Below are 114,284 nucleotides of genomic sequence, written 5' to 3'. Positions count from 1 at the left end.
GCCAGGATGGCGACGACCGCGCCGATCAGCGCGACGATGCCGAGCGCGGCGGCGGTCGTCCACGGCCGGACCAGGCTCGCCCCGACCGCGTGCAGGGCCACGACGCCGGCCACGGTGGCCCGGGCCAGCCCGGCCCGGGGATCGCTGGCGACGACCGAACTCACCCCGTAGACGGTGGCGACCGCCCCGCCGACCACGATCGGGGACCACCAGGGCAGCCCGAACGCCGCCGGGGTGCCGATGGTGGCGAGTCCGACACAGACGGCGGCGACGTCGTATGCCCACGGCCGGGGCAGGGCGATCGCGGCGGCGCCGGCCAGCAGGAGCAGCGCGACCGGGGCCTGCCAGCCGGTGCCGGTCTCGCTGACGTGCCACTGCGCGAGGTCGGCCGCCCAGAGCCGGCCCGGGGTGGCCAGCACCTGGAGGCCGCCGCTCAGCGCCGTCCAGCCGGCGAGCAGCGCCACGATGCCGCCGGTCAGCGCGATGCCGAGGACCGGTCCGCGCCGCCACTCGACCGGCATGGCCCGGATTCCGGCGGCCACCACCAGGATGAGGAAGGCGGCGGCGGCCAGCTCGGCGCCGTCGCCGAGGATGCCGGCGATCCGGGCGAGGGTGCCCACCAGGGCGGCGGTGACCGCCGCGGCGGCGATGTCCGAGCCGTCGAGCAGCCGGTCCGCCCGCCGGCCGGAGTCGATCGACGGCGCCAGCACCAGCAGTACCGCGCTGACCAGCAGCAGCCCGCCGACCAGGGTGTCCGGCAGGGTGGCGCCGGGTGCGCCGAAGGCCGCCGCGGTGACCGCGAGCGCGCCGAGGCCGGTACCGAGGGCCAGCGGCACGCTGATCTGCCGCTGGGCGACCTGGGTCACCGCCGCGTAGCAGAGCACCGCGCAGACGGCCAGGAAGCTGGCGGCGAGGACCGGTTCGGTGGCCTCCCGTACCGACAGCGCGGTCGGGGTGGGGTCGACGGGTACCGCCGAGGCGACGAAGGCCGCCACCGCACCGGGGAAGGCGAACGCCGCCCCGCCGGCCGCCCAGTCGCCGACCAGGCCGGACCACCGGCCCGCCGGGGTGGTACGGGCGAGCGGGGCGAGCGCCACCAGCGCACCGCCGACGGCGAGCGCGAAGAGTACGGCCGCGGTCAGGCCGGGCCGGGCCACCGAGGCGGCCGCCCCGGCGAGCCCCACCACGGCGGCGGCGACGGCGTGGGTCAGCGCGGCCCGCCGGGTCTCGGCGGTCAGCCCGACCACCCCGATGGCGACGGCGACCAGCACCGGTGGCCAGGGGGCGGCGACCCAGCCGAGCCCGAACGAGGCGGGCATGGCGAGTGCGGTCAGCGCCGCACCGACCACGGCGAACTCGCGGCGCACCTCCGGCGGCGAGGAGAGCACGGCGGCGATGGTGAGCAGCAGGGCGGTGACGGCGAGCTGCCAGGAGGTGTCGCCGACCCCGGCGGCGAGCTTTCCGGGGTATTCGGAGAGGTCGGCCTCCCAGACCGGGAGCGCGGCCCGGATCGGGGCCAGGGCGGCCCGCAGCGCCCCGCCGGCCACCACGATGCCGATGACGATCAGGGCGGCGGCGGAGGCGAGTTGCGGCCCGCGCCGGGCCGCCTCGGGGACCGCGCGTACGCCGAGCCCGGTCAGCGCGATGACGGCGGCGATCACCACCAGGGCCCGCCCCGGCAGGGCGACCGCGGCGACCCGGCCGGCGGCACCGATCACGGCCAGGGTCAGGATCCCGGCGCCGATGTCCGGCAGGGGCGGCCGGCGCAGCACCAGCGCACCGACCATGCCGACCCCGGCGGCGAGCAGCAGCGCCAGGCCGGCCCGGGACGCGCCCGGTACGGTGTCGGCGTTCACCAGCGCGATGACAGCGCAGACCACGGCGACGGCGAAGGCCAGCCCGTGCAGCGCCCAGGCCAGTTCCCGGACCCAGGGGGTGCGGGTCGTCGACCGGACGCCCGGGGTGCGGACCCGCTTCGTCGGCCCGCCCAGTGCCGGATCGGCCTGGACGACCGCGTCCGCCTCCTCGGGGAAGGTCTCCGGCCGATCCGGGCCGATCCCGTCCGGGGCGGTCGGGTCGCCGTCCACCCGTCCCGGCCGCTCGTCGGGGCGGACTCTCGGCGTGCCGGGCGGGGCGGTCACCGGCACCTCGGGGCCGAACCGGAACCGGGCCGGCCAGCCGGTCAGCCGCCCGTCGTCGCCGAAGAGCCGACCGAGGTAGAGGTTGCCGACCGCCACCGCCGCGAGTACCACGGCCCAGCCGGCCGGCCCGGTGACGAAGGAGTACGCCAGCAGCGGCAGGATCGGCTGCACGGCGAGTACGGCCGCGTAGCGGGGGGCGTTCAGCCCGGTCACCGAGGCGTACCCGGCGGCGACGGCGGCGGTGAGCAGGAAGGTCAGCCCGGCGAAGAGCGACCCGGGCAGTCCACTGTCGCCGAACCGGTCGACGGTCCAGAGCGAGTACCCGGTCAGCGGCACCAGCAGCAGCCCGACCGCCGCGATGGTCTCGGCGGTGGCGCTCAGCCCGCGCTGGGCCACCCGGGGCGGTACGGCCAGCATCAGCGCGGTGGCCAGCACCAGGATCGCGACCCGGCTGAAGTCGTCCAGCGAGCTGAGCGCGACCGCGACGAAGACCACCGCCGCGATGCCGAGCAGCAGCGCCCCGAGCCCGAGCAGGATGTTCTGCACCTCGCGGGTGGAGGCCTCGGGTCGGGCCTTCCCGCCGTCGTCCCAGCTCGGCTCGGCGCCGGCCGGTGGGGGTGGCGGCGGTGGGGGCGGTGTGGTGGGTGTGGTCCGGTCGGGGCCGCTTCTCGGCTGTCGGGGTACCCGGGGTGGCGGCCCGCCCGGGGCGGTCCCGGGCGCGGCGGTCGGTGGGCGCCGGTTGGCCTTGCGCCGGATCACCCGGCGCGGCTTGGTGTTCTGCTTGCGGCGCTGGTCCGCCGCGTGCGACAGGATGTCCCGCTGGAAGAGCGCCGCCTGCATCTGCGAGGCGATCGTCTTCTGCTCCCTGGCGAGCGCCGCCTCGCGGATCTTCATCTCGGCGATGGAGCGCTCGATCCGGGCGACGTCGTCGGCCCACCGGAGCTGCTCGGTCCCGCAGTGCGGGCAGTGTGGTGCCGGCTCGATCTCCCGGCCGCACGAGGAGCACTGGTACGTCGTACTCACGGCACCCCCTCCAGCCGGCGCGCAGGCCGCATCACGGGCTTACACCGAAGCATGCCCACGGGAGGCTGCCGTTGAACAGCCCCCGGTCGCGTGCGAAACCCGGCTGAGGAGATCCTAAAAGGCCGGCCGTGGACCTGGTCGGGTCCACGGCCGGCAAGTCGGCGTCGAATTCACGATTGTCGCCGTCCGGCCGCTGCGCTATCGGCGGCGCGGCGGTGGTTTCGGCGCTAGGGCCGGCCCATGCCCCGGTAGTCCCAGCCGGCCTGGGTCCACAGTCCAGAGTCGAGGCAGTTGCGGCCGTCCACGACCCGCCGTCCGGCGGCGAGTTCGCCGAGCGCCACCGGGTCGGCGTTGCGGAAGTCGGCCCACTCGGTGAGTACGCAGACCAGGTCGGCCCCGGTGACGGCGTCGTTCATGCTGGCCGTGTACGACAGCTCGGGCCGCTCGCGGCGGGCGTTCTCCATGCCCTGCGGGTCGTAGACCTGCACGTCGGCGCCGGCCTTGTGCAGCGCGGCGGCGACGGCGAGCGAGGGGGCGTCCCGGACGTCGTCGGAGTTCGGCTTGAAGGTGGCGCCGAGCACCGCGATCCGGGTCCCGGAGAGGTCCGGCCCGGCCGGCCCGTACCGGCGGCCGAGCAGTTCGGCGGCGAGCTGGAGCACCCGGCTGCGGCGGCGCAGGTTGATCAGGTCGACCTCGTGCAGGAAGCGCAGCGCCTCGCCGGCACCCAGTTCCTGGGCCCGGGCCTGGAACGCCCGGATGTCCTTGGGCAGGCAGCCGCCGCCGAAGCCGACGCCGGCCTGGAGGAACCGGTTGCCGATCCGGGGGTCGTAGCCGATCGCCCGGGCGAGCTGGGTGACGTCGCCGCCGGCCACCTCGCAGACCTCGGCCATCGCGTTGATGAACGAGATCTTGGTGGCCAGGAAGGCGTTCGCGGCCACCTTGACCAGTTCGGCGGTGGCGAAATCGGTCACCACCAGCGGAACCTCCCGGTCCTCGGTGGCGGCCAGGTCGTAGACGCCCTTGTGCGCGGCGTAGAGCATGCCGTTGGCCCACTCGCTCTTGACGCCGACCACGATCCGGTTGGGCCGGAGCACGTCCTCGACGGCGAAGCCCTCCTGGAGGAACTCGGGGCTCCAGGCGACCTCGACCCCGAGGCCGACGTCGGCGTGCTTGCCGACGAGCTGCTCGATCCACTCGGCGGTGCCGACCGGGACGGTGGACTTGCCGACGATCAGGGCCTTGCGGGTCAGGTGCTGGGAGAGCCCGGTGACGGCGGCCTCGACGTACGACAGGTCGGCGCCCATGCCGTCGGCCCGCTGCGGGGTGCCGACGCAGATGAAGTGCACGTCGCCGAAGGCGGCGGTCTCGGCGATGTCGGTCGAGAACCGGAGCCGACCGGCCGAGAGGTTGCGCTTGAGCAGCTCGTCGAGGCCGGGCTCGTGGAACGGCACCTCGCCGCCGGCCAGCTTGGCGATCTTCTCGGCGTCGACGTCGAAGCCGATCACCTCGTAGCCGAGTTCGGCGAAGCAGATGGCGTACGTCGCGCCCAGGTAGCCGGTGCCGAGGAAGGTCAGACGCGGGCGGGCGGCGCCGGACGGCGGAGTCACCGCCGGGATCGTCGGCATGGGCTGAGTGCTCGGGTACGGGATCGTCACGCCTGTGTTCTCCGCTCGCAGTGGCGGCGCTTCATTGCGTCGCGGTGGGAGGTCGGCGCCGGAGGAGAGCGCCGATGTCGGACATTGTGGGCCTTGTTCACCTGGTGTCGAGGGTGCGCGGTCGGCGAGTCGGCCGCCCGCACCGGGACGACAAGCGCTGAGCCTACGCGGATCGCGCTTCCCGGTGCATCTTCGGTCGGGCTTTTCACAGCGTGCCCGCCGGCCCGGGTGCACCGCCCCCTGGCCGTCCGGCTCGCCCCTTCTCGGCGCTATTCCCCTGATTTCTGCTGCTAGGCGTGTTTGGTAGGTGGTGGGCGAACGTCCTGCCTAGAAGATCTTGACCGTCGGAAATGGCTGCTCATAGGCTCCGAGCCACCTTCACGTCGATCTCCGCAGCCTCACCCCCACCCCCGAGAAGGGAATCCGAACGTCAGATGACGGTTCCGAAGTTCCCCCCGACGCCCGCTCCGAAGCCTCCCAGATCGATGTCCCGGCGCCTCGGCGGGGCAGCGGTCGCCCTGCTGCTCGCCCCGCTGCCGCTGCTGCCCGGCGCCCCGGCCGCCGCCCACCCGGGCAAGCCGCCGACCCCGGCCGGATGCAGCCAGGACCCGTCCGCCCGGCTCACCGGGGTACCGAGCCCGGAGCGGCACCTCGGCTTCCCGCTTGGCCTCGGCCAGCAGCGGGTGGTCACCGACGACGAGATCCGGTCCTACCTCGGTGCCGTCGACGCCGCCTCCGACCGGGTCGTCACCGGCAACGTCGGCAACAGCGTGCTCGGCCAGTCGATGCCGTACGCGATCGTCTCCGACCCCGGCCACCTGCGCCGGGGCGAGCTGGAGAAGATCGCCGAGAACATCCGCGACCTGCGTGACCCGCGCAGGCTGTCGGACCGGAAGGCGGCGGAGATCGCCGCGAAGGGCCCGGCGATCGTCTGGGTGACCGGCAACGTGCACGGCGGCGAGAAGTCCGGCGGCGACGCCGCGCTGAAGACCCTCTACGAGCTGGCCGCCGGCCTCTCCTGCGAGGTACGCGAGCGCAACCGGAACCTCGTCACGATCATCGTGCCGACGCAGAACCCGGACGGCCGGGACGCCAGCCGCCGGCAGAACGAGTACGGCTTCGACCTGAACCGGGACTGGTTCTCCCGTACCCAGCCGGAGACCGACGCCAAGCTGGAGATGCTGCGCCGCTATCCGCCGCAGGTCTACGTCGACGCGCACGAGATGGGCGGCGACGAGTACTTCTTCCCGCCGAACGCGGACCCGATCCACCACGAGATCTCCGACGAGGCGGTCGACTGGATCAACCGGATCGGCGCGGCCAACGCCGAGGGCTTCGGCTACAACGGCGCCTGCACCGAGACGGTCACCAGCGAGTGCTACTTCAACTACGACACCTACGACATGTTCTTCATGGGGTACGGCGACACGGTGCCGGCCACCGGCTTCGGCGCCGCCGGGATGACGTACGAGAAGGGCAGCTCCTCGGCGGTCCAGGACCGGGTGCAGCAGCAGTTCAACACCCAGTGGGCGACCGTCGGCTGGGCCTCGGAGAACCGGCGGGAGATCCTGTCGGACTACTTCCGGATCTGGAAGGACGCCCTGGCCGAGGGTCGGGCCGGCAAGCTCCAGCCGAACGAGGTCGTGCAGCCGACCAACGAGGTCCAGTTCCCGGTGCCGGACATCACCGTCCGGTCGTACTTCCTGCTGCCGAACCGGCAGCTCGGCGACGTACGGCAGCTCGTCGAGCGGCTGCGCCGGATGGACGTCGAGGTGTACCGGCTGACCAAGCCGGTGAAGGTGCCGAACGCGAAGATCTTCGGCGGCCGGTCGGCCCGGAACCACACCGTGCCGGCGGGCGCGTACTGGATCCCGATGGAGCAGCCGCAGAAGCACTGGATCCAGGCGATCCTGGGCGAGGACCCGTACGTCCCGTTCCCGTACTTCTACGACGTCTCGTCCTGGAGCAACCCGCTGCTGATGGGCGTGGAGACGATCTACACCGGTGACCGGCTCTCGCCGAGGGCGGAACGGGTCCGCGGCATCGACGGCGGGCGCGCCGGGTACGCGCCGAGGCACGGCTCGTACGCGTACCCGCTGGACTCGGCGGCGGCGGCCGAGCTGACCTTCAAGCTGCTCGGTGCGGGCGTCGAACTGCGCCGCGACCAGCGCAGCGGCGTCGTCACCCTGCCGGCGGCGGCCCTGACCGGCTCGCACGACCGGCTCGCCCGCTCCATCGGGGTGACCCTGACCGCGAGCTGGCGCGGCGTCACCGGCACCCGGCTGGCCCTGCCCGACGTCGGCCTCTACGCCGGCACCGGCATCTCCACCACCTCCGGCTCGCACGGCGAGGCCCGGTACGTCCTCGGCGACCAGTGGGGCCTCGACCTCAAGCCGGTGAGCACGGCGGACATCAACGACAACACCGCCGCCTTCACCGGCCGGACCGTCCTGCTGGTGCCGGACGGCAGCAACCCGACCGGCGGCCTCACCGCCGCCGGCCAGGCCAACCTGCGGGCCTGGGTGGCGGCCGGCGGCACCTACGTCGGGCTGCGCAACCAGGGCACCCGGATGGCCCGCTCCGCCGGGCTCACCTCGACGGTCGAGCTGCCGAAGCCGACCGACTACACCGTGATCGGCTCGCACCTGCGGGTCGACGTCGACCGGAGCAGCCCGGTCGGGCTGGGCCGGCCGGCCGAGGACTTCGAGTTCAACAACAACGACTCGATCCTGTCGCCGAGCACCACGGGTAGGAACGTGCTGACGTACCCGGCCGACGGGCGGTTCTGGCTCAACGGCTTCACCGAGCACGCGGACGCGCTCAAGGGCACGGTCGCGCTGGTCGACGAGCCGACCGGGGCCGGCCGGGCGGTGCTGTTCGCGTTCAACCCGCTGTTCCGGGCGTACAACGAGAGCGGGCTGCACCTGGTCGCCAACGCGCTGCTGGCACCGCGTACCGCCCCGGCGGTCCCGGCGTCCCCGGGTGCCCGGGCGGCGGCTCCGGCCGTACCCCCGGCGCGGGCCTCGGCCGCAGCGGCGCCGGCGGCGGAGAACCTGGGTGGTGAATGGCGGCCGATTTCCATCCGGGTCGCCGCGACCGACCTGGACCGGACCCGGGCGATCGTCGCCCGGCACACCGGCGACGCCCAGGTCGGCACGGCCGGCGGTACGGCGTACCTGACCATTCCCAACCCGGAGGGTCTGACGTCGGACGAGCACCCGTTCCTGCGTGAACTGGTACGCGAGATCCGCGCGGCGGGCATTCCGCTGCGTTCCGTCGTCGGCTAGCGCACAGCGGTACGAATGTGGAGGGTGGGAGACATCTCCCACCCTCCACTGACTGTCGAGCTGCCCCGTTTCTGCGCCCAGCTCGACAGCCTCCGCGCGTCGGCTCGGCTCGCGCCGCACTCCCGGTGGCGGGAGCGCCAACTCCAAGATTCTTGGAGATCTATGGCGCGTGGTGAACCACAAATCACCAAGAATCTTGATGTACGCCGCGCACGGCGACGCGGAGGTCGGCTACGGCGACGTCCCTTCCCGGCGGCGCTCCCCGGCCGGCGTCGGCCCGCCCTGGGGCAGCAGGTGGGGAGGGCTGTCGGGACTAGGTTACTGGCGGGTATGGTTCGGATATCCGGGGCGTGGGGCCGCCGGAGACGAGTGCCGGGGAGGGCCGCGGTGACCAGTGAGCCGTCGTTCGACGCATACCTGCTGCCTGAGGAGCACCAGGCGATCCGGGAGGCCGTCCGGGAGGTCTGCGACGCCAAGGTCGCGCCGAACGCGGCCGAGGCCGACGAGACCGGCGAGTTCCCGAAGGCGTCGTACGAGGCGCTGAGGGCCGCCGACTTCCACGCCCCGCACATCCCCGAGGAGTACGGCGGAGCGGGCGCCGACGCGCTCGCCACCGCGATCGTGATCGAGGAGGTGGCCCGGGCCTGCGCCTCCTCCTCGCTGATCCCGGCCGTGAACAAGCTCGGCACCATGCCGCTGCTGCTGTCCGGCTCCGCGGAGCTGAAGCGGCGCTACCTGCCGCCGGTGGCCCGGGGCGAGGCGATGTTCTCGTACTGCCTCTCCGAGCCGGAGGCGGGCAGCGACGCCGCGTCGATGCTCACCCGGGCGGTCCGGGACGGCGACCACTACGTGCTCAACGGCGTCAAGCGGTGGATCACCAACGCCGGGGTGTCGGAGTACTACACCGTCTTCGCGGCGACCGACCCGGCGGCCCGCTCGCGCGGCATCTCCGCCTTCGTCGTGGAGAAGTCGGACCCGGGGGTCAGCTTCGGGGCGCCGGAGAAGAAGCTCGGCATCAAGGGCTCGCCGACCCGCGAGGTCTACCTCGACAACGTGCGGATCCCGGCCGACCGCATGATCGGCGAACCGGGCAGCGGCTTCGGCACCGCCATGCAGACCCTGGACCACACCCGGGTCACCATCGCCGCCCAGGCCGTCGGGATCGCCCAGGGCGCGCTGGACTACGCCAAGGGGTACGTGCGGGAGCGGCGGCAGTTCGGCAGGGCGGTCGCCGAGTTCCAGGGCGTGCAGTTCATGCTCGCCGACATGGGGATGAAGCTGGAGGCGGCCCGGCAGTTGACGTACGCGGCGGCCGGTAGGTCGGAGCGCGGCGACGCCGACCTGACCTACTTCGGTGCCGCCGCGAAGTGCTTCGCCTCGGACGCCGCGATGGAGATCACCACCGACGCGGTGCAGTTGCTCGGCGGGTACGGCTACACCCGGGACTACCCGGTCGAGCGGATGATGCGGGACGCCAAGATCACCCAGATCTACGAGGGCACCAACCAGGTCCAGCGGATCGTGATGGCCCGCCAACTCCTCAGGGACTGACCTCGGGTGCCGGCGCGGGCCGCTGCCACGCCACCGCGAGTACGCGTCCGCCGGGATCCCCGGCTACTGGATGGTCGAGCGGGATGCGGCGCAGACGGTCACCCTGCACGTCCTCGGCCCCGATCGGGCGTACGAGGTGGCGGCGAAGATGCCGTTGGCCTGGCTGTTGCAGACCAACCCGGCCGACCACCGGATCGGCCACTGACCGGTCGCGAGCGGCCGGTGGGCGGTGTGGGGACCGTCAGCGCGGTCGTGGGGACCGTCAGCGGTCGTGGGGACGGTCAGCGGTCGCCGAGGCGCCGGGTCGCCCCGTCCATGCCGTCGTCGTCCGGGCCGCCGGTGAACTGGGTGGTCTCGTCCGAGCGCCCGAACTGGGTGGTCTCGTCGTCGCCCGGCTGGCCGGACCGGGGTGCCGGGGCCGGCGGCGTCAGCGGGCTGAAGGTGGGCGGCAGCGGCGGCACGCTCGGCACCGGCGGGCCGGAGATCGGTGAGCCCGGCGGGCGCCCCAGGTTGCCCGGCACGGCCGGCTGACCGTACTGCGGTGCGCCCGTCGGGGCGTTGTACGGCGGTGCCGAGGGCGTCTGGTGGTGCGGCCCGGCGGGACCGTAGTTCGGCGGTACGGCGGGGCCGAAGTTCGGCGGTGCGGACTGGGCGTAGCTCGGGGCGACCGAGGGGCCGTAGTTCGGCGGGTGCGACCCCGGCCCGCCGGGCGGGAACTGTCCGCCGGGCGGGAACTGTCCGCCGGGCGGGAACTGCCCGGGCGGGTACTGTCCGCCGGCTGGCGTGGGGGTGCCGGGCGGGTACTGTGCGCCGGGTGGCGGCTGCCCGTGGGGCGCGAAGCCGGGCTGGCCGGCGGCGCCGGGGAAGCCGGCCGCGGCGGGGCGGGGCGAGCGCCAGCGCTGCGGTACGAGCAGGGTCGCGCCGAGCAGCACGGCCAGCAGCGTGGCGAAGGCGCCGGACGGTGCGGTGAGGGCGAAGTCGACGCCGACGAAGGAGCGCGGCAGCAGGTCGATCATCGACCCGAAATCGATCATGGACCAGAGTGCCATGACCATGAAGAGCAGGCCGGCGACCGCCGTACCGACCGGGGACCACCGGGGCAGCAGCAGCGCGGCGAGCAGCCCGGCCACGACCACGATCGCGATGAACCCGACGATCATGTCCCCGGTCTGCTCCCGGGAGATCCCACCGTTGAACCTGACCAGTCCGATCCCGGACAACACCCAGATGATCGGCGCGCTGACCAGCCCGAATACCAGCGATCCAAGGTGTCGCACTGCAACCTCCCCAGCCGGGTGCCTCCCGGCACCGTACCCGGGCCGGGCAACGCCGGTCCTCGGCGTGTCGGTCCGGGGCGGGTCGACCCGACGACCCGCCCCGGCATGGTCAGCCGGTCGTGCTGTCGGCCGCGTCGTCGCGCTTCGTCGCGGTCCGGGGCGGCGCCGACCACGGCGAGCCGGCGTCGCGGCGCGGCAGCGGCGGCAGCGGTTGCGTGTCCGGCTCCGGGTAGCCCAGCGTCGGCGGCTTGATGTCGCGCTCCGGCGGGTTGTTCAGCAGGGACCAGTCGGTCGGGGTCGGCTCCTCCTCGTCGGCCGGGGTCGGTGCCGGGGCGGCGGCGACCGGGCCGGGCCAACGACGCCAGCGCTGGATGCTGAAGGTGGCCATCAGCAGCAGCAGGCCGACCAGGAACGTGGTGCCGTTGTCCAGCACCTGCACCAACGGCAGCGGGTCGCCGAACACCTTCCAGTTCGCCGGCACCGCGTCGCGCACGGTGAAGGGGTCGACGAACAGCCCGACGTACGGTGCCGCCAGCAGCAGGCCGGCGACGAGCGGACCCGCCGGGGAGAGTCGCAGGGTGCCGAGCAGGCCGAGCAGGATGCCCGCGACTCCGAGGTAGACGGCCCCCTGGATCAGGTTGGCCGTGTTGAAGGTACCGACTTCCTCCCAGCGGGTGACGGTGCGGGCGGACCCGTCCTGACCGAGCGCGATCAGGGCCCAGGTCAGTGGCGCCGCCACCACTCCGGCGAGGAAGCTCCAGAGATGTCGCATCCGCGCACCGTACCGTTTCGGAGGCCGCCCGGCAGCCTGCCCGGGCGCGTCTCGTATCGATCTTGCTGACTGTCACCGTGGGATGACCGGGTGACCCGGGTAACCGCCGTCACCGGTGAGGGCGGCGGCACGGCGGGTCGCCGTACCGTTGCGGGCATGACCGAGCAGCTCTCGTCGCCGGCCGGCAAGCCGACCTCGTACTCCCGGGTCACGCTGAGCCGGATCATGACGGCGGTCGACGTCAACCTCTACGGCACCGTGCACGGCGGCGTGCTGATGAAGTTCGTCGACGACGTGGCTGGAGCGTCGGCGGCCCGGCACTCCGGCGGTACGGCGGTGACCGCCGCGATCGACGAGATCGTCTTCGCCGAGCCGGTCCGGGTCGGTGACCTGGTGCACGCCCACGCCCAGGTCAACTGGACCGGGCAGACCTCGATGGAGGTCGGGGTCCGGGTGGTCGCCGAGCGCTGGGACAGCGCCGAGGACGCCCCGATCCTGGTCGCCACCGCCTATCTGGTCTTCGTCGGGGTGGACGTGGCCGGCAACCCGCGCCCGGTCCGCCCGGTGCTGCCGGAAACCCCCACCGACGAGCGCCGGTTCCGCGAGGCGGAGATCCGCCGGGAGCACCGGCTGGCCAGGCGCAGGGCGATCCAGGCACACCGGGGCGCCGGCGACTCCTCCGTCGCCGGCTGAGCCGCCCTGGCGCCGGCCACCCCGGGCCGGCCCACATGATCCGGGGGCCGGACATGTGCGCCGGGCACGCGTACCGGCGCCGCCTGCCGGGCGGAGAATTGCGGGTCGGGTACGGCAGTATGGCGACCGGGTCCGGCACACCGGCGTGTCGGCCGTAGGGAGGGGCAGGACCATGGTTGGCGAGGTGCTCTGGACGCCGCCACCGGCCGGCGACGACCGGTCCCGGATCGGCGACTACCTGCGCTGGCTGCGCCGGCACCGGGACCTCGACTTCGACGACTACGCCGCGCTGTGGCGCTGGTCGGTCACCGACCTCGACGGCTTCTGGCGCTCGATCTGGGACTACTTCGAGGTGCGAGCCCACACCGAACCGACCGCGACCCTGGTCGACACCTCCATGCCCGGCACCCGCTGGTTTCCCGGCGCCACCCTCAACTACGCCGAGCACGTGCTCCGGATGCCCGGGATGGCCGACGACGAGCCGGTGGTGATCGCGCAGAGCCAGACCCGCGCCCCGATCACCCTGACCGCCGCGCAGCTGCGCGAGCAGGTACGCCGGGTCCGGGCCGGACTGGTTCGCCTCGGGATCGGCCCCGGCGACCGGGTGGCGGCGTACGCCCCGAACATCCCCGAGACGTTCGTGCTGATGCTCGCCACCGCCAGCCTCGGCGCGGTCTTCTCCTCCTGCGCCCCCGAGTTCGGCACCCGCAGCGTGCTCGACCGCTGGCGGCAGATCGCCCCGACCGTGCTGGTGGCCGTCGACGGCTACCGGTACGGCGACAGGCCCGTCGACCGCCGCGCCGAGCTGGCGACGATCCGGGCCGAGCTGCCGTCGCTCGTACACACGGTGGTGCTGCCCTATCTGGAGCCGGACGCCGCGCCGCCGGAGGCCACCCTGAGCTGGGCGGAGCTGGCGGCCCCGACCGACGAGCCGCTGGCCTTCACGGCGGTCCCCTTCGACCATCCGCTCTACGTGCTCTATTCCTCCGGCACCACCGGGCTGCCGAAGCCGATCGTGCACGGGCACGGCGGCATCCTGCTCGAACACCTGAAGATGCTGGCGCTGCACCACGACCTCGGCCCGGGGGACCGGTTCTTCTGGTTCACCACCACCGGCTGGATGATGTGGAACTTCCTGGTCTCCGGCCCGGCGGTGGGGGCCGCGATCGTGCTCTTCGACGGCAACCCGGCGGTCCGGACCGAGCCGGGTGGGCCGGCCGAGCCCGACCTGGGCACGCTGTGGCGGCTCGCCGCCGAGACCGGCACGACCTATTTCGGCACCTCGGCGCCGTTCCTGCTGGCCTGCCGCAAGGCCGGGCTGCGCCCGGCGGAGTCGTTCGACCTCTCCGCCGTGCGCGGGGTCGGTTCGACCGGTGCGCCGCTGCCGGCCGAGGGCTTCCGCTGGGTGTACGACTCCGTCGGCGCCGACCTGCGGCTCGACTCGATCTCCGGTGGCACCGACGTCTGCACGGGTTTCGTCGGCGGCGTGCCGCTGCTGCCGGTCGTCGCCGGTGAGATCACCTGCCGCTGCCTGGGGGCCAGGGTGGAGGCGCGGTCGGCCGACGGCGACCCGGTGATCGACCAGCTCGGCGAGTTGGTGATCACAGCACCGATGCCGAGCATGCCGGTCGGGTTCTGGAACGACCCGGAGGGGCGCCGCTACCGGGAGGCGTACTTCGACGTCTATCCGGGGGTGTGGCGGCACGGGGACTGGATCACCGTCACCGAGCGGGGCAGTTGCGTGATCACCGGCCGCTCCGACGCCACCCTCAACCGGGGCGGGGTGCGGCTGGGCACCGCCGAGTTCTACTCGGTGGTCGAGGGGCTGCCCGAGGTGACCGACTCGCTGGTCGTACACCTGGAGGACGACGAGGGCGGGGCAGGGGAGCTGCTGCTCTTCGTCGTACTCGCGCCGGGGCTGGAGCTGGGTCCGGAGCTGACCGCGCGGATCAACCGGGAGCTGCGTACCGGGCTGTCGCCCCGGCACGTGCCGGACGAGATCCACCAGGTCGGGGCGGTACCGAGGACGCTCTCGGCGAAGAAGCTGGAGGTGCCGGTGAAGAAGATCCTCACCGGCGCGGCGGTGGACTCGGCCGCCGCCACCGGCGCGCTGGCGAACCCGGACTCGCTGCGCGCCTTCGAGCGGTTCGCCCGGCAGCGGACCGCCGACCGGCCCAGTGTGACCTCCGTTACGTCAACCGAACCGTGACCTTCTCCGCCGCCGCCCGGTCGGCCAGCCGGGCCGGGTCGAGACTGCCGCAGAGCACCGTGCTGGCCCCGGCGGCCAGCGGGGCGAGCAGCCAGTCCACCGGATCGGGGTAACGGGCGGCGTCGACCAGCACCCGGTCGCCGGCCCCGATGCCCAGCTCGGTGGCGCGCTGGACCGCCAGGTCGGCCAGTACCGGATCCTGCGGGCCGGCCGCCGGGTACGGCGTGAAGTGGTCGCCGTGCCCGCGTACCTCGACCACGTAGTCGGCCCAGCCGGACGGCAGTTCCCGTACCGGTGCGGCGAGCGGGGCGAGCGCGAGGGCGTACCGGTCACCGGCCGGCCAGGCCGTCGCCTCGCCGACCCGGTCGACCGAGGCGAAGAGCACGTCGACCGGCTGCGGGTCGTCCGACTCGCCGGGCCGGGCACCGGAGACGGCCGAACCGACCGACCAGCAGCCGAGCAGCACGGCGGCGGTCTGCCAGTGCGGCGGCAGCAGCACCCCGACGGGATCGGCCGGAGCCAGCCCGGCCGAGTCGACCAGCAGGTTGGCCGTCTTGGCCACCCAGTTGGCCAGGGTCGCCCCGGAAAGTTCGGTCCGGTCCCCGGTGGCGTCGTCGTACCAGGTCAGCAGAGGTCGGGTCGGGTCGGCGGCGATCGCGGCGGCGAAGAGCCCGGCAATGTTCTCGGTCATCGCCCGCGACGATACCGACCCGGCCGGCCGGTGACGGTGATCTCCGGGCCGGGTCGTGGTGTCCTCGGAACCGGAGCGGGAGCCGCGGATCACACCCGCTGTGACGGCCCCGTCGCGTACCCGTCGGAGTCACCGGAAAGACAGTTGCCCGACGGGTCGCAGTCGACGCGTCCGGGGCGGCGCGGCGTAGGCTTGGAGGAAGTGTTCCGCACATCACACCCAGCCGAGGAGTCGCCCAGTGACCGCCGGTCGCCCGCCCCGCGTGCTCATTGACGCCACCAGCGTCCCCGCTGACCGGGGCGGCGTTGGTAGATACGTCGACGGCCTGCTCGGCGCCCTGGGCAAGGTGATCGGGCCGGGTCTGGAGCTGGCCGTAGTCGGGCTGCGCACCGACGCCGAGCGCTACTCCCGGATGCTGCCGGCGGCCGAGGTGATCGCCGCACCGGCGGCGGTGGCGCACCGGCCGGCCCGGCTGGCCTGGGAGCAGACCGGGCTGCCGCTGCTGGCCCAGCAGGTCGGCGCGCACGTGCTGCACTCGCCGTTCTACACCTGTCCGCTTCGGGCCGGCTGTCCGGTCACGGTCACCGTGCACGACGCGACGTTCTTCACCGAGCCGGAGCACTACGACAAGTCACGCCGGACCTTCTTCCGCAGTGCGATCAAGACCTCGCTGCGCCGGGCCGACCGGGTGATCGTGCCGAGCAAGGCGACCCGGGACGAGCTGATCCGGCTGCTGGACGCCGACCCGACCCGGATCGACGTGGCCTACCACGGGGTCGACCAGGCGGCGTTCCACGCGCCGAGTGACGAGGAGAAGGCCCGGGTACGCGCCCGGCTCGGCCTGGGCGGGCACAGCTACGTGGCGTTCCTCGGCGCCAAGGAGCCGCGCAAGAACGTGCCTAACCTGATCCGGGGCTGGGTGCTGGCGGTCAAGGACCGGCCGGAGCCGCCCGCCCTGGTGATCGCCGGTGGCCAGGGGCACGACGACGACATCGACCGGGCCGTCGCCGACGTACCGGCACACCTGCGGCTGCTCCGTCCCGGCTACCTGCGCTACGCCGACCTGCCGGGCTTCCTCGGCGGTGCGCTGGTCGCCGCCTACCCGTCGTACGGCGAGGGCTTCGGGCTGCCGATCCTGGAGGCGATGGCCTGCGCCGCCCCGGTGCTCACCACGCCGCGACTGTCGCTGCCGGAGGTGGGCGGCGACGCGGTCGCCTACACCAGCGAGGATCCGCAGCAGATCGCGACCGACCTCGCCGCGCTGCTCGACGACGAGGCGCGGCGGCTCTCGCTGGCGAAGGCGGGCTTCGACCGGGCCAAGGAGTTCACCTGGGAGTCCAGTGCCGAGGTGCACCTGGCGGCCTGGGGCCGGGCCCGGGCGTGACGGGAGTTCGGGGCTGGAATCGGTGGTTATCAGACGGTGTGTGCGTCTGGCGCCTGACGTCTCGGGCATGATGTGGCGATGTTCTACGCCGTGATCCCGGCCGGCGGCAGTGGCACCCGTCTGTGGCCACTCTCGCGCGCCGGCCGCCCCAAATTCCTCCTCCCGCTGACCGGCTCGGACGAGTCGCTGCTCCAGGCGACCGTACGCCGGGTGCGCCCCCTCGCCGGCCCCGAGAGCACGTACGTGGTCACCGGTGCCGCGCACGCGGTCGCGGTGGCCCGGCAACTGCCCGACGTACCGGAGGAGAACGTCCTGGTCGAGCCCTCCCGCCGGGACTCCTGCGCGGCGATCGGGCTGGCGGCGGCGATCATCGCGCGCCGGGATCCGGACGCGGTGATGGGCGCCTTCTCCGCCGACCACGTGGTCGGCGACCAGACGCGCTTCCTGGAGGTGCTCGGCGCGGCGATCTCGACCGCGCAGGACGGGCTGATGGTCGCGGTCGGCATCACGCCGACGCACCCGGAGACCGGCTACGGCTATCTGGAGTCGGGCGAGCCGATCGGGGCCGGCCCGGCCCGGCAGGTCGTCCGGTTCAAGGAGAAGCCGGAGTACGACCTCGCGGTCAAGTACGTCGAGTCCGGCCGCTTCTACTGGAACGCCTCGATGTTCGTCTGGCGGGTCGACGTCTTCCTCGGCGAGCTGGCCCGGCAGCGGCCGGAGCTGCACGCCGGGCTGACCGAGATCGCCGCGGCCTGGGGCACCCCGGAGCAGGCGGCGGTGCTGGACCGGGTCTGGCCGGAGCTGACCAAGATCTCGGTGGACTTCGCGGTGATGGAGGGGGCGGCGGAGCGTGGCCTGGTCGCCACCGTGCCGGCCGACTTCCGCTGGAACGACGTCGGCGACTTCCACACCCTCGGCGAGGCGCTGACCGGCGACGACGCCAGCAACGTGGTGCTCCGGGAGGGACCCGACGGCACGCCCCCGGCCGGCCGGGTCGTGCTCCGGGACACCGCGCGGACGGTCGTGGTGACCCAGTCCGACCGGCTGGTGGTGACCCTCGGGGTCCAGGACACCGTGGTCGTCGACATGCCGGACGCGCTCTTCGTCTGTGACCGCTCCCGCGCCCAGGAGGTCAAGGAGATCGTCGCCGCGCTGGAGGCGGAGGAGGCGCACCCCTACCTGTAGGTGCGGGTGGCCTCAACGGCCGGGTCGGGTGCCGGGCGCGGGTGGTGCCGCGCGAAGACCGCGAGCGCCGGTGCCACCAGTTGGGCGGTGGCGCCGGCCAGCGGCTCGGGGAGCGCGTCCGGCGGAAACCAGCCGAGTTCCACCGACTCGGCGCTGACCCGTTCGACCGCGCCGGCCGGGGCGACCGCGGCGAAGCGTACGTCGTGGTGCAGCGAGCCGCCCTGGCAGGCGACCGGGTGGATGTCCAGGTCGATCGGGGTCGGGTCGAGCCACAGCCCGGCGATCCCGGACTCCTCGGTCGCCTCCCGCAGCGCCGCACCGGCCAGCGTCCGGTCGCCGGGCTCGCAGTGCCCGCCGAGCTGCACCCAGCGGCGGAACCGGCCGTGCAGGCAGAGCAGCACCCGGCTGCCGGTGGCGTCCAGCACCAGGGCGCTGGCGGTGACGTGGCCGGCCCGGTGTCCCCGGGTCAGCGCCGCCGGGCCGCCCTCGTCGAGCAGGCGCAGGGTCCGGGCCAGGGCGTCCGCCGCCTCGGCGGTGGGCGGCTGCCAGCCGGTGAGCAGGGCTGACGCGTCGGCGTAGAGGGCATCGGGCACAGCGCCACCCTAGTGCCGGGCTCGTAGCATGATCGGTATGACGTGCCCTCCGCGTACGGTCGAACTGGCGGTCGCCGGCAACGAGGCGAGCGACCTGCTGCCGGTACGCGCGCCCGAGGTGCTCGCCGCGTACGGCGCCCGGCGGGGGTTCTGGACCGTACTCGACGAGGGGCCGGTCGAGGCGTGCCTGGCCCTGCTGGTCGAGCGGTACGACGGTGGCTGGCTGACCGTGCACGTGCCGATGGACGCCGGTGCCGAGAACGGCCGGACCGAGGACGGGGAGGCGCTGGCCCGGTACGACGGCTGGGTCTACGTCTTCGGCTCGCACTTCGGCTCGAAGCGTGGGCCGTTGCGCCCCCGCCGCGCCTTCGTGGCCCGGTTCCGCGAGGTCGAGGCGGTCGCCCCGCTGCCCCGGCTGCACGTGGTACGCAACCAGTTCCGGCTGCACCGGGCGGTGAACGACGCCCTGCTGGCCGCCGGGATCGGCGTACTGCCGGCCGGCGAGCGGGTCCGGCACCTCTTCATCGCCGCGACCCGGGCCCGGGGCACCGCCCGGGCGAAGAGCTGGGTCGACCGGCTCACCGAGGACGACCTGCCGGTCAACGTGGAGGCGGCGGCCTTCACCCCGACCGGTACCGTCCTGCTCGGCCTGCGGTTTCCGGTGACCGGGCGGGGCGAGCCGGTCTTCGTGGAGCTGGCGGACGTGGCCGGGATGTTCGACCGGCGGAGCTGGCCCCGGGTCGTCGGCGCGTACGCGTTGACCGGGGTGACCCGGCCCGGCGAGCTGACCGGCTTCCGGGCGCTGTCCGCCCGGGACGACGGCGGGTACGACGCGGTGGTCGGCTCGATCGACGCGCTCGACAAGCGCTCGGTGCTGCTCGACGACCATCCGACCGGCGGCGACGTGACCAGCCGGCACGTGCGGTTCCGCTGGCCGGCCGAGCCGGCGGGGCCCACGGTGGCCGACGAGTCCAGGGTCGCCGGTGAGTTGGTCGCCGACCTCGCCCCGCTGCACAACGTCGAGGGGCTGGCCGAACTGGACGGTGCCCGCTATTACGTGACCGACGAGGACCACCGGGTCGCGCTGCTGATCGCACAGGGCCGGCAGGACTGAGCCCCGGCGGGCGGCGCGGGAGCGGCCTGGAAAGCGACAACCCGGACGATGTCCTCCGCGGACAGCCGTCCGCGAACCCTCGTGGCAACCGTCCGGGTGCCGCGTTCCTCCCCTGCCCCCGGCATGCCGCAGGGCCACCCGGCGTCCAGGACGCCAGTGACCCCGATATCGGCCTAGTGAGCATGCCCGTTGGCTCCGCCGGCCGTCGAGGTCTTTCAGTTCACGCTGAAAGACGCTGATAGATGGCACCCGGTAGAGTGCGAACTGGTTGCCGGGCAAACCCCATCCGGCGATTCGGGGAGTGCGTGCCATGCTGCGGATCTACTTCTCCAGCGAGGACATCGCCCGGACCCGGGTCGCCCCTGCCGCGGACCAGGTCTGGGAGCTGGTCCTCAGCCTGCACCTGTTGCAGGGGCGCAGCCGGGATCCGATGATGGCGGGCTGGCGGCGGGGCGTCTCCGGCGGGCTCCGCCGGGACACCGTGCCGGGCCAGTTGCGGCTGCTGCTCGCCCTCAACCCGCCGCGTGGCTACTTCCCCGACTTCCTCACCCCCTACCACAGCATGTACGGCCTGGCGGCGGGGCTGGACGCCGTACGCTCCACGCCGGTCAACGCGCTGGAGCGGGACCTGACCGTACTGGCCGGGGAGAGTCCGCTGCCGCTGCCCGGATCCGCCAGCGCGCTCGCCCGGGGCGACGTCGAGGTGCTGGAGCATCTGACCGACTCGATGCGGCTCTACCAGGCGACCGCGATCGAGCCGTACTGGGACCGGATCCAGGCGGCCGTGGAGGCGGACCGGGCGCGGCGGGCCCGGGCCCTGCTCGACGGCGGCACCGAGGGGCTGCTGGCCAGCCTCCGCCCGGCGATGCGCTGGAATTCCGGGGTACTGGAGGTGCCGGACTATCCCGCCGACCGGGAACTGCACCTCGACGGGCGCGGCCTGCTGCTGGTGCCGTCGTTCTTCTGCGCCCGCATCCCGGTGACCCTGCTCGACCCCGAGCTGCCGCCGGTACTGGTCTATCCGGTCGACCGGTTGGGCGGGCTGACGCCGGCACCGGGCGCCGGTGCCGGTCCGGTGCCGGCGACCGGCGGGGAGGAGAGCCGGGCGGCGCTGGCCGCGCTGATCGGGAAGACCCGGGCCCGGGTGCTGGAGGTGGTCGGCGACGGCTGCTCGACCGGCGAGGTGGCCCGCCGGCTGAACATCTCGGCGGCGGCCGCGAGCCAGCACACCAGCGTGCTGCGCAACGCCGGGCTGCTGGTCAGCCACCGCGACCGCAACACCGTGCTGCACAGCCTGACCCCGCTGGGCCGGGCCATCCTGACCGGCTGAGTGGTCCGGGCCGGCGCGGTCAGCGTCCGACGGCGGGGTCCGGCGCGGCGCCGACCAGCAGGGTCGCCCCGACCTGGCCGGCGGGGGCCGGCAGTACGGCGGAGCCGAGACCCTCGGCGGCCAGCGCGGCCCGCAACCGGTGCAGGTCGGCGCCGAACCGGATCAGCACACCCGGGTCGGTACCGGCCGGTCCGGGGGGCGCGCAGTCGAGCAGCGCGACGGTCCCGGGTACCCGGGGCGGAGCCGTCCCGCCGAGCCGGTCGCGTACCCGTCGCTCGTCGGTGACCAGCGTCCAGACCGTGCCGGGCGCCACCACCCCGGCCACCGTGCGCAGCGCCCGGTCCACCGCCGCGCGGTCCGGCCCGGCGTCGGTGCCGTCCAGCACCGTCGGCGGCACGGACGGAACCGGCCCGCCGGCCGTCGCCTCGGCCAGGGTGGCGGCGGCACGCAGCCCCTCGGCCCGCGCCTCGGCGGTGCCGAGGGCGAAGAGGTCGTGCTCGGCGTCCCGGACCAGCGCCGCCGCGCCGGGCCCGTCGTCCTGACCGGCGGCACCGAGATAGCCCCGGACCACCGCCACGGGCACCTGGTCACACTTCCCCTTGACCAGCTCGCCCGCGCCGGCCAACTCGTCGACCACGGCCATCTGGGTGATGTTGAGCTTGTTGCCGTACGGGTCGACCTCGCCCCGGTGGTCGCGGACCGCCGGCATCCCGGCGACCCCGAGCGCCACGTCGGTCAGGCCGTTGCGCCACGGCCGGCCCATGGTGTCCGAGATGATCACCGCCACGTCGGCGCCGTGCCGCTCGCGGATCGCGGCCCGCAGCGCCCGGGCGGAGGCGTCCGGATCCTTCGGCAGCAGGACCAGCCGGGACCGGTCCACGTTGGAGGCGTCGATCCCGGCCGAGGCCATCACGAAGCCGTGGTGGGTCTGCACGATCCGGGTCGAACCGCGCCGGGCCACCGGGCGGGCGGTCTCGCCGGCCAGCACCTCGGCCCGGGCCGCCTCCCGCTCCGGCCCGTCGACCGGTACGTCCACCAGCCGACCCTCCGCCTTGGAGACGATCTTGCTGGTCACCACCAGCACGTCGCCGTCGCGCAGCCAGGGGGCGGCGGTCGCGATCAGCGCCGACAGGTCGTCGCCCTCGGTGACGTCGCCGATGCCGAGCACCGGCAGCACCTCAAGTCTCATCCCAGCTCCACGACTTCCGCGACCTCCGCGACACCGCTCAGGCCAGTTCCAGGGCGGTCCGGACCATCGTCGCGGTCGCCGCCTCGTCGGTCATCCACAGCGGTGCCGCCCGCACGGTCACCCCCTCGACCTCGGTCCCGGCGTCGGTGCCGTCCACCAGCCAGGCGTCCAGGATGCCACCGGCCGACCGGGCACCGTAGAGGCCACCCACCCCGGCCGCCGTGCAGGGCACGCCGAGCACCGCCAGGCAGCGGTCCGCCATCCCGCGTACCGGGGCGCCGCCGATGATCGGTGACACCCCGATCACCGGCGCGGAGCCGGCGACCAGCGCGTCCCGCAGTTCGGGTACGGCGAGCACCGGCGCGATGCTCACCACCGGGTTGCTCGGGGCGAGCAGCACCACGTCGGCTCCGGCCAGCGCGTCGAGCACCCCGGCCGCCGGCTTGGCCGCCTCCGCGCCGACGAAGACGAAGCGGGAGGTGGGCAGTTCGCCCCGGTGGCGTACCCACCACTCCTGGAAGTGGATCGCCCGCTGGGCGCCCGGGGTCTCCCCGTCGGGGTCCTCCACCACGACGTGGGTCTCCAGGCGGTCGTCGGTGGCGGGCAGCAGGCGTACCCCGGGCCGCCAGCGGGCGCAGAGCGCCTCGGTGACCGCCGAGAGGGGGTAGCCGGCGTTCAGCATGGTGGTCCGGACCAGGTGGGTCGCCACGTCCCGGTCGCCGAGGCCGAACCAGGTCGGCTCCGCGCCGTAGGCGGCGAGTTCCTCCCTGACGGTCCAGGTCTCGCCGGCCCGGCCCCAGCCCCGTTCCCGGTCCGCCCCGCCGCCGAGGGTGTACATCACGCTGTCCAGGTCGGGGCAGATCCGCAGGCCGTGCAGGACGACGTCGTCGCCGACGTTGACCACGGCGGTCACCTCGGCGCCCACCTCACGGGCGTACGCGCGGACGCCGGTCAGGAAGCGGGCCCCGCCGATGCCGCCGGTCAACACCACGATGCGCATGCCTGCCATCCTCGCCCATCGGTTCGGGACAGGCGGCGGGCGGGCCGGCAGACTAGGCTCAGGCGACGCAGGAGTCCGTCACCGCCTTTCAGGGGGAGAGTTGACCAGCCAGCCCGGGCCCGCGCCGAGCGACGCGCCGCAGGCCAGTTCAGTGACCAAGCCGCTGCGCGAACTGATCGCGCTGGTGCTCCTCGGGGCGAACGCCTTCTTCCTGTTCAGTGGACTGATCGAGCTGTTCTTCGGCGGCTGGGAGAACTCCGACTTCGGTGACCGCTCGCTGAGCTCCTTCTACGCGTTCGTCGGCCTGGAGCAGGTCGCGCTGCCGGTGCTCGCGGTGCTGCTCGCCACCCACGTCCAGCCGGTGGTCGGGCAGGCCCGGGTGATCACCCTGGTGGCGCTCGTCGAGTACGCCGTCTCGGTGCTGTTCGGCGGGATCACCCTGCTCGCCGGGATCTTCGGCCTGCTGGCCGAGACACAGTTCCGGCAGGCTTTCACCCGGACGCTGGTCTTCGTCGGGGCGTACGTGATCCTGCTCGTGGTGGCCTTCCTGGTCTTCCGGGTGTGGCGGGCGCTCTTCCACGTGTCGAAGCCGAAGCCGCAGCCCGGCCTCTACGGCCAGCCCCAGCCGTACGGCCAGCCCGGCGGTTACGGCCAGCCGACCGGCTACGGGCAACCGACCGGCTACGGCCAGCCGACCGGGTACGGCCAGCCGGGGGTGCCGTACCAGGGCTACCCGCCGGCTGCCGGGCAGCCCGAGCCGCACGTCTACGGCCAGCCGACGGTCTACGGCCAGCCGACCGACTACGCCCCGCCCGCCGGCTACGGCCAGCCCGGGTACGCCCCGCCCTCCTCCGCCCCGCCCGCGCCGTCGTCCGCTCCGCCCGCGCCTTCGTCTGCCCCGCCGGCACCGGCCTCCGCTCCGCCGGCACCCGCCTCCGCGCCCCCGGCCTCGGCGCCCCCGGCGCAGCGCGCCGAGCCGTCCGCGCCGTCGGCCGCCCCGAGCCCGTCCGGCACGAGCCCGTCCGAGCCGGACGAGGAGGAGACCGGGCGGACCCAGGTGATCCCGCAGCGGCCGCCGGTCGCCGACCGTACCCAGCGGATCAACCCGGCCAGCCAGCAGCCGTCGGCCGGTGCCCAGCCACCGCCGTCGGATCGGGACGACGACCCGACGCAGCCCCGCTGAGGCCGACCGCGACGGCGATCCGGTGCCCGCGCGCACCGGGTCGCCCCGGGCTGTGACCGGACCCACGCCGGTTCCGCCGTCGGCTGTGGGGCCGGCGACCGCGGAGCCGCCGATGTTGCGCCTAGGCTGCACGAGTGGCTGATGGGACTGATCAACCGACCGTCGCGAGCCTGCGCCGGGCGCTGCGTCGGGCGGCCGACGGCCGGGCGCTGGACCCGGACGAGGCGACCGTGCTGCTCGCCGCGCGCGGCGAGTTCCTCGACGAACTGCTGGCGACCGCCGGTCGGATCCGGGACGCCGGACTGGTCGACGCCGGCCGGCCGGGCGTGGTCACCTTCTCCAAGAAGGTCTTCGTCCCGCTGACCCGGCTCTGCCAGGACCGCTGCCACTACTGCACCTTCGCGACCGTGCCGCACCGGCTGCCCGCCGCCTTCCTGGAGCGGGACGAGGTGCTGGCGATCGCGGCGGCCGGTGCCGCGCAGGGCTGCAAGGAGGCGCTCTTCACCCTCGGCGACCGGCCCGAGCAGCGCTGGCCGCAGGCCCGGCAGTGGCTGACCGAGCGGGGCTTCGACTCGACACTGGACTACCTCCGGGCCTGCGCCATCGCGGTACTGGAGGAGACCGGCCTGCTGCCGCACCTCAACCCGGGCGTGCTCTCCTGGGCCGAGCTGCAACGGCTCAAGCCGGTGGCGCCGAGCATGGGGATGATGCTGGAGACCACCGCCACCCGGCTCTGGTCCGAGCCGGGCGGACCGCACTACGGCTCGCCGGACAAGGAGCCGGCGGTCCGGCTGCGGGTGCTGGCCGACGCCGGGCGGGTCGCCGTGCCCTTCACCACCGGCATCCTGATCGGGATCGGCGAGACGCCCGCCGAGCGGGTCGACTCGATCTTCGCCATCCGGCGCAGTGCCCGGGAGTACGGGCACATCCAGGAAGTCATCGTGCAGAACTTCCGGGCCAAGCCGGACACCGCGATGCGCGGGATGCCCGACGCCGAGCTGCACGAGCTGGCCGCCACCGTGGCGGTGGCCCGGATCCTGCTCGGGCCGGGCGCCCGGATCCAGGCGCCGCCGAACCTGATCGAGGGGGAGTACGACCTGCTGCTGCGGGCCGGCATCGACGACTGGGGCGGCGTGTCGCCGGTGACCCCGGACCACGTCAACCCGGAGCGCCCCTGGCCGCACCTGGACGAGCTGGCGGCGCGTACCGCAGCCGCCGGGTTCACCCTGCGGGAGCGGTTGACGGTCTACCCCGAGTACGTCCGGCGGGCCGACCCGTGGCTCGATCCCCGGCTCGCCGCGCACGTCGCCGCGCTCGCCGATCCGGCGACCGGGCTGGCGGTCGAGTCGGCCCGGCCGGTCGGCCGTCCCTGGCAGGAGCCGGACGACGCCTTCGTGCCGGGCGGCCGCACCGACCTGCACGCCACCATCGACACCACCGGCCGGAGCGCCGACCGGCGCGGCGACTTCGACTCCGTCTACGGCGACTGGGCGGAGGTGGGCGCCCGGGTCCCGACGCCCGCCCCGGACACCACCGCCGGCACTCCGGCTACCGCCTCCGCCTCCGGTGGCTCCTCCGCCGCTTCGGGGCCGGGGCTGGCGGCCGATCCCGACCTGCGGGCCGGGCTGCGGCTCGCCGCCGACGACCCGGCCGCGCTGCTGGAGCCCCGGCACGAGGCGGCGGCGCTGGCCCTCTTCGCCGCCGACGGGCCGGCCTTGGACGAGCTGTGCCGGATCGCCGACGAGGTGCGCCGGGACGCCGTCGGCGACGACGTGACCTACGTGGTCAACCGCAACATCAACTTTTCCAACGTCTGCTACGTGGGCTGCCGGTTCTGCGCCTTCGCGCAGCGGGAGCGGGACGCCGACGCGTACCGGCTCTCGGTGGAGCAGGTCGCCGACCGGGCCGAGCAGGCGTGGGCGGGGGGCGCCACCGAGGTCTGCATGCAGGGCGGCATCGATCCCAAGCTGCCGGTCACCGCGTACGCCGACCTGGTGCGGGCGATCAAGGCCCGGGTGCCGGGCATGCACGTGCACGCGTACTCGCCGATGGAGATCGTCACCGGGGCGGCCAAGGCCGGCGTGTCGATCCGGGAGTGGCTGACCGAGCTGCGCGACGCGGGGCTGGACACCATCCCGGGTACCGCCGCCGAGATCCTCGACGACGAGGTGCGCTGGGTGCTCACCAAGGGCAAACTGCCGGCCGCCACCTGGGTCGAGGTGGTCGGCACCGCGCACGAGCTGGGCATCCGGTCCAGCTCCACGATGATGTACGGCCACGTCGACCACCCCCGGCAGTGGCTGGGCCACTTCCGGGTACTGGCCGGTTTGCAGGACCGGACCGGTGGCTTCACCGAGTTCGTCGCACTGCCCTTCGTGCACACCAACGCGCCGATCTACCTCGCCGGCATCGCCCGGCCCGGTCCCACCTGGCGGGAAAATCGGGTGGTGCACGCCATGGCCCGGTTGCTGCTGCACGGCCGGATCGACAACATCCAGTGCTCCTGGGTCAAGCTCGGCGACTCCGGCACCGCCGAACTGCTCCGGAGCGGCTGCAACGATCTCGGCGGCACGCTGATGGAGGAGACGATCTCCCGGATGGCCGGCTCGGACCACGGCTCGGCGCGTACGGTGGCCCAGCTGGTGCGGATCGCGGCCGCCGCCGGCCGGCGGGCCCGCCCCCGGACGACCGTCTACGGGTACGCCGGCTGACCGTCGTCGGCGCCGCCACCGAATGCCTTCGACAGGGCGCGCCGGGCTCGCCACGCCGGATATCCGACGCAACTCGCCGGGCGGGCGTTACCCGCACCGGGTCTGAATCGATAGGGCAGGTGTTGCGAGACCCGATGACTCCACGAGTCGTCCGGGCACGCGGTAGGGGTGACTCCACCTAGCAGGTTCGGCTTGACGACGCACGTATAACACACGTGTAATTTCAGTGGGGTCGTTCGTACGGAGCGCATCAAATCGCTACCGGGCGGACAAACACGCCTTCCGCGTGGGGGGTTGCGCCGGCTGCCGCGCCGGTGCGCGATAAGGAGGCAACTGGATGGACGGCCGACTCGAGGTGGCCGACCTGCTCGGAAATGCTCCGGAGTGGCAAGAGCGGGCGCTCTGCTCGCAGACCGATCCGGAAGCGTTTTTTCCCGAGAAGGGCGGCTCGACCCGCGAGGCGAAGCGGATCTGCTCCCGGTGTGAGGTCAAGGCCGAGTGTCTGGAATACGCACTCGGGCACGACGAACGGTTCGGGATCTGGGGCGGGTTGTCCGAACGCGAACGGCGCAAGTTGAAGCGTCGCGTCGCCTGAGCGGCCGCGCCCGGGTGGTGGGGGCCGCCCGGGTCAGGCCAGCTCGTCGGGATCGACGCCGAGCAGGTTCGCGACCTGCTCGATGATCACATCGTGCACCAGGTCGGCGAGGTCCTCGCGGTCGATCGCGCGGAACTCCAGGGGGCGACGGTAGAGCACGATCCGGGGTGGCACCTCCTGGCGCCCCGGGCGCCCGGGCAGCAGCCGGGCCAGCGGGACCTCGCCGTCCTCGAGTACGTCCGAGTCGTAGACGTTGAGGTCCGGCGGTACGTCCTCGACCGCGAACTCGACCCCGGCCAGTTCCTTGGCGAACCGCCGCTCCAGGGTCTCCACGGTGTCCAGGACCAGGTCGTCGAAGATCTCCGATTTGGTCCGGGCCAGCGGGACGGTGGCCGGAACGAGTCGGCCACGCAGCCCGCGCCCGTGCCGGTCCCGGCGCGACCGGCGCCCGGAACCCGGCCGGCGGTTCTCCGGACTGGACATCTGCACCCCGCTTCACTCCTCGTGGACAGCCGCCCACGACGACAGGGTAGACCTGGTCCGTTCAAGATCGGCTCGGGGATTCGGCCGTGTCGGAGCGGGACGCCCGGAATGTGATCACCGCTACCGGCGTGTCGCATGCCCAAGCGTGGTGGCGGAGCCGGTAATGGAGATACCGTGCCGCCGTGAGGTCACCACGGCGTTGCTCCCGCAACGGCTGCCCCCGACAGGCCGTAGCCACGCTGACCTATGTCTACAACGAGTCCACAGCCGTGGTGGGCCCGCTGGCGGCCTTCGCCGAGCCGCACACCTACGACCTCTGCGAGCCGCACGCCCGGAGCCTGACCGCCCCCCGGGGCTGGGACGTGGTCCGGCACGAGGGGGAGTTCGAGCCGCCCCCGCCGACCACCGACGACCTGGTGGCGCTCGCCGAGGCGGTCCGGGAGGCGGCCCGGCCGGCGCCGCCCCGCCCGGACGAGATCGAGAGCGACCAGCACCACGGTCAGCAGACCGGCCGGCGCGGTCACCTCCGGGTCATCCCGCCCAGCCACTGACCGGCCGCCCTACCGGGCCCCGGGTGCCACCGCCGCCAGGTCGGCGACGCTGCCGGCCATGATCGTGCGGACGTGCGCGGTGAGGTGTTCCAGCGGCCAGTCCCACCAGGCCAGCTCCAGCAGCCGGCTGACGTCCTCGTCGCCGTACCGGCGCCGGATCAGCCGTGCCGGGTTGCCGCCGACGATGCCGTAGTCGGGTACGTCGTCGACGACCACCGAACCGGCGGCGACGACCGCGCCACTGCCGATCCGTACCCCCGGCATCACCGTCGCCCGGTAGCCCAACCAGACGTCGTGGCCGACCACGGTGTCACCCCGGCCCGGCAGCCCGGTGATCAGGTCGAAATGCTCCGCCCAGGAACCGCCCATGATCGGGAACGGGAAGGTCGACGGACCGTCCATCCGGTGGTTGGCGCCGTTCATCAGGAACCGGACGCCCTCGCCCAACGCGCAGAACCTCCCGATGACCAGCCGCTCCGGGCCGTAGTGGTACAGCACGTTGCGGGTCTCGAAGGCGGTCGGATCATCCGGGTCGTCGTAGTACGAGAACTCCCCGACCTCGATCAACGGGGAGGTGACCAGCGGTTTCAGCAGCACCACCCGGGGCTGCCCGGGCATCGGGTGCAGCACGTCCGGGTCGGCCGGAATTCCGGGCATCACGATCGCCTCCTCGGTGACGTACCCATGATCGCAAGCCGGTGCCGCCGCCAGTACCATTTCGGGTCCGTCGATAGGCTGAGCCGCCATGGAGCACCGTCATCTGGGCCGCAGCGGCCTGCTGGTCAGCGAGATCACCTACGGCAACTGGCTCACCCACGGCGAGCTGGTGGCGAGGGAGGCGGCGCTGAGCTGCGTACGGGCCGCGCTGGACGCCGGGATCACCACCTTCGACACCGCCGACGTCTACGCCCGGGGCGCCGCCGAGGAACTGCTCGGCGAGGCACTGCGCGGGGTACGCCGCGAATCGGTGGAGATCGCGACCAAGGTCTGCCTGCCCACCGGAGACGGCCCCAACGACCGGGGTCTGTCCCGCAAGCACGTCTTCGAGTCCTGCCACGCCTCGCTGCGCCGGCTCGGCACCGACTACGTCGACCTCTACCAGGCGCACCGCTTCGACGACCGGACGCCGCTGGCGGAGACGCTGCTCGCCTTCGACGACCTGGTCCGGCAGGGCAAGGTGCGCTATCTCGGCGTCTCCGAGTGGACGGCGGCGCAGATCCGAGCCGCCCTGGAGATCGCCGACCGACTCGGGCTGCGCAACCGGATCGTCGCCAACCAGCCGCAGTACAACATGCTCTGGCGGGTGATCGAGCCCGAGGTGGTGCCGCTCTGCGAGGCGGCGGGGATCGGCCAGATCGCCTTCCAGCCGCTCGCCCAGGGGGTGCTGACCGGCAAGTACCGGCCCGGCCAGGAACCGCCGGAGGGCTCCCGGGCGGCCAGCGGTGGCCGGGCGCCCACCTTCATCCGCCGGGTACTCGGTGACCGGCTGCTCCGCCAGGTCCAGCAACTGCGCCCGATCGCCGACGAGGCCGGCCTGTCGATGGCGCAGCTCGCGATCGCCTGGACCCTGCGGCGTCCCGCCGTCAGCACCGCCCTGATCGGAGCGTCCCGGCCGGAGCAGGTCACCGAGAACGCGGCGGCGGCCGGGGTACGCCTCGACGACACCCTGATGCGCCGGATCGACGAGACACTGGGCGACCTGGTCGAGACCGACGCCGGCAAGACCGCCCAGATGATGGCGGTCAAGCCCGACTGGGCCGCCCCGGCACCCGCCATCGGATGACCGGGGCGCGGGCGGTCAGCAGACGAGTTCGCGGATCGTCCGGGTCACCGTGCTGAAGCCGGCGGCGGCCAGGAAGGCGAGGTAGTCGCCCTGGCCGGCGTCGGCGTAGTCGAGCAGCCGGGTCACCTCGCCCAGCCGGAGCCACGCGGCGGCCTGGCCGAGCAACCAGCCGCCCACCCCCTGCCGCCGGTGCGACTCGGCGACCCACAGCTCCCCGACGTCCGCCCAGCCGCCGAGCCGGGACATCCGGGCGCCGGTGTCCAGGTTGGTGTCCACCTCGACGAAGCCGAGCACGGCCTCGTCGCGTACCGCCGAGATGCGGGTGCCGTTGCCGCCGACGGTCCGGCGCGAGGCCAGCCCCGGCAGTGGCGGGGGACCGGGGCGCAGCAGGTCGGCGACGTCGGCCACCAGCACGATCTCGGTACGCCCCTCGGCGCGGAAACCGGCCCGCCGGTAGATCGCGGCGACGTGCGGCCACTGCTCGGGTACGCCGTAGACGCCGGGTGCCGGCAGGGCGCCGTCGGCGTACCGGGGGCTGGCGTTCCAGCGGGCGAGCTGGGCGAGGCAGGCGGCGGCGAGCAGGTCGCCGGCCTCCGAGGCGTCCGGCCGGTACGGCGCCTCCGGCCAACAGACCAGCCAGCGGATCTCACCGGCCCCCCGGTACCGGCGTGCCACGTCCTCGTCGCGCCGGTAGCGCAGCAGCAGCGCCGCCGCCACGATCCGGCCCCGCTGCTCGGCGACCAGCGCCACCCGCTCGGCCACCCAGGGGTCGACGACGAACTCGCCGGGCTCGCGTTCGAGTTGGCTGAGCAGTCCCTGCACCGAGACGGAGACGTTGGGGAGTACGGCACCGATGTGCGCGTTGACCAGGGTGGTCACCTGTTCCCGGTCGGAGCGGGCGAACCGGCGCACCGAAATGGACGACATCTGCGGACCTCCACGCGTGGACACGACGCGAACTGGGAGACTCCGCCACCGGTGCGGTACGCCGACCAGGATATCAAGCTTGGGCCGGCGTAGCCGTCGGTCTCGGGCACACCGGAATCCTAGGTGGACTCGCCGACACCGGTCCGGGCGAAGACCCGCCGGAACGCGGTTCGGGTCGGCTCGCCGCGCCCCCGGTCGAGTACGGCGAAGACCACCCGCTCGAACCACGGGCTCTCCCGCAGCGCCTCGGCGAAGGCCGTCGCCACGGTCGCCGGGTCGTTGCCGAAGACGCCGCAACCCCAGGCGCCGAGGACGAGCTGCCGGTGCCCGTGACCGGCGGCGACCGCGAGTATCCGGGCGGCGCGTCGGCGCAGCAGGGTCGGGACGTCGGCGACCCGGTCGGGCTGGTTGCGGCGCATCGCGGAGAGGTTGGGCGCCGCCGAGGTCAGGAACGAGACCGGGTACGGCGCCGCCAGCGGGACGCCCGCGTCGTCCCGGAACACGGGTACCTGCGGCGAGTAGACGACCCGGTCGCTGTAGCCGAGGTCCGGGTCGGCCCGGTGCGCGAGGTAGAAGTCCCAGGCGGCCCGGAGACACGGGTAGAGCGCCGAGGCGCGGGCGATGCTCTCCTCCTGGGCCTGGGCGCCGTTGAGGAAGCCGCCGCCGGGATTGCGGGCCGAGGCGAAGACCAGGCAGGCCCGGTCGCCGTCGAGCCGGCGGCACGCCGCCAGGCTGGACTCCCCGGTCACCTCGATCGCGGGCGGCTCGGGCAGCGGCTCCGGCGTGCGCAGCGGTGCGTCGGGCAGCAGCAACCGGGTGCCGGCCACCGCCCGGGCCACCTCGGCGGCGATGGCCACCTGCCCGCCCTGGCCGGTCCGGTAGGACCCCCGGTCCAGCGCCGCCACCGTCTCCTGGGCGATCGCCCTCAGCCGCCTGCTCACCCTGCCATCCTGCTCGATCGTCGACGCCGTCACGACCGGGTTTCGCCGGGCCGGAACCGGGGGCACGGCGGGCAGACCCGCCCGCCGTACCCCCGCCGGTCGGTCAGGGCTGGGCGCGCGGCCCCTCCGGGTCGAGACTGTCGATGAACTCGTGCGGGTGGTCCGCCTCGACGCTGGTCCGGGCGGCCTTCGCCTCCGCCGTCATCTGCGCCGCGACCCGGTCGGTCGGCACGCCCGCCTGCCGGGCGCCGTCGACCACCTCGCCGTACGCCTGGTCGGCGTAGGCGTGCGCGGCGGCGTACTCGTGGCCGGCCAGCGCCGCCTTGGCCCGGCCGAGCAGCCGGTCCGCCGCCGCCAACTCGTCCCGGGCCCGGTGCGCGCGGGGCGAGTCGAGGACGTCCGCGGCGAGCCGGTTGGCCGCCTCGTTGTACGCCGCCGTCAGGAACCGGTCGCTGTTGTCGTGGTCGAACTGGCTGAAGTCCCAGTTGAGGTCGATGTAGCTCATCATCGAGTTGGTCTGGTCGCCCGCGCCGACGAAATAGAACTCGTCGGCCGGACCGTAGTCCACTCCGGACGCGCTGTCGTACCCGTCGTGCGGGTGGCTCATCCCGAGATGGTGACCCACCTCGTGGATGAGTGTGGTGGTCAGCCCGTACCCGGACTCCACGATCTCCGGCGAGATGAACCCGAAGACGTACGTCTGGGTGCCGTCGACGTAGTTGTCGTCGGCGAAGCCGAGGGCCGGGGTGATGGTGCCCTCCGGTACCGCGTAGCTGAACATCGGCAGCTCGTAGTCGACCCGGCCCTGGTCGTCCTGGGTACGGGCCAGCTCCTTGCGGTTCTGGAGATAGAAGTTGGCGAAGCCGGGGAAGCCGGTCTCCGGATAGCAGGAGACGTCCTCCTCGACCGCCAGCCGGTAGCAGCGCTCGGCCTCACCGGTGAACGGGAGGTCCTGGCTGTCGTAGTCGAGCCTGTTGCGCCAGCGCAGCTCGCGCAGCTCGGCGAGGAGCAGGTCCGGCTTGACGTAGGTCTTCGAGGCGTCCACGCCCGGCCAGCCCTCGTAGACGTTGCTGTCCAGGTTGATCGAGCGCGGCGGCTGCGCCGTGGGCAGCTCCGCCGGGTAGAGCGGCGAGCTGGTGAAGAGCAGGTTCAGTGCGACGTACCGGGTGATCAGGCCGAGGTCACCGGCGAGCCTGTCGGGTGCCCGGTAGCCACCGGCGGTGTACTCCCAGGTCGGCGGCATCCGGTAGTCCTCGACGCCGTTGCCGTCGAGGTCCCGCTCGTCGACGTTCCAGTTGGAGGTCCAGGACTCCGGGCCGGCCGACAGGTCGTGGAACCAGACCCGACGGGTGGAGCCGAGCCCGTCCTCCTCGTCCCGCGCCGTGGTACCGCCCCAGGCGATGATCTTGCGGCTGTCCCGTTCGACGCCGAAGTTGTATCCGGTGTCCGGGTCCGGCTCGTTGGTCTTGGTGTAGACGTGGAACCGGAAGTCGGACCGCCCGTACCAGTTGATCAGGAAGACGGTGTTCCGTCGGGTGTCCACTCCGGACGGGGGATGTTTGGCCAGCCACCGCTCGACGCTCGGCGCGTCGATGTGGTGGTTGCCGGTGATGTCGAGGACGTTGCGCTGCTGCGCGTTGTACTCCGACTGGAGCGCGGTCAACGGGGCCGGCCGGGCCAGCCGCTTCAGCTCGCCGAAGAACCGGTCCTCGTACCGCCGGTCGGCGTAGCTGATCCGGTAGTCGTACGTGTAGTGCAGGCCCAGCTTCTCCCGGACGTCGTACATCAGCCGGGACCGGACCACCGGTTCGTAGCCGCGCGGCAGTTCCGCCTGGTACGCCGAGCGGGGCACCTGGTCCGGCTCGTAGCCGACGAAGACCACGTTGACCGGTACCCGTTCGGTCAGCCGTGGCTGGCCGCCCGGGTCGAGGTGCGGGTAGCGGGCCGTCGCGGCCTGGCTCGCCGGTGCCAGCGACAGCGACAGCACGGTGAGCACCGCCGTGGCGGCCGCCACGGCGATGGTGCGTCTGGTTCTCATTCGGTGACCTTCCGCCGTCCGAGGGGTCGACGCTCGTCGTGGAACTTGCGTCGTCCGAGCGTACGTCCCCTGTGGATGTCAGGCCATCCGTCGGCATCAGTTTCTGCCGACCCGGCGCGGGGCTACTCGGCGGAGTCCCGGCCGGCGCCGTCCTCCCGGGTCAGCTCGGCGAGGTCCTCGGCGCCGAGGCGCAGGTCGGCGGTCGCCTCGCCGGACGCATGCCGGTGGCGTCCCGGAGCGGGCCGACCCTGGCCGCGATCACCAGCCCCGCCGGGTACGGCGGCAGCGCCTCCCGGATCAGTTCGGGCTGCGCGGTGCGAGCATCGCCGCGACCGGCGTCTTCGCGAAGTCGGTGCTGCTGTCGTAGTCGGTGCTCCGGCTGACGTCGGCCCAGGCGGTGGCCTCCCGGGAGCGGAACCGGGCCGACTCCTCGGCCAGCCGCAGCGCGTCGGAGCCGAGCAGCAGCCGCAGCGGCGGTACGGCGAGCCCGACGAGGTCGGCGATCACCCGGGCGGCCCGTTCCGGGTCGCCGGCCTGCTGACCGTCCATGTCGCGGCGCAGCGCGTGCAGCCGCCCGACGGTCTGCTGGTAGTCCTCGCCCACCTCGGCCATCCGCATCGACGCACCGCCCCAGTCGGTACGGAAGGCGCCGGGCTCGACGATGGTGACCCGGATGCCGAAGGGCCTGACCTCGTTGTAGAGCACCTCGGAGAAGCCCTCCACGGCGAACTTGGCGGCCTGGTAGGCGCCGAGCCCCGGCGTCCCGCCGACCCGTCCGCCGACGGAGGAGAACTGGAGGAAGTGCCCGGAGCGGCGCGCCCGCAGCACCGGCAGGGCCGCCCGGGTGACGTTGACGACGCCGAAGAGGTTCGTCTCGACCTGTGCCCGGAAGTCCTCCTCGGCCATCTCCTCGATCGGCGCGCTGTTGGCGTACCCGGCGTTGTTGGCCACCACGTCCAGGCCGCCGAAGGTCTCCACGGCGGTCCGTACCGCCGCCCGGGCGGCCTCCGGGTCGGTGACGTCGAGGGCGTACGGCCGCACCTGGTCGCCGTACCGGCTGACGAAGTCGTCGAGCTGCTCGGGCTGCCGGGCGGTGGCGAGCAGGTTGTCACCCCGGTCCAGCACCTCCTGGCTGAGCGCCCGGCCCAGGCCCCGGGAACTCCCGGTGATCAGCCACGTCTTGGCCATGCTCTCGATTCCCTTCGGCGCGGGTCGTCGGGTGGGACCGGGTCGGCTCCTCCGTGCTCGACTCTGCTACGCCCGCCGCCGCAGGGGCCGGAAAGCCGCCCGCCGCCACCCGTCCGGCTGACCCGCCCACCCGGCCGGGCTTCCCGGGCGACCGGCGCCCCGCGTCGCCGGTCGCCCGGAGTGCGTCCCCCGCCGGTGGTCCGGAGCCGCACGCCTCGGCCGTCGCCGGTTCACCAGGCCCACGCCTCCGGACCCGGCCCGCCGGAGCCGACCGGTGGAAACAGCTCGTCGAGTCGGGTCAGGGTGCCGGGGTCGAGCGTGGTCCGCACCGCGCGCACCGCCAGGTCGAGCTGGTCGGCCGACCTGGGGCCGACGATCGGCGCGGTGACGCCGGGACGGGACAGCAGCCAGGCCAGCGCGACGGTGGCCGGCTCCTCGCCCAGCTCGGCGCAGAGCTTCTCGTACCCGGTCAGGGCCGCCCGGTGCGGCTCCACCCGCTCGGCGGCGTGCAGCACGCTCCGGCCGGGAACCCCGTCCCGGATCTTGCGGATCGCTCCGGAGAGCGCGCCGAAGTGCAGCGGGGAGTAGGGCAGGATCCCGATGCCGAGGTCGATCGCCGCCGGCACCACCTCCAACTCCACGAACCGGGTGAGCAGGTTGTACTTGCACTGCTCGGAGACGAGGCCGAGGAAGTGGCGCCGGTCGGCGGCGGCCTGGGCCCGGGCCAGGTGCCAGCCGGCGAAGTTGGACGAGCCGACGTACCGGATCTTGCCCTGCATCACCAGGGTCTCCATCGCCTGCCAGATCTCCTCCCACGGCGTCTCCCGCTGCACGTGGTGCATCTGGTAGAGATCGATCCAGTCGGTGCCGAGCCGGCGCAGCGAGGCGTCGCAGGCGGCGACGATGTGCCGGGCGGAGAGACCGCCGTCGTTGGGCCAGTCGCTCATCGGGGCGTAGACCTTGGTGGCGAGGACGATCCGGTCCCGCCGGCCGGTCTGGCCGAACCACCGCCCGATGAACCGCTCGGTGAGGCCGTCGCCGTCCTCCCGGCCGTACATGTCGGCGGTGTCGACGAAGTTGATCCCCTCGTCGTACGCCCGGTCCAGGACGAGGTGGCTCTGCTCCTCGTCGAGCTGCCAGCCGAAGTTCATCGTGCCGAGGCAGACCCGGCTGACGGTCAGGCCGGTCCGGCCGAGGTGGGTGTATTCCATGCCGGGGACGGTACGTCCGGGTTCCGGCTGGTCGGGAGCCGTTCGAGCGTGCTCGAATGGCAGCATGCTGCGGATCGAGTTCGCCCCGGCCGACCTGGCCCGGCTCAGGTTCGCGCACTCGCCGATGGTCGAGGTGCTGACCAGCCTCTTCGTGTTGGACCGGCCGGCCAGGTTCTGGATGTACGCGGGCTGGCGGCAGAGCGTCCTGCCGGCGCTCGCCGACGCTTCGCTGGGTACCCTCCGGGCGCTGGCCGCCGCGCCGACCTGCCAGGTGCCGGACTTCCTCACCCCGGTGCCGGCCACCGCCCGGCCGACCCTGGACGAGGAGCTGCGGGTGATCGCCGGCACGGCGCTGGACGTGGTCGCCGCCGAGGTGCACCGGACCTGGGCCGGGCACCCGGCGCCGCCGGAGATCGTCCGGTTCGGCACCGACCCGGCCGGCGGCCTGGCCGAGCTGGTCCGGGAGATCCGGCGGTACTTCGGACTGGCGATGGCGCCGGTCTGGCCCCGACTGCGGGCGGCCGCCGAGGGTGAGATCGCGCACCGGGCGCTGACCGCCGCCGAGCGCGGCCCCCGGGCGCTGCTGCGCGGCCTGCACCCGGAACTGGACTGGGACGGTACGGCGCTGCTGCTCGGTTCGGCCAAGGAGCGGCGGTGGGGCCTGGACGGGCACTCGCTGACCCTGCTGCCGGCCGGGTTCGCCGGCCCGATGCTCTATCCGGTCACCGACACGCCGACCGGCCGGGCGCTCTGGTATCCGCCCCGGGGTTACGGGCGGCTCTGGGCGGCGCCGGTGCCGGCCGGACCGGGGGTGTCGGCCGAGCCGCCTCCGCCAGCCGAGCCCCCTCCGCCGGCTCTGGCCGCGCTGCTCGGTCCGACCCGGGCGGCGGTGCTGACCCTGCTGGCGGTGCCGCACAGCACCGGCGAGGTGGCCGACGCCCTGCGGCTGGCCCCGGCGACCGCCTCGCACCACCTGACCACGCTGCGGGACGCCGGTCTGGTGGTCGGCGAGCGGGTCGGCCGGCGGCTGCGCTACCTGCGTACCGGGCTGGGGGAGCAGCTCGGGGGTGCGGCCGGTACACGCCCGGCGGGGCGGGCCTAGCGGAGCGCCCTGTCCGCCGCCCGCCCGGGAGTACGGGGGCGGCGGGTTCGAGGAGTTCGTCGCCAGGTCCCGGTCAGCCGAGGGTCGCCGTGGCGAGGGCACCCGGCTCGGGTCCGGCCTCGGCGACCACCCCGCCGTCCGGAGCCCAGATCCTCGACCGTCCGGCGGCGTCGGTGTAACCGCCACCGGTACGGCCGGCGAAGCTGGCGATCGCCACCCAGACCCGGTGGGCGGCGGCGACCCGGCGGGCCCGCTCCTGCTGCACGTGCCACTGCGCCGCCGAGTCCAGCGCGCCCGCGACGTACGCGTCGATGCCGAGCGCGGCGGTGTCGGCCGCGTGCCGGGGTACCCCGGTGTCCTTGCAGACCGCGAGCCCGAGCCGCCAGCCGGCCACCTCGACCACCGCCGGTGCCTCACCGGGAGCGAAATGCTCCGGCTCGGCCCCGCCCAGCCACATCTTCCGGTACGCCACCCGGGCGCCGTCGCCGTCGACGGCGAGGACGCCGATCTGCGGCCGTCCTCCCGGCCGGCCCGGCACCGGGGCACCGACCAGGGCCACCGCGCCGGTCTCCGCGCAGGCCGCCACGATCGGGGCGAGCCGGGGGTCGTCGGCGTCGACCGGCGCGGCGTCGAACTCGTACCCGGTGAGCGACATCTCGGGAAAGACCACCACCCGGGCCCGGGCGGCCCGGACCGCCTCGGCGTGGGCATCGGCGTTCGCCGGCACGTCGTACGCCAGGCAGCCCGGCTGGGCGACGGCGATGGTCAGCGGCTCTCGCACGCGCCCGATCGTAATCCGGAGCGCGGCACGCCGTCCGGGCCGGAGATGGTGGGTCCGGGCCGGAGGTGGTGGGACCGTCCGGCCCGGACGACGCCGCCGGTCAGACCAGAGTGGACCTCGGCGTCCCGGTCGCGGCCCGGGTGGCCGGCTCGGGGCGTTCGAGGGCGACCCGGGGCAGCCAGCGGCCGAGCCAGGACGGCAGCCACCAGGCGCGGGCGCCGAAGAGCTGCATCACCGCGGGCAGGATCAGGCAGCGGATGACGAAGCCGTCCACGAAGATCGCGACCGCCAGGCCGAGCCCGAACTGTTGCAGCATCCGGCCCGGGTCGAAGAGGAAGGCGCTGAAGACCACGATCATGATGGCGGCGGCGGCCGTCACCACCCGCCCGGTGGTGGCCAGACCCTCCCGGATCGCGCCGGAGGCGTCGCGGTGCCGCTCCCAGTGTTCGTGCATCCGGGACACCAGGAAGACCTCGTAGTCCATCGAGAGCCCGAAGACGATCGCGAAGATCAGTACGGGTACGAACGCCTCGACGGGACCGGGCTGGACGCCCAGGTTGCCGTACTGGAACACGTAGGTGATCACGCCGAGCGCGCTGGCCACGCTGAGCAGGTTGAGCAGCGCCGCCTTGACCGGGATGAGCAGGGAACGGAAGACGAGTACCAGCAGCAGCGCCGACAGCCCCACCACCACGACCACGAAGAGCGGCAGCCGGTCGGAGACCGCGTCGGCGAAGTCGACCGCCGCCGCCGTACCGCCGCCGATCGACACCTGCACGCCGGTGTTCCGCTCCACCGGCGGCAGCACCTCGGTGCGGAGCCGCTCCACCAGGTCCATCGTGGCCGCGTCCTGCGGGGCGGAGGTGGGGAAGAGCAGCAGCGTGTGCAGTTGCCCGTCGGGTGCCGGGAACGGCGGGGTGACCGTCGCGACCCCGACCGTCCCGGCCAGGGCGCTGCCCACCTCGGTCGCCGCCGGCTGGCCGCCCTCGACCACCACCACCAGTGGACCGTTCTGCCCCGGGCCGAACCCGGTCGAGATCAGGTCGTACGCCTGCCGGCTGGTCGAGGTCGGCGCGTCGCTGCCGGCGTCGGCAAAGCCCAGCCGCATGTCCAGGGCGGGTACCGCGAGCAGCACCAGCAGCGCCGTGGGGAGCAGCAGGGCCAGCCAGGGGCGGCGCTGCACGAACCTGGACCAGCGCCGCCACCCCGTGCCCTCGGCCCGCTTGGCCCGCTCGGCGCGGCGCCGGACGGCACGTTCGACGCGGCCGCCGACGATCCCCAGCAGCGCCGGGAGCAGGGTCAGCGAGGCGAGCATGGTGACCAGCACCGTCAGCGCCACCGCCACGGCCACGCCCTGGAGCGAGCCGAGGCCGAGGACGACGAGGCCGAGCAGGGCGATCACCACGGTGCAGGCGGCGAAGAAGACGGTACGGCCGGCGCTGTCCAGGGCGATCCGGGTGGCGGTGGCCCGGTCGGCGCCGCCCAGCAGCTCGGACCGGAAGCGGGAGAAGACCAGCAGCGCGTAGTCGATGCCGACGCCGAGCCCGACCAGCGCCATCAGCGGGGCGGTGTAGTCGGCGATCGTCGCGACGTGCGAGGCGAGTACGACCAGGCTGAGGGTGCTGCCCACCGCGAAGATCGCGATCCCGATCGGCAGCGCGGCGGCGAGCAGGGAACCGAAGAGGATCACCAGGATGACCAGGGCCGCCAGCAGGCCGGCGCCCTCCGCCGCGCCACCCTCGGACTCCTGGGCGGCCCGGACCGGGTCACCGGCCAACTCCACCCGCAGCCCGTCCCCGGCTGCCGCCTGGGCGGTCTCGATGACGGCCCGTACGTCCTGCGCCGGTACCTCCTCGCTGGGTCTGTCCAGGGAGACCGTGGCGTACCCGATGGTGCCGTCGGCGGAGACCGCCTGCGGGGAGTCGTACGGGCTGGTCAGCTCGGCCACCGAGGCCATCGCGCGTACCTGGCCGAGCATCGGCTCGACGCGTTGCCGGACCTCGGCGGTGCCGATGCCGCCGGGGTGGTGCAGGACGATCTGGACGCTGCCCGCCGTCTGCCGTGAACCGTGTTCCCGGAGCGTGTCGGTGGCGGCCTGTGACTCGGTGCCGGGCAGCGAGTGGTCGTTGTGGTAGTCCGCGCCGACCGCCTGGGCCGCCACGGCGAGGCCGACCAGCACGACGACCCAGCTCAGCAGCGCGGCCCAGCGCCGCCGGTACGCCCAGCCGGCCACCCGGGCGAAGAACCCGGCCCTGGCCGCCCCGGCCCGGCCCGACCGGTCCGGCGGTGCCTTGCCGTCGGGCCGCTCGGCCGGCGTTGATTCGGTGTGCATTGTCCGCTCTCCTCGCGTTCTCGGGTCCGCCCGCTGCTCGCTCCGCGCACCGCTCGTCGATGGGTTAGCAATCTACATGTAGGATAACTACATAAGCGGCGACGGCGCGCCGGGGCGCGGAGCGGCGCAGGGGTGGCGTGCGAGAGACGACGGGAGCGGTGCGGGTGTCCAAGCTGGACAGCGAGGGTTCTGCCCTAGGGGTGGAGTCTCAGCGGCAGCGCGGGATCAGCGGGAGGTCGCCGCGCGGGCCGTCGCGAGGCAGCGTGCCCCGTTGCGGGCCACCAGGAGCATCGGCAGGATCAGCACGACCACGGCGATCGGCAACCGCACCAGACCCATCGGGCCGGTGATCGGGCTGACGAGCGCGAGCATCAGGCCGATCGTGCTGAAGGTGCCCGCCACGGTGAAGGCGAAGATGCCGGTGAGCCGGATGTGCCGGGGGTTGGTGCCGAGTCGACGTACCCCGGTGCCGGAGGCCCAGACGGCGAGCAGCGCGACCACCACGGCCAGCATCCCCAGCCAGCTCACCAGCACGTCGAGCACGCCGGCCAGCCCGGGCATCGGGTCGGGTTCGGCCGCCTGCCAGGCGACCAGGTGCCAGATCGGCGGCTGCGCGACGAGAATGCCGAAGGCCAGCAGCGCCGTCCGCCGGCCCTGGGCGAGCGCGAGTTCGGCCTGGTATCCGGGGGCGATCCGGGAGACCTCACCGAAGTCGTGCACCGCGCGGCGGGCCGCCGCCTCGGGTGGCAGACCGAACTCCGCGTACGCCTCGGTCGCGTCCACCAGACTGTCCCGGGCCTCCCGGAGCAGGCCGCTCTTGACCCGCCGTGGCCCTCGCAGGGCACGGTCGAGTTCGGCGAGGTATCCGTCTATCGGGGCGGCCACGGCTCACTTTCTCTGGGTACCGGTGCCCCAGTATGCCCGGCTCGACCCGCCGGGTGGAACGCAGCCGACCCCGAGATTCCCCTGAACCGCAGCCCCTGACCGGACCTCCTCCTGGTCGGGGGTCGAGTGCGGTGAGGTGTCGCCGACACCGGGACCGTGCGAGACGATGGCTGGGTGAGACGTGTCGCGGCCCGGTCGAAGGTGACCCTGGAGGACGTGCGCGATCGACCGCCGGACCGGATACTCGCGGGCCGCCCGGGAGTTCGGCCTGGCGGACATCGGTGACGTCGGCCAGTTCCGCCGCGAGGACGCCTACCGGGCCGCGCAGCGGATCCTGGAGCGGGATCCGACGGTCGATGCGATGTTCGTGGCGTGTGTCCTGGAGAGCTCGCTGTCGACGGCCGGCCTGTTCTATCTGACCAACCTGACCGCACCGGTCGCCGGCTACCTGGTCGGTGCCCGCTCGGACCGTACCGGCCGGCGGCTGGGCCTGTTCCGGCTCTGCGCCGTCGCGGGCTTCCTCGGCTGGGTCGGCATCGCGCTGTCCACACAGTTGTGGATCCCGTTCGCGATCAGCGCGCTCGTGCTCGGCTTTGCCGGCGCCGCGACCTCGCAACTGTTCGCCGCCATCCACGACGAGGCCACCCTGCGTCCGAACCGGGGCAACGACGGCGTGGTCGCCATCGTGCGGATGGCCCTCACCGCCGGCTGGGTGGTCGGACCGGTCGCCGGATCGTTCCTGGCCGCGGAGGTGAACCTGCGCACCATGCTGGTCGTGACCGGGCTCTGCACCCTCGCCCAGGTCGTCCCGCTCGGCGCGCTGCGCACCCCCGCCACCCACCCGGCCCCGTCAGCCGACAAGCCTGCCTCCGGCCACCGCCGGCCACCGGTGAGGGCGATGTTGCCACTGCTCACCTTCACCGGCCTGTACGTCCTGGTCTACGCCGGAGAACCGATCAAGTACGCCTACCTGCCTATCTACATGAACGATCAGCTGCGACTCGATCCCGCGCTGAGCGGAGCGATCATCGGCGTCCAGCCGCTCGTCGAACTCGTCCTCATGCCGGTCGCCGTGATCGCCGCCCGCAGGATCGGGACGATCCGCCTCATGACCGCCGCCGCCGGGCTCGGTGTCGCCGCGAACATCTGCTTCACCACCACCGGCGACGCCGCCGGGCTCCTCCTCGGCCAGGCCCTCATGGGCGGCGTCTGGGCCACCTTCATGACCCTCGGCATCATCGTCGCCCAACGCCTGCTCCCCACCGCGGTCGCGTCGGCGTCGGCGATCTTCCTCAGCTCCAGCGCCCTCAGTTCCGCCCTCGGCGGTCTCGCCGGCGGCCTCGGCGTCGCCGCCGCCGGCCTACCCCTCGTCTTCCTCATCCCCGCGACGCTCGCACTCGCCGCCGCAGTCGGCCTGGTCGTCATGGACCGCGCCATCGGCTCGAAGCTCTGAATTCGGTACGGGCTCCCAGGGAAAGCCATCCCCCGGCCGGCCCGGCGAGGCGGAACGGGGAACCTCGGTACGTATTCGGCACGGACGCTCGTCAACGGCCGATGACGGCCGGACACAGCCGGAGACACGAAGAACGCCCCTGACCGGGTCTCGCCTGGTCGGGGGCGCTGCTGTGTCGGTTGTTACTGGTGCCCCCGGCAGGATTCGAACCTGCGCCCCCGCCTCCGGAGGGCGGTGCTCTATCCCCTGAGCTACGGGGGCTCAGCGACCCAGGAAGAGTAGCAGGGATCGCCGCCCGGGCACGAATCGGTATCCGCCGTGTCGGTCCCGCCCTACAGACCAGGGAGGAACCCGCTACCGGCCGCAGCTCGGAAGGGGGTGCAGCACGATTCGGGGCGGTAGTCGGCGGGGCCACTCGGCCCGGGTCCAGGAGCCGTCGACCACGACGTGTACGGCCTCCCCCTCCGCTCCGCTGAGCCGGAGCAGGAAGTCCCGGGGGAGGGCCGGGTCGACGTTCGGGGTGGTGATGAGGAACCGCACCCGGCCGCGTACGGAGACCGCGGAGAGGACGTCGGCGGCGGGTACCACGCCGTGCAGCCGGGTACGGCCGATCCAGCACAGCTCGGTCCCGTGCTCCTGGGCGGAGCGCACGATCGCCGGGTACTCCCGTTCCACCCACAGGGCCACCGCGTCGACGCAGAGTCCGCAGGCCCGGTCGGTGGGCTGGCGGGGGCCGAGTCCCCAGGCCCGCAGGTAGCCGCCGACCTCGCTGCTCTCCACCGGCAGCCCGTACCGGCGGTGTACCAGGCTGGCGACGCTCTGCCGGGTCCAGAGTTCGTCGTCCAGTCCGAGCTGGTCGGGATAGCACCCGCGCAGCGTCTCGATCAGTTCGAGTTCCTGGTCGCGGCTGAGCGTCCCCGCCTCGCCGGACCGCTGTCCTCGCCGGACGGCCGCGACCGCGCCGTCCCCGCCGATGGTGTGTCGACGGCACCAGCTGGTGACCGAGCGACGTCCGTCCCGGAGAGCAACCGTCATGTCTAGGACAACGACGGCAGATCCTGACTGGTCACGTTATGTATGGAGAAAGCTCGCCAAACCGGGCAAGTAACCAAAGTCCGCCCTTAACAGGCATGCCCTCCGGCACCGGTAACGCAACGGCGGCCGCGCCCCGAGGGGAACGGCCGCCGGATCAGGCGGAACGGGTGGGCCCGGGTCAGGGAGTGCCGATCCGGCCCTGGAGGCTGCGGACCAGCTCGATCTCCTTCTTCTGCCCGGCGACCATGGACTCGGCCATCTCGGTCACCTGCTCGTCGTCGGAGAGGTCCAGGATGCCCTCGGCCATGTGGATGCCGCCGAGGTGGTGGTCGAGCATCAGCTTCAGGAAGAGGGCGTCGAAGTCACGGCCGGTGGCGGCCCGCAACTCGGCCCGCTCGGCGTCGGTGGCCATGCCGGGCATCAGCCCGTTCTTCACCGCACCGGCGGCGTCCGGCATCCAGGCCATCCGGGGCTCGCGGCCGGTCGGGCCCAGGCCCCAGTCCTTCAGCCAGGTCTGCATGACACCGATCTGGCCCTGCTGGGTGAGCGCGATGTCGGCCGCCAGGACCCGTACGTCCGGGTCGGCGGCCTTCTCGTGCGCGAGGATCGCCATCTCGACGGCCTGGGCGTGGTGCGACGACATGTCCCGGGCGAACCCGGCCTCGGGCGAGCCGTCGCCGGGGCGGAGCAGGCCCGGGGCGAGCAGTCCGCCCGCGAACCCGAGCAGCAGCCCCAGCAGGATGGCGAGGGCCAGTGCGGCGGTGCCGGCGCTCCGCCGGCCCGAGCCACGGCCGGCGACCTCGTCATCCGGGGCGGCGGCGGTCGCCACCGCCCCCTGTTCGGTGGTCACGCCGATCAACCGCCCGCCGGGGGCACCGGCTGCTGCTGCTGGTCACCGGGGACGTTGTCCCGTGGCGTCGTACCGGTGGCGGTGATGCCGCCGGAGCAGGTCGCCTGCGGCTCCATCGTCGCGTTCTGCCGCAGCGCCTCGATGAAGTCGTCGATCCGGCCGTCGGTGGGGCTGTCGAGCTTGAGCTGGTAGCCCCAGGCCTGCAACGAGATCGGCTTGTCGAGGTTCTGCACCGGGCTCATCATCATGAACTCGTTGCCCCGGACCTTGCTGGCCAGCTGCTCGACCTGGTCGGCGGGGAGGTCGGACCGGTAGGTCACCCAGACCGCGCCGTGCTCCAGGCTGTGCACCGCGTGCTCGTTGGCGATCGGCGCGTCGTAGACGTCGCCCATGCAGTTCTGCCAGGCGATGTTGTGCGAGCTGCCGACCGGCGGGTTGATCTTGTAGGTGAGTGGGCCGGCCACGTGGGACTCCTTGCCGGGCAGCGGGTTCACCGCCGAGGGGTCGCTCTCCCGGAAGTTCACGATCCCGTCGATCGCGGCCGCCTTGTCCTCCCACTTCTTGCCGTTCTGGATCACCGCGTACGCGCCGTACCCGATGATGGCGGCGGCGACGACGCCGACCGCGACGAAGAGACCGATGGAACCCCACGAGCGGCCCTGGCTGACCCTGACCGGAGTGACCGGACGCCGCTGCTGGGGCTTCTTCCCGCCCCCGCCGCCGGATCGGCCGGCCGGCACCCGGGCGCCGGAGCCGGACTTGGCCCCGGAGCCGGACCTGCCGGTGGAGCCGGACTTGGCGGCCGTCCCCGCGGGCTTGGCCCCGGCCCCCTTCTCACCCTCGGCGGGCTTACCGCCGGCCGGCGCCTTCTTGCCGGTGCTGACCACGGACGGACGGCGTTGTTCGCCGCCCGAGGTGCTGATGCTCATGGTCCCTCGTCAGGTCGGTCGGTCAGGGGATGGCGGGCCACACACGCGCAGGGTCGCCACCGAGTGACCGAGTCTACCCCCGCTAGCATGGTTCGGTGACTCCCGCCAACCTCGCCGAGGCCGTTCTCGCCGCCGCCCACGCCGTCTTCGACCGGCGTGAGCTGGATCACTCGGTACTGCCCGAGTCCGTGCCGCTGGAGCGACCCCGGAACCCCGAGCACGGCGACTACGCCTCCAACATCGCGCTCCAGTTGGCCAAGCGGGTCGGGCTGCCGCCCCGGGAGCTGGCCACCGCCCTCGCCGAGGAGCTGGCCCGGACCCCGGGCGTGAAGTCGGTCGACATCGCCGGGCCCGGATTCCTCAACCTCCGGCTCGACCCGGCCGCCGCCGGAGCGCTCGCCCGCGAGGTGGTCCAGGCCGGTCAGGCGTACGGCCGCAGCGACCGGCTCAGCGGGCAGCGGGTCAACCTCGAGTTCGTCTCGGCCAACCCGACCGGCCCGATCCACCTCGGGCACACCCGCTGGGCGGCGGTCGGCGACTCGCTGCGGCGGATCCTCACCGCCGCCGGTGCCGAGGTGACCAGCGAGCACTACGTCAACGACGCGGGCGCCCAGATCGACCGGTTCGGCCAGTCGCTGCGGGCGGCGGCGCTGGGCGAGCCGGCGCCCGAGGAGGGCTACGCCGGCGAGTACGTCAGCGAGATCGCCGAGCGGATCGTCGCCGAGCGCCCCGACCTGCCCGGCCTGCCGGCCGAGGAGGCGGTGCCGGTCTTCCGGGACCGGGGCTACCAGCTCATGCTGGACGAGATGCGGGCCAGCCTTGAGCGGTTCGGCGTGCACTTCGACGTCTGGTTCTCCGAGCGCACCCTGCACAGCAGCGGCGCGGTCGAGCACGCCCTGGGCCGGCTGCGCGAGCAGGGCCACGTCTACGACGCCGACGGCGCCATCTGGCTGCGCACCACCGACTTCGGTGACGACAAGGACCGGGTGCTGATCCGCAGCAACGGCGAGCTGACCTACTTCGCCGCCGACTCGGCGTACTACATCGACAAGCGGGAGCGCGGCTTCGACAAGTGCGTCTACCTGCTCGGCGCCGACCACCACGGCTACGTCAACCGGCTCCGGGCGATCGCTGCCTGCGCCGGGGACGACCCCGACTTCAACATCGAGATCCTGATCGGCCAGCTCGTCAACCTGGTCCGCAACGGCGTACCGGTCCGGCTCTCGAAGCGGGCCGGCAACATCATCACGCTGGACGAGGTCGTCGACGCGGTCGGCGTGGACGCGGCCCGCTACTCGCTGGCCCGCTCCTCCACCGACTCGCCGCTGACCCTCGACATCGAAGTGATCACCAAGCACTCGAACGACAACCCGGTCTACTACGTGCAGTACGCGCACGCCCGGATCGCCTCGCTGCTGCGCCAGGCCGTCCAGCTCGGGGTGACCCGGGGCGCCGAGTTCGACCCGGGGCTGCTCAGCCACGAGAAGGAGAACGACCTCCTCAAGACGCTCGGCGAGTTCCCCGGTGTGGTGGCCACCGCTGCCGAACTGCGCGAGCCGCACCGGATCGCCCGCTACCTTGAAGAACTGGCCGGCACGTACCACCGGTTCTACGACGCCTGCCAGGTGCTGCCGCGCGCCGGGAAGCCGGTGCCGGAGCAGCTCACCCAGGCCCGGCTCTGGCTGGTCGAGGCGTCCCGGATCGTCCTGGCCAACGGCCTGGCGCTGCTCGGCGTCTCGGCGCCGGAGCAGATGTGAGCCGTCTGGCGGATCCCGCGCTGGCGGGCCGGTCGGTAACACGCGCGTAGCGAAGGGAAACGACAGATGCGCGCTCACGAAGCGGGGGCACTGCACGGCGACCTCGGGGTCCGGGGGCCGGCCTGGCTGCGTACCCCGGAGGACGTCAACGCGCTCGTGCCGCAACTGTGGCCGCGCAACGTGGCGCGGGACGCCGACGGCGCCCTCGTGGTCGCCGGCCTCGGCGTCCGCGAACTGGCGGCGGAGTTCGGCAGCCCGGCCTACGTGCTCGACGAGGACGACCTGCGCTCCCGCTGCCGGGACTTCCGGGCCGCCTTCCCGGACCAGGACATCTACTACGCCGGCAAGGCCTTCATCTGCCGGGCCGTGGTGCGGGTGATCGCCGAGGAGGGGCTCTTCCTGGACGTCTGCTCCGGCGGCGAGCTGGCGGTGGCGCTCTCCGCCGGCATGCCGCCCGAGCGGATCGGCTTCCACGGCAACAACAAGTCCCCGGCCGAGCTGGCCCGGGCCGTCGACGCCGGGGTGGGCCGGATCGTCGTCGACTCGTTCCACGAGATCGACCGGCTGACCGCACTGGCCCGGGAGCGGGGCGTCCGGCCCCAGGTGCTGCTCCGGGTCACCGTCGGTGTCGAGGCGCACACCCACGAGTTCATCGCCACCGCGCACGAGGACCAGAAGTTCGGCTTCTCGCTGGCCGGCGGGGCGGCGGCGGCCGCCGCCTTCCAGATCCTCGACACCGACGTGCTCGACCTGCGCGGGCTGCATTCGCACATCGGCTCGCAGATCTTCGACACCAGCGGCTTCGAGGTGGCCGCCCGGCGGATCCTCGGCCTCCAGGCGCAGATCCGGGACGCCCGCGGGGTGGAGCTGCCGGAGCTGGACCTCGGCGGCGGCTTCGGCATCGCGTACACCACCCAGGACGACCCGGCGACGCCGCACGACCTGGCGAAGCGGCTCAACAAGATCGTCGACGGGGAGTGCGAGGGGCTGCGGCTGGCGGTGCCCCGGCTCTCGATCGAGCCCGGTCGGGCGATCATCGGCCCGGCCGTCTTCACCCTCTACGAGGTCGGCACGGTCAAGGACGTGGACGGGATCCGGACGTACGTCAGTGTCGACGGCGGGATGAGCGACAACATCCGTACCGCGCTCTACGGTGCGTCGTACTCGGCGACGGTCGCCTCCCGGCGCTCGACCGCCGAGCCGATTCTGGCCCGGGTGGTGGGAAAGCATTGCGAGGCCGGGGATGTGGTGGTGAAGGATGAATTCCTGCCCGCCGACGTGCAGCCCGGAGATCTTCTCGCGGTGCCCGGAACGGGCGCCTACTGCCGGAGCATGGCCAGCAACTACAACCATGTTCCCCGGCCGCCGGTGGTGGCGGTCCGGGACGGCCGCGCGCGGCTGATCGTCCGGCGGGAGACCGAAGACGATCTGCTGAATTTGGATGTGGGATGACGACACCGGTCCGTCTGGCTCTGCTCGGTTGCGGCACCGTCGGCGCGGAGGTGGTACGCCTCCTGCACGAGCAGGCCGCCGACCTGACCGCGCGGGTCGGCGCGCCGCTGGAACTCGCCGGAATCGCCGTACGCCGGCTCGGCCGTGACCGGGGTGAGCTGCCGGTCGACCCGGCGCTCTTCACCACCGACCCGCTCGGCCTGGTCAAGCGGGACGACATCGACCTGGTGATCGAGGTCGTCGGCGGGATCGAGCCGGCCCGGAGCTGGCTGGTCGAGGCGCTGCGGGCCGGCAAGAGCGTGGTGACCGCCAACAAGGCGCTGCTGGCCGAGGATGGCGGCGCGCTGCACGACGCGGCCGCCGAGGGCGGGGCCGACCTCTACTACGAGGCGGCGGTGGCCGGCGCCATCCCGCTGCTCCGCTCGCTGCGCGAGTCGCTGCACGGCGACTCGATCACCCGGGTCACCGGCATCGTCAACGGCACCACCAACTTCATCCTCTCCGCGATGGACGCCACCGGGGCCGGTTTCGCCGAGGCGCTGGACGAGGCGACCGAGCTGGGCTACGCGGAGGCCGACCCGACCGCCGACGTGGAGGGCTTCGACGCCGCCGCCAAGGCCGCGATCCTGGCCTCGCTGGCCTTCCACACCCGGGTCACCGCCGCCGACGTGCACCGGGAGGGCATCACCGAGGTCACCGCCGCCGACATGGCCAGCGCCAAGGCGATGGGCTGCACCATCAAGCTGCTCTGCATCGCCTCCCGGGGGCCGGACTCGGCCGGCGCCGAGTCGGTCAGCGTCCGGGTGCACCCGGCGATGATCCCGGTCGGCCATCCGCTGGCCAGCGTCGGCGACGCCTTCAACGCGGTCTTCGTCGAGGCCGACGCCGCCGGTGAGCTGATGTTCTACGGGCGCGGCGCCGGGGGAGCGCCGACCGCCAGCGCCGTACTCGGCGACGTCGTCGCGGCGGCCCGCAACCACCTGGCCGGGGTACGCGCACCGAGCGAGTCGGCGTACGCGGCGCTGCCGATCCGGCCGATGGGTGAGGCGGTCACCCGCTACCACATCAGCCTCGACGTGGCCGACCGACCGGGGGTGCTCGCCGCGGTCGCCGGGGTCTTCGCCCGGCACGACGTGTCGATCGCCACCGTGCGGCAGGCGCCCGCTCCGGCGGCTCCGCCGGACGGGGCGGCCGGACCGGTGCGCCGGGGCGGCGACGCGATCCTGGTCATCGTCACGCACGCCGCACCGGACGCCGCGCTCGCCGCCACCGTCGACGAGCTGCGCCGGCTCGACATCGTCCGCTCGATCGCCAGCGTGCTCCGGGTCGAGGGCGGCGACCGGTGACCGGGCAGGTCGGCGACCGGTAGCCGGGCGTACGCCTGATCGGTCACGTCCCGCCAGATGGTTAGCGGGTGGTGCGGGTGCAGCCCGTCGGCAACGCTGGGTCACCGTGGAGGAGATGCCCGCCGCCGGCCGGCGGGCGGGACCGCGACGCGAGGAGAGCGAGATGTGGCGGGGCTTGATCGAGGCGTACCGGGACCGGCTGCCGGTCAGCGAGGCCACGCCGGTGATCACCCTCAACGAGGGGAACACCCCGCTGCTGCCCGCCCCGGTGCTCTCGGCACGGCTCGGCTGTGACGTCTATCTCAAGGTGGAGGGCGCCAACCCGACCGGTTCGTTCAAGGACCGGGGCATGACGCTGGCGGTCTCCCGGGCGGTCGAGGCCGGCAACAAGGCGATCATCTGCGCCTCCACCGGCAACACCAGCGCCTCGGCGGCGGCGTACGCGGCCCGGGCCGGGCTCACCTGCGCGGTGCTGGTGCCGCAGGGCAAGATCGCGCTGGGCAAGATGGCCCAGGCGCTGGTGCACGGCGCCAAGCTGCTCCAGATCAACGGCAACTTCGACGACTGCCTGGCACTCGCCGCCAAGCTCGCCACGGACTATCCGGTGGCCCTGGTCAACTCGGTCAACATCTACCGGCTGCACGGGCAGAAGACCGCGGCCTTCGAGATCGTCTCGGCGCTCGGCGACGCCCCCGACATCCACTGCCTGCCGGTCGGCAACGCCGGCAACATCACCGCCTACTGGATGGGCTACTCGGAGGAGGCCGAGCAGGGCAACGCCACCCGCCGCCCGAAGATGTACGGCTTCCAGGCCTCCGGCGCCGCCCCGATCGTCACCGGCGAGGCGGTCCGCGAGCCCTCGACCATCGCCACCGCGATCCGGATCGGCAACCCGGCGAGCTGGACCAAGGCGGTGGACGCCCGGGACGCCTCCGGCGGGCTGATCTCGGCGGTGACCGACCGGGAGATCCTCTCGGCGTACCGGCTGCTCGCCCGCGAGGTGGGGGTCTTCGTCGAGCTGGCCAGCGCGGCCAGCGTCGCCGGGCTGCTGCAACAGGCGGCCGAGGGGCGGGTGCCGAGCGGCTCCACCGTGGTCTGCACGGTCACCGGGCACGGCCTCAAGGACCCCGAGTGGGCGATCTCCACCGCCCCGTCGCCGATCACCATCCGCAACGACGTGCCGACCGCCGCCCGCGCCCTCGACCTGGCCTGAGCCGGGGCGCGCGGCCCCGCCCGCCGGTGCGGGACGGGCGCCGTTCCAGGGCCCGCCGGACGACCCGCCGGGTGGTGGAGCTGCTGAGAGATGGCTGAGCCGGAGTTGTCGTCCGGCCCGGTCGCCCCGCAGGCTGCGGCCAGCGCCCCGACGCCGGGGTGGAGTTCCGGATCAGGCAGACTTTCCCTGCCGCGCCGAGTCGGAACTCGCGTGATCACAGTTCTCGCGCCAACCCGATAACAGGAGTAGAGCCGCTGATGTCGTTCCTCGCCAGACTCAGTCTCGCCAACCGAGGACTTGTCGCGCTCATCGCGATCGTGATCACAGGTTTCGGCGTGTACGCCGTACCGTCGCTGAAGCAGCAGCTGCTGCCCTCGCTGGAGTTCCCGGCGGCCTTCATCGTCGCGCCGTACCCGGGCGCCGGGCCGGAGGTCGTCGAGGAGCAGGTCGCCGAGCCGATCGAGAACAGCATCCAGGGGATCGCCGGGCTGACCAAGGTCACCTCCACCTCCCAGGAAGGCAGCGCCACCCTCCAGGTCGAGTACGAGTTCGGCACCGACCTCGACGACGCGGTCAACAAGATGCAGACCGCGCTGAACCGGCTCTCGCTGCCGGAGAACGTCGAGCCGCAGGTGATCGCCGGCAGCACCGACGACCTGCCGGCCGTGGTACTCGCGGCGGCCGGCAACGGTGACGAGCGGGCCCTGGCGGAGAAGCTCGCCGAAACCGTCGTACCGGAGCTGGAGTCGATCGACGGCGTCCGTACCGTCGAGGTGACCGGCGCCCGCGACGAGCAGATCGTGATCACCCCCGACCCGGCGAAGCTGGCCGCGTCCGGCGTCGCGCCGACCGCGATCGGCGAGGCGCTGCGGGCCAACGGCGTGACCATCCCGGCCGGGGCGCTGACCGAGGCGGACCAGACCCGGACGGTCCAGGTCGGCGGCCAGATCGGCTCGGTCGAGGAACTCGCCGGGGTCTTCCTGACCGGGCGGGCCGGCGGTCAGCCGGTCCGGCTCGGCGACGTGGCGACCGTGCGGCAGCAGCTCGCCGCGCCGACCTCGTTCACCCGGACCGACGGCACGGACAGCCTCGGCATCATGGTCACCGCCAGCCCGGACGGCAACGCGGTGCGGATCTCGCACGACATCCGGGACCGGCTCGCCGACCTCTCCACCGCCTCCGGCGCCACCCTCAGCGTCGTCTTCGACCAGGCGCCGTTCGTCGAGAAGTCGATCGAGAGCCTGACCACCGAGGGCCTGCTCGGCCTGGTCATGGCCGTACTCGTGATCCTGGTCTTCCTGCTCTCGATCCGCTCGACCCTGGTCACCGCGGTCTCCATCCCGCTGTCGGTGCTGGTGGCCCTGATCGCGCTCTGGGTCGGCGACTACTCGCTCAACCTGCTCACCCTCGGCGCGCTGACCATCGCGGTCGGCCGGGTGGTCGACGACTCCATCGTCGTGCTGGAGAACATCAAACGACATCTCGGGTACGGCGAGGAGAAGCGCACCGCCATCCTCGGCGGGGTACGCGAGGTGGCCGGCGCGGTGGTTGCGTCCACCCTGACCACGGTCGCCGTCTTCACCCCGATCGTGCTGGTCGGCGGCTTCGTCGGGCAGCTCTTCGCGCCGTTCGCGATCACCGTCACGGTGGCGCTGCTCGCCTCGCTGCTGGTCTCGCTGACCATCATCCCGGTGCTGGCGTACTGGTTCCTCCGGCCGGCGAACGGTGGCGCGACCGAGGAGGCGGTGCGACGGGCGGCCGAGGAGAAGGAGCTGCGCAGCCCACTGCAACGCGGGTACCTGCCGGTGATCCGGTTCGCGACCCGACGGCGCTGGCTCACCGTCGGCCTCGGCCTGGTGGTGCTGCTCGGCACCTTCGGCCTGGCCACCCGGCTGGAGACGAACTTCCTCGACGACTCCGGGCAGGACACCCTGAGCATCAGCCAGGAGTTGCCGGTCGGCAGCAGCCTGACCGCCACCGACGCCGCCGCCAAGCAGGTCGAGCGGGTGCTGGCCGACGCCGACGGGGTGAAGTCGTACCAGGTGACCGTGGGCGGGGGCGGCGGCAACCCGTTCGGCGGGGGCGGCGGCGCCAACGAGGCGAGCTTCTCCGTGGCGCTGGACGAGGAGGCCGACGCCGGGCAGGTCCAGGAGTCGCTCCGGACCGAGTTCGACAAGCTGACCGGGGCCGGCGAACTCAGCTTCGGCGGGGCCGGCGGGCCGGGCGGCGGTTCGGTGAACGAGATCCAGGTGATCGTCCGCGCCGCCGACCAGGAGGTGCTGGCCCGGGCGAGCGAGCAGGTCGGCAAGGCGATGTCGGAGGTGGCGGACGTCACCGACGTACGCAGCAGCCTGGCCGACAGCGCCCCCCGGATCGACGTCAAGGTGGACCGGGCCGCCGCCGCCCGGCTCGGACTCTCCGAGGCGGCCGTCGGGCAGCTCGTCGCGCAGCAGTTCCGGGGCAGCCCGCTCGGCCAGGTGTCGCTGGACGGCCGGCAGCAGGACGTGGTGCTGCGTACCGGGCAGCCGCCCGCCGGGATCGAGGCGCTGCGGGCGCTGCCGGTGGGGCCGCCCGGCCCGGCCGGGGTGGTGAAGCTGGACGACATCGCCGAGGTGACCGAGGTGCAGGGCCCGCTCGCGGTGACCCGGATCGACGGCGAGCGCAGCGTGACGGTCAGCGGTACGTCGACCGGCTCCAACCTGGGTGCCACCACCACCGCGCTGCGGGAGAAGCTGGACGGGATCGAGGTGCCGGGGGCGACCTTCGAGATCGGTGGCGTCAGCGCCGAGCAGCAGGAGGCCTTCGCCGACCTGGGGCTGGCGGTACTCGCCGCGATCGCGATCGTCTTCGTGATCATGGTCGCCACCTTCGGCAGCCTGCTCCAGCCGCTGATCCTGCTGGTCTCCATCCCGTTCGCGGCGACCGGCGCGATCGGCCTGCTGCTCGCCACCGACACCCCGCTGGGCGTACCGGCGCTGATCGGTGTGCTGATGCTGGTCGGCATCGTGGTGACCAACGCGATCGTGCTGATGGACCTGATCAACCAGTACCGGGCCCGGGGGATGGGCGTGGTCGAGGCGGTGGTCGAGGGCGGCCGACGCCGGCTGCGGCCGATCCTGATGACCGCGATCGCGACCATCTTCGCCCTGCTGCCGATGGCGCTCGGCCTGACCGGTGAGGGCGGGTTCATCTCGCAGCCGCTCGCCATCGTGGTGATCGGCGGCCTGATCAGCTCGACGCTGCTCACCCTGGTGCTGGTGCCGACCCTCTACACGATGGTGGAGAACACCAAGGAGCGGATCCGGCGCCGCCGGTCCGGGGCGGGGACGGCGGGTGCCGACGAGGTGGCCGGCCCGGACGTACCGGCCGGCGAGCCGGTGCCGGCGGGTGCCGCTGTCGGCGCACCGGGCGGCGGGTCGCCGGGGCCGGTGCCGGCCCGTCCGTCGGGCGCGCTGGTGGACGGTACCGACCAGTTCGAGGTACTCCGGCTGCCGAAGAGCCGCCGGTCGCCGCTGCCGCCGACGGAGGACTGACCGCCGGCCCGCGACACGACGAGGGACCGATCCCGGGTGGCCCGGATACCGCCACCCGGGACCGGTCCCGCTCCGTGCACGAGGTCCGAGGTACGGCCGGGTAGGGTCCCGGTACGTGTCGTCTGCCGTTTCAGTCCTTACCCGGAACCGGGACTTCCGCCGCCTCTTCACCGCCGAACTCGTGGTCTTCGGGGCCGACTGGTTCGTGATGGTGCCGCTGCTGGTGCTCCTGCCGGAGCTGACCGGCAGCGGGGCGTGGGGAGCCCTGGTGCTCGCCGCCGACAACAGCATCCTCGCCCTGCTGCTGCCGTACGCCGGCACCGTCGCGGACCGGCTGGACCGCAAGCGGATCCTGATCGCCTCGAACCTGACCGCGCTGGCCGCGATCGTGCTGCTGCTCGGGGTACGCGACTCCGGCACCGCCTGGCTGGCGCTGGTCGCGGTCGGCGCGGTGGCGGTGGCCAAGGCGTTCTACTCGCCGGCCGCCTCGGCCGCGCTGCCGAACGTGGTCGACCCGGAGGACCTCGCCGGCGCCAACGCGATCGCCGGTTCGGCGTGGGGCACGATGAGCATCGTCGGGGCGTCCCTCGGTGGTGTGCTGACCGCCGCCGTCGGGCCGTACGCCTGTTTCTGGGTGGCCGTGGTCGGCCTGGCGGTGGCCGCCGGGCTGACCCTGCTGATCCGCCGCCCGATGCAGCAGCCGCGCGACCACGCCCTGCCGGCGCCGCACCCGTGGGCGGCGCTCGGCGAGGCGGCGCGCTACATCGGGCACCGTCCCCGGGTGCTGGCCCTGGTCACCGTGAAGAGCGCGGTCGGCCTCGGCAACGGGGTGCTGACCGTCTTTCCGCTGCTGGCCACCCTCTACGGGGTGGGCCCGATCGGCACCGGCCTGCTCTTCGCGGTCCGCGGTGCCGGCGCGCTCGTCGGCCCACTGCTGATGCGCCGGGTACTGAAGCACCGGTCCTGGCTCTTCACCGGCCTCGCCCTGTCGATGTCGCTGTACGGGCTCGGCTACCTCGGGGTGTCGGTGACCCGGTGGTTCCCGCTGGTGCTGGTCCTGGTCTTCGTCGCGCACCTGGCCGGTGGCAGCAACTGGGTGATGTCCAACTACGCGTTGCAGGCCGAGGTGCCGGACCGGCTGCGGGGCCGGGTCTTCGCCACCGACATGATGCTGGCGACGGTGGCGATCGCGCTCAGCCAGCTCGTGGTGGCCGGCGTGGTGGACCACGTCGACCAGCGGGTGGTGCTGGCCGGTTGCGGCCTGACCACCCTGCTGTACGCGCTCGGCTGGTGGGTCGCCACCCGCCGCCTCGACCCCACCGACGACCAGGGCCCGGAACCCGCCCCCTCCCGGGCGTGACCCCCCGCTCCCGGCGTGCTCGGGCCACTTCGGGGGCACTGCGTTCCGGGAGTAGCCGGGGTGCGGGCCGGCGGGTTCAGGCGCGGGGTGGCGGGGTATGGGTGGGGCATCGAGACGACGGACGTAGCGGTGTCGAGCCGCCTCGCGCGCTGGCGGGGCGGCCGGCTGCTGCACCCGCGCGGGCTCTCCTTCACCGGCGAGGTCGAGCTGTGGGGGCCGCTCGCCGACGGCCTGGCCGGCGGCTCCGGCCGGTACCCGGGGACCGTGCGGCTCTCCCGGGGCACCCCGACCCCGCAGGGCTGGCCCGACCTGCTGGGGCTCGGCGTCCGGCTGCACACCCCCGACGGCCCCTTCGACCTGCTGCTCTCCGGCAGCAGCCGACCGCCGCTGCTCCGGCACCTGCCGCTGCCGCACCGCGACTTCGCCGGGCCGTACGGGAGCCTGCTGGCGTACCGGTTCGGCGGTCGCCGGGCCTACCTGCTGGCCCGGGCCGACCGTCCGCTGGGATCGTCCCTCGACGAGGTGGCCGAGGTCGCCGCCCGTGGCGAGGCCCGGCTCGAGCTGCTGGCGGCCGGCTGGGGCGGCCCGTGGCGCGCCTTCGGCCGGATCGTCCTCGGTACCCGACTGCCCGAGGAGGTCGACGCGGCGCTCGCCTTCGACCCGGACGGTCGGCGCGGCTCGGAGCTGCGGCCGAGGGGTCTGCTCCAGTGGACGCGGGTGCTCAGCTACTCGTTCTCGCAGCGCGGCCGGGGTGCCGCGGAGGACCAGACCCGGCTGCCCTGACGACGTCCGACGTTCCGTCGGGCGCGGTCGCGCCGGGTCGACTCCGACTCTGCTGTTCCGATGTTCCGCCGGCCAGGGCCGGGGCTCGACGCGTGGGTGCGTGTTCGATATCCTCGTGATATCACCTCGCTATCAAGGAGATGTCATGGAACGAGCTGCCTTCCGGATCTCCGGGTTCATCCCCACCGCGGTCATGCTGGTCCTGGCCGCCGTCGGGATCGCCAGCATCGCGTCGGTGCTCGGCGAACCGGGTGTCGACCTGCGGATCACGGTGGTCACCGTCGGCTATGCCGTACTGGCCGCGCTGGTGGCCACCGGATACACCGTGGTCAACCCGAACGAGGCCCAGGTGGTGCAGTTCTTCGGCCGCTACGTGGGCACCATCCGGCAGGCCGGCCTGCACTGGACCTGGCCGCTCACCGCACGGCAGAAGGTCACCCTGCGGGTACGCAACTTCGAGACCGCCCGACTGAAGGTCTCCGACGCCGACGGCAACCCGGTGGAGATCGCCGCCGTCGTCGTGTGGCAGGTGGTCGACTCCGCCCGGGCCGCCTTCGCGGTCGACGACCACGTCGAGTACGTCGCCGTGCAGTCCGAGGCGGCCGTCCGGCACCTCGCCACCAGCTACCCGTACGAGGCGCACGACTCGGGTCGGGCGAGCCTGCGGGACAGCGCCGTGGTCAGCGACGAGTTGACCTCCGAGCTGCGCGAACGGGTCGAGCTGGCCGGCGTGGAGGTGCTGGAGTCCCGGATCACGCACCTGGCGTACGCCCCGGAGATCGCCCAGGCGATGCTGGCCCGCCAGCAGGCGAGTGCGATCGTGGGTGCCCGGTTCAAGATCGTCGAAGGGGCCGTGGGCATGGTCTCCAACGCGCTGGAACGGCTGCGCGAGGAGCACGTGGTCGAGCTGGACGAGGAACGGAAGGCGCAGATGGTGGCGAACCTGCTCGTCGTGCTCTGCGGTGACCGGGCCGCCCAGCCGGTGGTGAACACCGGTTCCCTCTACAGCTAGGTTCCCGCTCCCATGGCGGAACGCAAGAAACTCCTGCTCCGGCTCGACCCGCAGGTCTACGAGGCGGTCGCGAGGTGGGCGGCGGACGACATCCGCAGCGTCAACGCCCAGATCGAGTACGCCCTCCGGCTGGCCCTGCGTTCGGCCGGCCGGGCGGGCAGACCGGCCCGGGGCGCCGATCCGGCGGATGCCGACCAGGCGGGCTCACCGGCGGAGCCGGGCGGTGCCGGGCCGGACGGCGGGCAGTCGTCGGACGGCACAGAGCGGGGAAGCGGTGCGCCGGACGACTCCGAGTCGGCGTGACCGGCCCGGCTCGGCCCGGGAAGGGTCGGTGACGTCCCAGGGCCCGGACGCCGGCCCCGGCACCGCGCCCGGGCCGCCTAGCATGAGCCGATGCGGCCGACCTTCGTTTCCGAACCGGTCCGGGTCCGGGTGCCGGCGACCAGCGCCAACCTCGGTCCGGGCTTCGACGCGCTCGGTCTGGCGCTGGCGCTCTACGACGACGTCAGCGCCCGGACGACGGCGGGCGGCTGTCGGGTCGAGGTGACCGGGCAGGGGGCCGGAGAGCTGCCGACCGGCGACGACCATCTGGTCGTCCGGGCCATGCGGGCCGGTTTCGACGCACTCGGGGGTCAACCGCCGGGGCTGGCCGTGGAGTGCGTCAACCGGATCCCGCAGGCGCGCGGCCTGGGCTCCTCGTCCGCGGCGATCGTCGCCGGGATCCAACTGGCCAGGGGACTGGTCGAGGACGGCATGCGGCGGCTCGACGACGCGGCGGCACTGCGGCTGGCGGCGGAGCTGGAGGGACATCCGGACAATGTCGCGCCGTGCCTGCTCGGCGGGTTCACCATCGCCTGGACCGAGTCGGGCGGTCCGGCCCGCGCGGTCCGGTTGCCGGTGGCGCCGCAGGTCCGGGCCACGGTCTTCGTACCCGAGGAGCGCGGGCTGACCGCGACCGCCCGCGCGGCGCTGCCGGCGACGGTGCCGCACGTCGACGCGGCCCGCAACGCCGGCCGGGCCGCGCTGCTGGTGCACGCCCTGACCACCGATCCGGCGCTGCTCTTCGAGGCGACCGAGGACCGGCTGCACCAGCACTACCGGGCGGCCGGAATGCCGGGCACCGCCGCCCGGTTGGCGCAGTTGCGTGCGGCTGGTGTGCCGGCTGTGGTCAGTGGGGCGGGGCCGTCGATTCTCGTGCTGAGCAGCGGCGAGGAGAAATTCGAGGCGGGAATGGGTTGGACCGCGCAAAGGTTGCCCATAGACGTAGCCGGCGCCCGGGTCGATGGGGGTAGACTGGGACACGCCGAGCGGGGCCCTGTTGCCGCAGGTCGGAAGAGTTGATTACGCTCTAGACTTAGCACAGCCGCGAAGCAATGCGACTCCTGCGGGTCGGTGCACCCCCGAAGCTCTCGGCGGTCAGCCCGTCTCACCCCTGCCTAGGTCTACGCCGCACCGCAGTTTCCACAGGTCGCCGCAGGCGGCGAGACCTGCCCACCGATGTTGGTGGGTCGGGAAACCAACCGGCTGCTGTGTTACAGACTCCCGTGACGCGTCAAGCGAGACGGGTGTACCGAGGCCGCCCGGCCAGCCAGCACTTCGGGCCACGGGCAGCCCCGGCCTTATCGAGGGAAGGAATCCATTGAGCGACACCACCGACGTGACGTCGGATGTTTCCAACGTCGCTGGCGAAGCCACCACCGGCGCCACCCGTCGTCGGCGGACCGGCACCGGGCTGTCGGCGATGCTGCTGCCAGAGTTGCAGAGCCTGGCCGCGTCGCTCGGCATCTCCGGTACGGCCCGGATGCGCAAGGGCGAGCTGATCGCCGCCATCTCGGAACGGCAGGCTGGTGCCACCAACAGCACGGGCGGCGGCGCGCCGCGCCCGCGTGCCGAGGTGTCGGCCGCTGCCGCGCCGGCTCGCGAAGAGGTCCGGGCCGAGGTGCGGGACAGCGCCGACCGGCCGGACGGTGAGCGTCGGGCCGCCGAGCAGGTGCCCGCCGCCGCTGGCGGCGAGGGTCGGACCCGGACGTCCCGCCGGTCCAGCCGGACCGCTGCCGCCACCGCCGAGGTGGAGACCGCGGCGCCGACGGAGCGCAACGAGCGGAACGAGCGTCCGGAGCGGGCCGAGCGCGGTGACCGCGCGGAGCGGGCCGAGCGCGGTGACCGCGCGGAGCGGGCCGAGCGCGGTGACCGCGCGGAGCGGACCGACGGTGCCGAGCGGACCGACGGTGGCGAGCGCGGCGACCGCGCGGACCGGGGCGAGTCGCGCAACGGCCGGGACCGCAACGAGCGGGGTGACCGGGGCGAGCGTGGCGAGTCGCGCAACGACCGTGGACAGCGTTCGGCGGACCGGGACCGTTCGACGGACCGGGACAGGGATCGGGACCGGGACAGCGACGGCGACGACGACGGCGAGGGCGGCGGCCGGCGCAGCCGGCGGAGCCGCTTCCGCGACCGGCGTCGGGGCCGGGGCGAGCGGGCGGAGAACGGCGAGAGCGGCGGCGGCCGGGAGCCTCAGGTCAACGAGGACGACGTCCTCGTACCGGTGGCCGGCATCATCGACGTGCTCGACAACTACGCCTTCGTCCGGACCACCGGCTACCTCTCCGGCCCGAACGACGTCTACGTGTCGATGTCCCAGGTCAAGAAGTACGGCCTGCGCCGCGGTGACGCGGTCACCGGTGCGGTACGCGCGGCCCGGGACGGCGAGCAGCGGCGGGACAAGTACAACCCGCTGGTCCGGCTCGACACCATCAACGGGATGGACCCGGACGAGGCGAAGCGGCGTCCCGAGTTCTACAAGTTGACCCCGCTCTACCCGCAGGAGCGGCTCCGGTTGGAGACCGAGCCGCACATCCTGACCACCCGGGTCATCGACCTGGTGACGCCGATCGGCAAGGGTCAGCGGGCGCTCATCATGTCGCCGCCGAAGGCCGGTAAGACCATGGTGTTGCAGGCGATCGCCAACGCGATCACCCACAACAACCCCGAGTGCCACCTGATGGTCGTGCTCGTCGACGAGCGGCCCGAAGAGGTCACCGACATGCAGCGCTCGGTCAAGGGCGAGGTTGTCGCGGCCACCTTCGACCGTCCGCCGCAGGACCACACCACGGTCGCCGAGCTGGCGATCGAGCGGGCCAAGCGCCTGGTCGAGCTGGGCCACGACGTGGTCGTACTGCTCGACTCGGTGACCCGGCTCGGCCGGTCGTACAACCTGGCGGCGCCGGCCAGTGGTCGGATCATGTCCGGTGGTATCGACTCCACCGCGCTCTACCCGCCGAAGCGGTTCCTGGGCGCGGCGCGGAACATCGAGAACGGCGGTTCGCTGACCATCCTCGCCACCGCGCTGGTGGAGACCGGGTCCGTGATGGACACGGTCATCTTCGAGGAGTTCAAGGGCACCGGTAACGCGGAGCTGAAGCTGGACCGGAAGATCGCCGACAAGCGGGTCTTCCCGGCCATCGACATCCACACCTCCGGCACCCGTAAGGAGGAGATCCTGCTGGCCCCGGAGGAGTTGGCCATCACGCACAAGCTGCGCAAGGTGCTGCACTCGCTCGACTCGCAGGCCGCGCTGGACCTCCTGCTGGACCGGCTCAAGCAGTCCCGGACCAACATCGAGTTCCTGATGCAGATCGCGAAGTCGACGCCGGGGGAGTAACACCCGGCGAGATCCTCAAGGGCACGTTGGTGGGGCCCGGCCGAGTTCGGCCGGGCCCCGCTGTGCGTTTCCGGGCCGGTTCAGCGGAGCAGCAGGTCGATCACGCCCGTGTCGCTCTCCGCGCCGTGCCCGTCGGCGAGCCGGCGGGCCATCAGGTCCAGGTACGGCGTCAGCAGTTCCGTGCCGACCCCCTGCTCCCGGGCCGTGTTCAGCAGCGTCTCGTTCGCGGCCACCATCATCGCGAGGTTCGACTCGGTACCGGTGACGTAGTCGCCGCTGGCCAGTTGTGCCGCGGTCAGGCGCACGAACGGGGCCATCCCGGTGAGCCAGCCCTCCAGCAGCGGGGCGAAGTCCCTCGGCGGGATCTCCTCCCGGCGGATCAGCGCGAAGGCGTGCGCGACCCCGGCGAACATCCCGGTCATCGCGCTGAGCAGTGCCACGTCGTGCAGCGCGGCGAAGCCGGGATCCGCGCCGACGTACCGGGTGCCGGCCGGCACGGCCAGTACGTCCCGGTGGGTCTCGAAGAGGTCGGTGGAGCCGCTGTAGAAGACGTAGCCGCCGGACCCCTCGACGCCGATCATCGGGGGTACCGCCATGATCCCGCCGTCGACGAACCGGGCGCCGCGCCGCTGCGCCCAGTCGGCGAGGGCGCGGGCCTGGCCGGGTGTGCTGGTGCTGAGGTTGACCAGGTCGCGGCCGGTCAGGTCGGTGTCGGCAAGCGTCTGCCGGACCGAGGCGTCGTCGAGCAGGCAGGCCACCACGAGCCGGTTCGCGGCCACCGCCTCGGCGGCGGTGCGGGCGACGGTGGCGCCCTCGGCGCCGAGCGATTCGGCTCGGGCGGCGGTGCGGTTCCAGACGGTCAGCGGGTGTCCGGCGGCGAGCCAGGCGCGGGCGAGTGCGGTACCCATGGCACCGAGCCCGAGCAGGGTCAGTGGGGTCTGCACGGCGGCGGTGTTCTCTTCCATGCTCGTAGACTTGCCGCCGCCCGCGGACCGCTCAAGTACGCACAGCGAAGTGGGTGGTTACCCCGGGGTTAGTGAGCTGGTGGGAGGGGGTGGCGATGTCGACGGTACGGCGACCGGGAGCGCCCGGGGCGTACGTCTGCGGGATCGACGCGGCGATGGCCGTGGTCGGCGGCAAGTGGAAGGTGCTGATCCTCTGGGCCCTCGGCGAGCAGGTGTGCCGCTTCGGTGAGCTGCGCCGGCTGGTGCCGGGGGTGACCGAGAAGGTGCTCGCCTCGCACCTGCGGGAGCTGGAGGCGGACGGCATCGTGCACCGCGAGGTGTACGACGAGGTGCCACCCCGGGTGGAGTATTCGCTGACCCCGCTCGGTGTCTCGCTGAACGCGGCGCTGGAGCCGCTCGGCGCCTGGGGCCGGGAGCACGTCCTCGGCGCCGGATATCCCGCCGACCGCGGTTGATGGAATTTTCCTTCGGTTCAACCGGCAACTATTGAAACTTCTATACGTCGTCGGGTTGACTACCGGGCATGGTGACCCGCCGCCGATCCGCCCGCCTCGCCGGGCTGCTGCTCCTGGTGCCGTCCCTCACCCTCGCCGGGCCGGTCCCGGCGTACGCCGAACCGGTGTCCGCGCCGTCCCGGCCGCTACCGGCCGTCGGCACCGCACCGGAGGAGGCCCCGGCCGCCTCGTCGTACCCGGCGCCGTCGTCCGCGCCGGTCCCGGCCGCCGCCACCGACGGGATCGTCACCGACACCCGGACCCGGCCGGTCGCCCCCGGCCTCGACCTGACCTCCTTCGACCGGTACGACGCCAACGGCTGGCTCCGGGCCGACGCGCTCACCGCCGACCTGGCCGGCGGGGTCGGCGTCGACTACGTCAACTCCGGCGAGGTCACCAGGGCCGAACCGCTGCGCCGGGCGGTCGACCGGGCCGGTGCGGTGGCCGCGGTCAACGGCGACTTCTTCGACATCAACAACTCCGGCGCGGCCCAGGGCATCGGCATCCGGGCCGGTGAGCTGGTCCAGTCGCCGGTCGCCGGGCACCACGAGGCGGTCGGGGTGACCGCCGAGGGCGTGGGCCGGGTGGTCCAGGTGCACTTCGACGGCACCGCCACCCTGCCGGCCGGACCGGTGACGCTGACCCAGTTCAACAACATGGTCGCGGCCGGCGGCATCGGCGTCTTCACCCCGCTCTGGGGCTCCTACCCCCGGACCCGGGCCGTCGAGGGCGCCACCCGGGTCAGCGAGGTCACCCTGGTCGGCGGCCGGGTCGCGACCGTCACCCCCGCCGCCGGCAGCGGCCCGATCCCGGCCGGCACGACGGTACTGCTCGGCCGGGAGGCCGGCGCCGACGCGCTCGCCGCGCTCCGTCCCGGCGACCCGGTCGACCTCCGGTACGCGCCGAAGCCCTCCGACGGCAGCACGCTGCGCGCCGCGATCGGCGGCAACCGGGTACTGGTCCGGGACGGGGTGCCGCAGGAGATCGGTGACGTCAACCCCGAACCCCGGACCGCGGTCGGGTTCTCCGCCGACGGCCGGAAGATGTATCTGCTCACAGTGGACGGACGGCAGGCGGACAGCCGGGGCGTGACCCTGACCGAACTGGGCCGGATGATGACCGAACTCGGCGCGCACGACGCGCTCAACCTCGACGGCGGGGGCTCGTCGACGCTGCTCGCCCGGGAGCCCGGCCAGCCGGCTGTCCGGGTCGAGAACAGCCCGTCGGACGGCTCCGAGCGGCCGGTGCCGAACGGGCTGGCGCTGTACGCGCCGCAGGGGAGCGGGCGGCTCCGGGCGTACTGGGTGAAGACCCTGCTCGACCCGGTGGCGGCGCCGGGCGTCGGGCCGGTGCGCGGCGGACGCCCGGACCGGGTCTTTCCCGGGCTGACCCGGCGGCTCGCGGCGGCCGGCTACGACGAGACCTACGGCCCGGCGGCCGGCGCGCCGGGCTGGCGGGCCGAACCGGCGTCCCGGGGCACGGTCGACTCCGCCGGAGTCTTCCGGGCCCGCCGGTCCGGTGAGGTGACCGTGACCGCGTCCCGGGGCCGGGCGAAGGGTGCACTGCCGCTGACCGTGCTCGGCCCGCTGGCCCGGATCGACGGCACGGTGGACCGGGTCGGGCTGGCCGGCGCGGGCGGCACCGGGTCGTTCGGCGTGGTCGGCTACGACGCCGAGGGGAACACCGCGCCGATCGAGGCGGCCGACCTGCGCCTGGACTACGACCGGGAGTTGCTGGAGGTCACCCCGGCCGCCGACGGCACCCTCGCGGTGAGGGCCAAAGTGGACAATGGTGCCGGGCTGGTCACGGTACGGGTCGGCGCGGCCAGCACCGTGCTGCCGGTGACGGTCGGGCTCACCGACGTACCGGTGGCGATGTTCGACGACGCGGCGAGCTGGCGGTTCAGCGCCGCCCGGGCCACCGGCTCGGCCACCCCGGTGCCGGGCCGCACCGGCACCGGCCTGAAGCTGGCGTACGACTTCGGCCAGTCCACCGGCACCCGCGCCGCGTACGCCGACCCGCCCGCGTACATCCCGGTGGCCGGGCAGCCGCAGTCGTTCGGGATGTGGATCCACGCCAACGGGAACGGCGAGTGGCCCAGCCTGCACCTGCACGACGCCCTCGACCAGCAGCACGTACTGCGCGGCCCCTACCTGGACTGGACCGGCTGGCGTTACGTCGAACTCGCCGTACCAGCCGGAGTGGTCTATCCGGTGCGGATCCGCCGGTTCTACGTCGCCGAGACCGACGCGGCGGCGGCGTACACCGGGGAGGTGGTGATCGACGACATCGTCGCCCGGGTACCCGCCGAGGTGGAGGTGCCGGCCGAGCCGCTCCGTACCGACCGGGTGGTGCTGACCGACGGCACCGTCGACCGGGCGCCCTGGCGCTTCGCCGTCCTTTCCGACGCGCAGTTCGTGGCGGCGAACCCGGACAGCGACCTGGTCGCCCAGGCCCGCCGTACGCTCCGCGAGGTGAAGGCCGCCCGGCCGGACTTCCTGGTGATCAACGGGGACTTCGTGGACACCGCCTATCCGGAGGACTTCGCGCTGGCCAAACGGATCCTGGACGAGGAGTTGGGCGGTACGCTGCCGTACCACTACGTGCCGGGGAACCACGAGATCATGGGGGCCCCGATCAGCAACTTCCGGTCGGTCTTCGGCGAGACGTACCGGGTCTTCGACCACAGCCCGCGCCGGGGCGGCACCCGGACCCGGTTCGTCACCCTGGACACCTCGACCGGCAGCCTGCGCGGCGGCGGCTTCGGGCAGGTACTCGCGCTGCGTACCGCCCTGGACGGTGCGGCCCGGGACCCGGCCGTCGGCTCGGTGGTGCTGGTGGAGCACCACGCGCCCCGGGACCCGACGCCGGCCAGGGCGAGCCAGCTCGGCGACCGCAAGGAGGCGGCACTGCTGGAGCGGTGGCTCGCCGAGTTCCAGCGCGAGACCGGCAAGGGCGCACTCTTCGTCGGCGCGCACGTCGGCAGCTTCTCCGCCGAACGGGTCGACGGGGTGCCGTACCTGATCAACGGCAACGCCGGCAAGAACCCGTCGACCGCGCCGCACCTGGGCGGGTTCAGCGGCTGGACGATGTTCGGGGTCGACCCGGTGTCGCCGGCCGAGGCGGCGGCGGCCCGGCGCGACCCGCTGGCCGAGGGGCCGGAGTGGGTCAGCGCGCAGACCCGGGCGCACGTGGACCGGCTGACCCTGGCCGCCCCGGCGACCCTGCCGGCCGGTTCGGCGGTCGCGGTCACCGCCACGGTGACCCAGCCCGGCGGTCGGCAGGTACCGGTCGCCGCCCCGCTCTCGGCCGACTGGTCCGGATCGGCGAACCTGCACATCGGACCGGTGCGCGGCCTGCGGCCGTGGCACGCCGCCTGGTTCGACCCGGCCACCGGCCGGCTGACCGGGCTGCGTTCCGGCGACGCTGTCCAACTCGCCGTCACCGTCAACGGGGCGACCGCCCGGGCCACCATCCCGCTCACCCGCCGCTAGTTCGGCGCGGCACCGCCGCCAGCCCGACGCACCCGCCCTGCGGATGCCGCGCCACCCGCTCTGCGGATGCCGCGCCACCCGCCGGGTCCGACCGGGATCGGGCCACGCGCGGCGCGCGGGCTCGACCTGGACGTCAAAGGCGCTACCGACGCCGGGTAGCGCCTTTGACGTCCAGGTCGACGACCCGATTCACCGGGGCTGCGGGCTAGAAGTCGCCCTCGGCGACCTGGAAGACGGTCAGGCCGAGGCCGCGCCACATCTTGACCACCTGCATCCGGTCGTCGAAGACCCCGACCACCCGGTAGCGGTCGCGGATCTCCCGGTCGAAGATCTCCCGCTTGACCACCGAGTCGCGGCGCTGGTCGCCGACGGCCCGCATGTGCAGGGCCAGGTACGGCACGTCGACGTGTTCGGCCAGCCACCGCTGCGTCTGCTCCCGGCAGGAGGCGTCCCGCCCGGTGCAGAAGACCACCCCGTAGCCGGCCGAGTGCATGGCCCGGACCGCCGAGATGACGGCGGTGTTGGGCAGGTCCTCGCCGACCCGGGTCATGTCGTACGGGCTGCGCCCCGCCATCAGCGCCACCGTGCCGTCGATGTCCACCAGTACGATCTCCGGCACCTCGTCCGACGGCGGGGTGTAGACGGCCGCCGGCCCGCCCGGCTCGACGGTCGGTACCGGCAGCGGCAGGGCCCGTCCGGCCAGGTAGCGCTCGTGCAGTCGCCGGATCGCCTCCTCGCCGACCCGGTCCTGCTCGGGTCGCTCGGCGTCGCGGCGGACGCACTCGTCCACCGGTACGTCGGTGAAGTCGTGCACCTCGAAGGCGGCGCCGAACCGGGCGGCGAGCTGCGCCCAGTCCCGCACGGTCCGGGACCGCAGGTTGGTGTCGTCGACGCAGACGTCCGCGCCCGCCCGGAGCAGCGCCTCGACCTGGGCCCGCTGCACGACGGTGACCTGGCCCTCGGCCCACTGGGTGAAGAGCCGCTCGCCGTGCAGCATCCGGCGCAGGTCGTCGCGGTTGACCCGGACGACGCCGGGTTGCAGCTTCCGGGCGAAGGTGGTCTTCCCGGAGGCGGGCAGCCCGCGGGTGACGATCAGTCGGGTCATGCTCTCTCCTCGCTCCGCCCGGCACCCATCATGATCCTTCGCGGCCGCACGTCGGGGGTTCACCCGGCCTGCTGTGGCGTCCACTCGACCGGCGGGCGGGCCTGCTGCCAGAGGTGAGGACGGTAGTCGCGGCCGTCGAGGCGCAGGAAGAGGAAACTGCGCTCCGGGTGCCGGGCGGCCCGCTCGGCGAAGTCGCGTCGGCTCCATCCGGCGGGCAGTTCGGCCACGATCTCACCGTACGCCTGCTCGATCTTCGCGGCCCGGGCCTCGACGGTCGCGGTCAGGTCGGCCACGACGGAGTCGACCCAGCGGTGGAACTCGTCCGGCAGCGGCGCGACCCGGGCCGCGAGGTCCTGCCCGGTGACGAGGTACTCCCAGACCAGCCGGGCGTTGAGCCCGAAGGTGAGCCGGTGCAGCCGGACGTACTCCGGGTATTTGATCTTGACCCGCTGGTCGCTGTCCGGCCAGTGCACCACCAGCCCCTCCCGACCGTCCCGGGCGGGCGCAGCCAGCGCCTCGGCCAGGGTGCGGTGCGGCAGCCGCTCGACCACCGGACCGGGCCAGTCCGGCACCGCCTCCGGACCGGAACTCCGCCCGCTGGCGATCTCCACCGTGCCGAGCAGCACCAGGTCGTCCAGACCGCCGTAGTCCAGCACGATCCGGTTCGCCGGGTAGACGATCTCGACCAGCACGGTCCGCCCCGGCGGCGGGGTGAAGTCGGGGTAGCGGGAGCGGAGCACGGCGGTGGCGTGCCGGGCCTGGCCGGAGGCGAACGAGCCCCGGGTGGCGACCGCGAAGCCGGCGCCGTCCGGGTACAGCACGCCGAGGCTCCCGTCGGCCTTGTCCGTGATCACCGCCGGCGCGTCCGGCCGGAGCGCCGGTGCGCCGGGCTGGTCGTGGTTGAAGAACTTCGGGTACGGCCGCCCCACGACCACCCCGGTCGACTCGTCCACGATCAGCCCTCGACAGGCCACCGTCACCGGTGTCCAGATTCCGCCGTAGGTGCACGCCTCGGTGTAGTTGTAGATCGCGAGCGGGCGCTCCGGATGCCGCTGGACCCGGACGTGGCCGTCGGCGAGCGCGGCGGCCAGCGCCGCCGGGTCGACGACGTCGGCGAGCCGGGTGACCGGGGCGAGCAGGGCGGAATCGGACGCGGGGGTGACCACGGGTGTGCCTTCCGGCGGGGCGGGAATGCGAGAGGGAGCAGTGACGTTAACCGTCACGGATCACGTGTGCAGCCCGATTTCGGGCCGGCCCAGCCGGCATGGCACACTGGTCAGTCGGCCACCGGTTCCGGTTCCCGCCCGAGTCCGCCATCGCTCCGCGACACCCGTGTCGTGGCGTGGCTGACGGATGCCGAGGGCGACCCGGCGACCACCCACGAAAGGACCGAGGCGACATGAAGCCCAACATCCACCCCGAGTACGTGTCCACCGAGGTCACCTGCTCGTGCGGCAACACCTTCACGACCCGCAGCACGGCGAAGGGCGGCTCGATCCACGTCGAGACCTGCAGCGCCTGCCACCCGTTCTACACCGGCAAGCAGCGCGTGCTCGACACCGCCGGCCGGGTCGCCAAGTTCCAGCAGAAGTACGCCAAGGTTCAGGCCAAGAAGGGCAAGTAGCCGCGTCGACGGCGCCCGCCTCCGGTTCGTCGCCGGGGGCGGGCGCCGTCGTGCCGTTTCCCGGTCCCTTCCACCATCCGCGTTCGGAGCAGAGGGAGTACGAGCATGAGCGGCGACCGGCTGGCCCGGCTCCTCGACGAGTACGCGGAGCTGGAACGGCGCCTCGCCGACCCGGCGATCCACGCCGACCAGGCCACCGCCCGCCGGGTGGGCCGACGGTTCGCCGAGCTGACCCCGCTGCACAAGGCCGCCGGTGAGCTGGAGCAGGCCCGGGCCGACCTCGCCGCCGCCCGCGAACTCGCCGCCGAGGAGCCGTCGTTCGCGGCCGAGGCGGAGTCGCTGGCCGAGACGCTGCCCGCGCTGGAGGGCCGGCTCGCCGAGCTGCTGATCCCGCGCGACCCGCACGACGCCAAGGACGTGATCCTGGAGATCAAGGCGGGCGAGGGCGGCGAGGAGTCCGCGCTCTTCGCCGGTGACCTGCTCCGGATGTACCTGCGCTACGCCGAACGGCACGGCTGGGCGACCGAGGTGCTCGACGCGCAGGACTCCGACCTGGGCGGGGTGAAGGACGTCTCGCTCGCGGTGAAGGCCAAGGGGGTGCCGGAGGGCGGCAACGGGGTCTGGTCCCGGCTCAAGTGGGAGGGCGGCGTACACCGGGTGCAGCGGGTGCCGGTCACCGAGTCGCAGGGGCGGATCCACACCAGCGCGGCCGGCGTACTCGTGCTGCCGGAGGCCGAGGACGTCGACGTCACCATCGACCCGAACGAGCTGCGGATCGACGTGTTCCGCTCCTCCGGGCCGGGCGGCCAGTCGGTGAACACCACCGACTCGGCGGTGCGGATCACCCACCTGCCGACCGGGATCGTGGTCTCCTGCCAGAACGAGAAGTCCCAGTTGCAGAACCGGGAACAGGCGATGCGGATCCTCCGGGCCCGGCTGCTGGCCAACGCGCAGGAGCAGGCCGACGCCGCCGCCTCGGACGCCCGCCGCTCGCAGGTGCGTACCGTCGACCGCTCCGAGCGGATCCGGACGTACAACTTCCCGCAGAACCGGATCACCGACCACCGGATCGGCTACACGGCGTACAACCTCGACCTGGCGCTCGCCGGTGAGCTGGACGGGGTGCTCGACGCGCTCGCCGAGGCGGACCGCTCGGCCCGGCTGGCCGGCGAGACGGAGCTGTCCCGCCGCTGAGCCGCGCCCGGTGGCGCCGCCGGCACCCGCTCAGCGTGCCGTCGCCGGCCCGGTCGCGGCCTGCGGTCGCTCCCCGGCGGCCAGCTCGAAGGCGGCGCGCAGCGCGTCCCGTGGCCCGGCGCCCGAGCCGTGCACCTCGGCGAAGCCGACGCTCACCCCGACCCGGATGCCGGGGACGATCGACTCCCAGTCCTCGGCGGCGACCGCCGCGCTGATCCGCCGGCCGACCTCACCCGCCTCGGCCATCCCGGCGCCGGGCAGCACCACCACGAACTCGTCGCCGCCGTACCGGGCCACGAAGTCGCCGCGCCGCATCACCCGGTTGATCACCCCGGCGATCCGTTGCAGCACCAGGTCGCCGCAGTGCCGGCCGTGCGCGGTGTTCACCGCCCGGAAACCGTCGAGGTCGCAGACCCCGATCACGGCCCGTTCGCCCCGGCCGGCCATCCCGGCGACGTACCGCTCCAACCGGCGGCGGTTCGGCAGCCCGGTGAGCGGGTCGGTCAGCGCCTCGCCCTCGTGCCGGACCGCCTCCCGGCGCATCTCCTCGTGCTCGATCCGGGCCGCGATGCCGTCGACGTAGACGTCCCGGAGCCGGTCGTTGCGCTGGGTCGCCAGCCGGAACGCGTACCGGTCGGCCCGGTGCGCCGCCGCGTGGTCGCCGACCCCGGCGTACGCCAGGCTGGAGAGCCGGGCGTGCTCGGCCGCGCCCAGCGTCTCGGCCGAGACGTGCACCGTCTCCAGCCGGGCCAGCGCCTCGGCGGGCCGGCCGGCGGCGATCGCCAGGCACGCCCCGCCGAGCTGCCGCATGTCCCGGGTACGCGCGCTGTCCCCGCCGTCGCGGAGCAGCCGGTCGGGGTCGAGTTCCGGTACGGCCGACCGGCCGGTCGTGGCGCCGAGGGCGGCCCGCCGGGCGAGCGCGTACCCGTACGCCGCCCGGCCGCTCGGCCGCAACCGGCCCGCCGTGCCGGCCCCGACGAAGCGTTCCAGGTCGGCGCCGACGTCCCTGAGCACCCGCAGGCAGCCGTCGCTGTCCCCGTGGTGGTCCAGCGCGACCGCGTTGCGCAGCCGGATGCCGGGTGCGGCGAAGGTCTCCTCGGGGATGCCGACGGCCAGCCCCAGCCGGCGGGCCCGCTCGATGGCGCCCAGCGCGTAGCCGTGGAAGCCGAGGTAGGAGTAGGCCATCGCCAGGTCGTGCCAGCCCCAGGCGGTCTCCCGGTCGGGCTCGTCCACCGAGCCGAGCGCCCGGGCGCCCCGGACCAGGTGGGTGACGCAGCGGTCCAGCGCGCCCTGATTGTGCGCGGCCAGCGCGGCCAGGGCGTGCAGGTGGCCGTGCAGGTAGGGGTCGGGCAGGTCCCGGGCGGCGTCGAACGCCTGCTCCACCGCCCGGGTGTACTCGGCGGTGCGGCCCAGGTTGAGGATCGCGGAGAGTCGCTGGAGCAACGCCTCGGCCCGGGAGTACGGGTCGTCGGTGGTGTCGAGCACGCGTTCGAAGACCAGGCACGCCTCGGCGGAGCGGCTGCTCTCCATCAGGGAACGGGCGTGTCTCAACTCCTCGGCCCGGTCACCGACCCGGTCGAGCCAACTCACGCACAACCTCCATCGCCGTCGCCAGCCAGACCCCCGCGAAAGTCGAGGAGCCGACCGGTCGCCCGGAGGCACGGTGCCCTCCGGGGACGCTCGACCGGTCTGAGCACCCAGTCGATCCGGGTCGGAAACGCGCCCGCGACGCGATGATTCCCGGCCGACGTTTCATGATTATGTCGTGACGCGTATTCCCCGGCATCCCCGTGAAGCGACAGAACGGACCCGACCGTCGGTCGCGGTCGCGGCGGCGACGTCCGCGCTGGCCCGGGCCGGCGTCGGGCCGGCCCGGACCGAGGCGGAGCTTCTGGTGGCGTACGTCCTCGGCGTGTCGCGCGGGGCGCTGGCCGTGGCCGGGCCGCTCACCGGCGAGCAGTACGACCGGCTGACGGAGCTGGTCGAGCGGCGTACCCGGCACGAGCCGTTGCAGTACCTGCTCGGCTCGGCGGCGTTCCGCTACCTGGAGCTGGCGGTCGGCCCCGGGGTCTTCGTGCCCCGGCCGGAGACGGAACTGCTGGCCGGCTGGGGCGTCGAGCAGGCCCGGCGGCTCGGCGGACCCGGGACCGGCAGCGACCCGGCCGGGGCGGGACCGCTGGTGGTCGACCTGTGCAGCGGCAGCGGCGCGATCGCGCTCTCGGTCGCCGGGGAGGTGCCGGCGGCCCGGGTGGTCGCGGTGGAGCGGTCCGCGGCGGCGCTGGACTGGTTGCGCCGCAACGCCGCCGAGCGGGCCGCTGCCGGCGACCCGCCGATCGAGGTGGTGGCCGGGGACGTCGCCGACCCGGAGCTGCTGGCCGGGTACGCCGGCCGGGTGGACGTGCTGCTCTGCAACCCGCCGTACGTGCCGGACGGCACCCCGGTACCCCCGGACGTGGCCGGGCACGACCCGGCGGACGCGGTCTTCGGCGGCCCGGACGGGCTGGCGGTGATCCGGCTGGTACTCGATCGGGCGGCCGGGCTGCTGCGCCCCGGCGGGGTCTTCGGGGTGGAGCACGACGACACGCACGGCACGGCGGTTCCGGAGCTGCTGCGTGCCGACGGCCGGTTCGTCGAGATCGCGGACCATCCCGACCTGGTCGGGCGGCCCCGTTTCGCCACCGCCCGCCGGGCCGACGCCGTCCCGTAACCGGCCGGAAGTCCCCGTGCCACGGTGGGCGCTCCGGCGTGGCAGACTGGCTCCTCGTGATGCTCTACGACTGCCGGTCGCTGGCGGACCGTGACCGAGGCATCGCCGCGGCCGTCGAGGCGGTCAAGAACGGCGAGCTGGTCGTGATCCCGACCGACACGGTCTACGGGGTCGGCGCGGACGCGTTCACCCCCTACGCCGTCAAGGCGCTGCTCAACGCGAAGGGTCGGGACCGGCAGCATCCGCCGCCGGTGCTGGTCGGCTCCCGGCGCACGCTGGACGGGCTGGTCTTCATGCTGCCGAGCACCGCCCGGGACCTGGCCGACGCGTTCTGGCCCGGCGCGCTGACGATCGTCGTCGAGCACTCGCCCAGCCTCCAGTGGGACATCGGCGACACCGCCGGCACGGTCGCGGTGCGGATGCCGCTGCACCCGGTCGCCCTGGAGGTGCTCCGGGAGACCGGGCCGATGGCCGTCTCGTCGGCGAACAAGACCGGCCAGCCGGCGGCGGTGACCGCCGAGGAGGCGCGCGAGCAGCTCGGCTACGCGGTGCGGGCCTACCTGGAGGCCGGGCCCTGTCCGGAGCCGGTGCCGAGCACCATCGTCGACGTGACCGGCGAGGTGCCCCGGGTGCTGCGCCAGGGCGCGATCCCGCTGGAGAAGCTCCGCGACGTCGTACCGGACATCCAGGGCCAGGTGACCTGAGTGCCGCCGTTCACGGTCCTGCACGTCTGCCTGGGCAACATCTGCCGGTCGCCGATGGCGGAGCGGCTGCTCGCGCTGGCCGTACGGGAACGGTTGGCCCGCCGGGGCGCGGACGACGCGGACGACGCCGACCGGTTGGTGCACAGCCACAGCGCCGGTACCGGCGGCTGGCACGCGGGTGAGGAGATGAACCCGCCGGCCGCCCGCCAGGTGCGCTCCCGGGGCGGGGACGTCGCCGACTTCGGCGCCCGCAAGCTCCGCTCGGAGCACATCGACGCGGCCGACCTGGTGTTGACGGCAACCGCCGACCAGCAGGAATACGTGGTGGCGCTGCGTCCCGACGCCGCCGACCGCACCTTCGTGCTCGGCGAGTTCGGCCGGCTGCTGCCCACCGTGGACGCCGCGGTCCTGCCCCCGGCCGACCTGGCCGACCCGGACGCGGTCTACGCCCGGGGCACCGCGCTGGTGGCCGCGGTGGCGGCGGCCCGGAGCGGGTCGTCCCCGCTGCCCGGCGACGACCTCGACGACCCGTGGGGCCGGGGCGACCAGTGCTTCAGCCGGGTCGCCGACGAGATCGAGGACGCCGTCCGGCCGCTCGCCGCCGTCCTGCTGCCCTGACCCGGGGCGCAGCCTGCCCTGAGGCGACGCGGCTGCCCTGACGCGCGCACGGCCCGCCCTGAGGCGACGCGGCCCGCCCTGACGCGGGCGCGGCCCGCCCTGCGGCGGGGGAGATTCCGCCGTGGTCACTCCGGCTTGTGAATCTGAACCGGTTTGCCGTGAAACGGGTGCGGCGCCCGAAATCAGCCGTCAGGCTGACGGAGTCCCCGAGCCCGGCCGTTTGTCCGGGTCGCGTCGATCGCTGTCCCGCCCGGGAGGTACCGCATGCTCCGGCTGCGGCTGAACCAGCTCTGGACCCTGACCCTGGCCGGAATCCTGGCCGGGACGATCCTGGCCGCCGCCGCGCTGCCGGCCTCGGTCCTGGCGGCGGTGGGGCTCAAGTCGATCGGCGCCCGCTACGAGGACCTGCCGCAGGACCTGCGTACCCCGCCGACCGCCCAGCGCTCCTACCTCTTCGCCGCCGACGGCCGTACCCCGATCACCTCGTTCTACGACGAGAACCGGACGAACGTGCCGCTGTCCCAGGTCGCCGAGGTGATGCGGCAGGCGACGGTGGCGGCCGAGGACGCCCGCTTCTACTCGCACGGCGGCGTCGACCTGAAGGGTGTACTCCGGGCCGCCGTGGCGAACCGGGTGGGTGGCGAGGTGCGGCAGGGCGCCTCGACGCTGACCATGCAGTACGTCCGCAACGTGCTCAAGAGCGACCCCGGACTCACCGCGAAACAGCGTGCCGAGGCGACCGAGACCAGCGCCGGCCGCAAGATCCAGGAGATGCGGTACGCGCTCGCGCTGGAGCGCCGGCTCAGCAAGGACGAGATCCTCAGCCGCTACCTGAACATCGCCTACTTCGGTGCCGGGGCGTACGGCGTCGCCGCCGCCAGCCAGCGGTACTTCTCCAAGCCGGCCGGGCAGTTGACCCTGGCCGAGGCGGCCCTGCTGGCCGGGCTGGTCCGCTCGCCGGAGACGGACAGCCCGATCGGTGGCGACACGGAGGCCGCGCTGGCCCGCCGGGGCTACGTACTGCGGCAGATGGCGGAGACCGGGGTGATCTCCGCCGAGGCCGCCACCCGTACCCAGTCGGAGCCGATCAGGCTGCGGCCCGGCGCCGAGCCGAACGACTGCGCCGGCATCCCGGACGGGCGCTCCGACTGGGGCTTCTTCTGCGACTACTTCCGGCAGTGGTGGAACGCGAACCCGGCGTTCGGGCTCACCGTCGACGAGCGGCAGCAGACGCTGCGCCGGGGCGGCTACCGGATCACCACCTCGCTCGACCCGGCGATCCAGGCCACCGCGCTGCGGCAGACCCTGACCGTCTACGACTACGCCGACCGCCGGGCCGCGCCGATGGCCGTGGTGCAGCCCGGCACCGGCCGGGTACTCGCGATGGCGGTCAACCGGCACTACTCGCTCGATCCGAACCCCCGGGGGCAGCGCAACCACCCGAACACGGTCAACCAGTTGATCGCCGGTGGCGGCGGCATCGACGGCTACCAGGCCGGCTCCACGTTCAAGATCTTCACCATGCTGGCCGCGCTGGAGGAGGGGATGCCGCTGGCCTCGGGCTACCTGGCACCGTCCCGGCTGGTGACCAGCTATCCGGTCGACGGGCCGAACGCGTGCGGCGGCTACTGGTGCCCGGCCAACGCCAACCCGGAGTGGATGAACGGCCACCGCACGATGTGGACCGCTTTCGGGCGGTCGGTCAACACCTACTTCGTGGCGCTGCAACAGCGAATCGGCGCGGACCGGGTGGTGCGGATGGCCGAGCGGCTGGGCATCGTGTTCCGGGCCGACAACGACGCGCGGCTGGCCACGTACGGGGCGGAGGGCTGGGGGGCGTTCACCCTCGGGGTCTCCGCCAGCACGCCGCTGGACCTGGCGAACGCCTACGCGACGCTGGCGGCCGAGGGGACGTACTGCAAGCCGCTGCCGGTGCTCTCGATCGTCGACGCCACCGGCCGGGCGCTGCCCGCCGCCGCACCGAGCTGCGGAAAGATGCTCAGGGCGGAGGTGGCGAGGGCGGCGACCGACGCGGCCCGCTGCCCGGTCGGCGGCCAGTCGGCGTACGCCCAGTGCGACGGCGGCAGCGCGCCCGAGGTGACGAGGATCCTCGGCGACCAGCCGGTGGCCGGCAAGACCGGCAGCGCGGAGGGGTACGCCACGGAGACCTTCGTCGGCTTCACCCCGCAGCTCGCGGCGGCGGCCATCGCCGCGAACCCGGACGACCCGAGTGACGCGGTCGGCCAGCCGGTGCAGCGGAAGGTCATCGCGGCGGTCGCCACCACCATGGCCACCGCGCTGAAGGGCAGCCCCCGGCGGGACTTCACCCCGCCGGGGCGGGAGATCGCCTTCGGTGACGGCCCGGACGACCTCGGTCCCGCCCCGGCCGGGCCGGGGCCGGACCCGTTCGCCCCGGCCCCGGTGGTGCCGGCGCCCGTGCCGACGCCGCCGGCCCCGGCGCCCACCGCCGTGGTACCCCGGCCGACGCCGCCGCCGGTCCCGCCCCGGCCCACCGCCACCGTGCCGCGTCCGGTACGCCCGGTGCCGACCTCGCCCCGGCCGGGGGTCGTACCCAGGCCGACGCCGCCGGCACCGCCCCCACCCACGTCCCGCTGAGCGGCCCCGCCCCCGGCTGAGCGGCCCCGACTCGTCGGCGGGTGCCGGCAGGTCGTCGGGCGTCCTCCCGGGTGCCCCCATAGACTCGGAGCCGGCCCAATGCCGAGCGCGACGAGAAGGTGCCGGGGTGAGCGAGCTAATCGAGCGGGCAGGTCGGCCCGGTGCGGGGGAGCCGACCTTCTGGGGGCCGGACTTCGACGAGCTGGCCGGCACCGATCCGGAGATCGCCGAGGTGCTGCTGGACGAACTCGACCGGCTGCGCGGCGGGTTGCAGTTGATCGCCAGCGAGAACCTCACCTCTCCGGCGGTACTGGCGGCGCTCGGCTCGACCCTGACCAACAAGTACGCCGAGGGTTATCCGGGCCGGCGCTACTACGGCGGCTGCGCCGAGGTGGACCGGGCCGAGCAGATCGGCATCGACCGGGCCAAGGCACTCTTCGGGGCCGAGCACGCCAACCTCCAGCCGCACTCCGGGGCGAGCGCCAACCTGGCCGCGTACGCCGCGCTGGTGCAGCCCGGCGACACGGTGCTGGCGATGGACCTGCCGCACGGCGGCCACCTGACCCACGGCAGCCGGGTCAACTTCTCCGGCAAGTGGTTCGCCCCGGTCGGCTACCAGGTGCGCCGGGACACCGAGCTGATCGACTACGACGAGGTACGCGAGCTGGCCCTGGCACACCGGCCCAAGATGATCATCTGCGGCGCCACCGCGTACCCGAGACTGATCGACTTCGCCCGGTTCCGGGAGATCGCCGACGAGGTCGACGCCTACCTGATGGTGGACGCGGCGCACTTCATCGGGCTGGTCGCCGGGCGGGCGATCCCGTCCCCGGTGCCCTACGCCGACGTGGTCTGCGCCACCACCCACAAGGTGCTGCGCGGGCCGAGGGGCGGGATGATCCTGTGCCGGGAGTCACTCGCGGAACGGATCGACAAGGCGGTCTTCCCGTTCACCCAGGGCGGCCCGCTGATGCATTCGGTGGCGGCCAAGGCGGTCGCGCTGCGCGAAGCGGCGTCTCCGGCCTTCCAGGCGTACGCTGCCCAGGTGGTTTCGAACGCGCAGGCGCTGGCCGCCGCCCTCGCCGCGGAGGGGATGCGTCCGGTCTCCGGTGGCACCGACACCCATCTCGCGCTGATCGACCTGGGCGAGGTCGGGATCACCGGTAGGGACGCCGAGGCGCGCTGCGACGCCGCCGCGATCACCCTGAACAAGAACGCGATCCCGTACGACCCGCAGAAGCCGATGGTCGCCTCCGGCATCCGGGTCGGCACCCCGAGCGTCACCACCCAGGGCATGGGGGTGGCGGAGATGCGCCGGATCGCCGACCTGATCTCCCGCGCCGTCCGGACCGACCCGGCCGCGCCCGGCGGTACCGCCGCGCTGGCGGAGATCCGTGCCGACGTCGCCGATCTGGTGGCCGCGTTCCCGGCGTACCCCCGTGGTTGAGCGGGAGCCGGTCGAGGTGGCCGACCGGCCGGCGGAGCCGGACCTGACCGCTCCGGACGCCCCCGCCGGCTCGCCGACCCCGGCCGCCGGTCCCGGCGCGGCGGACCGGCACTGGCGGCTGGCCCACCTGCCGGTGGTGCTCGGCGCCTCGGTCGGGCTGCTCCTCCTCGCCACCGCGCTCGGTGCGCTGCTCGGCGGTGGAATCGGCGCGGCCGGGGCCGCGGCCGGGGTCGGGGTGGTGACGGTGAGTTATCTGGCCTCCACGCTGGTGATCGCCTGGGCCGACTCCGTCAACCCGGCCCTGGTGCTGCCGTTCGGCGTGGCGATGTACATCGCCAAGTTCAGCGTGCTCGGTGTGGTGATGGCCGGGGTCGCCGGCCGGGGCTGGGCCGGGCTGGAACCGTTCGGCTGGGGCGTCGTCGCCGGTGTGGTGGCCTGGACCGGCGCGAACATCTGGTGGATCGTCACCGTGCACGCCGTACGGACGCACCGCCCGCCGCAGGGGTGATCCCGGGCGTGATCCAGGTCACCCACCTCGGGGCGGACCTGGGCCGAGTCCCGTGCACGGGACGGCACAGGAAACTGTCAGTGATCGGTCATTTTCCCGGTGGCGGAACCGGAGTAGCGTGCCCACAGACGACGCGCCCGCCCACCGGCCCACACAACCACGTTGTGCGGGGGGTGAGGCACAGCCTCGTATCCCCGGCTGATATCGTTCGGCCGTCATGACCGGTGACCAAACCCCCCAACCCCCCGGCGGCTCGGGTGCTCCCGAAGCCGGCGAGGGTTGGACCGCGCTGGCCTACCTCATCGGAGGTCTGGCGGTGTGGGGCTTCATCGGTTGGTTGGTCGACCAGTGGCTCGAAACCGATGGCCTGGCCACCGGGATCGGGTTCCTGCTCGGCGGGGCCGGGGGCGTTTACCTGGTCATTCGCCGGCTGGGCACCCCTAGCTAGGGAAGGGACGCGGTGATCGGACAGTCGGTCGTCCTCGCGGAGGGCGAAGTTCCGTTTCCACCCAGCGTGGAAGACTTCTTTCTGCCGAGCATCGTGCCGTGGGGCGCGCACAACTCATACTGGATCACCAAGTTCACCGCGCTGATCTGGCTGGGCGTCGCGCTGCTGATCATTTTCTTCCTGGTCACGTACCGGAAGCCGAAGCTGGTGCCGACGAAGGGCCAGTGGATCGCCGAGTCGATCTACGGATTCGTCCGGAACAACATCGCGGTCGACATGATCGGTCACCGGGGTGTGGCCTTCGCGCCGTACCTCACGACGCTCTTCCTCTTCATCTTCATCAACAACCTGTGGCAGATCATTCCGTTCGTGCAGATCTCGCCGATGGCGCACATCGCGTTTCCGGCGTTCCTGGCGATCATCAGTTACGTGATGTTCATCTGGGTGGGCATCCGGCACCACGGTTTCGCAAAGTTCTTCAAGCATTCGCTGATGCCGCCGGCGCCGTGGTTCATGCAGCCGCTGCTGATTCCGATCGAACTGTTCTCCACGTTCATCGCCCGGCCGGTGTCGCTGGCGCTGCGGTTGTTCGCCAACCTGTTCGCCGGACACATCATCCTGCTGGTCTTCACCCTCGGCGGCTTCGTCCTGCTGAACGCGGACTCGTTCTTCCTGAAGCCGATCTCGCTGCTCTCCTGGGCGGTGTCGATCGCGATCACCTTCCTGGAGGCGCTGGTCATCGTCCTGCAGGCCTACATCTTCACCGTGCTGACCGCCAGCTACGTGCAGGGCGCGCTCGCCGACGAACACTGAGCCGCACCCGACGAACACCGACCCGCACACAACCGCACACCCGTTGTCGTCCCGCGTGAGCCGTCACGCGTGATTTCAGGAGGAACCAACCAATGTTGTCGTCGACCCTCGCCGCCGTCGAAATTACCGGCAGCCTCAGCGCCATCGGCTACGGCCTCGCGGCCATCGGTCCGGGTATCGGTGTCGGCCTGGTCTTCAGCGCCTACATCCAGTCGACCGCCCGGCAGCCGGAGTCGTCCCGGATCACCCTGCCGTACGTCTGGATCGGCTTCGCCGTCATCGAGCTGCTGGCACTGCTGGGCATCGCCTTCGGCTACGCCTTCGGCAACTAGCCGTACTCCTCGAACCGGGAGGTTCCGATGTACGCCATCTTCGTCGCTGCGGAGGGCGGTACCGAGCACAACCCGATCATCCCGCTCTGGCAGGAGATCGTCGTTGGCTCGATCGCCTTCGCGATTCTCTGCTTCATGCTGATGAAGTACGTCTTCCCGCGCATGGAGCAGACCTTCCAGGCTCGGGTGGACGCCATCGAGGGCGGGATCAAGCGCGCCGAGGCCGCCCAGGCCGAGGCCAACCAGCTCCTCGAGCAGTACCGTGCGCAGCTCGCCGAGGCGCGGACCGACGCGGCGAAGATCCGCGACGACGCCCGGGCCGACGCCGAGGGCATCCGGCAGGACGTCCTGGCCAAGGCCCGGGAGGAGTCCGACCGGATCATCGCGGCCGGCAAGGAGCAGCTGGCCGCCGAGCGGGCCACCATCGTGCGCGAGCTGCGTACCGAGGTGGGCACGATCGCGGTCGACCTGGCCAGCCGGATCGTCGGTGAGTCGCTGGCCGACGAGGCCCGCCGCAAGGGCACCGTCGAGCGGTTCCTGACCGACCTGGAGAGCGTCGGCGCCGGCAACGGCTCGCCCAACGGCTCTGCCGTACGGACGAGCTGATGCAGGCCGCCAGCCGGGAGTCGTACGCCGCCGCACGGCAGCGTCTCGACGCGTACGCCGGCCAGACGGACGGGGAGCGGATCTCCGTCACCGGTGACGAGCTGGGCTGGGTCGCCGGGCTGCTGCGGCGTGAGCCGAGGCTGCGCCGGGCGCTCTCCGACCCGGCGCGCTCCGGCGAGGACCGGGCCGCGCTGCTGGAGTCGCTGGTCGGCGACAAGGTGGGCCAGGACGCCAGGGAGCTGCTCGGCGTGCTGGTCTCCGGCCGCTGGTCGGCGCCGTCCCAGCTGCTCGAGGCCACCGAGCGGCTCGGCGTGGAGGCGCTGCTGGCCAGCGCCGACCGGGCCGGTGAACTGGGTGAGGTCGAGGACGAGCTGTTCCGCTTCGGTCAGGTGGTCGCCGCCGACGCGGAGCTGAGCAACACGCTCTCCGACCCGATCGCGCCGGTGGCGCAGCGGGCCGAGCTGACCGGCGCGCTGCTGCGCGGCAAGGCCAGGCCGGTGACGGTCAAGCTGGTCGAGGTGGCGCTCGCCGGGTTCGGCGGACGTTCCTTCTCCGGCGGGTTGACCCGGCTGGTCGAACTGGCCGCCGACCGGCGGGACCGTCAGGTGGCGTACGTCACCGTAGCGGCCCCGTTGGTCGAGGAGGAGGAGCAACGGTTGGGACGCAAGCTCGCCGCGCTATACGGTCGAGAGGTCACCGTCAAGCAGACGGTGGACCCGACCGTACTGGGCGGGCTGCGTGTCCAGATCGGTTCCGATCTCTACGACGGCACGATCCTGCGCCGCCTCACCGACACCAGAAACGCGCTCGCGCGGGGCTGAGCAGCACCGACGCCTCATGCGCAGCGCCGAGAAAGACATCCACGCCGTTCCGGTTAACCGGGCCCTGAATAGAGGAAGAAGAGGATGGCCGAGCTGACCATCTCGTCGGAGGAGATCCGCGGCGCGCTGGAGCGCTACGTCTCCTCCTATTCGCCCGACGTCTCCCGTGAGGAGGTCGGCACCGTCGCCGACGCCGGTGACGGCATCGCCCACGTCGAGGGCCTCCCCTCGACCATGACCAACGAGCTGCTGGAGTTCGAGGACGGCACCCTCGGCCTGGCGCTCAACCTCGACGTCCGGGACATCGGCGTCGTGGTGCTCGGCGACTACGGCGGGATCGAGGAGGGCCAGCGGGTCAAGCGCACCGGCCGGGTCCTCTCGGTGCCGGTCGGCGACGCGTTCCTCGGCCGGGTGGTCAACCCGCTCGGCCAGCCGATCGACGGCCTCGGCGACATCGCCAACGAGGGCTACCGCGAGCTGGAGCTCCAGGCGCCGAACGTGATGGCCCGGCAGAGCGTCAGCGAGGCGCTGCAGACCGGCATCAAGGCGATCGACGCGATGACGGCGATCGGCCGGGGCCAGCGGCAGCTGATCATCGGTGACCGGCGGACCGGCAAGACCACCGTCGCGCTGGACACCATCCTCAACCAGCGGGACAACTGGCGCTCGGGCGACCCGGCCAAGCAGGTGCGCTGCATCTACGTGGCGATCGGCCAGAAGGGCTCGACCATCGCCTCGGTGAAGGGCCTGCTGGAGGAGCAGGGCGCGATGGAGTACACCACCATCGTCGCCTCGCCCGCCTCCGACCCGGCCGGCTACAAGTACATCGCCCCGTACGCCGGCTCGGCCATCGGCCAGCACTGGATGTACGCCGGCAAGCACGTCCTGATCGTCTTCGACGACCTGACCAAGCAGGCCGAGGCGTACCGCGCGGTGTCGCTGCTGCTGCGCCGCCCGCCGGGCCGCGAGGCGTACCCGGGTGACGTCTTCTACCTGCACTCCCGGCTGCTGGAGCGCTGCGCGAAGCTCTCGGACGAGATGGGCGGCGGCTCGATGACCGGCCTGCCGATCATCGAGACCAAGGGCAACGACATCTCGGCGTTCATCCCGACCAACGTGATCTCGATCACCGACGGCCAGATCTTCCTGGAGACCGACCTCTTCAACCAGGGTGTCCGGCCGGCGATCAACGTCGGTACCTCGGTCTCCCGGGTCGGCGGCGCCGCCCAGGTGAAGCCGATGAAGAAGGTGGCCGGCCGGCTCCGGCTGGACCTCGCGCAGTACCGCGAGCTGGAGGCGTTCGCCGCGCTCGCCTCGGACCTGGACAAGGCCTCGCAGGACCAGCTCAGCCGGGGTGCGCGCCTGGTCGAGCTGCTCAAGCAGACCAACTACTCGCCGTTCCCGGTGCAGGAGCAGGTGGTCTCGGTCTGGATCGGCACCGAGGGCAAGCTGGACGACGTCCCGATCGGCGAGGTCCGGCGCTTCGAGTCCGAGTTCCTGGAGTTCCTCCGCCACCAGTACAAGCCGACGATGCAGTCGATCGCCGACAACAACTGGGACGACGACATCATCAACGCGCTGAACGAGGCGGTCGCCCGGTTCAAGCAGATGTTCCTCGGCAAGGAGGACGAGGTGCGGATCAACGAGGCACCGGCCGAGGCGATGGAGGGCGAGCAGGACCGGGAGACCGTGACCCGGTACCGCGACAGCGCGCCCGCCCAGGCCGAGAAGCAGTAGGGCCGACCGGTGGCTGCCCAGGTACGCGTTCTTCGTCAACGGATCCGCTCGGCGAAGTCGATGAAGAAGATCACCAAGGCGATGGAGCTCGTCGCGACGAGCCGGCTGGCCAAGGCCCAGTCCCGGGTCGCGGCCTCGTTGCCGTACGCCCAGGCCATCACCGGCGTGCTCACCGCGCTGGCCTCCAACGCGGCCATCGACCACCCGCTGCTCACGGCCCGGCCGAAGGTCCGCCGGGCCGGGGTGGTCGTGGTCACCAGCGACCGGGGCCTGGCCGGCGGTTACACCTCCAACGCGATCAAGGCGGCGGAGTCGCTGGTCGCCCGGCTGAAGGCCGACGGCAAGGAGCCGGTGCTCTACGTCATCGGCCGCAAGGGCGTCGGCTTCTACCGGTTCCGGCAGCGGAAGGTGGAGGCGAGCTGGACGGGCTTCTCCGAGCAGCCGACCTTCGCCGACGCCAAGCAGGTGGGCGAGACGCTGATCAAGGCGTTCGTCTCCGGCGCGGACGACATGGAGGGCGGTGACCCGGGGATCGACGGCGTGCTCGGCGTCGACGAGCTGCACATCGTCTACACGCAGTTCAAGTCGCTGATGTCGCAGACCCCGGTGGCCCGGATCATCGGCCCGATGGAGGTCGAGGACCGGCCGCGCTCCGAGGCGAAGGGGCTGCTGCCGGCGTACGAGTTCGAGCCGGAGGCGGACGCGCTGCTCGACGCGCTGCTGCCGAAATACATCAACACGCGGATCTACGCGGCGTTGCTCGAATCGGCGGCCAGCGAGTCGGCCTCGCGTCGTCGGGCGATGAAGAGCGCGACGGACAACGCCGAAGAGATGATCGAGACCTACACGCGTGAGATGAACTCGGCCCGTCAGGCCGGGATCACCCAGGAGATCAGTGAGATCGTCGGCGGCGCGAACGCGCTGGCCGCGTCGGGAAGTGAAGTGTGATGACTGCTCCTTCAGAGACCAAGACCGCGACGGGCCGCGTGGTCCGGGTCATCGGCCCGGTCGTCGACGCCGAGTTCCCGCGCGACGCCATGCCGGAAATCTTCAACGCCATGCACGTCGACGTGACCCTCTCCGGGGGCACGAAGACGCTGACCCTGGAGGTCGCCCAGCACCTGGGCGACAACATGATCCGGGCGATCTCGATGCAGCCGACCGACGGTCTGGTCCGGGGCACCGAGGTCCGGGACACCGGCTCGCCGATCACGGTGCCGGTCGGTGACGCGGTCAAGGGCCGGGTCTTCAACACCATCGGCGAGGTGCTCAACCTCAAGGAGGGCGAGACCTTCCAGGCGGCGGACCGGTGGCAGATCCACCGCAAGGCGCCGGCCTTCGCCGACCTGGAGCCGAAGACCGAGATGCTGGAGACCGGCATCAAGGTCATCGACCTGCTCGCCCCGTACGTCAAGGGCGGCAAGATCGGTCTGTTCGGCGGTGCCGGCGTGGGCAAGACGGTGCTGATCCAGGAAATGATCACCCGGGTCGCGAACAACTTCGGTGGTACCTCGGTCTTCGCCGGGGTGGGTGAGCGGACCCGTGAGGGCAACGACCTCATCCACGAGATGACCGAGTCCGGCGTCATCGACAAGACCGCGCTGGTCTACGGCCAGATGGACGAGCCGCCGGGCACCCGGCTCCGGGTGGCGCTCTCCGCGCTGACCATGGCGGAGTACTTCCGGGACGTGAACAAGCAGGAAGTGCTGCTCTTCATCGACAACATCTTCCGGTTCACCCAGGCCGGTTCGGAGGTCTCCACCCTGCTCGGCCGGATGCCGAGCGCGGTGGGTTACCAGCCGACCCTGGCCGACGAGATGGGCGAGCTCCAGGAGCGGATCACCTCGGTCCGGGGGCAGGCGATCACCTCGATGCAGGCGATCTACGTGCCGGCGGACGACTACACCGACCCGGCGCCGGCCACCACCTTCGCCCACCTGGACGCCACCACCAACCTGGAGCGGTCGATCTCCGACAAGGGCATCTACCCGGCGGTGGACCCGCTGGCGTCCTCGTCCCGGATCCTCGCCCCGGAGTTCGTCGGCGCCGAGCACTTCGCGGTCGCCTCCGAGGTGAAGCGGATCCTCCAGCGCTACAAGGACCTCCAGGACATCATCGCCATCCTCGGCATCGAGGAGCTCTCGGAAGAGGACAAGCTGACCGTCGGCCGGGCGCGCCGGATCGAGCGGTTCCTCTCCCAGAACACGTACGCGGCCGAGGTCTTCACCGGCATCAAGGGCTCGTACGTGCCGGTCAAGGACACCGTCGAGGCGTTCCGGAAGATCAGCGAGGGTGAGTACGACCACTTCCCCGAGCAGGCCTTCTTCATGTGCGGCGGGCTCGACGACCTGGAGCGCAACGCCCGCGAGCTGATGAAGGACTAGTTCGCGGCGGTTACTCAGACAGCCGCACCGGCAACCGCCGGTGCGGCTGTCGTCGTCTTCACCCGCTGTTCACCCGGGTACCTGGTCGATTTGCTCGGACTTGATCTAGTTCCGGTGCTTTGGTGACGCAGCTTCGCCGGGTACCGTCGTGGGCGGCCCGCGACCTCCCGGCCGCACGGCGACGTCTCGCCGTGCCGCGTCGGCGCTGGTCACGGGCGCGACGAACGGAGATGTCCGGTGGGTGAAGGCGGCAGGGGCGTGGGTCGGTCGGGCGGCAGTGCCCACCGGCTGGGCCGGCAGCGGGGTGACTCTTCCGGCTACCCGGATGCCGCGGCGGCAGCGGAGCAGGGGCCGCAGCGCTCCGACGGCGGCCGGCGGCGGCGCAACAGGTCGCGCGCGCCGCGCTGGGCCCGGGTCTGCACGATGCTCGGTGCCCTGCTGGTGCTGGTCAGCGGCGCCGGGCTGGTCGGCTTCGAGGCCGTGCTCGCCCGGTACGAGGGGTCGGTGCAGGAGGCCGACCTCTTCGGCGACGAGGCGGCCGGCACGGTGCCGGAGAAGAAGTCGGACATCAAGGGCCCGTTGAACATCCTGCTGGTCGGGATCGACCCACGTACCAAGGAATGGTCGCCGCTGGCCGACTCGATCATGGTGCTGCACGTGAACGAGACGCTGGACTCGGCGTACCTCTTCTCGCTGCCCCGGGACCTGCTGGTGCGGATTCCCGCCTTCGACAAGGCCGACTACCGGGGCGGTACGGAGAAGCTCAACGCCGCGATGGCGCACGGCAGCAAGGTGCCCGGCGAGAAGCTGCCGAGCGCGGCCCAGGGCTTCGAGCTGCTCTCCAGGACCGTCTCGGAGGTCACCGGCATCGAGCGCTTCGACGCCGGGGCGATCATCAACTTCAACGGCTTCCAGAAGATCGTCGACGCGATGGGCGGCGTCGACATGTACATCGACACGAACGTCAAGTCCGAACACCGCCAGCCGAACGGCAAGATGCGCACGCTGAAGCCGGGTGGTGGCGGTTACACCGGGCCGCAGGCGCAGTACCGGAAGGGCGACGCGCACCTGTCGGGCTGGCAGGCGCTGGACTACGTCCGGCAGCGGTACGGCCTGCCGAACGGTGACTACGACCGGCAGCGGCACCAGCAGCAGTTCGTCCGGGCCATGGCCGACCAGGCGCTGAGCAAGGACGTGGTGACCAATCCGATCAAGCTGGACTCGGTGCTCCGGGCGGCCGGCGAGTCACTGATCTTCAACGGCCGTGGTCACGACCTGGTGGAGTTCGCCTTCGCGCTGCGCGGGCTCCGGTCGGACTCGATCCAGATGATCAAGTTGCCGGGCGGCGGGGTCACCCAGGGCGGCTCCTACCAGGGCGAGCGGTTCCAGCCGATCGCCGAGGAGTTCTTCGCCTCGATCAGGACCGGCACGGTCGACAGCTTCGTCATCAGCAACCCGGAACTCCTGAACAAGGCCAGGTAGCCGCCGCGCGGCGGAGTCGGCCGGGGAGCGGTCCCCGGCCGGCCCGGGTCGATCGGGTACCGGCGACGCAGGCACCAGGATCCATCGTTAGTCTCTGCAACGATTCCGCCCCGTCCGCCCGTCTCTATTGACGGGCGCAGAATTCGCGAGGCGCGCGACGGATGGAGACGCATGAGCGAGGGTGGCAAGGGCGCTGGCCGGTCCACCAGCCGGACGGGTCGGCCGGCACGCGGCCGGGACGGCGGCGCCGGGCTGATCGACGACAGCTCGGTGGGCGACCTGTCCAGCGGCGGGCGGCCGATCAGGGAGGGTCGGCGCAGGAAGTCCGCCGTCCCGACCTGGGCCCGGCTCTGCACGATCTTCGGTGCCGTACTGGTGGTGCTCAGCGGCGGTGTGCTGGTCGGCCTGGAGGCGGTGCTGGCCCGCTTCGAGGGCGCGGTGACCGAGGAGGACCTCTTCGGCGACCAGGCCGCCGGGGCACCGGCGGCGGAGAAGAGGGCCGACATCAAGGGCCCGTTGAACATCCTGCTGGTCGGCATCGACCCGCGTAAGCCGGAGACGCCGCCGCTGGCCGACTCGATCATGGTGCTGCACGTGACCGAGACGCTGGACTCGGCGTACCTCTTCTCGCTTCCCCGGGACCTGCTGGTCGACATCCCCCGCTTCGACAAGGCCGACTTCCCGGGCGACCGGACGAAGCTGAACGCCGCGATGTCGTACGGCAGCAAGGTGCCCGGCGAGAAGCTGCCGAGCGCGGCCCAGGGCTTCGAGCTGCTCTCCCTGACGGTGTCGAAGGTGACCGGGATCAAGCGGTTCGACGCGGGCGCGATCATCAACTTCGGCGGCTTCCTGAAGATCGTCGACGCGATGGGCGGCGTCACGATGTACATCGACCAGAACGTCAAGTCGGAGCACCGCCGCCCGGACGGTACGCACCGGACGCTGAAGCCCGGCGGTGGCGGCTACCTCGGCCCGCAGGCGCAGTACAAGAAGGGCACCCGGCACCTGGAGGGCTGGCAGGCGCTGGACTACGTCCGACAGCGGTACCCGGAGAACGGGGTGACCGACGGTGACTACGGCCGGCAGCGGCACCAGCAGCAGTTCGTCCGGGCCATGGCCGACCAGGCGCTGAGCAAGGACGTGGTGACCAACCCGATCAAGCTGGACAAGGTGATCCGGGCGGCCGGCAAGTCGCTGATCTTCAGTGGTCGCGGGCACAAGCTGATCGACTTCGGCTTCGCGCTGCGCAACCTGAGGTCGGACTCGATCCAGATGATCAAACTGCCCGGCGGTGGTGTCGGCACCGGCAGCAACTACAAGGGTGAGCGGCTACAGCCGATCGCGAGCGAGTTCTTCGCCTCGATCAAGGCGGGCACGGTGGACAGCTTCGTGATCAACAATCCGGAGTTGTTGAACAAGCTCAAGTGAGCGGCCCCGGACGGAGCCACCCGGACGGAGCCACCCGGCTGGGGGCGGCGGCGGGAGCCGGACTAGACTTTCCACAATCCCGCCGCCGCAGCAAGGAGACAGCGTGGCACAGCTTCAGGTCGAACTCGTCGCCGTCGAGGAAAAGATCTGGACGGGCGAGGCCGAGATGGTCGTCGCACGGACGACCGAGGGCGAGCTCGGAGTGCTGCCGGGACACGCGCCGCTGCTCGGGCAGCTCGCCGAGCCCGGTCAGGTACGCATCAAGTTGGCCGGCGGCGAGCAGTTGACCTACGACGTCAACGGCGGCTTTCTCTCGGTGACCGGAGCCGGTGTCACGGTCCTGGCCGAGAGCGCCAGCCCGGTGACCGAGTCCACGAGCCGCTGACCCGACACGTCGATGCTGGTCTTGCGTTGGATCGGAATCGGCGTCCTGGTGCTGCTCCTCGCGGTTGCGGCACTCTTCGTCCGGCGTGCCCTGATGACCCGTTCCGGCGGCATCATCCGGCTCAGCGTGCGGGTCTCGACGATCCTCGACGGCCGTGGCTGGTCGCCGGGCTTCGCCCGGTTCGCCGAGACCGAACTCCGCTGGTACCGGATGTTCAGCTTCGCGCTCCGGCCGAAGCGGGTGCTCTCCCGGCGTGGCCTCGCGGTGGAGCGTCGGCGGCTGCCCGAGGGGCAGGAGCGGCTCATCATGCCCGCCGACTGGGTGATCCTGCGATGTGTCAGTCACCAGGCGCCCGTGGAGATCGCGATGGCGAAGTCCACGGTCACCGGCTTTCTCTCCTGGCTCGAGTCCGCCCCTCCGGGGGCGGTTTCTCATTTGGTCCTCCGGGACTGACGGTCCCACCCGACTGAGCGCAGCCCCGGGCGTCGACCCGGTGCGGCCGGGGCGGGGCGATCAGGGGCGGCTCGGCTCCGGCCCGCGCGAGACCGGGCGGGTTCCGGGGCGGACCGGCCCGGGGTGCCGGCCGGGTCCGCCGCGCTCCTCGACGGCCGGGTGCCGGATCGGCCGCCGGCAGTGGTAGACCACCGCGGGTGGCAGGTTGGCCCAGACCGTACCCCCGACCACGACCTCCTCGAAGAGTTCCCGCAGGTTGCGGTGCAGTCGCCGGGCCGGTGGCGACCAGCGGGCGTGCTGGTAGGCGAAGGTGGTGAAGACGCCGTCGTCGGCGAGCGCCGCGACGACGGCGGCGAGGATCTCCCGCTGCCGCTGCGCGGTGAAGACGGCCCAGGGCAGTCCGCTGACGATCACCTGGGCCGGCGGCAGGTTCCGTTCGGAGAGCAGCCCGGCCAGTGCCCCGGCGTCGGCCTGGAGTACGTCGACCGCCGGATGTTCCCGGGCCAGCCGGTCGGCGAAGGTGGCGTTGACCTCCACCGCGAGGTGCCGGCCCTGGCCGGCGAGCCGGCGCTGGATCACCCGGGTGAACGCCCCGGTCCCGGGGCCGAGTTCGACCACCAGGGGTTGCCCGCTCCGGGGGATCGTCGCGGTGATCCGCTCGGCGAGCGGCGTTCCGCTGGGTGCGATGGCACCGACCGCCCGGGGGTCACGGGCCAACTGGGCCAAAAACGAGATCATCTCGGTGGGCACGGACCGAAGCTAGGCGACGTGATCAATCTTCGACGTCGTTCGGCCGGTCGGTGTACCGGCCACTCGGAGGAGGCGCCGTGACCGGTGGCAGGAGTCGCAGCCGGAGTCGCGGCTCCGTATCGTTGCCGGCGTGCGGGGACGGCGGAGATGGTGGCCCGATGTGCTGATGGGCCTGGTCGGCGGCGCCTTCGGGCTGGTCAAACTTGGCTGGCCCGTGGTGCAGAGCAGACCGTTGCCACTGCTGGTGACGGTGGCCGCCGGACTGATCCTGGTGGCGGCCCGCCGCTGGCCCTGGCCGGTACTGCTGATCGAGTGCCTGCTGCTCAGCTCCGCCAACTGGACCGCACCGCTGGGCGGCGACGTCGCCCAGTTCGGCGCCCTGACCGCGCTCGGGATCATCGCGTACGCCGCCAACTGGCCGGCCACCGCCGTGGCGCTGGGGCTGTCGTACGCGGCGTCGCTGGTGCACCTGATCGGCCCGGACAGCGAGGGGCTGCTCCCCGGGCAGCAGGGCTTCGTCCAGCTTGCCGGCTTCTTCGGGATCTCCGTCGCCCCGGTCGCCCTGGCCCGCTACCTCGGCGGGGTGCGCCGGGTGGCCCAGTCGGCCGAGGAGCGCGCCCGGGAGGTGGAGGCGCAGCAGGAGGTGCAGACCCGGGCCGCGCGGCTGGCCGAGCGGGCCGCCATCGCCCGTGACCTGCACGACATCGTCGCGCACCACGTGGGAGCGATCGCGTTGCAGGCCGGCGCGGCGCAGTACGCGGCCCGGCGTACCGGCCGGGTGGACGACGCCGTGCAGGCGCTGGGGGAGTTGCGGGTCACCGCCGGCCAGGTGCTCGACGAGCTGCGGGCGCTGCTGGAGGTGCTGCGTGACCCGGACGCGATCGTGGCGGGCGGGCCGCCAATCGAGCCCGAGCAGTTGATCATGGATGCGGAGCAGCGGGTCCGGGCGGCCGGAGTGGCGGTACAGATGAACCTGGCCAGCGACGTCGGCGAGGCGCCGCTGGTGGTGCGTACCACCGCCGCCCGGGTGGTGCAGGAGGGGCTGACGAACACGCTCAAGCACGCCGGACCGGGCACGACCGCCTCGGTCGACATCCGGCCGGACGGCACCGGCCTGCTGGTCGAGGTGCTCGACAACGGCCCGGAACAGCCCCGGCCGTCGCTGCTGCCGCCCTCCGGGCACGGACTGGCCGGCATGCGCGAACGGGTCCGGCTGCTCGGCGGCACGCTGCTCGCCGGCCCCACCGGCAGCGGCGGCTGGCGGCTCGCCGCGCACCTGCCGATCCGGGAGAAGACCGCGGCGATCTGCGCGAAGCCGGCGACCCGGGCCGTGGACGCGGAGCCGACCGGGCGGTCCCGGTGACCGTACGAGTCCTGGTCGTCGACGACCAGGCCCTGGTCCGGGCCGGCGTGACCCTGCTGCTGCGTACGGCCGGTGGGTTCGACATCGTCGGCGAGGCCGGCGACGGGCGGGAGGCGGTCCGGCTGGCCGAGCGGCTCCGCCCGGACGTGGTGCTGATGGACCTGCGGATGCCCCGGATGGACGGCATCGAGGCGACCCGGCGGATCCTCGACCAGCACCCGGCGACCCGGGTGCTGGTGCTGACCACCTTCGCCGACGACGCCAACATCTACGGGGCGCTCGGCGCCGGGGCGATCGGTTACCTGGTCAAGGACGGCGCCCCGGAGGATCTGGTGGACGCGGTCGGCCGGGCGGCCCGGGGCGAGCCGCTGCTCGCGCCGGCCGTACTGGCCCGGATCGTGCACCGGGCGTTGCAGGCGCACACCGAGGACACCGAACGCGGCTCGGAGGACGTACGCCCGTCGGGGCGCCGGCTGCTCAGCGGCCGGGAGCGCGAGGTGCTGGCCCTGGTCGGCGCCGGGCTCTCCAACGCCGAGATCGCCGCCCGGATGCACCTGGGGGTCACCACCGTCAAGACGCACGTCTCGGCGGCGATGGAGAAGCTCGGGCTGCGCAACCGGGTCCAGGCCGCGGTGGTGGCGCACCGGCTCGGTCTGGTCGACGACGACTTCCGGCCGATCGTCCTGGACGGGCCGGGCCGGGACGAGAGCCCCTCCGGCGCCGCCGGTGCCGTCCCGCCGGGGCTCCGGTGATCCCGACGGGGTCTGCCCCTAGGGGCCGACGGTCGGGAACCGGCCAGTCGGCGGAGCCGGTGCGGCTCGCGGCACGACGCCGACCAGTGGACGGACCGGGCACGGTGTAGGGGTGGATCCCGCCGTCGGACTCGTCGACCGGCTCACCGGCCTGCCGCCGGGCTGGTTGTATCTGGCCGCCGGGGCGCTGCTCGCCGCCGAGGTGGGCGTGCTGGCCGGCATCCTGGTGCCGGCCGCCGGCACGATGCTGGCGATCGGCCTGCTCGCCCGGAGCGGCTATCTGGACCTGGTAACCGCGCTGGTCGTCTGCACCGTGGCCGCCTTCGCCGGTGACCAGCTCGGCTATCTGCACGGCCGGCTGGCCGGCGCCCGGGTCCGGGCCGGTCGGCTCGCCCGGTGGATCGGTGTCGAGCGCTGGCGACGGGCCGAGGCGTTGGTCCTCGACCGGGGCGGCCCCGCGATCCTGCTCGGCCGGTGGCGGGCGTTCGGGCGTACCCTCGTGGCCCGGGTGGCCGGGGCGGCCGGAGTGCCGTACCGGCGGTTCGTGCTCTTCAACGCGGTCGGGGTCGCGGTCTGGGTGCCCGGCACCGTCCTGCTCGGCTACGGGGTCGGGATCTCCTACGCCGGGCTCACCGCCGTGGTCGGGCCGGTCGCCGGGCTGGTGCTGGTGGCCGCCGCCGTGGTGGCGGCCGGGGGCTGGCTGCACCGCCGGCTCCGGGCCGGCCCGTCCGGGTACCCCGCCGGCCGGTCCCGGCCCGCCGGTGGCGCTCGACCGGCCGCTCCGGGCCGGGGTGGCCGGCAGCCGCGTCGGGGCGCGTCGAGGTCCGGGCCGGCGGTGCGGGCCCTGCCCCGACGGCTCCGGTCGGCCCGCTTCTCCCCGCTGCGGCAGCCGCCCCGGCCGACCGGTCCGGCGGGACGGCGGCGTGCCCCGGGCGGCCGGGAGACGCCGGGCCGGTCAGCCGCCGGGGACGGGGAGTGACGAGGCGCAGAGTTCCACCTCGTACCCGGAACCGTCGGTCAGGTAGCCGGCGTAGCTCTGCGGCCCGCCCGCGTACGGGTGGCGGTCGGCGAAGAGCAGCGACCAGCCGTACCCGGGGGCCAGCGCGACCAGCCGGTCCACGGCGGCGGGCGGGCCGGCGTGGAAGGCCAGGTGGTTGAGGCCCGGCGCGAGCCGGTCGTGTCGCCGGGAGGAGAGCGCCGGGGACTCCTCCAGCACCAGGTAGGTCGGGCCGTGCCGCCAGGATCGGCCCGCCGGCCAGCTCTGGTACGCCGTCCAGCCCAGCTCGCCGAGCAGCCACCCCCAGCTCGTGGCGGCCCGGTCGAGGTCCGGCACCCAGATCTCCACGTGGTGCAGCCCACCGGGCGGGCCGGGCGGGTGGTCCGGGGTCACGCCGCCCGGGGCGTCACCCGGCTCGGCCGGGTCAGCGCCCGCCACCCGGCACCCATAGCACATCGCCGGCCGGATTTGCGGTTCTTGCCAGGATGAAGAGCAGATCCGAGAGGCGGTTGAGATACTTTGCCGGGAGAGGGCTGGTTCGATCTGGTTCTGCGCTGACCAGGGCCCATGCCGAGCGCTCGGCCCGCCGGGCGGTGGTGCGGGCCACGTGCAGCAGGGCCGCTCCCGGAGTGCCGCCGGGCAGGACGAAGGAGTCGAGTTTGGCCAGTCGGGCGTTGTACCGGTCGCACCACCCCTCCAGGCGCGCCACGTACTCCTCGGTGACCCGCAGCGGCGGGTACGCCGGCTCCGGCTCGACCGGGGTGGCGAGGTCGGCGCCGACGTCGAAGAGGTCGTTCTGGATCGTGCCGAGCACGGCGCGGACGTCCTCGTCGAGCTGGCCGAGGGCCAGCGCTACCCCGAGGGAGGCGTTGCACTCGTCGACGTCGGCGTACGCGCCGATCCGCGGGCCGGTCTTCGGGACCTCTTCGTTGTTGCTGAGCCTGGTCGTGCCGGCGTCGCCGGTCCTGGTGTAGATGCGGGTGAGGTGGACGGCCATGACGAACAGCGTACGGACGTCGACGGCGGCCGAGACGGCCCGGCCCGAGCCGGGTACGGGGCAGGGCTGGCCCGACGGCACCGGGCCGGGTGGGGCGGACGACTCTACGATTTGCGACGTGGACGTGATCAGAGTCAGTGGCGGCGCCCGGCTGGAGGGCCGGGTGCACGTCGTGGGTGCCAAGAATTCCGCGCTGAAACTGATGGCCGCGGCGCTGCTCGCACCGGGACGGAGCGTGATCACCAACGTACCCCGGATCACCGACATCGCGATCATGGCCGAGGTGCTGCGCCGGCTGGGCTGCGCGGTCTCGTTCGCCGACGACGAGGGTGCCGACGGTGGGGACGACGGCCCGCCCCGGTCCTGTTCGGTGACGATCGACGTGCCGACGGATCCGGGTACCGAGGCGGACTACGACCTGGTACGCCGGCTGCGCGCCTCGATCTGCGTGCTCGGCCCGCTGCTGGCCCGGCGCGGGTACGTCCGGGTGGCGCACCCCGGCGGCGACGCCATCGGCTCACGCGGGCTGGACATGCACGTGGCCGGATTGGCCCGGATGGGTGCGGAGATCTCCGGTGAGCACGGCTTCGTGATCGCCTCGGCACCCCGTGGGCTGCACGGCGCGACGATCTGGCTCGACTTCCCCAGCGTCGGCGCGACCGAGAACCTGGTGATGGCGGCGGTACTGGCCAGGGGCGTCACCGAGATCGACAACGCCGCCCGGGAGCCGGAGATCGTCGACATCTGCGAGATGCTGACCCAGATGGGTGCCAGGATCGACGGCGCCGGCACCTCCATGCTGCGCATCGAGGGGGTCCCCGAGCTGCGTCCGGTCCGGCATGCCACGGTCGGCGACCGGATCGTCGCCGGCACCTGGGCCTTCGCGGCGGCGATGACCCGGGGCGACGTCACGGTGACCGGTGCCGATCCGGCCTTCCTGGAGATCGCGCTGGACAAGCTGGTCTCGGCCGGCTGCCTGGTCGAGACCCGGCCGGACGCCTTCCGGGTGCAGTTGGACCGGCGGCCGTCGGCGGTGGACGTGGTGACCCTGCCGTTCCCGGGTTTCGCCACCGACCTGTTGCCGATGGCGATCGGGCTGGCCTCGGTGAGCGAGGGGGCGTCGCTGGTCACCGAGAACATCTTCGACGGCCGGTTCATGTTCGTGAACGAGATGGCCCGGCTGGGTGCGGACATCAAGACCGACGGGCACCACGCGGTGGTCCGGGGGCGGGAGCGGCTCTCCAGCGCACCGGTGCGGGCCACCGACATCCGGGCCGGCGCGGGTCTGGTGATCGCCGGGCTCTGCGCCGACGGGGTGACCGAGGTCTCGCACGTGCACCACGTCGACCGGGGCTATCCGGACTTCATCGCCGACCTGCGGAGCCTGGGGGTGGAGGTGGAGCGGGCGACCGCTCCCGAAGAGCCGGCGTTCACGTTATGACGGGGCGGCCGGCCCGGTCAGGAGGCGGCCCCGGACTCCGGGGTCGAGTGCTCCGCGCACCGGCCGGTCGTGGCGAACCGGCGCAGCGCGTCCGCGAGCTGCCCGAGGTCCAGCCCGTCGAGGTGGTCGACGATGTGCCGTCGGACGCTGGCCAGGTGGGTCGGGTAGGCCGCTTCGAGCCGGGTCAGCCCGGCGTCGGTGAGCACCGCGTTCCAGCCTCGGGCGTCCTCGGAGCAGCGGATGCGTTCGACGAAGCCCTGCTGCTCCAGCCGGGTGACGATCCGGGTCATCCCGCTGAGCGAGAGGTCGCAGGCGGTGGCGAGTTCGTTCATCCGCATCCGGCGGTCGGGCGCCTCGGAGAGGTGCATCAGCGCGCTGTATTCGTTGATCGACAGGCGCTGCTCGCGCGTCAGGTCGGCGTCCAGCGCGCGCGGCACGACGATGATCGCCCGGCCCAGGGCCCGGACGACGGCCTCCTCCTCGCTGCTCAGCGGAGGCAACGGGGCTGTCATGCAGAACACAGTAGCACGGCGATTGCTTGACAAAGCAAGTATTGGGATATTTCCTTGACGCGGCAAGCACGTGGGTGCTGCTCATTCCGGAGGGGAACAACCAGCAATGACCAGAATTGCCATCATCCTCGGCAGCACTCGCCCCGGCCGCAACGGCGAGGCCGTGGCCCGCTGGGTGTACGACATCGCCAGCCAGCGCAGCGACGCCGAGTACGAGCTGATCGACCTGCTCGACTACAAGCTGCCGCACCTCGACGAGGCGATCCCGCCGAGCATGGGCCAGTACGCCAACCCGCACACCCTGGAGTGGGCTGCCAAGATCGCCTCGTTCGACGGGTTCGTCATCGTGACCCCGGAGTACAACCACTCCACCTCCGGGGCGCTGAAGAACGCCATCGACTTCCTCTTCGCCGAGTGGAACAACAAGGCGGTCGGGTTCGTCAGCTACGGCTCCGTCGGTGGTGCCCGGGCGGTCGAGCACCTGCGCCTGGTCGCCGGCGAGCTGATGATGGCCGACGTACGGGCCCAGGTGGCGCTCTCGCTGCACAGCGACTTCGAGAACTACAGCGTCTTCAAGCCCGGCCCGCACCAGGCGGACGCCCTCGGCGCCGTACTCGACCAGACCGTCGCCTGGAGCACCGCGCTCGCGCCGCTGCGCGCCAGCTGACCCGTCGCGGCCCCGCGACGACCGCTCGGGCCGGCGGCACCGCGGACATGCCCCCGCGGTGTCGCCGGCCCGAACCTGTTACCGACCGGTAGCGGCGCCGGGGTCGACCGTTAAGGTGCTCTGCGAGGACACAATCCAGCCGAAGGAGTGAGCACATGGCGGGTCGACTCGCGGTCATCGGGGCCGGTCTGATGGGTTCGGGCATCGCCCAGGTCGCGGCGCGGGCGGGCTGGCAGGTGACCCTGCGCGACCTCGACGACGCCGCCACCCGCCGGGGCCTCTCCGGCATCCGCACCTCGCTGGAGAAGTTCGCGGCCAAGGGCACCATCGGAGCCGACGAGGTCGAGGCGACCCTGGACCGGATCAGCCCGACCACCGAGCTGGAGGCGGCGGCCGACGCCGACATCGTGGTCGAGGCGGTCTTCGAGCGGCTGGAGATCAAGCAGGAGGTGTTCCGGGCACTGGACCGGATCTGCGCCCCCGGCGCGGTGCTGGCCACCAACACCTCGGCCATCCCGGTCACCCAGATCGCCGCCGCCACCGACCGGCCGGAGTCGGTCGTCGGCACCCACTTCTTCTCCCCGGTGCCGATGATGAAGCTCTGCGAGCTGGTCCGGGGCTACAAGACCAGCGACGAGACGCTGGCCACCGTGCGGGCCTTCGCCGAGGAGATCGGCAAGACCTGTGTGGTGGTCAACCGGGACATCGCCGGCTTCGTCACCACCCGGCTGATCACCGCGCTGGTGATGGAGGCGGTCAAGCTGGTCGAGTCCGGGGTGATCTCGCCGGAGGACCTGGACACCGCCTGCAAGCTGGGCTTCGGGCACGCCATGGGGCCGCTGGCCACCACCGACCTGACCGGTGCCGACGTGCTGCTGCACGCGACGAAGAACATCTACGCCGACACCGCCGACGAGAAGTTCTTCCCGCCGGAGCTGTTGCAGCGGATGGTCACCGCCGGTGACCTGGGGCGGAAGACCGGAAAGGGCTTCTACTCGTACTGAGCGGTCGGGGTCAGCCGTCGCGGCGGCTGGTCCACCGGAAGGTGGTCAGGCAGAGCACCAGGCCGGCGACGCACCAGAGACCGAGGACCAGGGCGACCCGGCCGAGTTCGAAGGAACCGGCCGGCTCCTGGGCGCCGAACGACCCGGGCAGGAAGACCGAGCGCAGGCCCTGGCACATCCACTTCAGCGGGAAGATCGCCGCGACCTGCTGCATCCAGCCCGGCAGGTCGGTGAAGACGAAGAAGACCCCGGAGATGAACTGGAGTACCAGGGCCACCGGGGTCACCGTGGCGGACGCCCCGCGCCCCGTCCGGGGCAGCGAGGAGAAGGCGATGCCGCAGAGCGTGCAGGCGGTGATGCCGAGTACCGAGACCCAGAGCAGGGTGAGCCAGGCGTCGGCGGACTGCGGCAGGGTGAGGCCGAAGAGCAGCACGGCGACGGCGAGCAGCAGTACCGTCTCGGCGACGCCGATCACGGCGACCATGATGATCTTGCCGACGAAGTAGACCCACTTCGGCATCGGGGTGCCGCGCAGCCGCTTCAGCACGCCCCGGTCCCGCTCGATCGGGATCTGGATGGCCAGGCTCTGGAAGCCGACCGTCATCAGACCGGTGGCGATCATGCCGGTGACGAAGTACTGGGTGAACCGGACCCCGCCACCGATCTCGCCCCGGAAGATCGAGGCGAAGATCAGGATCATCACCACCGGAAAGAGCATGGTGAAGACGACGGACTCGCGGCTGCGCAGGAACTGGCGTACCTCCAGCCGGCCCTGACGCAGGCCGAGCGCGACCGGCCCGACCCGCCGGCCCGGCGCGGCGGCCGGCGGCCTGCTGGCGGTCTCCGCCGCGGTGGTCGACATGCTCATCGGTGCCCGATCATCCGTAGGTAGACGTCCTCCAGGGTGGGCCGGGTCACGGTCAGCCCCGGCACCTCGCCGCCGAACCGCGCCGCCAGCTCCGTGACCAGCGCCGCCGGTGTCGCGGTCTCGACCCGCTCCACGACACCCTCCGGGGTACGCCAGGAGACCGTGGCCAGCGCCTCCGCCCGGTTGCCGAGCCGGGCCGGGGCGGCCACCTCGACCAGCCGCCCGCCGGTGATCACCGCGACCCGGTCGGCGAGCGCCTCCGCCTCGTCCAGGTAGTGCGTGGTCAGCACGATGGTGGTGCCGGCGGCGGCCAGGTCGCGGATCAGCTCCCAGAACTCCCGGCGGGCCTCCGGGTCGAAGCCGGTGGTCGGCTCGTCCAGGAAGAGCAGCTCGGGCCGGCCGACGATGCCGAGCGCCACGTCCAGCCGGCGCTTCTGCCCGCCGGAGAGGGTGTGGGTCCGGGCCTTCGCCTTCTCGGCCAGCCCAACCCGTTCGAGCACCTTGTCCGGATCGTCCGGGTCGGGGTAGAAGCCGGCGAAGTGGTGCACCACCTCGGCCACCGTCAGGTCGTCGAACTCGCCGGTGCCCTGGAGCACGATGCCGACCCGGGACCGCCACTGCCCGTCAGCCCGGTCCGGATCGACACCGAGCACGCTGACCTCGCCCGCGTCCCGGCGCCGGTAGCCCTCCAGGATCTCCACCGTGGTGGTCTTGCCGGCGCCGTTCGGGCCGAGCAGGGCGAAGACCTCGCCTCGGGACACCGCCAGGTCGACGCCGTCCACGGCGACGTTGCCGCCGTACGCCTTGCGCAACCCCCGTACGGAGATCGCGAGCTGCTCTGCCATGGGTCAACTATGCGTGACGGAGCCGTCGTACCGGTCACCGGGTCGGCCGGATCACCCGCCGGTCAGCACCTCCGACAGCGGTGCCGGGCGCAGCCCCCGGTCCCGCAGCCCGGCGAGGATGTGCGGCAGCGCCTCGTCGGTCATCGCCGCGTTCTCCTCGGTGACGTGCAGCACCACGATCGAGCCCGGCCTGACCCTCGACAGCACCGCCCTGACGATCGGCCGCCAGGCTCCGGCGAAGGGATCACCGCTGACCACGTCCCCGTCGACCACCGTCACGCCGAGCGGGGCGAGCGCGTCCAGCGCGGCGGCGTCGTGGCAGAGCCCGGGGAACCGGAAGTAGCGGGTCTGCCGGCCGCCGTACGGCTCGATCAGCCGGAACGTCCGCGCCACGTCCTCGGCCAGCCGGGTTGCCGGCAGCGTCGGCAGCCCGTGACAGTTCTGGGTGAAGGCGTGGTGCCCGTACGTGTGGTTGGCCAGCTCGAAGCGCGGGTTGCCGGCCAGCCGCCGGGTCAGCTCCGGATAGCGCTCGACCCACTTGCCGGTCAGGAAGAACGTCGCCGGGACCTGCCGTCGCTCCAGCAGTTCGACGATCCGCAGGTTGGCGTAGGAGCGCGCCCGGCCGGTACGCAGGTTGCCGAGCATCGCGTCGGTCATGTCGGCGTCGAAGGTCAGCGCCACCAGGTTGCCCGAGCGCGGCCCGTGGTCGACCACCGGCGGCCGGGTGCCCGGTCGGGTCGCGCCGGGCCGGACCGCGGGGTCCGGCCGGGGCGTCGCGGCGGTGCCGGCGGTCCGGGTCGGGGTGCTCGGCTCCGGGGTGGCCGTCGGCGAGCCGCCGGGTGTGCCGCCGGTCGCCGGGGCGGCGACCCGGACCGGCTCGAACCGGGGCGGGGTCGCCGACGTGGTGCCGTCGCGGACCACGGTCACCACGAGGACGAGCGCGCCGACCAGCGCGGCGGCGGCGACGGTGCCCAGGGACACCCGAAAGATCTTCGCGAGCACCCGGACGAGGATGCCAGCCCCGACGCCTCCCCGTGGCCCCGTGACCGTGCGACCCGGTGGCCCCGGAGGTCAGTAGTCCACCATGGACTCCTCCCGGGCGGCGGCCCTGGCGGCTCTCCGCTCCGCCCGGCGGCGCCGGCGTCGGCGTACCACCCAGACCACGAAGAGCGGCACGACCAGCAGGAAGAGCAGGACCAGCACCGGCAGCAGGATCGCCGAGAGCGAGAAGACCACGCTGGTCGCGTCCTCGGCGGTACTCGCCACCGGGGCGCCGAAGCCGGCCGTACCGGCGTTGATGACCGGCCGGGCGGCGGCCTTGACCCCGTGCACGCCGAGCGCGATCAGCACCCCGATCACCACCGGCACCCACTGGTTGGAGCCGAAGAACTGGCCCGGGTCGCTGACCGTGACCGTCTCCGCCCCGGAACCCGCGCCGAAGGCGAGCCCGCCGGCCGTCGGCCGGACGACGGTCTGCACCACGTCGTTGACGTGGTCGACCACCGGTACCTTGTCGGCGACCGTCTCGATCGCGAGGAGTACGACCAGGATCGCGAGTACCCAGCCGTTGGATATCCACTGCCAGCCGCTGGGCAGGTTCACCACGTCGGTGTAGCGGGCGAGCAGCCCCATGGTGAGCAACGGGATGTACGCGTTGAGTCCGGCCGATGCCGCGAGACCGGTTCCGGTGAGGGCTTCCAACACGGTTACCAGGATCGCACCGACTCGCCAGGACGGCGCGCCCAGCGGGATCCGGGCGCTCGGCTACCCTCGTCGGGTGCGGTTGGTGATTGCGCGGTGCTCCGTGGACTACGTCGGACGACTCTCGGCGCACCTGCCGCTGGCGACCCGGTTGCTGATGGTGAAGGCGGACGGGTCGGTCTCGATCCACGCCGACGACCGGGCCTACAAGCCGTTGAACTGGATGAGCCCGCCGTGCCGGCTGGAGGAGGCCCCCGGGGTGTGGCGGGTGGTCAACAAGGCCGGCGAGGAGCTGCGGATCACCCTGGAGGAGATCTTCCAGGACACCTCCTACGAGCTGGGTGTCGACCCGGGGCTGCGCAAGGACGGCGTGGAGGCGCACCTCCAGGAGTTGCTGGCCGCCAGCCCGACCGAGCTGGGCGAGGGGTTCACGCTGGTGCGCCGGGAGTACATGACCGCGATCGGCCCGGTCGACCTGCTCTGCCGGGACGGTGCCGGTGCCGCCGTGGCGGTCGAGGTGAAGCGGCGGGGCGAGATCGACGGGGTGGAGCAGCTCACCCGCTATCTGGAGCTGCTCAACCGCGATCCGCTGCTCGCCCCGGTCAGCGGGATGTTCGTGGCCCAGGAGATCAAGCCGCAGGCCCGGGTGCTCGCCACCGACCGGGGCATCCGGTGCGTGGTGGTGAACTACGACCGGCTGCGCGGCATCGAGCGGGACGAGCTGACGCTCTTCTGAGCGCGGACGGCGGTGCTGACCGTGCGCAGCGCTGCGCGCTCAGGCGTGCGGGCCGACGGCCACCTCGCCGAGGGTGAGCCGGGGGTCTCCCTCCAGGATCTCGCCGACCCGCTGCACCTGGTCGTCCAGCTCCCGTAGCTGGCGGGCGGTCAGGTCGGCCAGCGACTCCACGGTCACCTCGATCCGCCGGCCGGAGCGGCGCTGGTGCCAGACCCCGGTCACCCGCCCGTCGACCAGCAGCACCGGGAAGTTGCCGGCCTGTCCGCCGGCCAGCGCCCGGGTGGCGGCCGGACCGGGGAAGACCTCCGCGCGGGGAAAGCAGCCCACCGGGTACGCGTCGAAGTACGGCAACAGCCGTACCCCGCGTGGCGGCTCGGCCGGTAGTTCGGTGTCGCCGGCGAGTACCCAGGCCGGGGTCTCCGCCACGGTCACCTGCTCCAGTTCGTCGCCGAGCGAGTCGAACAGCTCTGCGGCCCACCGTTTCGGCGCGGCCAGCCACTGCGCGAAGTGCGCCGGGGTGGCCGGCCCGTACGCGTGGAGGTAGCGGCGGAGCACCTCGGCGAGCGCGGTACGCCCGTCGGCGGGCCGGAACCCGGGCAGCCACCGGGCCGGGTTGGTGTACGTCACCAGCCGCCCCCGGTTCGGCCCGAAGCAGAGCGCACCGCGCCGGGTGGCCAGTGACATCGCCTCGACCCAGCGCGGCCACCAGCCCCCGAACGCGGCCAGCGCCGGTTCTCCCGCCCACGGCCCGGTGCGCGCGACGACCGCCCCGGTCAGCTCGTCGGTGGTCAGTTCGGCGTCCCGCAGCGCGTCGGCGATCGCCGTGACGACCTGCTCGGCCTGTTCGTCGGTGAGCAGTTCCAGCGGGCGTACCGGCAGTTCGGAGAGCGCGCCGGTCCAGATCGGAAGGTCGGCGGTGGCCAGCAGGTGCACGGTGAACCGGGGGCCACGGGTCTTGACCAGGGTGCGTCGGTCCCAGAGCGCGGTCCGTACGTCCCGCCGGGTGGTCCCGGCGGTGCGCAGCCCGATCCCGAGTTCGGCGGCGGAGAGCACCTGGGCGTGTACCCCGCCGAGCCGGGCCGGCACGTCGGCCAGGGCGGTCGCGGGCAGCGGCGTGGCCAGCGCGTGCCGGTCGAGGCGTCGGGCGTGGACCTGTGCCGTGCTGAACCGGCGCATCAGCGGGTCCTGCCGGGGCGGGTGGGCGAGGGGTGTGTGGCCAGCGTCGTCATGCCGGCAGGTTAGCGAAGATTGCGGTCAGTTTCTGGCAGCTATCAGCCGGCGTACCGGGCTGGACCGCCCGTCAGGAACCGGCCGTGAAGTTGAAGAAAACTTTCAGAAGCATCGATTGACTCTGTGGATTTTCGCCGTAATAATTGTCGTCAATATTGATCAATGTCGTTTCCCTTAACCCCCGAAGGGAGGACCGATCATGGCAGCTGTGACCGGAGAGGTGTCCTGGTTCTGTTGCGGCAGCGCCTGGGGCCCGTGCGCGTCGACCGGCCGGGGCGCCTGCGGCACCTGCACGTCCGGCAACTTCCAGCACGCCTGGCCGAACGCCTCGGCCGCCTGCCTGGCGATCACCCGACCCGACGTCTGCGGCACCCCGCTCTCCCGCCGGACCTGCGGGTTCGTGCACTACACCACCAACCTCTGCACCGGGGCCCGGGTCGGCACCTCGATCGCCGACTGCGGGCCGCAGACCGACCTCTTCTGCGGCGAGCGTGCCTGCTGCGGCTCGGCCTGCGGAACCAACCGCATCATCGACCTGACCCCGGCCGCGTACAGCGCGATCGCCAGCCTCTCCACCGGGCTGCGGCCGTGCTCGGTCGACACGGTGTAGGGAGGAGCACACGATGACGACCACGATGGACCGTCGACGACTGCTCAGCACGGCCGTACTCGGCGGCGCCGGCATCGCCGGAGCCACCGCACTCGGCTCGCTCGCCCCGGAGGCGGCCTTCGCCGCCGAACCGCTGAAGGTGGCACCCGGCGCACCGGACCCGAACTTCGCCGAGGGCCGGGTCACCTCGATCACCGGCAGCGTGGTGCTGCTGGCCGGCTCGGACGGTGCGCTGCACCGGATCCAGGTCACCAACGGCACCAGCATCTGGAAGTTCCAGCCGACCACCTTCGACCGGCTCGAAAAGGGCGACGGGATGTACGTCCGGGGCGTACGGCTGCCCGACGGCACCCTCGCCGCCGACTCGCTCTGGGCCAACATCGTCAACCTGACCGCGCACATCGTCTCGGTCGGCCGCAACCTGCTGCACCTCGACCACCACGGCAAGCGGCTGGTCGGACACGTCGTACCCGGCACCACCGCCGCCGTCTACAACGGCACCCCGGCGATCTCCGACGTCTCGCTGCTGCGGGTCGGCGGGCACGTCCAGGTGATCGGCGCCTGGCACCCGGACACCAACGAGATCAGCATCGCCACGGTCTACGCCGCCAACTGACGCTGTGGAGGAGGGTCCGTCCGCACCCGGAGGGGCCCTTCCCGACGCCTGGAACGAGAGGAGGGCATCATGCTCCAGTCCCTGGCGGCGCTCCAGTCCCTGCTGGTCGGCGTCGTGTTGATCTGGTCGGCCCGGATAAAGCTCGTCGACCGGCGGGCCGCCGAGCAGGCGCGTACCTCGGCGCTCGGCACCCTGCTCGGCGCCGAGCGGGCGGTGCCGGCGTACCGGGTGCTCGGCGGGGCCGAGCTGCTGCTCGGCGTCCTGCTGGTGCTGCCGCCGGCCCCGGTCGCCGAACCGGTGGCGGCCGCCGCGCTGGCCGCCGGCTTCGTCGGCTATCTCTGGTACGCCCGCCGCGTCGCACCCGGCGCCTCGTGCGGCTGCCTGAGTGCCAGGGCCACCCCGGTCACCGGGCGGAGCGTCGGCCGGGCCGGCGTGCTGGTGCTGGCCGGGCTATTCGGGGTCGCGGCCGGTGGCGCGTACTGGCTGCCGGCGCTGACCGGCGACCCGGTCGGGTCGGCCGGGCTGCTGCTCGCCGAGGCGGCGCTGATCGTCGCGCTGTCGCCGGAGTTCGACGCGTACTGGCTGCTGCCGCTGCGCCGGCTCCGCGCCCGGCTCACCCATCCGCTGCGCGGCGGTGCCGGGGTACCACTGCTGGCCAGCGTGCAGCAGCTCCAGCTCAGTACCGCGTACCGGCAGGTCGCCGGGCTGCTCACCTCGGACGTCCGGGAACACTGGCTGGAGGAGTCCTGGCGGATGGTCTGCTACTCGGCCCGCTACCAGGGCCGGCCGGCGACGGCGGTCTTCGCGGTACCGGCCGCCGAGGTGGCGCCGGGCCGGGTCCGGGTCGCCCTGGTGGACGACTCGACCGGAGCCACCCTGGTCAGCCTGGCCGACCCGGCGTACGCGAACTGAGCCGAGGTCTCAGCCGGCGCTGCGGACCGCGATCAGCGACTTGATCAGCCCGGCCAGCCGTTCGGCCCGGATCTGCGAGTGCGGGAAGTAGTGCCGCATCTGGGAGCGGTCCACCAGTTCGGTCCAGAGCACCTGCTGGACCGCCGTCTCCCGGCAGTCCGGCCGGGTGTGCGCCAGCGGCCAGTGGCGGGCCAGCGCGATCCGCAGCCGGACCGGGGTGAACTGCATGCCCGGGGCGATCCAGTGCGGCTCGATCGGGAAGTAGCGGTAGGGGGTCTGCACCCAGTGCGCGTCGGCGAGCGCGTGCACCGTCTCGGCGAACCGCAGCCGGCGCTCGTGCCCGCCGACGTGCTCCAGCACCGAGTTGGAGAAGACCAGGTCGTAGCGGCGGTTGGCGATCTGCCGGGGCAGCGCGCAGGCGTCGGCCCGGTCCACCTCCGCCCAGTCCGGTACGTCGGCCGGGGCCTGTTCGAGGTTGACCACGTGGACGTGTTTCGGGCGTACCCCGGCCTGCGCCCAGGTGCTGACCCGTCCGCCGAGGTCGATGACGGACATCTGGGCCAGGTCCGGGAACGTCTCCGCGAGCCAGCCGGCCCGGCGTGCTCGCCGCCGGGCACCCCAGGAGTTCTCGCTGTCGACCAGGCGGAATCGCAACGCGTGCAGCCCCATTGGGCGAACGGTACCGATGCGGGAGGCGGCCAGGGATGTCTTAGTCGTCCTTTTGTCCCTACGATCGGTTAGATCGCTATCACCGCCCGTACATAATTTTTGCGGCCTTCACGATGCGCTCCACCTGCGCCGGAGTCCGCTCGAAGGTCATCGCCGGCAGGAGCGAGCGTCCGCGCCGTCTGGTCACCGCCTTGCTGCGGGCGAACTCGCGCAGCCCGTCGGCGCCGTGGATCCGGCCGAAGCCGGAGTCGCCGATCCCGCCGAACGGAAGTGTCGGCATCCCGACGAAGGTCAGGGTGGAGTTGATCGCCGTCATCCCGGAGCGCATCCGGCCGGCGATCTCTGCCGCGCGACGGCGGCCGAAGACGGCGCCGCCGAGGCCGTACCGGACGGCGTTGGTACGGCGCAACGCCTCCTCGACATCGGTCACCCGGTTGATGGTGAGGGTCGGGCCGAAGGTCTCCTCGCGGACCGCGTCGGCGTCCTCGGGTACGTCGAGAAGGATCGTCGGGTGCACGTACGGCGGCTGCACCGCCTCCGGCCCACCGAGCACGGCCCGGCCGCCGCGCTCGACGGCGTCCTCGATGTGCCGGCGGATCGTGGCGATCTGCCCGGGCATGGTGATCGGGCCGAGGTCGGTGCCGGCGGGGCCGACGGTGAGCCGGCCGGCCTTCGCCACCACCCTGTCGACGAACGCGTCGTAGACCGGTGCGGTGACGTAGGCGCGTTCGATGCCGATGCAGGTCTGGCCGGCGTTGGTCAGCGCCCCCCAGACGCAGGCCTCGGCGGCGGCGTCCAGGTCGGCGTCGTCGTCGACGATCACGGCGTCCTTGCCGCCGGCCTCGACGACGAGCGGGGTGAGCGTCTCGGCGCAGGCCGCCATCACCACCTTGGCGGTACGGGTGGAGCCGGTGAACGCGATCTTGTCCACCCCGGAGCGGCAGAGCGCGGCGCCGACGTCACCGAGGCCGTGCACCGCCTGCAACACCGGCTGCTCCGGAACGATCTCGGCGAAGGTGTCGACCAGCCACTGCCCGACGGCCGGGGTGTACTCGCTGGGCTTGAGCACCACCGCGTTGCCGGCGGCGAGCGCGTAGCCGAAGGCGCCGAGCGGGGTGAGTACCGGATAGTTCCACGGCGCGATCATCCCGACCACGCCGTACGGCCGGTATTCCAGCCGGGCGGAGAACTCCGCCACCACCAGCCGGGAGCGCATCCGGCGGGGCCCGAGCACCCGCTTGGCGTTCCGGGCCGCCCAGTCGAGGTGGTCGATCGCGCTGAACGCCTCGACCACGGCGTCGGCGACCGGCTTGCCGGTCTCCAGGTGGGACAGCTCGGCGAGTTCGGTGATCCGGTTGGCCAGCAGCGCCCGCCAGCGCAGCAACCGGGCCCGCCGGCCGGCGAAGTCGAGCCCGGCCCACCACTGTCCGGCCTCCCGGGCCCGGTCGACGACCCGGCGGACGGCCTCGGCGTCGGCGACCGGGAACCGCCCGGCCAGCTCTCCGGTGGCCGGATTGGTGGAGACCAGCTCGCCGCCGGCGATTTCCGGTACGCCGGGAGCGTTCACGGTCGTCATGGCGGAAGTCTAGACCCGAAGATTACCCACGGGTAGGCATACGGATCGCCGGATCCCGATGTCCCCTCGGCCGAACCGGCGAGCCCGGATCCGCTCCCCGGCCAGCGCGACTCGGACCGGCAGGACGTGGAACCGGGCCGGGGTCGGATGGGAAGCTGACCCGGGGGCCGACGTTGCCGCGTCGGTGGGGGGCGAAGCCGGATGGAGAAATCCATGTCCGACCAACTTGATCTGTTGCCGATACTGACCGTGACGAGCGGGCCACTGCGTGGTGCCAGCTTCCGGTTGCGTCCCGGCGTACGCCGAATCGGCCGGGAGGACGGCGCCGACGTACTGCTGGACGATCCGAAGGTCAGCCGCTGGCATGCCACCGTCGAGCTCACCGCCGGCCGGGTGCTGCTGACCGACACCGGGTCGACGAACGGGACCTGGCTCAACGACGAGCGACTCTCCGGGCACACCGAGCTGCGCGACGGCGACCGGATCCGGCTCGGCAACCTGGAGCTGCGGTTCTTCGACCCGGGCGCCGCCGCCACCGACCAGCTGGGGACGTACCGCCGCCAGCTGGCGCCGCCCGCGGACCCGCCGGCCGGCGCGCTCGCCGAGCCGACCCAGTTGATGGGGACGCCCGCGCGGCGGTCCCGGCGGATGCTGTTGATGATCGGCGGTGCCGTCGCCCTCGCCGGCGGGATGACCTGGGCCTACCTCGCCCTCCAGTGACCGCCGGCGGCCGGCCGGGGACACCTCGCCGTGCGGACTGTCGAGCTGGGTGCACGGACGGGGCACCCGTTCGGTGGCGCCCAGCCGCTGTCCGGCCTCCGGATATGGCGGACGGCCACATGTCCGGCGCCCGGACCGGCTGGCATCATCGCTGCGATGGAGATCCGGCGACACCAGATCACGGCGAACGGCATCCGGCAGCGGGTGCTGGTGGCCGGCCCCGAGGACGGCCGACCGGTACTGCTGATCCACGGCAACTGCTCGTCCGCCGACTTCTGGCAGCCGCTGATCCGGCACCTCCCGACCGACCTGCGGCTGGTCGCTCCCGACCTGCGCGGCTACGGCGGCACCGAGGTCGCACCGGTGGACGCGACCCGTGGCCTGGGAGTCTTCGCCGACGACGTCGCCGCGCTGCTCGACGAGCCGGCCCTCTTCGGCGCGGCCGGCGCCCGGCCGGTGCTGGTCGGGCACTCGCTGGGCGGGGGAGTGGCGATGAGGCTGCTGGTCGACCACCCCGACCGGGTGGCCGGGCTGCTGCTGGCGGCACCCGTCTCGCCGTACGGCTTCGGCGGCACCCGGGACCTGGTCGGCACCCCGACCACGCCGGACTTCGCCGGTACCGGGGGCGGCACCGGAAACCCGGACTTCGTCGCCCGGCTCGCCGCCGGGGACCGCAGCGCCGACGCCCGGACCAGCCCGCGCAGCGTACTGCGCAGCGCGTACGTCGCCGACCCGGCCAGCCTCGGCGCCGACGAGGAGCTGCTGCTCGACTCGGTGCTCTCCACCGCGACCGGCGACGACAACTACCCGGGCACCATGGCGCCCAGCGACAACTGGCCGGGAGTGGCACCGGGGGACCGTGGGGTGCTGAACACCCTGGCGCCGAAGCACTTCCGAATCGCCGACGAGCTGGTCGCCGTACCGGTCAAGCCGCCGGTCACCTGGGTACGCGGCGACTCCGACGTGATCGTCTCGGACACCTCCCTCTTCGACCTGGCCCAGCTCGGCGCGCTCGGCGTACTGCCCGGCTGGCCCGGTGCGCAGGCGTGCCCGCCCCAGCCGATGGTCGGGCAGACCCGTGCCGTACTGGACCGGTACGCGGCGGCGGGCGGCAGCTACCGCGAGATCGTCTTCACCGGCTGCGGCCACTCGCCCAACATCGAGCGCCCGGTCGAGTTCGCCGCCGCCCTGCTGGACCTGCTGTAGGGCCTGCTGGACCTGCCGGCGACCGGGGCGAGATCCTCGGCGACCCGGGCGAGATCCTCGGCAGCGCGGCGGCGGCGGCCGGCGGAGGGGCTCCGGCGCCCCGTGGCAGACTCGCCACGGTGACCTAGCGGCCGTTCAGTCGGCCGCCGCAACGGAGCAGGAGGCCAAGGGTGGCAGACGAGACGACCGGTGCCGGCGGCACCATCTCCACCGTCGGCGTCATCGGGCTGGGCACGATGGGCGCCGGAATCGCCGAGGTCTTCGCCCGCAGCGGTCTCCGGGTGGTCGCCGTCGAGATCACCGCCGAGGCACTCGAACGGGGCCGGGACACCCTCGCCCGCTCCACCGACCGGGCGGTGGCCCGGGGCCGGCTGAGCACCGCCGACCGGGACGCGCTGCTCGGCCGGATCACCTTCGCCGTCGGGCTGCCCGCGCTGGCCGAGGTCGATCTGGTGATCGAGGCCGTACCCGAGCGGCTCGACCTCAAGCGACGGCTCTTCGCCGACCTGGACCGGATCTGCCGGCCGGCCGCGATCCTGGCCAGCAACACCTCCTCGCTGAGCGTCACCGAGATCGCCGTCGCCACCGGCCGCCCGGACCGGGTGGTCGGGATGCACTTCTTCAACCCCGCGCCGGTGATGCGGCTGGTCGAGGTGGTCCGGACCGTCACCACCTCGGCCGAGGTGGTCGGCGCGGTGCAGGCGCTCTGCGCCCGGCTGGGCAAGGTCGGCGTCACCATCGGCGACCGGGCCGGCTTCGTCGCCAACGCCCTGCTCTTCGGCTACCTCAACCAGGCCGTCGCGATGGTCGAGTCACGGTACGCCGGCCGCGACGACATCGACGCCGCGATGCGGCTGGGCGGCGGACTCCCGATGGGGCCGCTGGCGCTGCTCGACATGATCGGCCTGGACACGGCGTACGAGATCCTGGAGACCATGTACCGGCGGGGCGGCCGGGACCGGCGGCACGCCCCGGTGCCGCTGCTGCGCCAGATGGTCACGGCGGGACTGCTCGGCCGCAAGTCCGGCCAGGGCTTCTACCGGTACGAACGGCCCGGTTCGGGCACCGTCGTACCCGACGGGCAGACCCCGGAGGCGGCGCCGCCGGACGGCGCCCGGCCGGTGCGCACGGTCGGGGTGGTCGGTACGGGTGACGACGTCGCCGGGCTCGCCGAACTCTTCGGCGGGGCCGGCTACGACGTGCTGGTCGCCTCCCCGGGGGAGTCCCTGGCCAAGCTGGCCGACGCCGACCTGGTGCTGGAGTCGGTGGCCGAGGATCTTTCGGTCAAGCGGGCGCTCTTCGCCGAACTGGCCGAGGTCTGCCGGCCGGAGACCGTGCTCGCCACCACCACCTGCACGCTGCCGGTGACCGAGATCGCGATGACCGCCCGGCAGCCGGAGCAGGTGGTCGGGCTGCACCTGCTCGACCCGACCCGGACCGGGGCGCTGGTGGAGATCGTGCGTACCGTCCGCAGCTCGGCCGAGGCGGTCGGCACCCTCCGGTCGGTCGTCGCCAAACTGGGCCGGACCGCCGTGGTCTGCGGGGACCGGGCCGGCTTCGTGGTGCGGGCGCTGCTCTTCCCGTACCTGAACGACGCGGTGCGGATGCTGGAGGCGTCGTACGCGACAGTGGACGACGTCGACCACGCGATGACGCTCGGCTGCGGCTATCCGGCCGGCCCGTTCGAGATGCTGGACGCGATCGGTCCCGATGTGGTGCTGCGGGTCCAGCGGGCGCTCTACCGCGAGTCCCGGGAGCCGGGGCTCGCCCCGGCGCCACTGCTGGAGCAGCTCGTCACCGCCGGCCGGCGGTTCCGCGAGGTCGCCGCCGGCCCGGGTGTCAGCGGGCGATCCGCAGGCTGACCGCCGCGTTGCTGGTCCGGCCGGAGTCGGTCAGCCGGTAGACGAACCGGTCGGAGCTGGCCCGGTGCCCGGGGTACGGCCGGTAGATGACCGTCCGCCCGGTGGTGACCTGCACCGTGCCGTGCGCCGGCCGGGTCACGATGGTGACCCGGGTGCCGCTGGTGGCGAAGTCGTTGGCGAGTACCGGAATTCCGGTCGCCCGGACCGCGCTGACCCGTGAATTGTCCCGGATCGCCGTCGGGGCCGGCACGAAGCTGCCGGTACCGGTGCCGACGAAGACGCTCTGCGCCCCGGTCACGTCGCTGGTGGTGACCACGTCGAGTCGGCCGTCGCCGTTCACGTCCGACACCGCCACCGTCCAGAAGTCGTCGCCGTAGGCGTCACCCTGGAGGTCCACCACCGTGCCGTTGTCCAGCACCACGACCACGCCGGTGAAGTACGCGCCGCACCCCTCGGCGTACGCCAGGGTCACGTCCATCGCGCCGTCGGCGTCGAAGTCGGCGAGGTGGTACTGCGGCCGCCCCGAGCAGTACCGCACCGGGCCGGGGGTCAGGGCGCCGGTGCCGGTGTTGAGATAGGTGCTGAAGCCGTCGCCCTGGTCGGTCCACTCGTAGACGTCCTGCCGGCCGTCGCCGTCGAAGTCGGCCGTGCCGATGTAGCTGGGCTGGTCGATCGTGTCGAAGCCGGCCGAGACGGCGAAGCTGTCCAGCACCAGCAGGGTGTCGTCGATCGACGACGGCGGGCCGGCGAACCAGGTCACCGCCAGCTCGTCCGCGGCGTCGCTGTCGAGGTCGAGCCCAACGCCCATGTCCGGGCAGTACGACGCCGACGTCAGGTACGGGTAGGAGAGCGGTGCGCCGTAGCCGCCGCCGGCCAGCCCGAGTTCGACCCGGACCGCGCAGTCGGAGGTGCCGGGCACGGCGCCCAGGGTGTTCCGGTCCGGGCGGCCGTCGCCGTTCACGTCCGCGATGATCGGCTCGTCCTGCCAGCCGGCCCGGGCGGCCGGTGCGGCCACGCCGGTGGCGGCGATCATCGCGACGGCGAAGATGGTGATGCGTCGGCCCCACATGGTGTCTCCTCGGACCTCGTTCCCCCGCCCTGCTGACTGTTCTCAGAGGAGACTAGGGGGCATACATCGTGATATAGGGTGCCGTGACCGTAATCTGACACGGGGTTTGCCGGGCTCGCCACGGGGTAGGGCCACCGGTCCGCTGGCCGGGGCGGTCGCACCGGCCGGTCACGGCGCGATCCTGATCGCGACCTCCCCGTCGCTGGTGTGGCCGTCCTGGCTGATCCGGTAGGCGAACCGGTCGACCGGGCCGGAGTCCGGATTTGGGCGGTACACGATCGTCCGGCCCTCGACCCGGACGACCCCGTGCGCGGGCGGGACGAGCACGCTCACCCCGGCCCGCCGGGAGGCCCAGTCGTTCTCCAGCACCGCGATCCGGACCGAGCCGCCGGCCGCGACCGTGCGGACGTCCCGGATCGCCACCGGCGACCGGACGAAGGAGCCGTTGCCGGCGGCGAGGAAGGTCCGCCGATCCCCGCTGGGCCGGTGGTACGTCAACACGTCCGGCACGCCGCTGCGATCGGCGTCCAGCACCTGCATCGTCCACCCCGACCGGCGGCCGACGCTGCGCTGGAGATCGAGCACCCTGCCGTCGCCGTAGAGCACCACGATCCCGTGCGCGCCGTC

Annotated in this window: 100 protein-coding genes and 1 tRNA gene (2 of these 101 running past the window's edge); 62 read left to right on the top strand and 39 right to left on the bottom strand. The window is 73.0% G+C overall.

Annotated elements, in window-relative coordinates:
• Positions 1 to 3,164, bottom strand: partial view of a zinc ribbon domain-containing protein gene (locus tag C6W10_RS23465; RefSeq protein ID WP_107260549.1) — the 5' portion only. 1,882 nt of this gene lie to the left of the window's left edge; only the first 3,164 of its 5,046 coding nucleotides appear in the window; it begins with the start codon at positions 3,162 to 3,164; its stop codon lies off the left edge, out of view.
• Positions 3,165 to 3,391: 227 nt separating this feature from the next.
• A complete protein-coding gene (locus C6W10_RS23460) occupies positions 3,392 to 4,819 on the bottom strand; it encodes a UDP-glucose/GDP-mannose dehydrogenase family protein (RefSeq protein WP_107260547.1) in 1,428 nt (475 codons plus the stop codon).
• 485 nt (positions 4,820 to 5,304) lie between these two features.
• Between C6W10_RS23460 and C6W10_RS23455 the strand changes: the two genes are divergently transcribed.
• From C6W10_RS23455 to C6W10_RS39245, 3 genes are all read left to right on the top strand, one after another.
• Complete coding sequence (locus C6W10_RS23455) at positions 5,305 to 8,106, top strand: M14 family zinc carboxypeptidase (protein ID WP_107260545.1); 2,802 nt, start codon at positions 5,305 to 5,307, stop codon at positions 8,104 to 8,106.
• A gap of 387 nt (positions 8,107 to 8,493) precedes the next feature.
• A complete protein-coding gene (locus C6W10_RS23450) occupies positions 8,494 to 9,657 on the top strand; it encodes an acyl-CoA dehydrogenase family protein (protein ID WP_107260543.1) in 1,164 nt (387 codons plus the stop codon).
• 70 nt (positions 9,658 to 9,727) lie between these two features.
• Positions 9,728 to 9,862: a hypothetical protein gene (locus C6W10_RS39245; RefSeq protein WP_255419608.1), complete on the top strand. Its 135-nt coding sequence runs from the start codon at positions 9,728 to 9,730 to the stop codon at positions 9,860 to 9,862.
• A gap of 76 nt (positions 9,863 to 9,938) precedes the next feature.
• Here C6W10_RS39245 and C6W10_RS23440 read toward each other — a convergent pair whose 3' ends face one another.
• The gene (locus C6W10_RS23440; protein WP_107260541.1) at positions 9,939 to 10,934 is read right to left on the bottom strand and encodes a hypothetical protein; all 996 of its coding nucleotides are present in this window, start codon (positions 10,932 to 10,934) and stop codon (positions 9,939 to 9,941) included.
• Positions 10,935 to 11,043: 109 nt separating this feature from the next.
• Positions 11,044 to 11,706 carry a hypothetical protein gene (locus tag C6W10_RS23435; RefSeq protein WP_107260539.1) on the bottom strand — a complete coding sequence of 221 codons (663 nt, stop codon included), beginning with the start codon at positions 11,704 to 11,706 and terminating at the stop codon, positions 11,044 to 11,046.
• Between the two features lie 156 nt (positions 11,707 to 11,862).
• Between C6W10_RS23435 and C6W10_RS23430 the strand changes: the two genes are divergently transcribed.
• On the top strand, positions 11,863 to 12,399 hold the full coding sequence (locus C6W10_RS23430; RefSeq protein WP_107264220.1) for an acyl-CoA thioesterase: 537 nt from the start codon (positions 11,863 to 11,865) through the stop codon (positions 12,397 to 12,399).
• Positions 12,400 to 12,571: 172 nt separating this feature from the next.
• Positions 12,572 to 14,608, top strand: a complete 2,037-nt coding sequence (locus C6W10_RS23425) for an acetoacetate--CoA ligase (RefSeq protein WP_107260537.1) — start codon at positions 12,572 to 12,574, stop codon at positions 14,606 to 14,608.
• On the opposite strand, the gene C6W10_RS23420 is transcribed toward C6W10_RS23425, so the two are convergent.
• Positions 14,589 to 15,299, bottom strand: coding sequence for a TIGR03089 family protein (locus C6W10_RS23420; RefSeq protein WP_107264219.1), 711 nt, complete (start codon positions 15,297 to 15,299; stop codon positions 14,589 to 14,591). The genes C6W10_RS23425 and C6W10_RS23420 overlap by 20 nt on opposite strands.
• Before the next feature lie 238 nt (positions 15,300 to 15,537).
• Here C6W10_RS23420 and C6W10_RS23415 point away from each other — a divergent pair, with 238 nt between their 5' ends.
• Both C6W10_RS23415 and C6W10_RS23410 read left to right on the top strand, forming a co-directional pair.
• A complete protein-coding gene (locus C6W10_RS23415; RefSeq protein WP_107260535.1) occupies positions 15,538 to 16,683 on the top strand; it encodes a glycosyltransferase family 1 protein in 1,146 nt (381 codons plus the stop codon).
• A 78-nt stretch (positions 16,684 to 16,761) separates the two neighbouring features.
• Complete coding sequence (locus C6W10_RS23410; protein ID WP_107260533.1) at positions 16,762 to 17,868, top strand: mannose-1-phosphate guanylyltransferase; 1,107 nt, start codon at positions 16,762 to 16,764, stop codon at positions 17,866 to 17,868.
• Here C6W10_RS23410 and C6W10_RS23405 read toward each other — a convergent pair.
• Positions 17,859 to 18,461, bottom strand: a complete 603-nt coding sequence (locus C6W10_RS23405; RefSeq protein ID WP_234361393.1) for an NUDIX hydrolase — start codon at positions 18,459 to 18,461, stop codon at positions 17,859 to 17,861. The genes C6W10_RS23410 and C6W10_RS23405 overlap by 10 nt on opposite strands.
• 37 nt (positions 18,462 to 18,498) lie before the next feature.
• On the opposite strand from C6W10_RS23405, the gene C6W10_RS23400 reads away from it, so the two are divergent.
• Both C6W10_RS23400 and C6W10_RS23395 read left to right on the top strand, forming a co-directional pair.
• The gene (locus C6W10_RS23400; RefSeq protein WP_107260531.1) at positions 18,499 to 19,575 is read left to right on the top strand and encodes a hypothetical protein; all 1,077 of its coding nucleotides are present in this window, start codon (positions 18,499 to 18,501) and stop codon (positions 19,573 to 19,575) included.
• A 310-nt stretch (positions 19,576 to 19,885) separates the two neighbouring features.
• The gene (locus tag C6W10_RS23395; protein WP_107260529.1) at positions 19,886 to 20,905 is read left to right on the top strand and encodes a helix-turn-helix transcriptional regulator; all 1,020 of its coding nucleotides are present in this window, start codon (positions 19,886 to 19,888) and stop codon (positions 20,903 to 20,905) included.
• Positions 20,906 to 20,924: 19 nt separating this feature from the next.
• Here the strand turns inward: C6W10_RS23395 and C6W10_RS23390 are convergent, their stop codons facing one another.
• Together C6W10_RS23390 and cofD are read right to left on the bottom strand one after the other, a co-directional pair.
• Positions 20,925 to 22,094 carry a coenzyme F420-0:L-glutamate ligase gene (locus C6W10_RS23390; RefSeq protein ID WP_107260527.1) on the bottom strand — a complete coding sequence of 390 codons (1,170 nt, stop codon included), beginning with the start codon at positions 22,092 to 22,094 and terminating at the stop codon, positions 20,925 to 20,927.
• A gap of 37 nt (positions 22,095 to 22,131) precedes the next feature.
• Positions 22,132 to 23,094, bottom strand: a complete 963-nt coding sequence (gene cofD / locus C6W10_RS23385; RefSeq protein WP_107260525.1) for a 2-phospho-L-lactate transferase — start codon at positions 23,092 to 23,094, stop codon at positions 22,132 to 22,134.
• Between the two features lie 100 nt (positions 23,095 to 23,194).
• On the opposite strand from cofD, the gene C6W10_RS38065 reads away from it, so the two are divergent.
• From C6W10_RS38065 to C6W10_RS23370, 3 genes are all read left to right on the top strand, one after another.
• Entirely contained in the window at positions 23,195 to 24,277 is a 1,083-nt protein-coding gene (locus C6W10_RS38065) for a resistance to Congo red protein (RefSeq protein ID WP_199853733.1), read from the top strand.
• Positions 24,278 to 24,411: 134 nt separating this feature from the next.
• Positions 24,412 to 26,988, top strand: coding sequence for a bifunctional FO biosynthesis protein CofGH (locus tag C6W10_RS23375; RefSeq protein ID WP_107260523.1), 2,577 nt, complete (start codon positions 24,412 to 24,414; stop codon positions 26,986 to 26,988).
• 337 nt (positions 26,989 to 27,325) lie between these two features.
• Entirely contained in the window at positions 27,326 to 27,583 is a 258-nt protein-coding gene (locus tag C6W10_RS23370) for a WhiB family transcriptional regulator (protein ID WP_101367926.1), read from the top strand.
• Between the two features lie 33 nt (positions 27,584 to 27,616).
• On the opposite strand, the gene C6W10_RS23365 is transcribed toward C6W10_RS23370, so the two are convergent.
• Positions 27,617 to 28,066 carry a metallopeptidase family protein gene (locus tag C6W10_RS23365; protein ID WP_107264217.1) on the bottom strand — a complete coding sequence of 150 codons (450 nt, stop codon included), beginning with the start codon at positions 28,064 to 28,066 and terminating at the stop codon, positions 27,617 to 27,619.
• A gap of 182 nt (positions 28,067 to 28,248) precedes the next feature.
• Here C6W10_RS23365 and C6W10_RS23360 point away from each other — a divergent pair, with 182 nt between their 5' ends.
• A complete protein-coding gene (locus C6W10_RS23360; RefSeq protein WP_107260521.1) occupies positions 28,249 to 28,617 on the top strand; it encodes a DUF3499 domain-containing protein in 369 nt (122 codons plus the stop codon).
• Positions 28,618 to 28,626: 9 nt separating this feature from the next.
• Here C6W10_RS23360 and C6W10_RS23355 read toward each other — a convergent pair whose 3' ends face one another.
• On the bottom strand, positions 28,627 to 29,274 hold the full coding sequence (locus C6W10_RS23355) for a CatB-related O-acetyltransferase (RefSeq protein ID WP_107264216.1): 648 nt from the start codon (positions 29,272 to 29,274) through the stop codon (positions 28,627 to 28,629).
• An 88-nt stretch (positions 29,275 to 29,362) separates the two neighbouring features.
• Here C6W10_RS23355 and C6W10_RS23350 point away from each other — a divergent pair, with 88 nt between their 5' ends.
• The gene (locus tag C6W10_RS23350) at positions 29,363 to 30,400 is read left to right on the top strand and encodes an aldo/keto reductase family protein (protein ID WP_107260520.1); all 1,038 of its coding nucleotides are present in this window, start codon (positions 29,363 to 29,365) and stop codon (positions 30,398 to 30,400) included.
• Positions 30,401 to 30,415: 15 nt separating this feature from the next.
• Here the strand turns inward: C6W10_RS23350 and C6W10_RS23345 are convergent, their stop codons facing one another.
• The 5 genes from C6W10_RS23345 to C6W10_RS23325 all read right to left on the bottom strand — a co-directional run bounded on the left by C6W10_RS23345 (position 30,416) and on the right by C6W10_RS23325 (position 36,705).
• The gene (locus tag C6W10_RS23345) at positions 30,416 to 31,327 is read right to left on the bottom strand and encodes a GNAT family N-acetyltransferase (RefSeq protein ID WP_107260518.1); all 912 of its coding nucleotides are present in this window, start codon (positions 31,325 to 31,327) and stop codon (positions 30,416 to 30,418) included.
• Positions 31,328 to 31,446: 119 nt separating this feature from the next.
• Positions 31,447 to 32,268, bottom strand: coding sequence for a TIGR02452 family protein (locus tag C6W10_RS23340; protein ID WP_107264215.1), 822 nt, complete (start codon positions 32,266 to 32,268; stop codon positions 31,447 to 31,449).
• A 103-nt stretch (positions 32,269 to 32,371) separates the two neighbouring features.
• Positions 32,372 to 34,306: a hypothetical protein gene (locus C6W10_RS23335; RefSeq protein ID WP_159104723.1), complete on the bottom strand. Its 1,935-nt coding sequence runs from the start codon at positions 34,304 to 34,306 to the stop codon at positions 32,372 to 32,374.
• Between the two features lie 297 nt (positions 34,307 to 34,603).
• Entirely contained in the window at positions 34,604 to 35,494 is an 891-nt protein-coding gene (locus tag C6W10_RS23330; protein WP_107260514.1) for an oxidoreductase, read from the bottom strand.
• 230 nt (positions 35,495 to 35,724) lie between these two features.
• The gene (locus C6W10_RS23325) at positions 35,725 to 36,705 is read right to left on the bottom strand and encodes an aldo/keto reductase (RefSeq protein ID WP_107260512.1); all 981 of its coding nucleotides are present in this window, start codon (positions 36,703 to 36,705) and stop codon (positions 35,725 to 35,727) included.
• A gap of 64 nt (positions 36,706 to 36,769) precedes the next feature.
• On the opposite strand from C6W10_RS23325, the gene C6W10_RS23320 reads away from it, so the two are divergent.
• Positions 36,770 to 37,807, top strand: coding sequence for a metalloregulator ArsR/SmtB family transcription factor (locus tag C6W10_RS23320; RefSeq protein WP_107260510.1), 1,038 nt, complete (start codon positions 36,770 to 36,772; stop codon positions 37,805 to 37,807).
• Between the two features lie 73 nt (positions 37,808 to 37,880).
• Here the strand turns inward: C6W10_RS23320 and C6W10_RS23315 are convergent, their stop codons facing one another.
• The 3 genes from C6W10_RS23315 to C6W10_RS23305 form a co-directional block, all read right to left on the bottom strand.
• Positions 37,881 to 38,588, bottom strand: a complete 708-nt coding sequence (locus C6W10_RS23315; RefSeq protein WP_107260508.1) for a carbon-nitrogen hydrolase family protein — start codon at positions 38,586 to 38,588, stop codon at positions 37,881 to 37,883.
• Positions 38,589 to 38,688: 100 nt separating this feature from the next.
• Positions 38,689 to 40,920, bottom strand: a complete 2,232-nt coding sequence (locus C6W10_RS23310; RefSeq protein WP_107260506.1) for an MMPL family transporter — start codon at positions 40,918 to 40,920, stop codon at positions 38,689 to 38,691.
• Between the two features lie 225 nt (positions 40,921 to 41,145).
• The gene (locus tag C6W10_RS23305; RefSeq protein WP_199853732.1) at positions 41,146 to 41,805 is read right to left on the bottom strand and encodes a permease prefix domain 1-containing protein; all 660 of its coding nucleotides are present in this window, start codon (positions 41,803 to 41,805) and stop codon (positions 41,146 to 41,148) included.
• 361 nt (positions 41,806 to 42,166) lie between these two features.
• On the opposite strand from C6W10_RS23305, the gene C6W10_RS23300 reads away from it, so the two are divergent.
• Entirely contained in the window at positions 42,167 to 43,258 is a 1,092-nt protein-coding gene (locus C6W10_RS23300) for an MFS transporter (protein WP_107260504.1), read from the top strand.
• Between the two features lie 186 nt (positions 43,259 to 43,444).
• Here C6W10_RS23300 and C6W10_RS23295 read toward each other — a convergent pair.
• The 4 genes from C6W10_RS23295 to C6W10_RS23280 form a co-directional block, all read right to left on the bottom strand.
• A tRNA-Arg gene (locus C6W10_RS23295) sits at positions 43,445 to 43,519 on the bottom strand.
• A gap of 93 nt (positions 43,520 to 43,612) precedes the next feature.
• Positions 43,613 to 44,293, bottom strand: coding sequence for a winged helix-turn-helix domain-containing protein (locus C6W10_RS23290; RefSeq protein ID WP_107260502.1), 681 nt, complete (start codon positions 44,291 to 44,293; stop codon positions 43,613 to 43,615).
• A 178-nt stretch (positions 44,294 to 44,471) separates the two neighbouring features.
• On the bottom strand, positions 44,472 to 45,122 hold the full coding sequence (locus C6W10_RS23285) for a DUF305 domain-containing protein (RefSeq protein ID WP_369938712.1): 651 nt from the start codon (positions 45,120 to 45,122) through the stop codon (positions 44,472 to 44,474).
• Between the two features lie 26 nt (positions 45,123 to 45,148).
• Positions 45,149 to 46,072: a DUF3105 domain-containing protein gene (locus C6W10_RS23280; RefSeq protein WP_107260498.1), complete on the bottom strand. Its 924-nt coding sequence runs from the start codon at positions 46,070 to 46,072 to the stop codon at positions 45,149 to 45,151.
• Positions 46,073 to 46,167: 95 nt separating this feature from the next.
• Here C6W10_RS23280 and argS point away from each other — a divergent pair, with 95 nt between their 5' ends.
• The 11 genes from argS (at position 46,168) to rho (ending at position 62,189) form a co-directional block, all read left to right on the top strand.
• Positions 46,168 to 47,829 (top strand): arginine--tRNA ligase, encoded by a 1,662-nt coding sequence (argS, locus tag C6W10_RS23275; RefSeq protein ID WP_107260497.1) that lies wholly within the window; start codon positions 46,168 to 46,170, stop codon positions 47,827 to 47,829.
• 66 nt (positions 47,830 to 47,895) lie between these two features.
• Positions 47,896 to 49,281, top strand: a complete 1,386-nt coding sequence (gene lysA, locus C6W10_RS23270) for a diaminopimelate decarboxylase (protein ID WP_107260495.1) — start codon at positions 47,896 to 47,898, stop codon at positions 49,279 to 49,281.
• A complete protein-coding gene (locus C6W10_RS23265; RefSeq protein ID WP_107260493.1) occupies positions 49,278 to 50,627 on the top strand; it encodes a homoserine dehydrogenase in 1,350 nt (449 codons plus the stop codon). The genes lysA and C6W10_RS23265 overlap by 4 nt, the downstream gene beginning before the upstream one ends.
• A 163-nt stretch (positions 50,628 to 50,790) precedes the next feature.
• On the top strand, positions 50,791 to 51,840 hold the full coding sequence (thrC, locus tag C6W10_RS23260) for a threonine synthase (protein ID WP_107264213.1): 1,050 nt from the start codon (positions 50,791 to 50,793) through the stop codon (positions 51,838 to 51,840).
• A gap of 257 nt (positions 51,841 to 52,097) precedes the next feature.
• Positions 52,098 to 55,373, top strand: a complete 3,276-nt coding sequence (locus C6W10_RS23255) for an efflux RND transporter permease subunit (RefSeq protein WP_107260491.1) — start codon at positions 52,098 to 52,100, stop codon at positions 55,371 to 55,373.
• 115 nt (positions 55,374 to 55,488) lie between these two features.
• The gene (locus tag C6W10_RS23250) at positions 55,489 to 56,733 is read left to right on the top strand and encodes an MFS transporter (RefSeq protein ID WP_107260489.1); all 1,245 of its coding nucleotides are present in this window, start codon (positions 55,489 to 55,491) and stop codon (positions 56,731 to 56,733) included.
• A gap of 129 nt (positions 56,734 to 56,862) precedes the next feature.
• Positions 56,863 to 57,516, top strand: coding sequence for a phosphodiesterase (locus tag C6W10_RS23245; RefSeq protein ID WP_107260487.1), 654 nt, complete (start codon positions 56,863 to 56,865; stop codon positions 57,514 to 57,516).
• 145 nt (positions 57,517 to 57,661) lie between these two features.
• Complete coding sequence (locus C6W10_RS23240) at positions 57,662 to 58,528, top strand: SPFH domain-containing protein (protein ID WP_107260485.1); 867 nt, start codon at positions 57,662 to 57,664, stop codon at positions 58,526 to 58,528.
• Positions 58,529 to 58,540: 12 nt separating this feature from the next.
• On the top strand, positions 58,541 to 58,831 hold the full coding sequence (locus C6W10_RS23235; RefSeq protein WP_107260483.1) for a hypothetical protein: 291 nt from the start codon (positions 58,541 to 58,543) through the stop codon (positions 58,829 to 58,831).
• 90 nt (positions 58,832 to 58,921) lie between these two features.
• The gene (thrB, locus tag C6W10_RS23230; RefSeq protein WP_107260481.1) at positions 58,922 to 59,869 is read left to right on the top strand and encodes a homoserine kinase; all 948 of its coding nucleotides are present in this window, start codon (positions 58,922 to 58,924) and stop codon (positions 59,867 to 59,869) included.
• A gap of 298 nt (positions 59,870 to 60,167) precedes the next feature.
• Positions 60,168 to 62,189 (top strand): transcription termination factor Rho, encoded by a 2,022-nt coding sequence (rho, locus tag C6W10_RS23220; protein ID WP_107260477.1) that lies wholly within the window; start codon positions 60,168 to 60,170, stop codon positions 62,187 to 62,189.
• 80 nt (positions 62,190 to 62,269) lie between these two features.
• Here rho and C6W10_RS23215 read toward each other — a convergent pair whose 3' ends face one another.
• Entirely contained in the window at positions 62,270 to 63,154 is an 885-nt protein-coding gene (locus C6W10_RS23215) for an NAD(P)-dependent oxidoreductase (RefSeq protein WP_107260476.1), read from the bottom strand.
• Positions 63,155 to 63,225: 71 nt separating this feature from the next.
• On the opposite strand from C6W10_RS23215, the gene C6W10_RS23210 reads away from it, so the two are divergent.
• Positions 63,226 to 63,609 carry a winged helix-turn-helix transcriptional regulator gene (locus C6W10_RS23210; RefSeq protein WP_369936835.1) on the top strand — a complete coding sequence of 128 codons (384 nt, stop codon included), beginning with the start codon at positions 63,226 to 63,228 and terminating at the stop codon, positions 63,607 to 63,609.
• Between the two features lie 68 nt (positions 63,610 to 63,677).
• On the top strand, positions 63,678 to 67,142 hold the full coding sequence (locus tag C6W10_RS23205) for a phosphodiester glycosidase family protein (RefSeq protein ID WP_107260472.1): 3,465 nt from the start codon (positions 63,678 to 63,680) through the stop codon (positions 67,140 to 67,142).
• Positions 67,143 to 67,347: 205 nt separating this feature from the next.
• Here the strand turns inward: C6W10_RS23205 and C6W10_RS23200 are convergent, their stop codons facing one another.
• Together C6W10_RS23200 and C6W10_RS23195 are read right to left on the bottom strand one after the other, a co-directional pair.
• Positions 67,348 to 68,247, bottom strand: coding sequence for an AAA family ATPase (locus C6W10_RS23200; protein ID WP_107260470.1), 900 nt, complete (start codon positions 68,245 to 68,247; stop codon positions 67,348 to 67,350).
• A gap of 59 nt (positions 68,248 to 68,306) precedes the next feature.
• Positions 68,307 to 69,413, bottom strand: a complete 1,107-nt coding sequence (locus tag C6W10_RS23195) for an RNA ligase (RefSeq protein ID WP_234361391.1) — start codon at positions 69,411 to 69,413, stop codon at positions 68,307 to 68,309.
• Between the two features lie 233 nt (positions 69,414 to 69,646).
• Here C6W10_RS23195 and rpmE point away from each other — a divergent pair, with 233 nt between their 5' ends.
• On the top strand, positions 69,647 to 69,871 hold the full coding sequence (rpmE, locus tag C6W10_RS23190; protein ID WP_107260468.1) for a 50S ribosomal protein L31: 225 nt from the start codon (positions 69,647 to 69,649) through the stop codon (positions 69,869 to 69,871).
• Between the two features lie 105 nt (positions 69,872 to 69,976).
• Positions 69,977 to 71,065, top strand: a complete 1,089-nt coding sequence (gene prfA, locus C6W10_RS23185; protein WP_107260467.1) for a peptide chain release factor 1 — start codon at positions 69,977 to 69,979, stop codon at positions 71,063 to 71,065.
• A gap of 30 nt (positions 71,066 to 71,095) precedes the next feature.
• Here prfA and C6W10_RS23180 read toward each other — a convergent pair whose 3' ends face one another.
• Positions 71,096 to 72,655, bottom strand: coding sequence for a GGDEF domain-containing protein (locus tag C6W10_RS23180; protein WP_107260465.1), 1,560 nt, complete (start codon positions 72,653 to 72,655; stop codon positions 71,096 to 71,098).
• A gap of 175 nt (positions 72,656 to 72,830) precedes the next feature.
• On the opposite strand from C6W10_RS23180, the gene prmC reads away from it, so the two are divergent.
• The 18 genes from prmC to C6W10_RS23090 all read left to right on the top strand — a co-directional run bounded on the left by prmC (position 72,831) and on the right by C6W10_RS23090 (position 90,554).
• Entirely contained in the window at positions 72,831 to 73,772 is a 942-nt protein-coding gene (prmC, locus tag C6W10_RS23175; protein WP_199853731.1) for a peptide chain release factor N(5)-glutamine methyltransferase, read from the top strand.
• A gap of 59 nt (positions 73,773 to 73,831) precedes the next feature.
• The gene (locus tag C6W10_RS23170; RefSeq protein ID WP_107264210.1) at positions 73,832 to 74,476 is read left to right on the top strand and encodes an L-threonylcarbamoyladenylate synthase; all 645 of its coding nucleotides are present in this window, start codon (positions 73,832 to 73,834) and stop codon (positions 74,474 to 74,476) included.
• Complete coding sequence (locus C6W10_RS23165; protein WP_107260464.1) at positions 74,477 to 75,094, top strand: phosphotyrosine protein phosphatase; 618 nt, start codon at positions 74,477 to 74,479, stop codon at positions 75,092 to 75,094.
• A gap of 264 nt (positions 75,095 to 75,358) precedes the next feature.
• Entirely contained in the window at positions 75,359 to 77,710 is a 2,352-nt protein-coding gene (locus C6W10_RS23160; protein ID WP_107260462.1) for a transglycosylase domain-containing protein, read from the top strand.
• A gap of 127 nt (positions 77,711 to 77,837) precedes the next feature.
• Positions 77,838 to 79,157 (top strand): serine hydroxymethyltransferase, encoded by a 1,320-nt coding sequence (gene glyA, locus C6W10_RS23155; protein ID WP_304598401.1) that lies wholly within the window; start codon positions 77,838 to 77,840, stop codon positions 79,155 to 79,157.
• On the top strand, positions 79,150 to 79,665 hold the full coding sequence (locus C6W10_RS23150; RefSeq protein ID WP_369936832.1) for a hypothetical protein: 516 nt from the start codon (positions 79,150 to 79,152) through the stop codon (positions 79,663 to 79,665). Before glyA ends, C6W10_RS23150 begins: the two co-directional genes overlap by 8 nt.
• A 217-nt stretch (positions 79,666 to 79,882) precedes the next feature.
• The gene (locus C6W10_RS23145) at positions 79,883 to 80,113 is read left to right on the top strand and encodes an AtpZ/AtpI family protein (protein ID WP_107260460.1); all 231 of its coding nucleotides are present in this window, start codon (positions 79,883 to 79,885) and stop codon (positions 80,111 to 80,113) included.
• Between the two features lie 12 nt (positions 80,114 to 80,125).
• A complete protein-coding gene (gene atpB / locus C6W10_RS23140; RefSeq protein ID WP_107260459.1) occupies positions 80,126 to 80,926 on the top strand; it encodes a F0F1 ATP synthase subunit A in 801 nt (266 codons plus the stop codon).
• Positions 80,927 to 81,018: 92 nt separating this feature from the next.
• The gene (locus C6W10_RS23135; RefSeq protein ID WP_107260457.1) at positions 81,019 to 81,258 is read left to right on the top strand and encodes a F0F1 ATP synthase subunit C; all 240 of its coding nucleotides are present in this window, start codon (positions 81,019 to 81,021) and stop codon (positions 81,256 to 81,258) included.
• 27 nt (positions 81,259 to 81,285) lie between these two features.
• Positions 81,286 to 81,864 carry a F0F1 ATP synthase subunit B gene (locus C6W10_RS23130; RefSeq protein ID WP_107260455.1) on the top strand — a complete coding sequence of 193 codons (579 nt, stop codon included), beginning with the start codon at positions 81,286 to 81,288 and terminating at the stop codon, positions 81,862 to 81,864.
• Positions 81,864 to 82,685, top strand: a complete 822-nt coding sequence (locus C6W10_RS23125; protein ID WP_107260454.1) for a F0F1 ATP synthase subunit delta — start codon at positions 81,864 to 81,866, stop codon at positions 82,683 to 82,685. The genes C6W10_RS23130 and C6W10_RS23125 overlap by 1 nt, the downstream gene beginning before the upstream one ends.
• Before the next feature lie 84 nt (positions 82,686 to 82,769).
• Positions 82,770 to 84,422 (top strand): F0F1 ATP synthase subunit alpha, encoded by a 1,653-nt coding sequence (atpA, locus tag C6W10_RS23120; RefSeq protein ID WP_107260452.1) that lies wholly within the window; start codon positions 82,770 to 82,772, stop codon positions 84,420 to 84,422.
• Between the two features lie 9 nt (positions 84,423 to 84,431).
• Positions 84,432 to 85,370: a F0F1 ATP synthase subunit gamma gene (locus tag C6W10_RS23115; protein ID WP_107260450.1), complete on the top strand. Its 939-nt coding sequence runs from the start codon at positions 84,432 to 84,434 to the stop codon at positions 85,368 to 85,370.
• Complete coding sequence (gene atpD / locus C6W10_RS23110) at positions 85,370 to 86,806, top strand: F0F1 ATP synthase subunit beta (protein WP_107260448.1); 1,437 nt, start codon at positions 85,370 to 85,372, stop codon at positions 86,804 to 86,806. The genes C6W10_RS23115 and atpD overlap by 1 nt, the downstream gene beginning before the upstream one ends.
• 258 nt (positions 86,807 to 87,064) lie before the next feature.
• A complete protein-coding gene (locus C6W10_RS23105; protein ID WP_234361390.1) occupies positions 87,065 to 88,288 on the top strand; it encodes an LCP family protein in 1,224 nt (407 codons plus the stop codon).
• A gap of 171 nt (positions 88,289 to 88,459) precedes the next feature.
• Positions 88,460 to 89,716, top strand: coding sequence for an LCP family protein (locus C6W10_RS23100; RefSeq protein WP_107260446.1), 1,257 nt, complete (start codon positions 88,460 to 88,462; stop codon positions 89,714 to 89,716).
• A 103-nt stretch (positions 89,717 to 89,819) separates the two neighbouring features.
• Positions 89,820 to 90,101, top strand: a complete 282-nt coding sequence (locus tag C6W10_RS23095) for a F0F1 ATP synthase subunit epsilon (RefSeq protein WP_107260444.1) — start codon at positions 89,820 to 89,822, stop codon at positions 90,099 to 90,101.
• A 12-nt stretch (positions 90,102 to 90,113) separates the two neighbouring features.
• On the top strand, positions 90,114 to 90,554 hold the full coding sequence (locus C6W10_RS23090; RefSeq protein WP_107260442.1) for a DUF2550 domain-containing protein: 441 nt from the start codon (positions 90,114 to 90,116) through the stop codon (positions 90,552 to 90,554).
• A 60-nt stretch (positions 90,555 to 90,614) separates the two neighbouring features.
• On the opposite strand, the gene C6W10_RS23085 is transcribed toward C6W10_RS23090, so the two are convergent.
• Positions 90,615 to 91,304, bottom strand: coding sequence for a class I SAM-dependent methyltransferase (locus C6W10_RS23085; RefSeq protein WP_199853730.1), 690 nt, complete (start codon positions 91,302 to 91,304; stop codon positions 90,615 to 90,617).
• Between the two features lie 130 nt (positions 91,305 to 91,434).
• On the opposite strand from C6W10_RS23085, the gene C6W10_RS23080 reads away from it, so the two are divergent.
• The 3 genes from C6W10_RS23080 (at position 91,435) to C6W10_RS23070 (ending at position 94,398) form a co-directional block, all read left to right on the top strand.
• Entirely contained in the window at positions 91,435 to 92,667 is a 1,233-nt protein-coding gene (locus C6W10_RS23080) for a sensor histidine kinase (protein WP_159104722.1), read from the top strand.
• Positions 92,664 to 93,419, top strand: coding sequence for a response regulator transcription factor (locus tag C6W10_RS23075; RefSeq protein ID WP_107260438.1), 756 nt, complete (start codon positions 92,664 to 92,666; stop codon positions 93,417 to 93,419). Before C6W10_RS23080 ends, C6W10_RS23075 begins: the two co-directional genes overlap by 4 nt.
• A gap of 112 nt (positions 93,420 to 93,531) precedes the next feature.
• Complete coding sequence (locus C6W10_RS23070; protein ID WP_107260436.1) at positions 93,532 to 94,398, top strand: DedA family protein; 867 nt, start codon at positions 93,532 to 93,534, stop codon at positions 94,396 to 94,398.
• Here the strand turns inward: C6W10_RS23070 and C6W10_RS23065 are convergent.
• A complete protein-coding gene (locus tag C6W10_RS23065; protein ID WP_234361941.1) occupies positions 94,375 to 94,809 on the bottom strand; it encodes a VOC family protein in 435 nt (144 codons plus the stop codon). The genes C6W10_RS23070 and C6W10_RS23065 overlap by 24 nt on opposite strands.
• Before the next feature lie 31 nt (positions 94,810 to 94,840).
• Positions 94,841 to 95,413, bottom strand: coding sequence for a cob(I)yrinic acid a,c-diamide adenosyltransferase (locus tag C6W10_RS23060; RefSeq protein WP_107264206.1), 573 nt, complete (start codon positions 95,411 to 95,413; stop codon positions 94,841 to 94,843).
• On the opposite strand from C6W10_RS23060, the gene murA reads away from it, so the two are divergent.
• Positions 95,412 to 96,854 (top strand): UDP-N-acetylglucosamine 1-carboxyvinyltransferase, encoded by a 1,443-nt coding sequence (gene murA / locus C6W10_RS23055; protein WP_107260432.1) that lies wholly within the window; start codon positions 95,412 to 95,414, stop codon positions 96,852 to 96,854. The genes C6W10_RS23060 and murA overlap by 2 nt on opposite strands.
• 17 nt (positions 96,855 to 96,871) lie before the next feature.
• On the opposite strand, the gene C6W10_RS23050 is transcribed toward murA, so the two are convergent.
• Positions 96,872 to 97,366: a MarR family winged helix-turn-helix transcriptional regulator gene (locus C6W10_RS23050; RefSeq protein WP_107260430.1), complete on the bottom strand. Its 495-nt coding sequence runs from the start codon at positions 97,364 to 97,366 to the stop codon at positions 96,872 to 96,874.
• Positions 97,367 to 97,472: 106 nt separating this feature from the next.
• Between C6W10_RS23050 and C6W10_RS23045 the strand changes: the two genes are divergently transcribed.
• Together C6W10_RS23045 and C6W10_RS23040 are read left to right on the top strand one after the other, a co-directional pair.
• Positions 97,473 to 98,033 carry an NADPH-dependent FMN reductase gene (locus C6W10_RS23045; RefSeq protein WP_107260428.1) on the top strand — a complete coding sequence of 187 codons (561 nt, stop codon included), beginning with the start codon at positions 97,473 to 97,475 and terminating at the stop codon, positions 98,031 to 98,033.
• 155 nt (positions 98,034 to 98,188) lie between these two features.
• Positions 98,189 to 99,037: a 3-hydroxyacyl-CoA dehydrogenase family protein gene (locus C6W10_RS23040; RefSeq protein WP_107260426.1), complete on the top strand. Its 849-nt coding sequence runs from the start codon at positions 98,189 to 98,191 to the stop codon at positions 99,035 to 99,037.
• A 10-nt stretch (positions 99,038 to 99,047) separates the two neighbouring features.
• Here C6W10_RS23040 and C6W10_RS23035 read toward each other — a convergent pair whose 3' ends face one another.
• The 4 genes from C6W10_RS23035 to C6W10_RS23020 all read right to left on the bottom strand — a co-directional run bounded on the left by C6W10_RS23035 (position 99,048) and on the right by C6W10_RS23020 (position 102,454).
• On the bottom strand, positions 99,048 to 99,899 hold the full coding sequence (locus C6W10_RS23035; RefSeq protein ID WP_107260424.1) for an ABC transporter permease: 852 nt from the start codon (positions 99,897 to 99,899) through the stop codon (positions 99,048 to 99,050).
• 2 nt (positions 99,900 to 99,901) lie between these two features.
• Complete coding sequence (locus tag C6W10_RS23030) at positions 99,902 to 100,750, bottom strand: ABC transporter ATP-binding protein (protein WP_107260422.1); 849 nt, start codon at positions 100,748 to 100,750, stop codon at positions 99,902 to 99,904.
• 51 nt (positions 100,751 to 100,801) lie between these two features.
• The gene (locus C6W10_RS23025) at positions 100,802 to 101,752 is read right to left on the bottom strand and encodes a polysaccharide deacetylase family protein (protein ID WP_234361389.1); all 951 of its coding nucleotides are present in this window, start codon (positions 101,750 to 101,752) and stop codon (positions 100,802 to 100,804) included.
• Positions 101,753 to 101,821: 69 nt separating this feature from the next.
• Positions 101,822 to 102,454 carry a DUF4126 domain-containing protein gene (locus C6W10_RS23020; protein ID WP_107260420.1) on the bottom strand — a complete coding sequence of 211 codons (633 nt, stop codon included), beginning with the start codon at positions 102,452 to 102,454 and terminating at the stop codon, positions 101,822 to 101,824.
• A 73-nt stretch (positions 102,455 to 102,527) separates the two neighbouring features.
• On the opposite strand from C6W10_RS23020, the gene nucS reads away from it, so the two are divergent.
• On the top strand, positions 102,528 to 103,187 hold the full coding sequence (gene nucS / locus C6W10_RS23015; RefSeq protein ID WP_107260418.1) for an endonuclease NucS: 660 nt from the start codon (positions 102,528 to 102,530) through the stop codon (positions 103,185 to 103,187).
• Positions 103,188 to 103,226: 39 nt separating this feature from the next.
• Here nucS and C6W10_RS23010 read toward each other — a convergent pair whose 3' ends face one another.
• A complete protein-coding gene (locus C6W10_RS23010) occupies positions 103,227 to 104,363 on the bottom strand; it encodes a winged helix DNA-binding domain-containing protein (RefSeq protein ID WP_107260416.1) in 1,137 nt (378 codons plus the stop codon).
• A gap of 253 nt (positions 104,364 to 104,616) precedes the next feature.
• On the opposite strand from C6W10_RS23010, the gene C6W10_RS23005 reads away from it, so the two are divergent.
• The 3 genes from C6W10_RS23005 (at position 104,617) to C6W10_RS22995 (ending at position 106,555) form a co-directional block, all read left to right on the top strand.
• Positions 104,617 to 105,027, top strand: coding sequence for a hypothetical protein (locus C6W10_RS23005; protein ID WP_107260414.1), 411 nt, complete (start codon positions 104,617 to 104,619; stop codon positions 105,025 to 105,027).
• Positions 105,028 to 105,040: 13 nt separating this feature from the next.
• On the top strand, positions 105,041 to 105,643 hold the full coding sequence (locus C6W10_RS23000; RefSeq protein WP_107260412.1) for a cell wall protein: 603 nt from the start codon (positions 105,041 to 105,043) through the stop codon (positions 105,641 to 105,643).
• A 69-nt stretch (positions 105,644 to 105,712) separates the two neighbouring features.
• Complete coding sequence (locus C6W10_RS22995; protein ID WP_107260410.1) at positions 105,713 to 106,555, top strand: MauE/DoxX family redox-associated membrane protein; 843 nt, start codon at positions 105,713 to 105,715, stop codon at positions 106,553 to 106,555.
• Between the two features lie 9 nt (positions 106,556 to 106,564).
• Here the strand turns inward: C6W10_RS22995 and C6W10_RS22990 are convergent, their stop codons facing one another.
• Positions 106,565 to 107,224 (bottom strand): class I SAM-dependent methyltransferase, encoded by a 660-nt coding sequence (locus tag C6W10_RS22990; RefSeq protein ID WP_107260408.1) that lies wholly within the window; start codon positions 107,222 to 107,224, stop codon positions 106,565 to 106,567.
• Positions 107,225 to 107,303: 79 nt separating this feature from the next.
• Positions 107,304 to 108,800, bottom strand: coding sequence for an aldehyde dehydrogenase family protein (locus tag C6W10_RS22985; RefSeq protein ID WP_107260406.1), 1,497 nt, complete (start codon positions 108,798 to 108,800; stop codon positions 107,304 to 107,306).
• A 213-nt stretch (positions 108,801 to 109,013) separates the two neighbouring features.
• Between C6W10_RS22985 and C6W10_RS22980 the strand changes: the two genes are divergently transcribed.
• From C6W10_RS22980 to C6W10_RS22970, 3 genes are all read left to right on the top strand, one after another.
• Positions 109,014 to 109,520, top strand: a complete 507-nt coding sequence (locus C6W10_RS22980) for an FHA domain-containing protein (protein WP_199853030.1) — start codon at positions 109,014 to 109,016, stop codon at positions 109,518 to 109,520.
• Positions 109,521 to 109,676: 156 nt separating this feature from the next.
• Positions 109,677 to 110,726: an alpha/beta fold hydrolase gene (locus C6W10_RS22975; RefSeq protein WP_107260402.1), complete on the top strand. Its 1,050-nt coding sequence runs from the start codon at positions 109,677 to 109,679 to the stop codon at positions 110,724 to 110,726.
• Between the two features lie 170 nt (positions 110,727 to 110,896).
• Positions 110,897 to 112,588 (top strand): 3-hydroxyacyl-CoA dehydrogenase family protein, encoded by a 1,692-nt coding sequence (locus C6W10_RS22970; protein ID WP_369936825.1) that lies wholly within the window; start codon positions 110,897 to 110,899, stop codon positions 112,586 to 112,588.
• Here the strand turns inward: C6W10_RS22970 and C6W10_RS22965 are convergent.
• Both C6W10_RS22965 and C6W10_RS22960 read right to left on the bottom strand, forming a co-directional pair.
• Entirely contained in the window at positions 112,566 to 113,657 is a 1,092-nt protein-coding gene (locus C6W10_RS22965) for an FG-GAP-like repeat-containing protein (RefSeq protein ID WP_107260400.1), read from the bottom strand. The two genes, C6W10_RS22970 and C6W10_RS22965, sit on opposite strands and share 23 nt — an antisense overlap.
• A 168-nt stretch (positions 113,658 to 113,825) precedes the next feature.
• Positions 113,826 to 114,284 carry the end of an FG-GAP-like repeat-containing protein gene (locus C6W10_RS22960; protein WP_107260399.1) on the bottom strand. The gene runs 642 nt beyond the window's last position, so 459 of the gene's 1,101 nt are visible here — the last part of the coding sequence; the start codon falls outside the window, past its right edge; it ends in the stop codon at positions 113,826 to 113,828.

The organism is Plantactinospora sp. BB1, assembly GCF_003030385.1.
In the GTDB taxonomy this organism is placed as follows: domain Bacteria; phylum Actinomycetota; class Actinomycetes; order Mycobacteriales; family Micromonosporaceae; genus Plantactinospora.
The sequence above is the reverse complement of the archived record's forward strand: the minus strand, read 5'-3'. Positions and strand labels throughout refer to the sequence as shown.

What these genes read in the sequence shown, in the direction of transcription:
- thrC (WP_107264213.1), top strand. Translation starts at nt 50,791, where the DNA reads ATGTGGCGGGGCTTGATCGAGGCGTACCGGGACCGGCTGCCGGTCAGC.
- C6W10_RS23160 (WP_107260462.1), top strand. Translation starts at nt 75,359, where the DNA reads ATGCTCCGGCTGCGGCTGAACCAGCTCTGGACCCTGACCCTGGCCGGA.
- C6W10_RS23400 (WP_107260531.1), top strand. Translation starts at nt 18,499, where the DNA reads ATGACGTGCCCTCCGCGTACGGTCGAACTGGCGGTCGCCGGCAACGAG.
- C6W10_RS23040 (WP_107260426.1), top strand. Translation starts at nt 98,189, where the DNA reads ATGGCGGGTCGACTCGCGGTCATCGGGGCCGGTCTGATGGGTTCGGGC.
- C6W10_RS23335 (WP_159104723.1), bottom strand. Translation starts at nt 34,306, where the DNA reads ATGAGAACCAGACGCACCATCGCCGTGGCGGCCGCCACGGCGGTGCTC.
- C6W10_RS23135 (WP_107260457.1), top strand. Translation starts at nt 81,019, where the DNA reads ATGTTGTCGTCGACCCTCGCCGCCGTCGAAATTACCGGCAGCCTCAGC.
- C6W10_RS23280 (WP_107260498.1), bottom strand. Translation starts at nt 46,072, where the DNA reads ATGAGCATCAGCACCTCGGGCGGCGAACAACGCCGTCCGTCCGTGGTC.
- C6W10_RS23355 (WP_107264216.1), bottom strand. Translation starts at nt 29,274, where the DNA reads ATGCCCGGAATTCCGGCCGACCCGGACGTGCTGCACCCGATGCCCGGG.
- rpmE (WP_107260468.1), top strand. Translation starts at nt 69,647, where the DNA reads ATGAAGCCCAACATCCACCCCGAGTACGTGTCCACCGAGGTCACCTGC.
- C6W10_RS23005 (WP_107260414.1), top strand. Translation starts at nt 104,617, where the DNA reads ATGGCAGCTGTGACCGGAGAGGTGTCCTGGTTCTGTTGCGGCAGCGCC.
- C6W10_RS23410 (WP_107260533.1), top strand. Translation starts at nt 16,762, where the DNA reads ATGTTCTACGCCGTGATCCCGGCCGGCGGCAGTGGCACCCGTCTGTGG.
- C6W10_RS23290 (WP_107260502.1), bottom strand. Translation starts at nt 44,293, where the DNA reads ATGACGGTTGCTCTCCGGGACGGACGTCGCTCGGTCACCAGCTGGTGC.
- C6W10_RS23205 (WP_107260472.1), top strand. Translation starts at nt 63,678, where the DNA reads ATGGTGACCCGCCGCCGATCCGCCCGCCTCGCCGGGCTGCTGCTCCTG.
- C6W10_RS23345 (WP_107260518.1), bottom strand. Translation starts at nt 31,327, where the DNA reads ATGTCGTCCATTTCGGTGCGCCGGTTCGCCCGCTCCGACCGGGAACAG.
- C6W10_RS23325 (WP_107260512.1), bottom strand. Translation starts at nt 36,705, where the DNA reads ATGGAATACACCCACCTCGGCCGGACCGGCCTGACCGTCAGCCGGGTC.
- C6W10_RS22985 (WP_107260406.1), bottom strand. Translation starts at nt 108,800, where the DNA reads ATGACGACCGTGAACGCTCCCGGCGTACCGGAAATCGCCGGCGGCGAG.
- C6W10_RS23350 (WP_107260520.1), top strand. Translation starts at nt 29,363, where the DNA reads ATGGAGCACCGTCATCTGGGCCGCAGCGGCCTGCTGGTCAGCGAGATC.
- C6W10_RS23390 (WP_107260527.1), bottom strand. Translation starts at nt 22,094, where the DNA reads ATGAGACTTGAGGTGCTGCCGGTGCTCGGCATCGGCGACGTCACCGAG.
- C6W10_RS23030 (WP_107260422.1), bottom strand. Translation starts at nt 100,750, where the DNA reads ATGGCAGAGCAGCTCGCGATCTCCGTACGGGGGTTGCGCAAGGCGTAC.
- prfA (WP_107260467.1), top strand. Translation starts at nt 69,977, where the DNA reads ATGAGCGGCGACCGGCTGGCCCGGCTCCTCGACGAGTACGCGGAGCTG.
- C6W10_RS23300 (WP_107260504.1), top strand. Translation starts at nt 42,167, where the DNA reads ATGTTCGTGGCGTGTGTCCTGGAGAGCTCGCTGTCGACGGCCGGCCTG.
- C6W10_RS22990 (WP_107260408.1), bottom strand. Translation starts at nt 107,224, where the DNA reads ATGGGGCTGCACGCGTTGCGATTCCGCCTGGTCGACAGCGAGAACTCC.
- C6W10_RS23215 (WP_107260476.1), bottom strand. Translation starts at nt 63,154, where the DNA reads ATGGAAGAGAACACCGCCGCCGTGCAGACCCCACTGACCCTGCTCGGG.
- C6W10_RS23395 (WP_107260529.1), top strand. Translation starts at nt 19,886, where the DNA reads ATGCTGCGGATCTACTTCTCCAGCGAGGACATCGCCCGGACCCGGGTC.
- C6W10_RS23430 (WP_107264220.1), top strand. Translation starts at nt 11,863, where the DNA reads ATGACCGAGCAGCTCTCGTCGCCGGCCGGCAAGCCGACCTCGTACTCC.
- C6W10_RS23060 (WP_107264206.1), bottom strand. Translation starts at nt 95,413, where the DNA reads ATGGCCGTCCACCTCACCCGCATCTACACCAGGACCGGCGACGCCGGC.
- C6W10_RS23235 (WP_107260483.1), top strand. Translation starts at nt 58,541, where the DNA reads ATGGCGGAACGCAAGAAACTCCTGCTCCGGCTCGACCCGCAGGTCTAC.
- C6W10_RS23365 (WP_107264217.1), bottom strand. Translation starts at nt 28,066, where the DNA reads ATGTCCAGTCCGGAGAACCGCCGGCCGGGTTCCGGGCGCCGGTCGCGC.
- C6W10_RS22975 (WP_107260402.1), top strand. Translation starts at nt 109,677, where the DNA reads ATGGAGATCCGGCGACACCAGATCACGGCGAACGGCATCCGGCAGCGG.
- C6W10_RS23200 (WP_107260470.1), bottom strand. Translation starts at nt 68,247, where the DNA reads ATGACCCGACTGATCGTCACCCGCGGGCTGCCCGCCTCCGGGAAGACC.
- C6W10_RS23425 (WP_107260537.1), top strand. Translation starts at nt 12,572, where the DNA reads ATGGTTGGCGAGGTGCTCTGGACGCCGCCACCGGCCGGCGACGACCGG.
- C6W10_RS22980 (WP_199853030.1), top strand. Translation starts at nt 109,014, where the DNA reads ATGTCCGACCAACTTGATCTGTTGCCGATACTGACCGTGACGAGCGGG.
- C6W10_RS23255 (WP_107260491.1), top strand. Translation starts at nt 52,098, where the DNA reads ATGTCGTTCCTCGCCAGACTCAGTCTCGCCAACCGAGGACTTGTCGCG.
- lysA (WP_107260495.1), top strand. Translation starts at nt 47,896, where the DNA reads ATGCGCGCTCACGAAGCGGGGGCACTGCACGGCGACCTCGGGGTCCGG.
- C6W10_RS23000 (WP_107260412.1), top strand. Translation starts at nt 105,041, where the DNA reads ATGACGACCACGATGGACCGTCGACGACTGCTCAGCACGGCCGTACTC.
- C6W10_RS23265 (WP_107260493.1), top strand. Translation starts at nt 49,278, where the DNA reads ATGACGACACCGGTCCGTCTGGCTCTGCTCGGTTGCGGCACCGTCGGC.
- C6W10_RS23435 (WP_107260539.1), bottom strand. Translation starts at nt 11,706, where the DNA reads ATGCGACATCTCTGGAGCTTCCTCGCCGGAGTGGTGGCGGCGCCACTG.
- C6W10_RS23130 (WP_107260455.1), top strand. Translation starts at nt 81,286, where the DNA reads ATGTACGCCATCTTCGTCGCTGCGGAGGGCGGTACCGAGCACAACCCG.
- C6W10_RS23045 (WP_107260428.1), top strand. Translation starts at nt 97,473, where the DNA reads ATGACCAGAATTGCCATCATCCTCGGCAGCACTCGCCCCGGCCGCAAC.
- C6W10_RS23455 (WP_107260545.1), top strand. Translation starts at nt 5,305, where the DNA reads ATGTCCCGGCGCCTCGGCGGGGCAGCGGTCGCCCTGCTGCTCGCCCCG.
- C6W10_RS23240 (WP_107260485.1), top strand. Translation starts at nt 57,662, where the DNA reads ATGGAACGAGCTGCCTTCCGGATCTCCGGGTTCATCCCCACCGCGGTC.
- murA (WP_107260432.1), top strand. Translation starts at nt 95,412, where the DNA reads ATGACGAACAGCGTACGGACGTCGACGGCGGCCGAGACGGCCCGGCCC.
- C6W10_RS23035 (WP_107260424.1), bottom strand. Translation starts at nt 99,899, where the DNA reads ATGTCGACCACCGCGGCGGAGACCGCCAGCAGGCCGCCGGCCGCCGCG.
- atpD (WP_107260448.1), top strand. Translation starts at nt 85,370, where the DNA reads ATGACTGCTCCTTCAGAGACCAAGACCGCGACGGGCCGCGTGGTCCGG.
- cofD (WP_107260525.1), bottom strand. Translation starts at nt 23,094, where the DNA reads ATGCGCATCGTGGTGTTGACCGGCGGCATCGGCGGGGCCCGCTTCCTG.
- C6W10_RS23170 (WP_107264210.1), top strand. Translation starts at nt 73,832, where the DNA reads ATGCTCTACGACTGCCGGTCGCTGGCGGACCGTGACCGAGGCATCGCC.
- C6W10_RS23125 (WP_107260454.1), top strand. Translation starts at nt 81,864, where the DNA reads ATGCAGGCCGCCAGCCGGGAGTCGTACGCCGCCGCACGGCAGCGTCTC.
- C6W10_RS39245 (WP_255419608.1), top strand. Translation starts at nt 9,728, where the DNA reads ATGGTCGAGCGGGATGCGGCGCAGACGGTCACCCTGCACGTCCTCGGC.
- C6W10_RS23320 (WP_107260510.1), top strand. Translation starts at nt 36,770, where the DNA reads ATGCTGCGGATCGAGTTCGCCCCGGCCGACCTGGCCCGGCTCAGGTTC.
- atpA (WP_107260452.1), top strand. Translation starts at nt 82,770, where the DNA reads ATGGCCGAGCTGACCATCTCGTCGGAGGAGATCCGCGGCGCGCTGGAG.
- C6W10_RS23050 (WP_107260430.1), bottom strand. Translation starts at nt 97,366, where the DNA reads ATGACAGCCCCGTTGCCTCCGCTGAGCAGCGAGGAGGAGGCCGTCGTC.
- C6W10_RS23370 (WP_101367926.1), top strand. Translation starts at nt 27,326, where the DNA reads ATGGACGGCCGACTCGAGGTGGCCGACCTGCTCGGAAATGCTCCGGAG.
- C6W10_RS23145 (WP_107260460.1), top strand. Translation starts at nt 79,883, where the DNA reads ATGACCGGTGACCAAACCCCCCAACCCCCCGGCGGCTCGGGTGCTCCC.
- C6W10_RS22995 (WP_107260410.1), top strand. Translation starts at nt 105,713, where the DNA reads ATGCTCCAGTCCCTGGCGGCGCTCCAGTCCCTGCTGGTCGGCGTCGTG.
- C6W10_RS23090 (WP_107260442.1), top strand. Translation starts at nt 90,114, where the DNA reads ATGCTGGTCTTGCGTTGGATCGGAATCGGCGTCCTGGTGCTGCTCCTC.
- C6W10_RS23420 (WP_107264219.1), bottom strand. Translation starts at nt 15,299, where the DNA reads ATGACCGAGAACATTGCCGGGCTCTTCGCCGCCGCGATCGCCGCCGAC.
- C6W10_RS23010 (WP_107260416.1), bottom strand. Translation starts at nt 104,363, where the DNA reads ATGCGCCGGTTCAGCACGGCACAGGTCCACGCCCGACGCCTCGACCGG.
- C6W10_RS23310 (WP_107260506.1), bottom strand. Translation starts at nt 40,920, where the DNA reads ATGCACACCGAATCAACGCCGGCCGAGCGGCCCGACGGCAAGGCACCG.
- C6W10_RS23330 (WP_107260514.1), bottom strand. Translation starts at nt 35,494, where the DNA reads ATGGCCAAGACGTGGCTGATCACCGGGAGTTCCCGGGGCCTGGGCCGG.
- C6W10_RS22965 (WP_107260400.1), bottom strand. Translation starts at nt 113,657, where the DNA reads ATGTGGGGCCGACGCATCACCATCTTCGCCGTCGCGATGATCGCCGCC.
- C6W10_RS23100 (WP_107260446.1), top strand. Translation starts at nt 88,460, where the DNA reads ATGAGCGAGGGTGGCAAGGGCGCTGGCCGGTCCACCAGCCGGACGGGT.
- thrB (WP_107260481.1), top strand. Translation starts at nt 58,922, where the DNA reads ATGCGGCCGACCTTCGTTTCCGAACCGGTCCGGGTCCGGGTGCCGGCG.